The organism is Shewanella sp. CAL98-MNA-CIBAN-0140 (genome assembly GCF_040309905.1).
GTDB lineage: Bacteria > Pseudomonadota > Gammaproteobacteria > Enterobacterales > Shewanellaceae > Shewanella > Shewanella psychromarinicola.
The window spans coordinates 1-92,538 of record NZ_JBEOPI010000018.1; the positions used below are offsets into that span (position 1 = coordinate 1).

A 92,538-nucleotide genomic window follows, 5' to 3' on the forward strand; every position below is an offset into this window, starting at 1 on the left:
GGAGAAGGATTCGAACCTTCGAAGGCTGAGCCGTCAGATTTACAGTCTGATCCCTTTGGCCACTCGGGAACCCCTCCTCAATTGCGGCCGCCATAGTAGTCAGAAACCTTTTATATGTAAAGTGTAAAATTGAATATATTGCTAAAGTTTATGACTGTTTGGTCGATAAATTAGCATCGAGCAATAGTAGTGATGTTTTTATATGCAAATTGAATCAACATTAGTCAATGAATTACAAATAGGGAACCGATTAAACGTCGCGATTGAACATAATCGTCGCGGTGAATTTGGTTTGCTATTGGCTATGTTGTCGGTTGATGCCGTTGATATGGCTCAATTTCAATTGGATAATGATATAGAGAGCACGCAAAAGCTACGAAGACAGTTTGCGGTACCGCCAGCGCAATTACTGGTTGATGATATATCAGTCCACCCGGACACTATCGATAACGCTATTGTGTTTCAGCAGCAAGGGGCAAGGCAGTTTCAACTTCAACAAGCATTAACGCCAGAAGCGCTTGTGATTAGAGGCTCTCAACCAGATGCGATGGTTGAAGTCTTAAGTAACTGTGATTACCTGACTAAAAATAAAGCCATTAATGCTTACCAACAACATACTCCAATAGAAGAGATGCATTTTCTGGATCAGCTCAATACACAACGTAAGATTTCAAATACCTTATCATTACAGTTGGCTTAACTGCTTAGGGTTAATACGGTGCTGTTACTCTTAGATAGTATAGAGTGAATATTTTTGGTAATTGTGAGCATGGCAAATAAAATTCAGCCAAAATTGGGTTATATTTGTGGTTCGACGTTAAACAAACTGATGGGGTGAGTAATGATTGAGAAAATTAAACAGCAACAAGGTAATGTCAATGACACCTGTGCGGAATGTGGTAGTTATGTTGATATTGGTGCCGTCGTTGAAGCAGAAGATACTTTATTGATGCTTAGTTTTGTCGGTGACGATGCATTGTTGCAAGCACAAGCTATGCAGCAAATAGCACAACAACGTTTTACTGATACAAAAGCTGAGATTGTTGATGAGGATAACACTATTGCTTTGAAGCTTGATTTCGCTTATAGCGTGGAGAAGATGATTTTTCAACTTGAAAATCAACTTTAGATTTATGGCACTTTGTAATGAAAATAAAAACGTGTTACGTGTTTGTTGTTAAACACTTTTTATGGGAGTGAGCATCGTGTGTCAACAATCCTAATTAAGCGTAACAATATATTACCAAAGGATTGCTGTTTTAGAGTATCGGGTGTAATCTGCTTTACTTAACCAAAGGTATAGTAGCTTATGCTAATCTAATATTCTAAATGTTTTTAACGCGAGTTTCGCTCCCGGTGCATTGCTGTTATATGTTGACTCACGCTGTGAATATCAGAAAATAATAATAAGTGTACTGAGTTAATAATGTTAAAGATTTAGAGTGATGAAGCCATTTTTTCGGAATGTAAATGAATCGAAAAGAGCAACAGCATTTATTGGAATTAATTGTAAATTCCAGTGCTAAACAACAAGGTGATTTCAAAAAAACCGCAGAGTTGGTATGCCAACAGCTGCGAGAATATTTCGCTGCGTCATTTGTATCTGTTTGGTCATTGAGAAATAAAAACGATAGTAACGGCTTTGCTGACGATGACGATTTTATCTGTGAGCATACTTTAGTCGCAAGCAAGGTTAACGACAAACTGAGTCATTTATCTCATTTGAGACAAATGACCATTGACCCTCAATATTTTAATGAGTTACGTTCCCATCGATATATTTTATCCACCGACAGCACGCATATAAATTTAGTTCAAACATTTTCTGAGTACTACCAACACCACAACATTGCCACCAGTATCGATATTGCCATCCGAATAAATGGCCATATAGAGGGCATTTTGTCGGTGGAAAGCTGTGAAGAGGCCCGTTGGATAAAATCTGATATTCAGTTTGCTATTCAATGTGCTGATCAATTGGCGTTAACGTTATCTACGCGCTATACCTATGATCGCAATGAACAAGTTTATATGTTGCGAAATGCTACCGAGCAATCAGAACATGTTGTCATGCTGGTGAATACCGATAGTCGTATTATTGAGTATGTTAACAGTGCCCACGAAAAAATGACCGGGTTACCCCGTTCTTCGGTTGAACATCATAGTGCTTCAAACCTCGATGTGTTTAGGCATACGCCACAACTGCTTGACCAGGTTATCAATAAATTACGTAATAGCGAGATCGTTAAAGGCGACCTTAAATTGGCGCGAATTGACGGTAGTGAATATTGGATAAATTATCATGTTACGCCGTTTGTAACGGAACAAGGTAAGCATTATGCGCTTGTGTCTAGTTACGATAATTCCGCAGAATATTTACACAAAGCCGAATTAGAGCGTTTGGCATGGCATTGTTCATTAACAGGACTACACAATCGTAGCCATTTTACCCCCATTCTAGATAGCGCTACTGAAGGTACATTAATTCTTATTGATTTATTAGGCTTCAAGCGTTTTAACGATACTCATGGCCATGAACAAGGTGACGCCTTATTAATTGAGACGGCAAGACGTTTACAATATTTTGCAGAGACTTCCAACGCTATTGATGTCGCCAGAATAGGTAGCGATGAATTTGCTGTATTATTGCCGCCGATGTTACCGGATACAGATGTCGAACAAATGATCAGCCAGCTTTACATGAATCTGGCCGCTTCATCAGTCATCTATCGAGAAAAAGTAGAACCTAGACCCGCCATTGCCGTAGTCGATATCAAGTCAGTAGTCGGCTTGTTCAACCCGTTATCTTGTGCTGATATTACGTTACAAGTTGCTAAGAAAAACAATGATATTCATTATCAATTCTTTAATGAAGCGCTACTTGAAGCTTTTAACACTAAAGCAGAGATAGAGCATGATTTACACCACGCTATTCGCGGTCGAGAGTTTGAGTTGTATTATCAACCCTTAATGGATCTGCAAAATAATCAGTATATTGGTGCAGAAGCATTAATTCGCTGGCATCACCCTAAAAAAGGGGTGCTTTATCCAGGTGCGTTTATCGAAATAGCAGAACAAACCGGGATGATTAATCAAATTGGTGAATGGGTATTAGAAACGGCCTGTAAGCAATTGAATTTGTGGCAGCATAAAGATGTCAACATTGCGATGCATGTGAATGTTGCCGCGCGACAATTTTTTAGCGGTAACTTGTATGAACAAGTTTGGCGTTTCGTTACGCGCTATCGTATTAAGCCTAAGACTTTGATCCTTGAAATAACTGAAACTGAACTCATGGGAGATATTCGCTATGCAATTAAGTTATGTCATGAATTGGCCGAATTAGGTGTCGGTTTAGCGATTGATGATTTTGGTACAGGTTACAGTTCGATGAAATACCTTAAGCAATTCCCCATTTCGAAATTAAAAATAGATCGCTCATTTATTATGGATATCTGTTCTAGCCACGAAAGCCGTGAGATTGTCAGTGCGATTATCGCGATGGCTAAAGCACTGAATATTTCGTTAACCGCTGAAGGGGTTGAAACCAAAGAACAGGAAGCGTTTTTAACATTGAACGCTTGCGATCATGCTCAAGGGTTTTTATATAGCCCAGCTATACGTGTTAATGATTTTGCCTTGTTTATTAATGCCCATGAGATGAAACGACACCAACAGGCATTAAGTGAGCAACATGTTGGCTGAGTCGTCGTATTTCATCCTTGTGGAGCATAAGATTTTTACGGGTAATGATTGAAATTATCTTTAAGCAGTATTCTACAAAATGCTAAATAGCCTTTTCACAGCGTCTTTTACTCAATTTTTATTTATCAATAGCAGATTAATTCACTATTGCTCTGCAACGAGCTATTCGACGACATCAGCAACTAGGCTTATTTTTAAGCGGATGGGTAGCGTATTACTCACCGTTGCTAACCCGTGCGCTTAGCACAGCATTGTTTGAATTTTTTGCCGCTATGACAGATACAAGGGTCATTCCTGCCTGGTAACCGAGTTTGCATTTGGTGTCCGTGAGTATAAAACCAATGGCCATCTTGTTTGATAAATGACGAACACTCATAAATAGCATCAATGTGTTTGTTTTCAATAAACCAAGCTTTAAAGGTTACTTCGCCATATTCAGATTGTTGTGTCGATGACATTACCACTAAACCCAACCACTGGGTTTTACCTTGGGCAAGTTGTTGTTCAGTCAAACCGTGTAAATATTGTGGATGATGCGTCGCAATCAAATAGCGGAAATGACGCAACACAAAGGCACAATAACGAGACCGCATTAAACGCTCTGGTATCTCTGCCACAGCACGACCTAAATGATATGGCTCACAGCATTGCTCGTAGGGACGTGAACTGCCACAGGGGCAGTGTGTCGATTTAGCGTCTAATAAATCATTATTCTTCATCAAGTTTATTATTTTGCGGCTGCAGCAATAAATTGCCGACCATAATATAGATTCGGTACCGGTTTCGCATCATAGTAAAAATGGGGCGCGGCGTGAGTGTTAGAGTCGACGCTAATTTTCCATTGTTGCTTGCTGTCTTTGGTAAAAACAGTCACAAACTTACCGGCAAACTCACTGATCGGTTCACCAGACTCTTTTCCTGGGTGAAACCGCACTAAATAATAACCAATGTAGGTTGCGCTATTTGGTTCGCTATAACGTACAAGTACACGAAAGTCGACTTCAAGTTTAGCGTGTTTAGTTTTAATCTTATTAAAAAATCGGCTATACAGATCTAAAATGTTTTCTTTACCGCTAATGATGCCTCGGTCTTGTGTTTCAGAAATATACACAGCATCGTCAGTGTATATTTGCTCAATGGCGGTTAAATCTAATTGTTCAAAAGCTTGAGTCAATTTTGTAAAATTAGCATTCAACGTCTGATGAGGGATCGACTCTGCGGCATAAACGTTCAACGTGATTCCGCTCAAACCCACTGCTAGCAGAAGTAGAGACGACCATGGCGCATTCAATAAGGTCAATATTTTTTTCAAGGATTAGTTCTCTTTTTAGCTAACGGTGTTTTTCAAGGCAGTTGTCGCCTAAATCAATAATTGAAGCGATACCGTAACCGTAACTATAATTTATTCATCAACTTTGCTAAAGCGTAGAATCTTTACAAAGTATGTAGGAGGTCCATATGTTGTTAAGTGATGACCCATTATTCTTACAAGAAATGGCCGATGTGACTCCTATTAAACATCAACATCAAACACAGACTGCCCAAACATGGCCTAATCCATTAAGAGTAACAGATGCTCAACTGGCAAAGCGAGCGGCAGCAGAGCAACATGAGTTGTTAGCGTTATTGCCCACCGATCCTTATTTATTCAAACCGCTTAAGCCCGACGATGTGGTGAGCTATAAAATGGATGGCATTCAAGACGAAGTGTTTACACAACTTCGACTGGGTAAATATCGATTCAATACTGTGTTGGATTTACATCAATATCGGCTTTTACAGGCCCGTGAAAGTTTACTTAATTACGTATTAAGTGCTTATGAACACGGAGAACGTAACATACTGGTTATTCATGGTAAGGGTTATAAAAGCAAACCTTATGCAGCATTAATGAAATCTGCAGTATGTCATTGGTTACAATTTATCGAGCCGGTTACCGCGTATCATTCTGCCACAAAAGAATGTGGCGGGGTCGGCGCGCTATTTGTGATGCTAAAAAAATCACAGCAAAAAAGAATTGAAAATGGCGAGTTGAATAGAAAAGGTCGTGGTTTTAGATAGGTTTACATTAAATCGAGAGTATTTATATAAAATAATGGCGCTATTATTGACTAGCGCCATTATTTTAAGTGAAAAAATTAGATGTGAAGTAGCGGCCTCTTAATGATCGTTTATTTGCATCAGTCACTGCAACCAATCGCTACAATCGGTCGCTGAAACAATCGGTCATCACATCGAGGGTTACCAGCCACACTGGCGGTTTGCCTGTGTATTTTGTTCATCTAACCAGACTTGCAAAGGGGCAAAGTAATCTAACACTGCTTTGGCGTCCATTTTGTCTGAACCTGTCACAACGTTAAGCGCTTCAGGCCAAGGTTTGCTGGCACCCATTTCGAGCATTTGATTCAGTTTAGCTCCTGCTGCTTTGTTACCATAAATGCTACAACGGTGAACAGGACCTGTGTCACCTGCAATATCACACAGTGCTTTATGGAATTGGAACTGCAGTACATGGGCTAAGAAATAACGCGTATAGGGGACATTGCCTGGGACATGATATTTAGCACCAGGATCAAAATCCGCTTCAGTACGCTCAATGGGTGCTTTAACACCTTGATATTTTTCACGTAGCTCCCACCAAGCTTGGTTATATTGCTCCGGTTTGATGGTGCCGTTAAATACTTGCCAGCGCCATTGATCAATCATTAACCCAAAAGGCATAAAGGCAATTTTATCTAATGCTTGCTTTAACAATAATCCAATGTCTTTAGACGCATCGGGGACCGTTTCAAGTAAGCCAATTTTCTGCAAATACTTAGGCGTAATAGATAAGGCTATTGTGTCGCCAATCGCTTCATGGAAGCCATCATTTGCTGAGTTTTTAAAGATGAAAGGCTGGTTTTTATAGGCTCGTTGATAAAAATTATGGCCTAATTCATGATGAATAACACTAAAGTCTTCAGCATTTTTCTGAATACACATTTTAATGCGGATATCATCTAGGTTATCCAAGTCCCACGCCGATGCATGGCACACCACATCACGGCCTTGAGGTTGTACAAACATTGAACGGGTCCAAAATGTTTCTGGTAATGCGCCAAACCCAAGTGAAGTGAAGAAACCTTCAGCTTGTTTTACCATTTTAATTTCATCATAGCCGTTTTGGGCTAATAGTTCGGTCACGTTATAGCCAGGGTCTGCATCTTTAGGTGCAACACTATTATAGATAGTACCCCATTGTTGAGCCCACATATTCCCCAGTAAATGCGCTGGAATAGGGCCCGTCTTTGGCGCAACGTCATCACCATATTGTTGGTTTAATTCGCCGCGAACATAGCAATGTAATGAGTCATAAAGCGGCTTTATTTGTGCCCAGAGCCGATCAAGTTCTGCTGAAAATGCCTCAGGCTCCATGTCGTATTGGCTGCGCCACAGTTCAGACAAGTCGGTATAACCTAGATCGCTTGCGCCTTGATTGGCTAATTCAACTTCGCGTTCAAATAACGGACGCATGGGTTTGGCTATTTCACGCCAACCTTTCCATGCTTCTAAAAGCAAAGCAGGGTCTTTTGACTCTGCCATAATATTAGATAACTCAGGTTGAGTAAGGCAGCGACCGTCAGCAAAGCAATATTTACCTTTGCCGTAAAGTCCATTGAGCTGTGAGACGATACTAGCCAGCTCGGCATTTTTAGCTGCATCAAGTGGAGCGGGTAATACTATGCTACTGCGAAGGCTGTTAAGCTTGCGTGCATTGACAGGGTCTAAATCTACGTTAGCGTATTTGGCCGCTTCAGTTGCATAGCGCACTGATGTGGAGGTTACTTTTTCTCCCATTGCAGCAGATAAAGCCGCGGTGTCATCTGTAATGAAATTGGAATAGATCCATTCTGCACGGTTAGCTTCAATCGATAAACTGGCTAAATCAGCCTCTGCGCGGTTAACAAAATTTATTGCGGCTGCGATATCTGTTTTTTCATCAGCAGCCTCAGTGGTGACAGTCGTGTCGTTACACGCACACAATCCTAATGCGATTGAGACAATAAGTGCAATTTGGGACGGTCGTTTTAAAGGCAAATTCATTTGTTTGCATCCTTGTTTTTCTTGTCGTAATGAGTGTACCGAAAAATAGCAAACTTTGCATATAAGTTAACAATCTGATGCGGTTGTTACTGTTTTTGTTGTTTGCATAAACAAAGAAAGCTAACAATTTCGATTGACATCTGTGCGCTCAATGATTAATTTAAACAGGTGTTTAAATTAACTTGGGTCTTGGAATGGCAAGTCGTACTGATACAAAAACAAGAATACTCGATGCAGCTGAAAAGTTGTTTGCTGAAAGAGGTTTTTCTGAAACGTCGTTACGACTGATTACGAGTAAAGCTGAAGTCAATTTGGCGTCGGTCAATTACCATTTTGGTTCGAAAAAAGAATTAATTCGTGCTGTATTAGCAAGATACTTAGATGTGTTTATGCCAAGCGCTTCGATAGAGATTAATCGTTTACATAATGCGCCTGAAAATGCATCACTAAACGAGATTTTTTCTGCTTTAATTAACCCGTTACTTGAATTGAATAAGGTACGTAACGGCGGCACGATTATCTTCTTACAGTTGTTGGGCCGAGGTTACATAGAAAGCCAAGGGCATTTGCGCTGGTTTATCACCACACACTATGGCGAACATTTAGCCACATTTGTTCAAGCTGTATCAGCCAGCGTTCCGCATATTCCCGCGGCTGAAATGTTTTGGCGTTTGCATTTCACTTTAGGAACTATTGTGTTCACTATGGCTTCTGCAGATGCCTTAAATGAAATTGCCGCGGCAGATTATGGTGAACATAACAATATTGAAGCCATTATTCGTAAAGTTATCCCCTACATGGCAGCTGGTGTTGCTGTCCCTGTGTTAACAAACTAAGAAGGTATAAAATGACCATCGTCATATTGCTTATTATAGCGATCATCGTCCTCTTTGGCGTACGTAATATCAGGATGCAATTTATCACGCGTCCAGTATTCTCATTTTTCAAAAAAGTGTTGCCTCCATTGTCGAGTACCGAGAAAGAAGCAATGGAAGCCGGTGATGTTTGGTGGGAAGGTGAGTTATTCCGCGGAAAACCAAACTGGAACACCTTACACAGTTATGGTAAACCAACGTTAAGTGCAGAAGAAAAAGACTTTATTGATAATCAAGTACAAACCGCATTAACCATGATTGACGATTTCGATATTGTCCATAATCGTAAAGATTTACCGCCAGAGTTATGGCAATATTTTAAAGAACAAGGCTTTTTTGCGTTAATTATTCCTAAAAAGTACGGCGGGCGTGAATTTTCAGCTTATGCAAACTCAACGATTGTGGCTAAAATTGCCACCCGCAGTGTCAGTGCTGCCGTTACCGTTATGGTGCCTAACTCTTTAGGCCCAGGTGAGCTATTAACGCATTACGGCACTCAAGAGCAAAAAGAGCGTTGGTTGCCATCGTTAGCTGTGGGTAAAGATATTCCCTGTTTCGCGTTAACGGGTCCAGAAGCGGGCAGTGATGCTGGCGCAATCCCTGACTTGGGTATTGTGTGTCGCCGTGAGTTTGAAGGCGAAGAGACATTAGGCTTAAGTTTAACTTGGAACAAGCGTTACATTACCTTAGCACCTGTAGCGACAGTATTAGGGTTAGCATTCCAAATGCGCGATCCTGACGGTTTGTTAGGTGAGATTAAAAACCTAGGTATTACTTGTGCGTTGATCCCAACGGATCATCAAGGCGTTGAAATCGGTCGTCGTCATAATCCATTAATGATGGGGTTTATGAACGGTACTACCAGTGGTGAAGATGTATTCATTCCATTAGATTGGATTATTGGTGGACCACAGTTTGCGGGTAAAGGCTGGCGTATGCTGGTTGAATGTTTGTCTGCAGGACGTGGTATTTCATTACCTGCGCTTGCTACTGCATCTGGCCATGTGGCCACTAAAACGACCACAGCGTATAGTTATGTTCGTCAACAGTTCGGTATGCCAATCGGTCACTTTGAAGGCGTACAAGAGGCTATGGCGCGTATTATTGCCAATACTTACCAGCTTGAAGCCGCCCGTCGTTTAACCACTCAAGGTATCGACTTAAAAGTTAAACCTTCTGTGGTTACCGCAATTGCTAAATACCATATGACAGAGTTAGGTCGTGATGTATTAGAAGACGCAATGGACATTCAGTCGGGTAAAGGTATCCAATTAGGACCTAAAAACTATTTAGGTCATGCATACATGGCAACTCCTATTTCAATTACCGTAGAAGGTGCAAACATTTTGACTCGGTCATTGATGATTTTTGGCCAAGGTGCAACGCGCTGTCATCCCTACGTTTTGGCTGAAATGGAAGCCGCGGCGATGGAAGATGAGACATCGGCATTAGACCGTTTCGATTCTCTTTTACTGGGACACATAGGTTATGCGATCGGTAACGCATTACGATCATTGGGTAATGCGTTAACGGGCAGTCGTTTTGCCAGTGCGCCAGTGAGCGGTCCGACGCAGCAATATTACCGTGATATGACGCGTATCTCTTCATCACTTGCCATCATGACTGATGTTTCGATGTTGATCATGGGCGGCGACCTTAAACGTAAAGAAATGCTCTCTGCACGTATGGGGGATGTATTAAGTCAGCTATACCTAGCGTCTGCCACGTTGAAACTGTTTGAAGATAATGGTCGTCAACAAGATGATTTACCTGCAGTGCATTATGTGATGACGGAGCGTTTACATTTAGCGGCTAAAGCGTTGAATGATGCTATCCATAATTTCCCAAGCAAAATCGCGGCAGTATTACTGCGAGTATTGATTTTTCCATTAGGGAATCACTTTAGCGCACCAAGCGACAAGTTGGCGATTGATTTAGTGACCGGTATGCTAAAGCCTGGACCTGCACGAGACCGAATCACTTTCCTTTGTAGTGATGTTGAAGATGACCAAAGTGGTATTGCGGAAGTAGAGCAAGCTTTCTTAGCCAAATATGCTGCAAAAGAGCTGTATAAAAAGTTGAAGAAAGCTCAACGTAGCGGTCATATAAAATCCAAGCTTCCAATGCTTGAGTTATTTGACGTAGCGTTAGCAAAAGACATTATCACTGAAGCTGAACATAAACAGCTTGTCGAAGCAGATGAATTGCGCTTAGCCGCTATTAACGTCAATGACTTTGAGACGCTATAATGTAAGTTGATTACTTTTATGTCAGTCTTTGATGTAAATCATTGGCGCCAAATAAACCCTGACTCTGTCGGGGTTTTTTTTCATTACAACAAAGCGATAAACAGACATTGTTAGAAATACAACAAGGGAGGGATAGGCGAATTTAGGGGGGATAGGCGGTTCATTACTAGCGTTCTAAATTTAACCCATAAAAAAAGCCAATCCGAAGACTGGCTTTAGGGTTAACGAGATAATCACAATATAAAAACTATTGAGTGTTACTCGCTACGCGTAGTTGTTGATTATGCAACAATAAGTACTTTACAAGTGTTAGTGCCACCGATCGTTTCCATCGCGTCACCTTTAGTCATGAGTACCAGATCACCACTGACCAAATAACCGGCGTTAACCATGCAGTTTAATGCTTCTTTAGCTAATTCATCAGCAGGATAAGCTGTTGAATCAAACTCAATAGGCTGTACACCACGGAACATAGCCATGCTAGCTAATGTTTTTTGATGACGTGATAATGCAAAAATCGGCAAACCAGAGCTGATACGTGACATTAATTTAGCTGTCGCGCCAGATTCCGTTAACGAAATAATCGCTTTAACACCTGGCAAGTGGTTAGCAGCATACATGGTTGATAGTGCTATCGTTTCTTCAACTGAAGAGAAACGTTCATCCATACGGTGCTTAGACACATTTACACTTGGGTGTAACTCTGCGCCTAAACAAACGTTAGCCATTGCCATAACGGTTTCTTCAGGGAAATCGCCCGCAGCGGTTTCTGCTGAGAGCATCACTGCATCAGTACCGTCTAACACTGCGTTAGCCACGTCCATCACTTCAGCACGTGTTGGCATTGGGCTTGAAATCATTGATTCCATCATTTGTGTTGCAGTGATCACGGCTTTGTTGAGTTGACGCGAACGTTGAATTAACCGTTTTTGTACAGCAACAAGTGCCGCATCGCCGATTTCAACACCTAAGTCACCACGAGCAACCATGACGACGTCTGATGCTCGGATAACATCGTCCATAGCTTCGTCAGATTCAACCGCTTCTGCACGCTCAACTTTAGCGACAATTAATGCTTTACTGCCCGCTTCAAGTGCTAACGAACGTGCTAAATCAAGATCCGCACCCGTTCGAGGAAACGATACTGCTAAGTAATCAACATCAATCAACGCAGCTGTTTTGATATCCGCCATGTCTTTTTCAGTGAGGGCAGGAGCGGTTAAGCCGCCGCCTTTTTTGTTGATGCCTTTGTTATTTGATAACGGGCCTGCTATTGTAACGCTAGTGAAGACTTTATTACCCTCAACACGTTCAACTTTTAACTGCACTCGGCCATCATCAAGCATTAATATATCGCCAATAACGACATCATTAGGTAATTGCTTGTAATCGATACCTACTTGAGTTTCATCACCTTCGCCCTTTGCTAAATCAGCATCAAGGATAAAAGCATCACCTAAGTTAAGCTTGATCTTTTTGTTATCTTTAAAGGTAGAAATACGAATTTTAGGCCCTTGCAAGTCACCTAAAATAGCGACGTGTTTGCCCAATTCTTTAGCAATCCTACGTGTATCTGTAGCACGCTTTAAATGATCTTCTGGTGAACCGTGTGAGAAGTTAAGTCTAACAACGTTAGCACCTGCCACGATAATTTTACGTAAATTGTCATCGCGATCAGTTGCTGGCCCTAGTGTAGTAACGATTTTAGTTCTGCGGAACATAAGATACTCCGTTAATGATAAGAAAGATTTTGTGTTAAATAGAATTTGGTTATTTAAAGTGCTTAAGCAATCTCGGCACTTAAATGATGTAACTATATTAACAGACATTCTCAACAAATGTAGTAAAGTTACAAACAAAAAGATCGTTTTTAATGTGTAATTTATGTGACAGATCAGCGATTTTTGCAATAAAAAAAGCCAAACAGAATAAACCGTTTGGCTTTATGAACAATATTTGATTGCGATGCATGATAATTTACACGATTAAACATAACTAAATTGTGTAATTATTTACCAGTTATCTTGTAAGATTTGTGCAAAATTCACTGTATAAATGAGAATGAGTTCGGCGTTGTGTCGATTGACGATAGATGTTGAGTTAAACGATCCTCAAACGAACAATGTCTGATCATCCGTAATATCTTCGTTTAATCGGCCATCAATTTAAATAGTCAAATCCTTGTTCACTCGAGATTCTTTCAATACTTCTTTAACGCGTTTTAAATTATCACGAAAACGAGGGCCTCGGCGTAAGGTAAACCCTGTTGCCAATACGTCTATGGTAACCAGTTGCGCTAAGCGCGATGCCATTGGTAAATACATGTCAGTATCTTCGGGCACTTCCATTGTTACAGGTAATGTACATTCAAGAGAAAGTGGCGAATTACGGGCTGTGATACCAATGACTGCGGCGCCATTTTCACGAGCGATACGGGCTATTTCAATCAGTGATTTAGTCCGGCCAGTGTGCGAGATTAATACCACTACGTCGCCTTCATTACAGTTAATACAGCTCATGCGCTGCATTAACACATCATCGAAACATATCACTGGTACATTAAAGCGAAAGAACTTGTTTTGCGCATCATGGGCTACAGAGGCTGAGGCACCAAGGCCAAAAAATGAAATAGTCTTAGCTTGAGTTAGAATATCAACGGCTTTATTTATCGCCGCTGTGTCTAAACTTTGGCGTGCAGTATCAAGCGATGCCATTGATGATTCGAAGATTTTTGTGGTATATGAATCGGGTGAATCATCTTCTTCAACGTGACGGCTAACATAAGGTGTACCGTTAGCAAGACTTTGAGCCAAATGTAACTTAAAATCAGGGAACCCCTTAGTGTCGAGTCGACGACAAAAGCGATTGACGGTTGGCTCACTTACATCAGCCATCTTGGCTAAGGTGGCGATACTTGAATGTATAGCTGTTTGCGGTGAGGCTAATATGACTTCGGCAACTTTACGTTCCGATTTACTAAATTGGGTAAGGCTTTTTTGAACCTTTTCAAGGGTATTCATAAGCATGCATCCGCTAGAAAGTAGCTAAAAGTAGGTGATGTAATTTTATATCATAACTTACAGGAATTACGTAAATTAAGTTATTTATTTACTTATGGTAGTAATCCGTAATTATTTTTCAATACATAGATCATGGTTAAATGGTTCTCAATCTTTGTTATTGGTAGAAAATCATAGCAGATAATAGATACACATGACTAGATTAAAAACAATACAATAAATGCAAATTAAAGATGCAAAATTTAAATTCTGTTGTTATATTACAACAAAAGTGTGCTTTTATTCATTTATTCATTGACCAAATTGGAACATGACACACACATATAATCAGGAGAGCTTTAAGCAATGGGCAAATCAATTGGAGCCAAGGCTTGTGACTTCGTACTTTTCGGTACTAAAGGCGATTTAGCTAGGCGTAAACTATTACCTTCCCTATATCAGCTAGATAAAGCAGAATTGCTTGATAAAGAAACCAAGGTAATCGGTGTAGCAAAAGACGCATTTACTCAAGAAGAGTTTATCGCCCTCGTTACTAAAGCATTAAATACATTTGTAAAAGACGAACTTTGCCCAACCACGCTAGCGCGCTTCCTCAGTCGTTGTCATTATATTGGTACCAATTTTAAAGATCCTGAAGGTTATCGTGCCTTCCACGATTTACTTGAACCCAGTAAGCGCGTCATGGTGAATTACTTCGCAACGCCTCCTTCGATTTTTGGTGTCATCTGCCGCTGTTTACATGCACAAAACCTGATTCAATCTGATACCCGTGTTGTGCTTGAAAAGCCGATTGGTACCGACTTGGAATCATCACATGTAATTAATAACCAAGTGGCTGAATTTTTCAATGAGAATCAGGTATATCGTATCGATCATTATCTTGGTAAAGAAACGGTACAAAATCTAATTGCTCTGCGTTTTGCTAATTCTTTATTTGCCTCTAAATGGGATAACCGTACGATTGATCATGTCCAGATCACGGTTGCTGAAGAAGTGGGTATTGAAGGGCGTTGGGGCTACTTTGATGGCGCTGGACAAATGCGCGACATGATCCAAAACCATTTATTACAAGTGTTAACCTTGGTTGCGATGGATCCACCGGTCAATTTAGATGCTGACAGTATTCGTGACGAAAAAGTAAAAGTGCTTAAGTCACTGCGTCCCATTAACCAAGAGAATGTGTATGAAAATACTGTTCGGGGTCAATACAGTGCCGGCTTCTTAAAAGGCTCACCCGTTCCTGGTTATCTTGAAGAAGAAGATGCCAACACCCAATCGAATACCGAAACCTTTGTGGCGTTACGTGTAGATATCGATAACTGGCGTTGGGCTGGCGTACCATTCTACTTGCGCAGTGGTAAGCGTATGCCATTTAAGAGCAGTGAAATTGTGGTGTACTTTAAAAACCCACCGCATAACTTATACCGTGCAAGCTACCGTAATCTCCCACCGAATAAACTGACTATTCGTTTGCAACCTCACGAAGGGGTTGAAATTCAGATGATGAACAAGGTGCCAGGTCTTGAGCAAAAGCAACGTCTTCAAACCACTAAGCTTGATTTAAGTTTCAGTGACACCTTTAAAAATGAACGCATTGCAGATGCTTATGAGCGTTTGTTACTTGAAGCCATGCTTGGTAATCAAGCGCTGTTTGTTCGTCGTGATGAAGTTGAGCAAGCGTGGACATGGGTCGATGGTATTATTCAGTCATGGGAACAAAGTGGCGAAAAACCTAAACCATACCCTGCTGGTACGTGGGGACCTGTTGCATCCGTTGCATTGATAACCAAAGATGGTCGTTCTTGGGACGAGTAGGGAGTAGACATGATTAAAGAAGCCGTATTTAAATCGTTCAATACACCCGCTGATTTAGACGCTAAATTAGCCGATAAAATTGCTAGGCAATTACAAGATGCTGTTGATACCCGTGGTAAAGCCAGCTTAGTGGTTTCTGGCGGCTCAACACCCGTGAAATTATTTGAGCTATTGAGTCATAAGCTTGTTGATTGGAGTGATGTTTATATTACTTTAGCCGATGAGCGCTGGGTTGATACTGATGAAAATGATTCAAATGAAAGGTTAGTTCGTCAGCATTTTCTGCAAAATCGTGCCGCTAGCGCTAAGTTTCGCGGTTTGAAAAATATGTTTGCGACGCCTGAAGCGGGTTGCGATATGACCAGCGAATCGTTAGCTAATTTTCCTCGTCCTTTTGATGTGGTGATACTGGGAATGGGTACTGATGGCCATACATGCTCATGGTTTCCTTGCAGTGCAGAGCTTGATAATGCATTAAATACCAAAGCGGTATGTGTAGCTGTTAACCCAACGACCGCGCCGCATGCACGCATCACATTGTCTAAAGATGCCATTTTAAATAGTCGTCAGATTTATTTGCATCTTGTCGGAGAACCAAAATTAACTGTATATCATCAGGCTCTCGAGAATGATGATGTTACCCAAATGCCCATTAGAGCCGTATTAGCGCAGCATAAAACGCCCGTTGATGTGTTCTATAGCGCGTAAGGAGTTTTACCATGCATTCAGTAGTACAAGCCGTCACCGATAGAATTATTGCTCGTAGTCAACAATCTCGATCAACGTATTTAACCGCGTTAAACGATGCCAAAGCCCAAGGGGTTCATCGTAGTGCATTAAGTTGTGGCAATTTGGCCCATGGTTTTGCAGCCTGTCAGCCGGTAGCAAAAGATTCTTTACGCCAGCTAACGAAAGCCAATATTGGTATTGTGACTGCATTTAATGACATGTTGTCAGCACATCAACCCTATGAAACTTATCCAAATATGCTTAAGCAAGCGTGTATGGATGTGGGTAGTGTGGCACAAGTCGCGGCAGGTGTTCCTGCCATGTGTGACGGTGTGACCCAAGGTCAGCCAGGCATGGAACTTAGCTTACTGAGTCGTGAAGTCATTGCTATGTCTACCGCGGTAGGTTTGTCGCACAATATGTTTGATGGTGCGCTACTACTGGGTATTTGTGACAAAATCGTTCCAGGTTTATTAATCGGTGCATTAAGCTTTGGTCATTTGCCGATGTTATTTGTGCCTGCTGGTCCAATGAAGTCAGGTATTCCAAATAAAGAAAAAGCGCGTATTCGTCAACAATTTGCCCAAGGGCAGGTTGATCGTGCCGCATTGCTTGAAGCTGAAGCTAAGTCATATCATAGCGCCGGCACATGTACCTTTTATGGTACAGCTAACTCTAACCAGTTAATGCTTGAAATCATGGGGTTACAATTACCTGGTTCATCGTTTGTTAATCCTGATGATCCATTACGTGATGAATTAAGCAAAATGGCTGCCAAACAAGTGTGCCGTCTAACCGCAATGGGTACACAGTACACTCCGATTGGTGAACTGGTCTCTGAAAAGTCAGTAGTTAATGGCATTGTGGGTATTCTCGCGACCGGTGGTTCAACTAACTTAACCATGCACATTGTCGCTGCAGCTCGCGCCGCTGGCATTATCGTTAATTGGGATGATTTTTCTGATTTATCTGATGCAGTACCATTATTAGCCCGCGTATATCCAAATGGTCATGCCGATATTAATCACTTCCATGCAGCAGGTGGCATGGCGTTGTTGGTTAAAGAGTTACTTGATGGCGGCCTATTGCATGAAGATGTTAATACCGTTGCAGGTTATGGCTTACGTCGTTATACCCAAGAACCTCGTTTGCTTGATGGCGAGCTTAAGTGGGTTGATGGTGTCACTGAAAGCTTAGACAAAGAAGTGTTAACTCACCTTGATACACCATTTCAACATAACGGTGGTTTGAAGTTACTCAAAGGTAACTTAGGCCGCGCAGTGATTAAAGTATCTGCCGTGCCCGATAAAAATCGCGTAGTTGAAGGTCCTGCGATTGTGATTGATGATCAAAACAAACTTGATGCACTATTCCAAGCGGGTGAGCTTGACAGAGATTGTGTTGTGGTTGTTAGAGGTCAAGGCCCTAAAGCTAACGGGATGCCTGAGCTGCATAAACTCACACCCTACTTAGGTACCCTACAAGACAAAGGTTTTAAAGTTGCACTAGTGACTGACGGCCGTATGTCAGGTGCATCAGGTAAAGTACCTGCAGCCATTCATTTAACCCCAGAAGCGCTAGACGGTGGTTTGATTGCCAAAGTTGAGAACGGTGATTTAATTCGTGTTGATGCTACAACGGGTGAATTAACCCTGTTTGTTGACGAGAAGACACTTGCAAGCAGAACCGCAGGGATAGTGGATTTACATCACTCAAGTTATGGCATGGGCCGTGAGTTGTTTGGCGCGCTACGTAGCAGTTTGAGCAGCCCAGAAACAGGTGCTCGCAGTACTAATGCGATTGATGAATTATATTAACGACAAAGGAAGACTGTAATATGCTTGAGCCTAATAATTGGTTGCTCCAACCACAAGACGTGTTTAAACGCAGCCCGGTTGTTCCGGTCATGGTCATTAATAAACTTGAACACGCTGTCCCATTAGCAAAAGCGTTAGTGGCTGGCGGCATTAGTGTCTTAGAAGTCACTTTACGAACTCCATGTGCGTTAGAAGCGATAGCTAAAATTGCTAAAGAAGTGCCAGAAGCATTGGTTGGTGCAGGGACCATTTTAAATGAAGCCCAGTTACAACAAGCTATTGATGCGGGTTCGCAATTTATCATTACCCCGGGTGCAACGGTTGATCTATTAAAAGCGGCCAAGAAAGGCACTGTGCCGTTAATTCCAGGTGTCGCGAGTATTTCAGAGATTATGGTGGGTATGGAGTTGGGCTACACTCACTTCAAGTTTTTCCCTGCAGAAGCCTCGGGTGGCGTTAATGTATTAAAGTCTTTCTCTGGCCCACTTTCTGAGATCCGATTCTGTCCAACTGGTGGGATCAGCCCAGCGACTTATAAAGATTATTTAGCATTATCAAATGTTGATTGCATTGGCGGCAGCTGGATTGCACCGACTGATGCTGTAGATAACGAAGAGTGGGATCGCATTACACAATTATGTAAAGAAGCCCTGGCGGCTTTGTAATACATTGATTGTGTGACCTAAAAAACCAGCTTATGCTGGTTTTTTATTATCGATAGTTTACTGTGTATATCATTAAGTTAATTTAATTTAAGTAAAGTTCTTATTATTCAGTTTGATGTAATCTAAGGGTTGCTGATAATCTAAGCGTTATTGTTGATAAGTATACGATTATTGATGTTTTAGACCTAAAACAATGCAAGCTCATTCATTTTTAAGAGGTATTCTCTATGTTTTATGATTTAACGGTTGTGCAATTTAGTAAAATGCTCAATAACTTAAGTTCAATTCTTGCGAAAGGGGAAGACTTTGCCGGTGCTAAAAAGATTGAAATGTCGGTATTACTTAACTCACGTTTAGCAGCAGATCAATTTAACTTAATTCGCCAAGTACAAATCGCGTGTGATACCGCAAAATTATCGGTTGCGCGTTTAACGGGTCAACAAGACCGTGCACCAAAACATGAAGATAATGAAACGACTGTGGCAGAATTACAAACCCGCATAACCTCGGTTATTGGTTATTTAGCCACTTTTAAAGCAGAAGATTTTGTTGGTGCCCAAACCCGCAAGATCACTCATCATCGTTGGAACGATAAGTACCTTACCGGCCACGATTTCTTACTTGAACATGCAATCCCTAATGTTCATTTTCATATCACAACAGCCTATTCAATCTTGCGTCATAATGGGGTTGAAGTCGGTAAAAAAGATTACTTAGGTGCAATGTCATTTAAGTCGTAACTGAGCCACTAGTGACCAACAGTAAGCGCCAGTGTCAATGGCGCCACTAAAACCAGCCTGAGCTGGTTTTTTGTTATCTAGCCAAATAAAGTCTACTAAACAACAATAGGATAAGTTGTGGATAGCGGCACGAAAGGGGGCTTATTGCTAGATAGCTGCATTTGAGATAGTAAACGATTATTAAGCAACTCTTTTGTCCAGCTCATGCCGTTGTAGTAACTTGTCATAGGCAGATATTTCCGTATAAATGGGTCTTGTTAGCAAAACGCTAGGCAAGTTAGCAATGCAATACGTCAAAGATGCTGATTTTTATCCGTTTGGCTTATCTCTTATTTGTATTGAGGTTATATTATCCGAAGTCTGAATAACGATAATACGGCTTAGGATATAAGTGTGTTATTTCGAAGTAAGGTTCCATCTGGCCAATCATGTCTATAGGGACTTTTTGCTATTCAGTTGTAGGAGTGAATATGAAAACAATCGGTATGATAGGTGGCATGAGTTGGGAGTCAACGCTGAGTTACTACCAGGCCATTAATCAAGGGGTGAAGTCTACTTTAGGCGGACTTCATTCGGCTAAAATTTGTTTGTACAGTGTCGATTTTGCTGAAATTGAAATATTGCAACATCAAGGGTTGTGGGACGATACCGCCATTCATTTATCAAATGCGGCTAAGGCTGTTGAAGCGGGCGGGGCTGACTTTTTGTTGATTTGTACCAATACAATGCACAAAGTGGCCGATGACATTCAAGCACAAATCTCTATCCCTATTTTACATATCGCCGATGCCACCGCCGAGGCGTTGTTAGCCGACGGTATCGGTAAAGTGGGCTTATTGGGTACGCGCTTTACTATGGAGCAAGATTTTTATAAGCAGCGTATCACCGATAACTATCCTATCGAAGTTATTGTGCCTTCGCCAGACGATCAAATATTAATCCATAATGTGATATATCAAGAGTTGTGCCTAGGCAAGATTAATCTGCAATCTCGACAATGCTATCTTAGTATTATTGATAAATTATTCGCTCAAGGAGCCGAGGCAGTGATTTTAGGTTGTACTGAAATAGCCTTACTGGTGCAGCAACAACATACCAATGTGCCTTTGTATGATACCACTCAAATTCATGCTCACAGCGCTGTTATGCTGGCGCTAGCAAAGTAGTTTGGTAAGGTTTTCACACAGTCAAAGGTATAAAAAAAACGCCTTACGATAATTATCTCGTAAGGCGCAGTGTTATAAGCTTACTGCTTGTTATTGAGTTGACTAGTCGTTATAAGCTCTGCCATAGAAGCTGTCCAATAACACTTGTTTAAGCTCTTTAATCAACGGGTAACGTGGATTGGCACCCGTACATTGATCATCAAAAGCATCTTCAGCAAGCTCATCCAGTTTGGCGATAAAATCTGCTTCATTAACCCCGGCGTCCTGGATTGATGCAGGAATACCTATGGTTGTTTTCAGCGCTTCGATTTTTTCAATCAGCTTGTCAACTTTTTGAGCATCGGTTTTACCCCCAAGCTTTAAATAATCCGCAATGGCAGCATAACGACACAGTGCTTTAGGGCGGTCGTATTGACTAAAAGCGGCTTGCTTGGTTGGCATATCCGTCGCGTTAAAGCGGATCACGTTAGAGATTAACAGCGCGTTAGCTAAGCCGTGTGCTAGGTGGAACTCAGCACCCAGTTTGTGCGCCATTGAGTGACAAACACCTAAGAATGCGTTGGCAAAAGCAATGCCGGCAATCGTCGCACCATTGTGAACTTTTTCTCGGGCAACAGGCGCGTTTGCACCAAACTCATAGGATTCTGGTAGGTACTTAAACAATAGGTCTAATGCTTGTAGCGCTTGGCCATCACTGTATTCGTTTGCCATTACACTCACATAAGCTTCTAACGCATGTGTAACAGCATCAATGCCACCAAAAGCGGTGAGTGATTTGGGCATATCCATGACTAAGTTAGGATCAACAATCGCCATATTCGGGGTTAATTGATAGTCAGCGATAGGATACTTCATTCCGGTTACTTCATCAGTTACCACGGCAAAAGGGGTCACTTCTGAACCTGTACCTGAGGTTGTCGGAATGGCAACCATTTGAGCTTTAACGCCCATTTTAGGGAATTTGTATATACGTTTACGGATATCCATAAAGCGCAGTGCTAAATCGGCAAAATCAACATCAGGGTGCTCGTACATCACCCAAATAATTTTAGCGGCATCCATTGGCGAACCACCACCGAGTGCAATAATGACATCGGGTTGGAAGCTTTGGGCGACTTTTGCACCTTGGCGTACAATAGTTAAGGTTGGGTCAGCTTCTACTTCATAAAAAATTTCGGTTTCAAGACCCTGTGCCTTAAGAATTTTTAAGGTTTCGTTACAGTAACCATTATTAAATAAGAATTTGTCAGTAATGATCAGCGCACGTTTTTTATCACTTAACTCTTCTAGTGCTATTGGTAAACAGCCGCGGCGGAAGTATATAGATGATGGAAGTTTGTGCCACAACATATTTTCAGCCCTCTTAGCGACCATTTTAGTATTGATCAAGTGGCTTGGACCGACATTTTCCGAAATTGAATTACCGCCCCATGAACCACAACCTAGCGTTAACGACGGCGCTAATTTAAAATTGTACAAGTCACCTATGCCACCATGAGATGCCGGTGTATTAATTAGAATACGTGCAGTTTTCATTCTAAAGCCAAAGATTTTAACACGTTCATCTTGGGTGTCTTGATTGGTATATAAACCTGATGTGTGGCCAATCCCCCCTAACGTGACTAAGGCTTCGGCTTTATCCATTGCCTCGTTAAAGTCTTTTGCTTTATACATTCCCAATAACGGAGACAACTTCTCGTGAGCAAATGCTTCGGCATCATCTATATCAGTTACTTCACCAATGAGAACTTTAGTGGTGCTAGGAACGTCAAAACCCGCCATTGCAGCAATCGCTACCGCACTTTGGCCTACAATATCAGCATTGAGTCCGCCATTTTTAAGGATCACCGTTTGCATTGCTGCGGTCTCAGCTTTAGACAGGATATATCCGCCATGGCTGATAAAGCGCTCTTTTACTTGCTTGTAAATGCTGTCCACAATAATCACGGCTTGTTCAGAGGCACAAACTACGCCATTGTCGAAGGTTTTTGACATTAAAATTGAGCTCACCGCACGTTTAATGTCTGCGGTTTCGTCAATCACAATCGGTGTATTACCCGCGCCCACACCAATGGCAGGTTTACCAGACGAGTAGGCGGCTTTAACCATGCCAGGTCCACCCGTAGCTAAAATTAAGTTAATTTTTTCATGAGTCATTAATTGGTTAGACAGTGCAACACTCGGTTGGTCTATCCAGCCAATGATGTCTTTAGGCGCACCCGCGGCCACTGCCGCATCTAATACAATTCTAGCTGCTGTGGTGGTTGAGTTTTTCGCCCTTGGGTGGGGTGAGAAAATAATGCCATTACGGGTTTTTAAGCTGATAAGGGCTTTAAAAATAGCGGTTGAAGTGGGATTCGTGGTGGGAACAATACCGCAAATAATACCGACAGGCTCTGCAATGGTAATGGTACCAAAGGTTAAGTCCTCAGATAGAATGCCACAGGTTTTTTCATCTTTGTATTTGTTATAAATGTATTCAGAGGCAAAGTGGTTTTTAATCACCTTATCTTCTAATACACCCATCCCCGTTTCGGTTACGGCCATTTTAGCTAATGATATACGTGCATCTGCAGCGGCTAAAGCGGCCGCCCTAAAGATGATATCAACTTGTTCTTGGCTAAAATTGGCAAACTCGGCTTGGGCTTTGGCAACGCGTTCTACTAATAAATCTAGCTCTTGCGTATTGGTGACTGTCATAGTGGTTTCCTGTAAAAATATTCAACAAATTAGTTTTGCAAAATATTCTTTGTAAATAAAATTACAACTTTTAGGCTGTATTTGTTGTGATGATGACCACAAAAGCGTAACTTATGTAATTTTATTACAGCATTGAATGCTTTTTAGCACTTAATATTTAACTTCTGTTCATCCAGCACTTCGATATGACCTAACGCTTATACTCGCTCAACATGATGATCTGCTTATGGCACTAGTTAATAATGGCGATAAATCAGTCATCACTGGCTCTATTGTCATCAACAAGTGCAATGGTCAATAGGCTTAGGGGTATGTTTTTGGTTGTTTTACACTGAACTTTTTTTACTTTTAACCTTATACCTTGGCCTAATTAATTAACCATATCAAACAGTTTGAAAATAGTCTGTTGAATGTGTGAAATATCTTATTACTGATCAATGCATATAAGCAAATGCTAAAATTCGTTTTGCTTACTTAATCAGTGAACTGTGATTGATATCAATATTTATAAGGGCGGATTGACTCACTTTAAGGCCAATATTCAATGTGGGCCGAATGTATGCTTTGGTTAGAATAACGTGGTGACTCTCAAACCAAACTTATCTTCTGTTAACCCCTTAAGGGTAATTATACTGCGTGATTGTTGTGACTTAATGTTTTACTGACGCTCAGTAAAAGCGTGTTTTACGCGCTAATATTGTTACTGTCGCAAGTACCATCTTTGCCGTACGGTATCGATTTGCCACCCACCAAAGCGCTATCTAGTCTCAATGCTAGCGTTTATGCCCTTGGGTTTATGGCGATAGATCCATTAATGACGGACAAGTATATCAATAAGAATGACCAGCAATTGTGGTTGGAACAACCAAGTGCTTTTTTATGCTTATTGCTCGCGACTTAATTCCATGATGCCTGCGGTTTTTGAACCAAATAATTGCTGATGTAAGCGGCCTGCAAACTCATCAGTCATGCCGGAAATATAATCGGCAATCACCCGCATTGGATTATTGTTTTCATTACACTCGGCTAACCATCGTTCACGAGTGTTGAGCGGTAATAGACGCTCTGGATCAGAGGAAAACGCTTCAAACAATTCCATTACAATTTGTTGGCCTTTGTATTCCAACATTTGAATTTCGGGTTTACGAATAACGTACTTAAACACCAATTGTTTAAGTACATGTAAAGCTGAAGCAAAGTCTGGCTCTAATTCTGCATTATATTTTAATAAGTCTTGTTCAAATTGTGGATTGGCACTGATGCCAATCGCAGTCACGAAACCGTTGACTAAGGTACCGATGGCATCTTTGCGTAAATGATGCTCATGGGAAAATAGTTTGTCACCTATTTGAGCCATTTCCGATATGAGCCATTGATCCTTGATCTCCGTTAACTGCTCAACCACATCGCGTTGCCACTGATGTTGATTAACAATCCCCATGACAATGGCATCTTCTAGATCATGCACGGCATAGGCAATATCGTCAGCCAACTCCATAATAGAGCAGTCAAAGGACTTATAGCGGGTTTTAAGATGTGGGTAATTGGCGTGAGTATGATTTTGCTCACTAGTGATAAACAACTGTCTATCAGACTTGGATAATGAATCTAATACCCAATCAACAATAGGTTTATCATCATCAAACAAGCCTTTTACTGGTGGCCATTCTGATGGTTTTAATTGACGATGATTGGCAATGTCTGGACGGTGTTGGTCAACAAATAACTGCCCATGAGTTGCGGGGTATTTCATCACACCCAATAGCGTCCGCCGAGTCAGATTCATTCCCCATGACGGTGTATAGGGCTCTAAACGGGTTAAAATACGGAAGGTTTGGCCATTCCCTTCAAATCCACCATGATGGCGCATCATGTAATTTAATGCGACTTCACCCCCGTGGCCAAAGGGTGGATGGCCTATATCGTGAGCTAAACAAATCGATTCAATTAAGCTCATAGAGTTAAGCAAGTACTTAAGTTCTGGATACTTACGACGTAACTGTGCGGTGATGCCGGTACCAATTTGAGAGACTTCCAACGAATGGGTCAAACGAGTGCGATAAAAGTCATTCATGCCGATACCAAGCACTTGGGTTTTGGCTTGAAGTCGTCGAAATGCGGCAGAATGTAGAATTCGGCCACGATCGCGCTGATAAGGACTGCGGTGATCATTACGGCGTTGTTTATCTTCGCCAAGTAGACGTTGTTGCCAACAGTCCTCATGTTCTGTACTACTGGGCATGACGGTGTTATCAGGCATATATTTCCTTTACAGCATTTGATTAATTTCGTCTAAATTCAATGTAAAACTTGGAATAAAACAATCACGGAAGTAACCAACTGCGGGGTTAGGGTTGTCGTCTATCATTTGTTCTAAACGTTTACAGGCACTGTTGAATTCGCTGTTACCGGCTTTTTGTTCTTCTAAGCATTTAAGATACGCGCATAACGTATCGGCGGCTTTCACAATGGCTTTGTATTGTGGGTCAGCATCTTGACTAATGAATAAACTGCGGTAATCTTCTTTAAATTCATCAGGTACCATTTCAAGCATTCGTTGTTCGGCTATGGCTTCGATCTTTTTATATTCAGCTTCTATCTCTTTATTAAAATATTTAACCGGTGTGGGCAAGTCTCCGGTTAAAATTTCACTGGCATCATGATAAATCGCAATCGTTGCAGCTTTATTGGCGTCTAAGTCTGTGGCGAATTTCTTATTGCTGATGATCACTAAAGCGTGGGCAACCATAGCCACTTGCAGTGAATGTTCTTGGACGTTTTCGCGACGCACGTTATGCATTAACGGCCAACGTTGGATTAGCTTCATCCGCGATAAATGGGCAAATAAATGACTCATGAGACTCCTTACTGCGCTCAATAGATTCAGTCAGCTTACATGAGCTTATCGATAAAAAAAAGCGACTGTTCAGTCGCTTAGTATTTTGTGCTAGAGATGAAGTGTCAAGAGACTATTGACGATAATCCTCTAAGAATTCACCAAACTCGGTAAGGGCTTTAGCCAAATCTTCTTTATAGGGCAAAAAAACCACTCGAAGGTGATCGGGCTCTGGCCAATTAAAGGCTGTTCCTTGTACTAACAGAATCTTTTTAGTTTTTAATAAATCAAGTACCAAGCGTTCATCATCACGTAAATTAAACTTTTTCATATCTAACTTCGGAAACGCGTATAAGGCTCCTTTAGGCTTTTTACAGCTGACCCCAGGGATTTGATTAAGCAATTCATATACGGCGTCACGTTGTACGGTTAAGCGACCGTTTGGTAATATCAATTCATTAATTGACTGATAACCCCCTAACGCGGTTTGAATAGCATGTTGATTGGGTACATTGGCACACAAACGCATTGAGGCGAGCATTTCTAAGCCTTCAATGTAGCTTTTGGCGGCTTTTAAATTACCCGATAACATCATCCAACCGACACGAAACCCAGCTGCGCGATACGCTTTAGATAAGCCATTAAAGGTGATGGTTAAAATATCATCAGACAAGCCCGCCGCTGGAATATGCTTAGCTTCGTCATACAGAATTTTGTCGTAAATCTCATCCGCGAATAAAATCAAATCATGTTGACGACATAGCTCAATAACTTCTAACAACAATTCTCTACTGTAAACTGCGCCGGTTGGATTGTTGGGGTTGATCAACACTATTGCGCGGGTGCGACTGCTAATTTTGCGTTTAATATCGTCTAAGTCTGGAAACCAATCGGCTTCTTCATCGCAACGGTAATGTACCGCGTTACCACCGGCAAGGTTTGCTGCCGCAGTCCATAATGGATAATCAGGCGAGGGGATGAGTACTTCATCATCGGTGTTGAGTAGGCCTTGCATAGCCATCATAATCAATTCTGATACACCATTACCAATGTAGATATCTTCAATATCAACGCCAAATATGCCTTGTGCTTGATAGTGTTGCACTATGGCTTTACGCGCAGAGAATAAGCCTTTTGATTCGCAGTAACCTTGCGCACTCGGTAGGTTTAAAATGACATCTCGGACGATTTCTTCTGGTGCTTCAAATCCAAATGGGGCTGGGTTGCCGATATTAAGCTTTAAAATACGATGGCCCTCGTCTTCTAAACGACGGGCTTCTTTATGGACGGGTCCACGGATATCGTAACAAACTGAATCAAGCTTATTGGATTTGATAATGGGTCGCATACTACTCTCGATAACTAAATACGGCTTAAGTTAGCGAACCATAACGAATTTATTGTTCTTGTGGAAGGGGCATAAGAGTAAAATGAACAAATTAATCAGTCAGAAATGCTGTTATTGCCAGTTTGATGGCACATATAAAAGTGTTTTATACTGTTGTTAATGCCTAATGCAGTTGTCTTATTCCATTTTATAACAAAAAAGCCAGCACTAAGTGCTGGCTTTTAATGCATTAACTTGTGTTATTGATATTTTATCAATAACACACGTTAATGGGCAATTAAACGCGCTTTTTGAACTCGCCGGTACGAGAGTCAATTTCAATCTTGTCACCCACTTTTACAAAGTCAGCAACTGTGACCGTGCCACCACCAGTAATAGTAGCAGGCTTCATCACTTTACCTGAAGTATCACCACGAGCGGATGGCTCGGTGTAAATAACTTCACGTACGATGTGGATCGGCAATTCAACAGATATCGCTTTCTCTTCATAGAAGGTCACTTGACACATGTCTTCCATGCCATCGATGATATAGGCAGCTGCATCACCTAAGTTGTCAGCTTCTACATCATACTGGTTATATTCTTCATCCATGAACACATACATAGGATCAGCAAAGTATGAGTAAGTACAATCAAGACGTTCTAGAACGATATCGTCTAATTTGTCTTCACCTTTAAAGGTTTGTTCAGTACCAGAATCTAGCAATACGTTCTTTAATTTTAATTTAACGATTGCAGCGTTACGGCCAGAACGAGTTGTTTCAGTCTTCTGAACAACCCATGGGCTGCCATCTAACATGATCACGTTACCAGGACGGATTTCATGAGCAGTTTTCATTTCACTATTTCCTATATTTTTGGACTTTTTTTATTTATAGAGCAGTATCTTAGCTATTTTTAACGAATTGAACGAGTCGACTCGCAAGATCTGCATCTTTTAACGCGTTAATTGGCCATTTAATAGCATGTTGCATTAAAGACAAATTAACAGAATTTAACTGTTGCCAGTGCATAACTACCGCGTGTGTATTGCCCCGGTTGAAGGCCAAATTCACCTCAGACCAAGTAGTAGTAATTTCTGGAGCAAGATTATCGCAGTAAAGTTGCATAAAAGCTTGTAATTTTACCAAGTGATAATCATCTTCTTGAGGATAAATGTGCCATATGAAGGGTTTTGCAGCCCATTGAGCACGTAAAAATGAATCTTCACCCCGCACAATATTAAAATCACAGCTCCATAGCAAGCGATCAAAGTCATTTTGATCTGTCATGGGTAATATATGCAAGGTTAAGCTACCTATGACAAATTGCTGACCGGGCATCAAATCTTCAATCGCACAAGGCAATAGGCTTGTTAAGCTGTGCAAACTGCGCCCTTTAGGGATAAGCGCATGAATTGGGGTAGGCGACGCTTGCCATAAATGACATAAAGCGAGTAAGGCTTGGGTTTCATAACTAAAAACACTGATAACCGTATCCTGGGCATTAATGCCCTGTAACCCTAGCTGCTTGAATAATGCTAATTTATGTTTATGATCTGCTTGCCATTCATCTCGTTGGCTAAACAATTCACGTTCACAAATAAGTCCTCCGGTTTGAGCGCTAAAACCGGGAAAGTAAAACCACTTTTTGACCCCATTGGCTTGTGACGACGGCAGTCCATGACAACCAGCGACCCAATTTTCGGCACTAAGGTATTCAAGGTTTAACCAAGTAGGGGCGCAAGTATCTGGGTGTTGATGTAATTGTTCAATGGCTAGCTTTACCTGTGAAGGTAACTCACAGGCAAATGCTTCAATTACCACAACCCCAGCTTCAAACTTAATATCAAGTGGGTTATTCCATTGAAATATATTCACGCCATTGATATTCTGCTGTGCTTTATCGGGATCTAGCATTGGTAAAATATGCGAAAAACTCACTAAGTCATCAACCCATAGATTAATGGGTATGGCATATTCTGTCACCAACTGCTTAGCCAAACGCCACGTGACACCTATGTCTCCATAATTATCGACAACGGTACAAAATATATCCCAATGATTCAAACTATTATTTATGTCTAAATCAAAGATTTTGCTGCTAAATCCGGCCATATTCTTGTGTGCTTTTGATATATAGAAAATGTATTTAAGATATTATTTTTTTTATACTGCATAAAAGTCTGTCTAAAATTTTAGCGGGTTCAAACTTAAAATGAATCAGCCTCGGTTTGGTTTTTTCACCGACGACAGCCGATAGTTAAAAAGAAAAAAAGCGGCTAATTGCCGCTTTTTTTTACTGAGTAACTACAGAATTAGTCTTCTAACTCAGCTAAACACATTTCTTCATAAATCTGCTTGACCCAAGCATCAACACGCTCATCGGTGAGTTCTGGTTGACGGTCTTCGTCAATCCCTAAACCAACAAAGTGCTTATCGTCCGCCATGCCTTTAGAGGCTTCGAAGTTGTAGCTTTCAGATGGCCAATTACCAATAATGATCCCACCACGCGCTTCTACGATGTCACGTATCATGCCCATCGCATCGAGGAAGTATTCCGCATAATCTTCTTGGTCACCACAACCAAAAATAGCGACTAACTTATCGGTAAAGTCGATTTGCTCAAGATCTGGAAAAAAATCATCCCAATCACACTGTGCTTCGCCGTAATACCATGTTGGAATACCAAACATTAACAAATCATATTCAGCAATTTGCTCTTTAGTACTCTTTGCGATGTCTTTAACATCGAGCATGCTTTTACCCAGTTTTTTCTGGATCATTTTGGCTATAGCTTCGGTGTTGCCAGTATCGCTACCGAAAAAAAGACCTACAGTTGCCATTGTCTATCCTTTAAATATCAAGTTCGCGTTGTGCGATGTTCTAAAAACGTCTCAGTTGTCGAGTTGCTGTTGCAGAATAAATTCGATTAACTGGCTACGACTAATGTTACTGTTCAAAGCTTGTTGGTTCAAGGCATCATACAGATCTTGTGACACCTTTAACTCTATTCGCTTTAAACCGTTAGCGCGATCACGCTGAATTTGGTTACGCTTGTTGATCTTTAATTGCTGCTCCCTAGAAAGTGGGTTACTTCTCGGGCGCCCTCGGCGAGTTTCTGCAGCAAAAAGGTCAATAGTCGTTCTATCTGTTGTTTCTTTTGCCATTGTACTCTTTAACCGATCCCAGAGCCTTCCCAGGTCATCTGAATAATACCTTTTGCAATAAACCCGGCGCAGCCGAGGAATAAAACTAACCACACAATAAATCGACCAAATTTGGGGACTTGACCTTGTTTAAGCACATCATGGATAGCCATGCCGATAAAAAAGAATATCGATGCAAAAAACAAGTTTAAGCCTACCGCTTCAATTTGTTCAATGTATTGGTTTAACATACTTCTACCTTCGCGATTGAGTGTCTGGCGAAAAGAGGGCGCGAATATATCACATTAGGTGACAATCGGCTATATTCAAAAAGCTAAAATATTAAAAACTTACCCTTGGTTTTGTTCAATAAACTCAGACACGATGCGATTAAATATCTCTGGCTTTTGTGCATGTAACCAATGCCCTGTGCCATTTAATGTTTTGGCGCTAGCGCGAGGAAATTGACGCATGATTTCATCACGATATTCAGCCGTTACATAATTTGACTCACCACCACGGATAAATAGTGCTGGTTTATCAAAATGTTTGTCATTGGTTAATGGTAAATTCCATCCAATAATACGGTCGTAAGACTCGATTAGCCCAGTTAAATTCATTTTCCATTCAAAACCGCTATCAGTACGTTGTAGATTCTTAAGTAAAAACTGAGATGTCGGCTCATCAATACCTGCATCCATTAAGTGGGTTAAGGCTGATTTTCGAGTGGTTTTACTGTTTAATATTAAACTGGTTAATCCTGCAAACACCGTTTGATGTCTCGGACTATAAGCCACAGGAGCGATATCTGCGATCACTAGGCTTATTACTCGTTCTGGGTGTAAAAGTGCCATTGCCATTGCAATTTTGCCGCCCATTGAATGCCCAATAACATGGACTTGTTTGAGGTATAAATCATCGAGTACATCAACCATGGCATCAGCCAGTTGAGCGTAATCCATGTTATCCCAATGTTCACTCAAGCCATGATTGGGCAAATCAACCCGTATGACTTGATGCTGTTGTTCAAGCACGCTGCCTAGGTTTTTTAAATTATCAAGATTACCAAACAGTCCATGAATAAGCAGGACGGCTTCACCTTGACCAGAAGATACATAATGCATAACGCAATAAGCTCATTGGGACAATTTGTGCGGGGGATTTTGCTGCAATGAGCCTGTCAAATCAAGTTTTGATGATCGTTGTCACAATTGTTGATGATATTTTAATCGCCTTTTAATAAAATTTCAGCATTATAGGTCATTTAATGATTTTGCTACTTTATTAGTAGGTTAAGCTTGGCTTACACTGGAACAATATTTTTTTGATCGCATTAATAATAATTTGATCTGCGATCCCGAATTACTCGGCGCCAGCAAAATAATGGCTACAGTAGTGACAAAGACTGATAGAAAAAGGATGACTCTGATGAAATACATTGAAATTGACGAAGAACTTTATCGTTTTATTGCCAGTAAGACGGAACGCATCGGCGAAAGCGCTTCAGATATTTTGCGTCGTTTATTGAACTTGTCTGTCGAAGATGTCGATATAAGCTTACCCAAGGCCATTAGTCAGCCCAGTTTAGAATCTGAATCGCTGGAAGATCGTCATTCGGTTTTTAATCAAGCTAAGGCAGTCGTGGAAAAGGTCATTGCGGAACAGAATATTACCGGTCAGCACTATCCACTAGATGAAGACATTTCAACGTTAGTCACGATTGATTTTGATGCGATTGTTAACCAACATTTATTAAGCCAGCAAAAAGGTGCGGTAGGGCGTTTTATGCATTTATTAGCCAGTCTTGAAACCACTGCTCGCAGTGATTTTGATAAGGTGCTTAATGTGCAAGGCAAAGGACGTTTGTATTTTGCTCGTTCTAAACAGGCATTATTAAATTCAAGTCAATCTTCTAATCCAAAAGAAATTGCCTCAAGTGGTTTTTGGGTCACCACCAATAACAATACTGCGAAAAAACAAACTATATTAACAGAGGTATTGGAACATTTAGGCTGTGGTAGTGAAAGAGCAAAGAGCATCGCTGAACACATTTAACATTTGATTTTCCGAAGATTCAATTAATCATTTACTCATAGGAGACCACACGTGGCCATTCATCAACGCGCAGGACAGCACGCTTTACAAACGGATTTAGTGAATATTCCTAAATTGATGAGTCATTATTATCGCATTATTCCTAACGTGGAAGACGTGCAGCAGAAAGTGACGTTTGGCACTTCGGGTCATCGTGGTAGTGCGTTTACATCCAGTTTCAATCAAAACCATATTTGGGCCATCACCCAAGCTGTTGTCGATTATCGTCACTCAGCCAATATTACTGGGCCAATGATTGTCGGTTTTGACACTCATGCATTATCTTATGCCGCCTTTATGTCGGTGGTAGAAGTGTTGACTGCTAATCAAGTTAAGATGTTAATTCAAAAAGACGATGGGTTTACGCCTACCCCGGTAGTGTCGCAAGCCATAGTCACCGCTAATGCAGCTAATGCAGCTAATGCAGCTAATGCAGCTAATGCAGCTAACCCAGCGACATTAATCGATGGGTTAATTATAACGCCATCACATAATCCTCCTCAGGATGGTGGCATTAAGTACAATCCACCGCACGGCGGTCCCGCTGAAGGTGAAATTACCAAAATCATTGAATCTAAGGCCAACCAATACCTAGCGAATCAACTCTCTGGGGTTAAAAAGGTCAATTACGGTGTTGCGGTAAAATCTGGTTGGATAGATGAAGTTGATTTTATTGCGCCCTATGTTGAATCACTTGCACAAGTGATAGATATGGAAGCGATTAAAAAAGCCAACATTCGTATTGGTGTTGATCCACTGGGTGGCTCTGGTATTTATTATTGGCAGCAAATAGCCGCTCACTATGGCCTTGATATTACCTTAGTCAATGACAAAGTCGACCCCACATTTGGCTTTATGACATTAGATAAAGACGGCAAAATCCGCATGGATTGCTCGTCTCCTTATGCCATGGCAGGCTTGTTAGCGTACAGCGAAGATTATGACTTGTGCGTGGGTAATGATCCTGACTACGACCGTCACGGTATCGTGTGTCCTGGTTCTGGCTTAATGAACCCGAATCATTACTTAGCTGTTGCGATAGATTATTTAATGACCCATCGCCCGCAGTGGTCAGAGTCACTTGCAGTCGGAAAAACCTTAGTGTCTAGCGCGATGATTGACAGGGTTTGTAAGGCGTTAGGACGTCATTGTCTTGAAGTGCCAGTAGGCTTTAAATGGTTTGTTGATGGCTTAGCCAAAAGCACCATAGCATTTGGCGGTGAAGAAAGTGCAGGCGCAGCGTTTTTAAAACGTGATGGCAGCACTTGGTGTACCGACAAAGACGGCTTTATTTTAGCCTTGCTTGCGGCCGAAATATTAGCGGTAACCGGTAAAACACCTGCAGAGCGTTATCAAGAATTAACTGCGCAATTTGGTGAGAGTTTTTATACGCGTATCGATAGCCCCATTAGCCTTAAGAAAAAAGCCAAGTTTGAACAATTAAATAGTGATAGCTTTACTGATACTCAATTAGCGGGTGAGGCGATAACAGCAATTTTGAGTCACGCACCCGGCAACAATGCTGCCATTGGCGGTATTAAAGTCACTACCGAAAATGGCTGGTTTGCCGCACGGCCATCGGGCACTGAAGCCTTGTTTAAAATTTATGCCGAAAGCTTTATTAATCAGCAGCATTTGGATGACATTATTACTCAAGCACAACAAATGATTGATCAAGCCCTAAAAGGCTAGTTATACCCAAACGACCTCGAAATGCAGGATTGTGCATATCCAGAAGAGACAGAGGTCAAGGATCAAGGAATAGGGCGCCTACGGCTGCTAGAGCGACCTGCGGTCTTCGAGGTTCTAGTGCGGACTACGTCCTGCTAGGGACAGCTTCGCTGCTAAGATTTTATAGCATCTAGCCGCGTAGCGTCCTAGCAGCGAAGCGATCTAGGCTCTAGGAGTAGTGATATTAACAAGGGAGTCACCATTATCTTCAATCACAGCCTTGTTCAGTTATCCTGCGGGAGCGCTGAAACGAGCATGTTGAAGTGGCTTGGGTATCATCATTATGTTGATTGAATTGACTGTAATAAAAAAGCACTGTGACTAATATTCACAGTGCTTTTTTTATGACAAGCGGTTATCACGTACTGATGAACGTTATACTAGATCAAATCGATCCGCATTCATGACTTTAGTCCATGCTTTAATGAAGTCATGAACAAATTTTTCTTTAGCGTCATCTTGAGCATACACTTCGACATAAGATCTCAGTATAGAGTTAGAACCAAAGACTAAGTCAACGCGAGTGGCAGACCACTTCATCTTGCCTGTTTTACGGTCAATAATGTGATATAGGTTATTGCCAGTAGGTTTCCAGTTGTATGACATGTCGGTCAAGTTGACAAAAAAGTCATTCGATAACACGCCGACATTGTCAGTAAACACACCGTGTTTGCTGTTGTCGTAGTTGGTACCTAAGACTCGCATACCGCCAACCAAAACTGTCATTTCATGGGCGGTTAGTCCCATTAATTGACTACGGTCGAGCATCATTTCTTCAGGCTGAACGATATAGTCTTTCTTTTGCCAGTTACGATAAGCATCGTGCAACGGCTCTAATACCTCAAAAGACTCAATATCGGTTTGCTCTTGGGTGGAATCCCCACGACCAGGCGCAAACGGCACTGTAACCTTGACACCAGCAGCGTGAGCGGCTTTTTCTACTGCAGCAGTACCACCAAGTACGATTAAGTCAGCCATACTGATAGACTTCGCTAGACCGGCTTGAATAGTGGTTAATGCTGCTAATACTTTTTGCAATCTTGCCGGCTCATTTCCTTGCCAACCTTTTTGCGGCGCTAAACGAATACGCGCTCCATTGGCGCCACCACGGAAATCAGAACCACGGAAGGTACGGGCACTGTCCCAAGCGGTTGCCACAAGCTCTGCAACACTCAATCCACTGGATAATATTTTGGCTTTAAGATCGTTAATTTCTTGCTCTGATAAGCTGTAATCAACTTGTGGAACAGGGTCTTGCCAAATTAACTCTTCAGCAGGGACTTCGGTGCCAAGATAGCGGCTTTTAGGGCCTAAATCACGATGAGTTAATTTAAACCAAGCACGGGCAAACACGTCAGAGAAATAAGCAGGGTCTTGATAAAAACGTTGCGAGATTTTGCCATATTCTGGGTCCATTTTCATCGCCATATCGGCGTCTGTCATAATGGGGTTTAAACGAATTGATGGGTCTTCAACGTCAACAGGTTTATGCTCTTCTTTGATATTGATGGGTTCCCATTGCCACGCTCCAGCAGGGCTTTTTTTAAGCTCCCACTCGTAGTTAAGCAATAACTCAAAGTAACCATTGTCCCACTGTGTTGGGTTAGTGGTCCAAGCCCCTTCAATACCACTGGAAACCGTATCCCGGCCCACGCCACGACTTGTTTTATTTAACCAGCCCAGGCCTTGGTCTTCAAGTTCTGCGCCTTCAGGAACGGCTTGTAGATTTTCTGCTTGGCCATTACCATGACATTTACCCACAGTGTGACCACCCGCGGTAAGGGCGACAGTTTCTTCGTCATTCATTGCCATGCGTTCAAAGGTGACACGAATGTCTTGTGCGGTTCTCAGTGGGTCGGGCTTACCATCAACGCCTTCTGGGTTGACATAAATTAATCCCATCATTACAGCGGCTAATGGATTTTCGAGATCTCTTTCACCAGAATAGCGACTATCTGGTGAGTCACTAGTGGCAAGCCATTGTTTTTCTGAGCCCCAGTAGATGTCTTTTTCTGGGTGCCATATATCGGCGCGACCACCCGCAAAACCGAATGTTTTGAGTCCCATAGACTCATAGGCAACAGTACCGGCAAAAATAATTAAATCAGCCCAAGAGAGTTTGTTACCGTATTTCTTTTTGATTGGCCATAATAAGCGACGCGCTTTATCTAGATTGACGTTATCTGGCCAGCTGTTTATGGGCGCAAAACGTTGGTTACCTGTTCCTGCTCCACCGCGACCATCAGCAATACGGTATGTCCCTGCAGAATGCCAAGCCATGCGGATCATCAGTCCGCCATAATGGCCCCAATCAGCTGGCCACCAGTCTTGGCTGTCAGTCATTAATGCGATGAGATCTTTTTTTACGGCAGAAAGATCAAGGCTTTTAAAGGCCGCAGGATAATTGAAGTCAGCTTCCATCGGATCTGATTTTCTGTCGTGTTGATGAAGAATATCGAGATTAAGTGCCTTAGGCCACCATTCCATCACATCGTCTTCGACTGAGGTATTACCGCCATGATTAACAGGGCACTTGCCTTGAGATTGTTGTGCTTTGTCCATGATATTTTCCTTGATCACTTAATAACATAAATTTTATGTATTATTGGATTGCTTAACTAGGCTAACTGACTGTGGTAACTAAAGAAAGCGACTTTTTCCGGTTTGGTTAATCGGTTTTATTGATACATAATAAGGGGGCCTATAAATCGAATAATTAATTAATCATAGAACAATTAACCAATCATGAGGTTAAGTTAATACTTCAGTTGAATTTATGATCTAGGTCACTAAATTTACTTCTGTATTGGTAAAGGTTTGTCATGATGATTACGCCACAGAAGCTTGGATAAAATGGCGATTGTTTTGTCGGCATAGGTTGACCGTAATTTTAGTCTTGAGCTCAGTCGCAACCGAACGCTTGACGTTTGGCGCCAGTTTCAATTTGTTCATCCCCTTCAGCACTAACAGTACAATTAAGATGTTGCGATAACGACCGTACTGATTTTACGAGCGCGAGCTCAACATCTTTATGGTCAAGGTTACTGATATTTTGATGAGTCATTGCAATTAACAAGTGTCACGCATTTATTGATCAAATTAGGGGCTGGTACATTTTTAGCTGAAAAATTGAGGTGGGTAATTGAGGTGGATAATTTGGGTGGATAATTGAGGTCGATAATCCTAAGGAACCAAAATAATCAATACCCTTTGCAACTTGTTACTTTACCCATTCAGTGATCTCGATTATTTGGCAATATTTCTGTTAGTTACCTTTTTATAAGCTGATCTTAAGTTGAAGGCCCCATGCTGATCCCGAATAAAGGCACGGATAAAGCCGCTATCTGTAACAACCGCTATTTCCTGTTGTAAAGAGTACGGATGACTAAAAAACAGGTCAGCTGTTGTGAATGATTACCATTAATTGCCGATGTTAACGGGGGGGGGGCGTTTAATAAAGAGCCTGTTAAGTAAAATGGCTAACTTAAGATAAGTTAGCCATTTTAAGCAATAGTCTAGCAAAGCTACTTTTATGCATAATGACATAAAATATAATCAATTATTTAAGAGATTTAGCCGAAAATTGAGTCATCTTACATCGAGTAGAGCAATGACCGTTTAATCATAGCAAAAAGCTATTATGGGCTTATTATCCGCGGTAGCCGAATAATTTTTGTTCCATTATCGCTTTACTCACCGGCTCGGGAACGGCGTCAACCCATTCTCCTTGACCACGACAAATTTGCTGTAAAATTTCCCGAGAAAATATATTAAACAGATCAATATCGCTTGATTCAATACTGGTGATAAAACCATTATCAAGCACATGACGGAATAAATAGCGTAGGTTATTGGGTACGCTGACCGTGGTTAAATCGTTAAGAATGCCTTTTTCATCTCGTTCAGGGTAGACAAACAAGCGAGTGTTATCCGGGAACAATTTACCAAAACCTTCAAGAATACCGCCTTCTAAACCGCGGTAAAATTCTTCATCAAAAATTTGTTTGATGTTAATCATGCCCACCACAATGCCAATTTGTAATTGGGTGTATTGACGGAAATAGGCCCGTAATGAGAAGTAGCGCGTGTAATCGGAAATCATCACGTTGTAGCCTAATAAATTAAGCAATTTAACCCGCTCCATGATGTCCTTTTCGGTCATATTGGCATCTTTGCCGTGTAAGTCATTTAGCGATATTTCGGCGATTAACACCGTGTTCTTATCGGTTACTCCCTCTAATGTGGAAAAGGCTTTATAGCCTTGCTCAATCATATCCACATTGAGTTTGGTGATAGGTTTAAACGATCCGCGAATGGTTAATACATTCTTTTTGTAGAGCATATCGGCTGGGACCGCGACACTGCCATCGGCTTTAAACATTATCGCGCGGGTTTTCCAACTGCGAATGAGATGAATATTCTTGGTTTGATTGTCGACATCTTCAAAGTAGGGACCTTGGAAGTCAATACAGTCAATTTCAATCCGATTGGCTTTTAAGCTGTCGGTTAACGAATCGATAATTTGCTTTGGATCTTCAAAATAGTAATAGCTGGCGTAAATCAAATTTACCCCTAAAATACCCAATGCTTGCTGTTGTGCTTCGGCGCTGTCATCAAACATACGTACATGGACAATAATATTTGACGGTTCAGCACCTGGGTACATTTGAATACGCACCCCACACCATGCATGGCATTCGTTTTTACGATTAAAGCTTTTAGCCGAAACGGTTGTTGCGTAAGCAAAATAACGTGAAGACTTTGAACGAATTGCACCGACGCGATCAACCACTAAATCAAACTCTTGCTCCATCATCGCTAAGACGCGCGCTTTACTGACATAACGACCATCTTCTTGAACTCCATAGATGGCATCAGAGAATTTCATATCGTAGGCCGACATCGTTTTTGCTATCGTGCCCGCAGCTGCGCCAGCCACAAAAAAGTTACGCGCAACTTCTTGTCCGGCACCAATTTCGACTATGGTGCCGTACTTTTTCTCGTCTAAATTTAAACGAAGGGCTTTTTCTTTTGTGCCACGCGAACTGACTTGCTTATCCATAATATCTCCAGCCGATAAAACATTGATATCTTAAGGTTACGGTTAGCAATGTTATAGCAAGTGATAATATGCGCTAGTGCTGAAAGGCCATTTGTAACGATATAATGATGATTTAACGATAATTATTACTTTTGTTACTGACTGTTAGCGTCAGTTTGGTTGGAGTTGACCTTGCTGGTGGCGCTAAAATTACATTATCGCGATTGAGGATGACGCACCTTTCGTTAAGATACGTCCATAGGTAGCAATATTATCTAGGCACATCCATCATGGTTTGCAAGAATATCGCTGAAAACGGCGCTTTTTGCTGTTTTTTAATTTGTGGGCTTAGGCCATTTTCGAATAAAACAAATAAATAATCATGGCCATTACTGACGTTAACTTTGCCCGCTAAGTTAGCAATACCCAACATACTGCCGGTTTTAGCAAACACATGGTTTTTCAACGGTGACTTATTAAAATAGCGTTTGTAGCGTAAGGTGCCACTGACACCTGATTCTGGTAATAAGTTGAGTAAAAAGCGGTATTGTGGTTGTTGATATAGGGTGGTGAGTACACTTAATACATGCTCCGGGGTGAGTAAATTATAGCGTGACAAACCTGAGCCATCGGCGATGTTTGCGTTGGATAAATCGATGCCTATCGAGTAAAGAATGGTTTTCAATGCTTGGCTACTTTGGGCAAAGTCACTTGGCGCCTGATAATAATCCTCACCCAGTTTTTTGAGTAAACTGTCGGCAATTAAATTATCTGATTTGAGTAACATGGTTTCGAGCAATTGAGGCAAGGCTGCAGATTGGTGGCTGGCGATAATGTACCGTTGAGCAATAAATTGCGGATCCGTACTCATTTTTCTCGCCGTAATAGGTTGCTGATGCACAATGCCTAAAGAGGCAAGTTGTTTAGCCACAATCTGCTGAGCATAAAGTTGTGGTTCCGTAATGGCTATCGCTAACGGTAATGATTTAGCCCCAACATAACAGCCACTGAGATGATAACGATTATTATCGAAACGGCTTAACGATAAGTGACACTGTGGGGCAGATCCCGTTAATAGTGTGGGAATAACGCCAGTATCGGTTAATGACTTAACCGCAGGTTTAGCAATCGGCAACGTCGTGGACGGGTTGACAAAATAAGCATCGCTACTGATTTCAATAGGCCTGTTACCCATCATGGTGATGTTGGCTATTTTATTGTAACCCTCTGTGGCTAATCGACCATAGACGCAATTTTTATCAATGATGAAAGGCGATATTGGGGCCGCATAGCAGATCCCTAAATCGTCCCATACCCATCCAGGTGCTTGTAGTTGGCTGTCTTGTTCACTGGTTAATACGATGTTGCCTGTCAGTTCAGTGATGCCCAGCTGACTTAAGGAGGCGAGTAACAGGCGCAAATCTTGGTACTTAAAAGTCGGATCGCCACTGAACTCGACATAAATATCACCAGAATAAATGCCATGGTCAATCCGGCTTTTATCCAGAGGTTGCTCTGCTAGCGTAGTTAATCGTGTTTGGTAGGTAAATTCTTTACCGAGTTGTTTGGTCGCGGCCAATGCGGTTAACAGTTTTTGGACACTGGCAGGCTGCATCAACGATTGATTGTTGTACTCAAATACCGTTTGTTGACTAGTCATGTCCCACACGGTAATGCCTAACTGTGAATGCATTGGTTTTAATAGTTGCAGCATACTATCAAGATATAACGCTGCAGGCTGCTGGGCAACCTTGTCGATTTGGGGTGTCGATATGGGTTGCTGATTGATTGATTGTTGAATGGTTGATTGTTGGTTAGGCAGTTCTGTTGCTTTGACGACACAAGGCTGGCTTGTGACGAGAAATGCACATAATAGCCATAAGGCTTGAGTACCCCTCCCATATTGATGCTCATAAGATGAACGAGGCCGAGTGAGGTAGAAAAGCATTGAATTCATAAAAGCCTTCATCAAGAGTTCACTAACGATAGATGATGTTAGCTGATGAAATCCTTGGCTGATACGCATTTGATGATTTTTGCTTATAAATATGTGCTTTATGTGTTTATCATGGTCTCTTTAGCTGACTAGTTAGCAAGCAATCTTAGTTTAATGGTCTAATTATCGGCAAAAAAGCGTATTAAAACCGCTGTTAAGTGAGAAAAATCTTGCTCATCACCTTGTTAGTCGGTAATTTCTATCGTTTTAATAAACGCCAAACTCAACAATCTATCAAAAATCGATGTCTCAGAGTTGCAATTGCACCATTTTGCATAATATCGTGGCGTCGTTGATGTCGAGTTGATCTGATAGAATGACCTCGATTTATCACCAAACAGTGAGGTTTAATACTGTCAATGCTATCTCGTAGACACGATTGAAATGACGTTAAAAGAAATATCATGAGTTGAGGTTGAAGTTTGATAACTCCCTCTATGTGTCTGTCAAACATGTGCGTAATAAACATGGCGCGTAATGTTTGCTAAACATTCCAACAGCGTACTCACAATTACAATATATCGCTGTAATGTTTTTGAATTAGATCCCATTACTGATTATCGTAGTGGTCACCCATTTTAAGGAGGATGCCTTGCTGGATAAGCTAGGTGGTATTGCCCTAAATGCAGATGCCGTGTCTTGGTTGCTTAACCCAAAAGACTTTAAGCAAGCCATATTAACTAAAATCGCATCGGCAACATCTTCAATTTACATCGCGGCATTATATGTTGAAGATGATGAAGCCGGCCGTGAAGTATTGCATGCGCTATTAGCTGCAAAAGACCAAAACCCACAATTAGAGATTAAAGTGTTAGTGGATTACCATCGTGCACGCCGAGGCCTCATTGGTCAAAAAGGCGACAGTGGTAATAATGTTTTATATCGTCAATTAATGGCTGAAGCGACGCACCCGTTTGATATTGTGGGCGTGCCGGTTAAGTCTCGTGAATTTATGGGTGTGTTACACCTTAAAGGGTTTATTATCGATGACACTGTTATTTACAGTGGCGCGAGCATTAACAATATTTATTTTCAGCAGCAAGAGAAATACCGTTTCGATAGATACCATGTTATCGACAGCCCTGAGCTGGCCCGCAGCATGCGCGATATGATACAAAATGACATCGTCAGCGATCCTGCCGTAAGTATATTAAGTCAAGCTGGTGACAATGATGATAGCCCTGAAAAGAACGATATTAAAAGTTTTAAGTATCGATTATCTCAGGTGCGATATCAGTATACCTCAACCACAGTGGGCAACCGTGTAACGCCATTGGTCGGCTTAGGGCGAAGGAACAACGTATTAAATGACACAATCATTAAGTTGGTTGATTCCTCAACTCAAGAGTTGTTTATTTGTACGCCTTATTTTAATCCTCCGACTATTTTGACCCGTGCATTAGCAAGACATCTGCGTGAGGGTAAAAAAATTGATATTGTCGTGGGTGACAAAACTGCTAACGATTTCTATATTCCGCCGGATCAAGATTTTACTACCATTGGTGCATTGCCATATATGTACGAACAATCACTGCGTAAATTTGCCAAAAACCAGCAGTGGGCGATTGACAATGGACAGCTTAATATTCATTTATGGAAAGATGGGATTAACAGTTTTCATTTGAAAGGCATCAGTGCTGATAATCGTAAGCATCTCATCACAGGTTCAAATCTAAACCCACGAGCTTGGGCATTAGATTTAGAAAACGCTTTATTATTGCATGATGATTCAGGTTGCTGGAAAGAGTCGTTCAACAAAGAGCAGCAATATATCTTGCTCCACACTGAGCGGTTATATCATTATAGCCAAATTGATACCTTGCAGAAATACCCTAAACCAGTGAAAAAAATCATGAATCGAATTCGCCGTTTAAAAGCAGACTTTTTACTGCGCCGTATTCTATAATTACCTGAAAATGTTTATACTCGTTCATCACCATTATTGGTGATGAATTTTTTTCACCTCAGAGTTGTCAAATGTCAGAGCTATCAAGTAAAGCTATTAAAGCGCCTATTCATGCAGTACATCGGTTGCATGAATATCGAAAATCATTGTCGACTAAGCCCTTTGGTGCTCGAGGAAAGAAACTTGTTAGGTGTAATTTATGTCTTTTGGGTGAATTATTTTGCACGTGTAAACATCGACAATATTTGAGTACCAACGTCAGCTTTATGCTGATCATGTATAACGATGAAGTGTTGAAGCCAACCAACAGCGGTAGGTTAATTGCCGACTTAATTCCAGACACGCATGCGTTTTTATGGACTCGAACAGAGACGGATCGTGCGATGTTGGCATTATTAACCAATCCACAATACCAACCGTTTTTAGTCTTCCCACAACAATATGTTGAAAACGATCAAGCCATTGTTGAACACATAACTGCCGCCGAATTGTCAACCGCCCCTGGTCACGCTAAAACGCCTCTGTTGGTGATGCTCGATGGCAGTTGGCGTGAAGCGATAAAAATGTATCGTAAAAGCCCGTATTTACATCAAATGCCAGTATTATCATTTGCACCCGACACCTTAGCGACTTATGCACTCCGCAAAGGGAGTCATGATTTTCAACTCGGTACCGCTGAAGTGGCGGCGTTAGCATTAACCGCTGCTGAAGAACCACAAAATGGTTTAGCATTATCTACTTGGTTTGATTTATTCGTTGAATCTTCGTTGCTGGGGCGTAACCGCCGAGCAAAAGAAACATTAACCCCTATTGCTGTGTTTATTGATGCTTATAAGCAAGCATTAAACGTCAGTCATGAGTGCAGCAAACGGACCGTTTAAGCGGCTAACCACTGCTAAGCAGTTGCATATTGTGTCCAATTAGGAGATGCTAACCGAACGCCTATGGCTTGACCTGCAGGCGCAACGTTAGATCTTATGCGTCGGTGTGGATCTCATCTACCGGTTTTTTATTAAGGACAGTGTCGTACAATCTATGGAAGAGTCGATAAACAGTACTAGAGATATAAATACTAGCAAGTTAGTCATCTTGTGCCGTCTTGAACCAGGTTGTTTAGGACCTGATGGTGTCGATCATATCAACACTTTTTGCCGGGTTGCCGAACGTGCATTAGTGACCTTAAATGCTGATGTGTGTCATTGGCTTCTTGCGCCTCGTTTTGACAAAAGCTTAATTGAAATTCAATACAGTCTTGCAGGTAAGGTGTTGTCTCGCGATAAAGCCATTAAGTTCATTGGCTCTTTCGATCAAGACCTTAATGTAATAGAAGAACGCTTTGAAGATAAACTGACGCAATTGATTAATCAATATATTGCCCGTAAACGTTAGATTTAACCCATAGTACTTAAAATTTAACTCACAGTACTTTAGATTTAGCCCATAGTACTTAAAATTTAACCCATAGTACTTTAGATTTAACTAATGGTACTTTAGATTTAACTAATAGCACTTTAGATTTAGCGGATAGCACTAAAGCTTACGGCTTAATCGTTAATTGTATAATCCTATGTTGTTTGGGGTTAATAACAGGATTAATTATGACTCCCTTAGCGCACTCCGAAACCGCACTCACAGAAGCGACCCCTGCAATTTTCGATCATCAAACGCTACATCAATTGCTACAACAACAATTTGGTTTTACTGAGTTCAGAGAAGGCCAACAAGCGGTTATCGAAACCATTTTAGGCGGTCATTCGGCGTTAGCGATATTTCCTACCGGTTCTGGCAAGTCTTTGTGTTATCAGTTTTGCGCCCAACAGTTACCTCATCTCACCTTAGTGATTTCGCCATTATTGGCATTAATGAAAGATCAGTTAGCTTTTTTAACCAGCAAGGGGATCGCGGCCGCCAGTATTGATTCAAGTTTAACCTATGAGCAAACACAACAAGTCATGCGCGATGTTCGTGAACAGCGCACTCGGATTTTAATGGTATCGGTTGAGCGTTTTAAAAATGAGCGCTTTAGGCAATTCCTTAAGTCAGTACCCATTTCTTTGCTGGTGGTCGATGAAGCGCATTGTATTTCTGAATGGGGGCACAATTTCAGGCCCGACTATTTAAAAATACCGCAATATTGTCAAGAATTTGCTATCCCCCAAAGTTTATTGTTAACCGCAACGGCAACAGAACAAGTCAAATTGGATATGGCCAAGCGTTTTGGTTTATTACCGGAACAGGTGGTCCAAACTGGTTTTTATCGGGCGAACTTAGATTTATCAGTTATTGCGGTAAGTCAGCTGCAAAAACTCAATCAACTCACCCATAGCGTAAAAGAGTATACTGGTAGCGGTATTGTATACGTGACCTTACAGCAAACGGCTGAAGACGTTGCCGCACACTTGATCCGTCAAGGGATCAATGCCGCAGCTTATCATGCGGGGATGGATCAAACTGTCCGCCAGCATATTCAACAGCATTTTATGGATAATCAAATCCAAGTGATAGTGGCGACCATTGCATTTGGTATGGGCATTGATAAATCGGATATTCGATTTGTTATCCATTTTGATTTACCTAAGTCGATTGAAAATTACAGCCAGGAAATTGGCCGAGCAGGGCGCGACGGACAATTATCTCACTGTGTTACGCTAGCTAATTTAGATGGGTTGAATACGGTTGAAAATTTTGTTTATGGTGATACTCCTGAAGCACAGAATATTAGCCAGTTATTAGGTATAATTGCCAGTGAGACTGAAGATGGTCGCTGGGAAGTACAAGAAACGCCATTGTCCTCCGCGTGTAATATTCGCTCATTGCCGTTGAAGACGTTATTTGTACAGTTAGAGCTACTCGGCGTGATCCGTCCAAGCTATGCTTATTTTGCTGAATTTAAATATCGGTTTGTTGAAGACCCGCAAACCATTCTCAGTCGATTTAATGACCAACGCCAGCAGTTTCTTAGTCAGGTGTTTGCCCATACACAGTTTAAAAAGATTTGGGGACAACTGGATTTTGATAGTTTATATCAACAACATGGTTGTGAGCGTCAACGAGTCGTTGCGGCATTAAATTATTTAGCTGAGCAGGATTTGATTATTCTTGAGACAAAAAAAATTACTCAAGTGTATGATGTACAACAGCAGGCGTTATCGACACCGCAACAATTACAACAACTTACTCAGCAACTCAGTGAGTATTTTAGTGATAATGAACATAAAGAAATTGTTCGGATTAGTAAGCTAGTCAATTTTTTTGAACTTGATCGTTGTTTAAGTGCAAATTTAGCTCAGTATTTTGATGACCACTCAGTACCACAAATATGTGGTCATTGCAGCGTTTGTCGTGGGCAAATTGCTGTATTATCAAAACAAGCTTTGGCTCCGATACCAGACTCGGCCACAGTGACAACATTGCTTGAACCGTTAACCATACTGGCTCAGGCAAAATCGCTACCCACTCCAACCATTGCTACGCAGGCTAAATTTCTTGCTGGTATGATAATGCCAATGTTTAGTCGTTTGAAAGTAAAACAATTAGATGGCTTTGGACGTTTTAGTGCTTATCGATATCAAGATATTCTGGATACTGTTAAGAAGGTAAATCCATGAAACCGGTTCCTGAAATATTGTTAAAGCGACACGGTGAGTTAATACAAAGTGAAGGCGTGACGGTAGTATCCCATATTCAACGTCAAGTTGGAGAATGGGTGGTACAAACGTTAATGATTAAAGATTGCGATGTGCCATTTAAATACAAGCGACCTCAACGTTTCAAAAGTTTGTTAGACCATAAAGTGAATCTGATTTACTACCCTGCAAAAGAAGTCGTGGGTGGCTTTGAAATTGAAATAATGCAAGTGGTAAGGGTTCGCCGTTACTAAACCCAATATCGTAAACTCAGCTCACCACGTTTCGGTGTGCTGAGTGTTAATTGATGGATTATTTCAGTTTTTTTGCAATGTCATTCAATAATTGATGAGCCATTTTCATATCACGTTGTCCCAGCATGGCTATGCCGTCGCTGAGCCATTGGACAAGTTTAGTATCTTCCCCTGCATCAATCTGCTCGACTAAAGCCATCGCTTTCGCCTTTAAAGCCTGTAATTGGTCAGTTGCTATATCTGTGGCCGCTAACTGTTGTAGACCAATTTTTTTATCAACCTGGCTGAGTTGATAGGCAAACACCATCACTGCTTGGCCTAAATTTAGCGAGGGATAATCGGCAGCTAATGACACATAGCTGTAGAGATCACATAGGCTTAACTCTTCATTCTTCAGTCCGCTAGACTCTCTGCCAAATACAATAGCACATGGATGGGCGAGGTTTTGCAATGAGTGAGTATGTGGGGGTTCTCGCTGGATACTCCTTGGTCCGAATACATTCTTGCTTTGTAACGTACTGACTAACTCTGTCGGTGATAAATAACACCTTGGGCTTCCTCTTTCACGTGCTGTTGTGGCAATCAGCAGGTCGGTATGTTCACGTAATGTCGCTAGACTGTCTACGGTAATGGTATTGGCGAGAATATCTTGTGCACCATGTGCCACCCAAAGTGCTTCAGGCTGTAAATGTAATGCAGAATTAACTAAAATAAGCTGTTCAAAACCCATGGTCTTGATAGCTCTAGCCGCAGCACCCACATTGGCCGCTCGGGTGGGTTCAACTAACACAAATGAAATAGACATAAATCGACAACTGATGAAAAGTGACCCAAGTATAAACTTAAGCCCTTTGTGCCTCAACGCTTACTGCTCACTAAACACAAACTCGCTGGCAGTTTTCCACACTCTATAACGTAAATCAGTACCTTCAGGTAAATAAAAGACTTTAGGTTGACGGCTGTCATAGCGCAGCGTCAGGGCTTCATTGAGGACAATAAATTCAGCGGTTCTCTCTGCAGTACACATCATTCTGGTAGTCGGGCCTTGCATCACTTTATCGACTTGGTAATAAACATATCCCCAGCCGGCTAATGACAATGTGCTAATCTTACCTATGAGATTGATTTTATTGCAATCGACAAGTTTATTTTGGCCTATTTGCACTTCAAGCATGTAATTTTGTTCATCGGCTAGGGTTGGCAAAGTAAGCACATGTTGTACCATTCCAGCGGAAGGTGAGGGATACATTTTACTGGCAACTTGCGGTTGATAATGACGGGTATCCATAACTGTGCTGTTAATTTTTATGTTGTTAAGATAATTATTGTCAACAGGACTTGTAGCATTCGATCCAAACGACAACACGCTAGTCATGATAGTTACAGTAATGATGAGCTTTTTGGCATAAGCGAGAGCTGGCAGGTTCATATTCTGTCCTCGTAAAGTGTATGTAAGATGTTTCGCATTAAAAGGCATGGTATTTCCGGTGTTCACACTAAAAATAACAAATAATAAAAGTATGTTTACCTTGGTTATTTATAGTAAACGCTGTGTGGGACTAAAAGGGTTAAATGAATACGTTTTATTTACCCATGTCTAATGGTTAACAAAACGATCAATAATTGAGTTTAGTTCATAAGTATGACATAACATACTGATAACCTTTGACACATTGTATTTATTACTAAGGTATCGTTTTCGATGCATAATACCCAAAATCTTGAACAAACTTCGCATATACTGCATTTGGCATTACCTAAAATGGCATCATTAGCTATTCCTGTAACGCCAGAAAATTATGCTATTTGGTTTGATTATTTTGCCGAGACGAACATTAATCTTAAACGTGCAATTGATGGTTTAATTGCTAATAAGGTCCAATTTACTCCCGAAGTTAACTTAGGCTTATACAATCGGTTTATTGAAGAACGTTCACCAGAAATTATTGAAAATGTGCACATTGAAACTCAAATTCTGATAAACAGCTTATTGAATAAGGTTGAACTGCTAAATCTTGGTACTGAGTCTTTTTCAGCTAATCTTAATGAATTTGGTGAAAAGCTGCAAACAACCCCCAATGCTGATGAACTCCATCTTATCGTGGAATGTATTGCTGATGAAGTGGAACAAGTGATTGCCAATAATCGTCACATGGCGGTGAGTCTTGCGTCGTTATCTGAAGAGATTACCAGCCTCAAAGATGAAATGGACAACTTAAGTAAGGTGGCCATGACGGATGAACTGACATCGTTAAAAAATCGCCGTTCTTATGAACTGTTTGCCGCAGAGCAGGTGACTAAGTTTAATGATACCCAAACCATATGCAGTCTGTTGATGATAGATATCGATGATTTTAAGGTATTCAATGATACTTTTGGCCATTTAATTGGCGATAAGGTTTTGGCTTATGTTGCCTTAGCCATGAAAAATACCGTTAAAGGCGACGATTTGGTTGCCCGCTATGGCGGTGAAGAGTTTGTCGTCATGTTACCCAATGCCAAGCTTAACGACGCCGTGAATGTGGCCGAAAAGATCCGCGAGAGAATTTCATTGAAACAGCTTTCTATCGGTAAAGAAAAGAAACAAAATCTAGGCCATATTACCGTCTCTATTGGGGTGGCAACAATTCAAACGGGTGATGACATTGATACGTTATTTTCTCGCGCTGATGAGCAACTTTATATTGCAAAATCAGCCGGTAAAAATTGCGTTAAGTTTGCTTGATGTTAATCTATATCGTTTTTATGGCTATAATTACAGTCCTCTATTTAGCTTTTGATTTAACACATTATTTAGTTATTGATTTAGCGACATGCCCGTCAATAATCAGACGTTATCAGGTCGGTTCTAGCTGGCATAATGGCTATTTCGATAGTGTTTTTTAGCTTGTTTAATCGCACGGGTATTTGGCTATAAAACGTTTAAGCCCACCAATGAATGTAATCGCTATGATCCATTGGTGGGCGTTTGTTTATCTATTGCTGATTAATACCGTGTGTTAATCAGAATGTTATTGGGCGGTAGACTCAGGTTGCAAATCCATGTGCATTTTTATCAGATGTTCTTCCATATCAAATGACACTGTAAACCCGAGTGACTTGGCAAGGTTGGCCATACTGCGGTTTTCAAACATGGTAAACCCCATTAAATAAAGGGTGTTATTGGTCTTGTAATAAGCAATCAGTTTTTCGAGCAATAACTTACCTAAGCCGATCCCTTGATAGTTACTGCGTACCGCCATAGCAAACTCGGCTTCAGTATTATCTGGGTCGATAGATGCTCTCACGGCGCCTAAGGTCAGCTCTTCGCCATCTTCTGTCATTGTGGTTGCGATAAACGCCATTTCACGGGAATAATCAATTTGAGTTAATACTGCCATTTCTTCATGGGTCATCCGTGAACGCACCCCAAAATAACGTTTGTATCTGTCTTCATCACTTAATGAATTATCAAACTCTAAATGCTTAGGTTCATCTTCGGGCAAAATGGGTCTTAACATCACCTGAAGACCGTTTTTTAAGGTGGTGGTTTGTTCTAATTCTTTCGGGTAAGGCAAAATGGCTAAGCGGTTGATGTTGTCTTGTGGCGTATCATGCAACCGCATATTGACGTCTAATAATGTAATTTTCTCACCCGCCGCTAACACCGGATTAATGTCTAATTCAGCGATTTCAGGGCAATCAATAATCAAATGAGAGATTTGGGTTAACATGACGCACAAGGCATTCATGTCTAAACCCAGTGGTAAGTGACGGTCACGTAACTTGTGGGTTTTCAGTGCTTGGATGACCATATATCGCGCCAACGCCATATTTAACGGAGGCAAGGCAACGGCAGCATCACGAGTCGGGTCCCAATCCGAGCCACCTTCACCTAAACAGATAGCGGGGCCAAATACCGGATCATTAATCACGGATACCCGAATTTCTTGTGCCCCCGCGGTTAAGGCCATTTTTTGAATAATCAAACCGTCAATTTTGGCGCTAGGAGTAATTTGATGAACCCGATTAATAATAGAGTGGGCGGCATAGCTCACATCTTCATCCGAGGCTAAATTTAATACCACACCGTGGACATCCGACTTGTAGAGTAGGTCGGGTGATTGCACTTTTAACGCCACCGGATAACCTATTTTCTTGGCGACATTGACGGCTTCATCCACGTCTTTTACAAACAATGTTTCAATGGTATTGAGGCCGTAAGCTCGTAAAATATCACCAGCTTGATGGGTTTCCAGTACGGTTTGACCATTATCTAAGGCCTGTTGTAATAATGCTCGCGCCGCGTGGCTATCAGTCGGAATATTATCGGGTATCGATTGTGGCACTTCTTGGAGTAATTTTTGGTTACGACGGTATTCGACCATATGCATAAATGCTTTTACAGCCCCTTCAGGGGTGCGATAGGTCGAAATGCCAGCTTTAGTAAACCGTTTGCGGGCGAGATAAGCTGAGTCCTCACCGCCCCAGTTGGTGAGTATATTTAATCGGTTTCGATTGGGGTGTTTATTAATGATGTCGATAATACTGTTGGCTATTTCGACGCTTTCGCCTAATATCGATGGCGAATGCAGCACTAAAATGGTGTCAGTCTCATTACTACTCATCAGCACATTTAAGGTATCAGCGTAACGTTGATGGTCTGCATCACCAATCATGTCGATAGGATTTTGCTGTGACCAGGTGCTAGGCAAAATAGTGTTGAGCTCGGCAACTGTTTTTTCTGACAAGGGGGCTAATTTGCCACCTTTTATGATCAGCTCATCAGCAGCAAGCACCGCAGGGCCGCCGCCATTGCTCATAATAACCAATCGTTCGCCTTTTAGGGGTGCAGAATGAGCGAGACTTTCAACCGCGGCAAATAATTCGATTAAATCATTAACCCTTAGCATACCGGCACGCCTAAAGGCGGCTTCGTAAACGGCATCGTTGCCACCAATCCCCCCAGTATGGAGCATGGCGGCTTTTACACCTTCACGGCTGCGTCCTGATTTAATCACAAATATGGGTTTATTGCGCGAGGCGGCACGGGCAGCAGATAAAAAGTGACGTTTTTCGTTTATTGAATCAATATATAACATGATGGCGCTGGTTTTACTGTCACGGCCTAGATAGTCTAGCAATTCACCAAAGTCGATATCGGTGGCATCACCCAATGAAATAAAGGAAGAAAAGCCAATGCCTTTGTTGTTTGCCCAATCGAGTACCGTGGTACAAATGGCGGCAGATTGTGACACAAAGGCGATTTTCCCGGTGTTGGCACCTGCGTGGGCTAAACTGGCATTGAGACCTATAGGCGGTAAAATCATTCCTAAGCTATTGGGGCCTAACAAACGCATCCCGTAACGTTTAGCATATTGCTTGGTGACTTCAAGTAAATTATTGCCTTGCTCGTCGGTTTGCGAGGCCATGCCTGAGGCCATAATAATGGCCACTTTGCAGCCAAATTGCGCTAAACGTTCAACGATACTGGGGACTTTTAGCGCATTAGTACAAATAATGGCGAGATCTGGTTTGATGGGTAGCGCTTCAATATTGGGATAAGCCAATACCCCCATCACAGCAGTGTACTTGGGGGTGACCGGCATAATGGGTCCAGAAAAACCACCCGAAAGCAGGTTTTTCATAATGGCTTTACCCGCACGTTTATTGCCGTTAGACGCGCCAATGACTGCCACAGACGTGGGTTTAAATAGAGCATTAATGCTACGTTGACTCATAGAAAGTGACCTTAGCTGGCTGGCAATAAGCACGGTGATTAAGGTTAGATTAGCATAATATTTTGTGGAATAACGTTAAAGACACTATTTTTACGCGGTCGTTATTTTGTGAATAAAACCAATTACTCAGTCTGTCTCTAGTAATCGATTAAAGCATCATGAAATAGTGTGCAGGGCTTAGCTTCAAGCTAAAAATTCGTCTTAGATAGAATAATAGACAACGGCCATAGAAAGCGGTAATAAAAAAGGGCCAGTTAAGGCCCTTTTTCATGGTTTTTGCTACAAGTAACTAATACTGCTAGGTTGCTGTTGTTGCTGATGAAGGGACCGGGACGTAAATATTGATGATCTTGCGGATCATTGTTTTACCGTCTTCAATAGCAATGTACAGACAAGGGATGAGGCACAAGGTTACGACTGTTGCAAACAGTACCCCAAAGGCTAATGATACCGCCATTGGGATCACCATTTGAGCTTGCATACTGGTCTCAGCCATAATCGGCACTAAACCAATAAATGTCGTCAATGAAGTTAACATTATTGCCCTAAAGCGTCGGCAACCCGCATTGAGCACAGCTTCTTTCATGGCGACGCCTGCTTTTCGGGAATTATTAACATAATCTACCATCACTAACGAATCATTCACCACCACACCTGCCGCCGCAATAATACCAAAAATGGATAAGACGCTTAAATCAATGCCTAAAATGATGTGTCCCATGACGGAGCCTATGATCCCAAAAGGGATAACTGACATGATCATAATTGGTTGTATATATGAGCGCAGTGGGATAGCCAACAAGCTATAAATCAGTAATAGCGATAAAATAAAGTCACGCATTTGGGTGTCAGCACTGTCTAATTGCTCTTGAATACTGCCCGAAACCTCACTGTGTACTCGTGGATACTTGGTCAGTAATTCTGGCATAAAGTTATCACGGATATCTTTAGCCAATTTAAACGGTTCAGTTTGCTCTGCATCAACATTGCCCCATACGTTAATCGTACGGTTACTGTTTTCGCGGCGAATACTATTAACCCCTTGAACTACCTTAATTTCCGCCACTTCAGATAAGGGTAACTCTGCACCTTGTGGGGTGTTAATCATCACGTCTTGTACCAGTGCGATTGAATTGCGTTGTTCTTCTGGATAGCGAAGCATCACTTTGATCTCTTCACCATTTCGAATAATACGCTGTGCTTCTAAGCCATAAAAACTGTTACCCACTTGCGAGGCAATATTGGCTAAGGTTAAGCCTAATGCGTTGGCTAACGGTTTTAATTGGAACTGCACTTCCTTTGCACTTGACTGACGGCTGTCATTGACATCGCTGACGCCTTTAAGAGATTTAAGCTTCTCTTTAAGGGCGAGTGAAGCGGCAACTAATTGGGCTTCATCTTTACTTTCAAGCCTGAAGCTAATATCGCCGTCTTCACGACCACCACCCATTAGGCTGTCGCGGATGTTAAAGGATTTTACACCTGGAATTAATGGCATGGCTTGTCGCCATAATTCAGCTAATGCGAAAGTGTCCATCGGTCTCACCGAAGGGTCGACTAATTTTGTCATCACTTCAGCGGTTGTTTGCCCTTTAAGATCGACCTGCATGTCAGAAATCATTTTCTGACCGTACTGTTGCTCTATCTTTTTATCGACATCATATAAGGTTTTCTCAATCGCCAGAGCGGCCGCAAGCGTCGACTGTTCTGATGCATCGACGTTCATTTCAACCGTAACCCTTGGGAAATCGTGGGGGATTTTTGGCTGACCAATAAAACGCACCACACCACCCATATAGAGTCCAACACCGATCAGGATCAAGCTAATGAACAACATAATGACCGCATAACGATATTCAACGGCTAATTCAAGGGAAGGGCGATAAATAGAACTAATAAATCGGCTCAAACCGCGGTCAACTTTTCCTTGAACAAAATTGACGCCGTTACGCAGCCAATCTACTGGATTTTTTGAACCGGGTTTAACCACGGTAGGTTTTTTCATGTGGGCTAAATGCGCGGGTAAAATTAATTTTGATTCTATTAGCGAAAATAACAAACATAAAATAACAATAAAACCAATGGCTTGCCCAAATGCTGATGACGGACCATCATCAAGGGTTATGGGTAAAAAGGCCGCTATTGTTGTTAGCACCCCAAAGGTCGCTGGCATGGCAACTTTTTTAACCCCACGAATAACACTTTCAATACTTTGGCCGTGTTCTTCTGATTCGCTGTGGGCACTTTCTCCCATAACAATGGCATCGTCGACCACGATCCCCAGTACTAAGATAAAGGCAAACAAGCTGATAACGTTAATGGTGACATCAATAAATGCCATTGGCATAAACAATAAGGTGCCTAAGAAACATACTGGTAGCCCCATCATCACCCAAAACGCTAATCGAACTCGTAAGAATAGTGCCAACATAATAAACACTAATATAGAACCCGTTTTCATGCTGTCGAGCATTAATTGCAAACGACCGTCTAAGTAGTAAGTCATGTCGACCCAAGGTTCAAGTTTTACGCCTTGTGGCAATATATTTTGCTGTTTATCGACAAAAATATTAATGGTTTTGGCAACATCTGTAATACTCTGGTTTTTAGCGGCGCCAATGAAAAAGCTAACTGAATTTTTACCATTAAATTTTGAGTATTGGATGCCTTCTTCAAAGCCATCATTTACGGTGGCGATATCGCCCAATAAAATCTTAGTACCATCATCTAAGGTCAGTAAAGGCAGTTGTTCAAACTCGTAACCCACATAGGCTTGATTCTGAACGCGTAAATTAATGTAACCATTTTCAGCTTTAATTTGCCCCGCAGACATATTGCGTGAATAGCCGCGAACCGCATCGGCAACATCGTTAAAGGTTATGCCAAACTCCCGCAAACGGTCTTTACTAACTTCAATACCAATTTCATAACTTAAGCCGCTATAGTATTCGCTAATGTTAACCCCAGGCAGCTGCATGATTTCATCATTAATCCGCTCGCCCAAGTCTTTCAGCTGCTTTTGATTTAAATCACCATATAGGCTTAAGTACATTACCTCTTGCCTGAATTTAATTCGCTCAACTTTTGGGGGCTCCATGCCGCCAGGGAAAGTAGATATAGAGTCAATTTGAGACTTGACTTCATCAAGTACCACTAATGGGTCATATGAGTCTTCAACCTGAAAGTAACCCTGAGCCATATTACGGTTTGAATAGGTAATAACTCGTTTTAAACCTTGAACACTTTCTAATGCTTGTTCAATTTTAATGGTAATGCCTTCTTCCACTTCTTGCGGCGCAGTACCGGGGTAAACAGCGCTAAATTGAATCCAGTTAATTTCAACGGCAGGGAAGAACTGCTTTCGAATAGTATTGGCGGTCAACAGACCACCGAGTATGATAATGATCATCAGTAAGTTTGCGGCCACACTATTGCGAGCAAACCAGGCGATGATTCCTTTATGAGTATCTGCCATGATGATTATTTACCTTCCATCGCAAGTTCTGTTTGCTCTTTTTCTACAGACTCTTTTTGCAGAATCTTATCTTCTGGCAGTGCCAGTTTCATGCCTTCTAATGGGTAATCAAGCGCTGATGTTATCACTTGCATTCCTGATTCAAGCCCTTCAGAAATAACCACATTAGCACCTTCTTGGCGGATAATTGTGACGGGTTTATAACGCAGTTTTTTGTCTGCATCCATGACGGCAACTAAGCCATTTACTATCAAATGACGGGGGATAATGGTCACATTACCGGCATTACTGCCTTCGATATGAGCGGTGACATAGGTGCCAAAACGTAATTCATTCTTATTGGTGTTAAGCCCGTAGGGATCGTCAATTTCTGCAACCAAATAGGTCATACGACTTTTACTGTCTACCACGCCTTCACTGCGGACAATTTTTCCTGTCCACTCTTGTTTACTTCCGGCAAAATTGCCCACTAATTGCACTTCAGCATGGGTGCCTTTGCTGTCTAAATATTGCATATCTTTATCGGCTAGTGGTAAGCGGATCTCAGCTGTATCTGTATTGTAAACATGGCCAATTTTACTGCCCGTAGTCATGTATGCACCTAAACCGATTTCTCGACTGGAAATGAGTGCATCATACGGTGCGCGGATCACGGTACGTTCTAAATCACGTTGTGCGCGTAATAAGCCTGCTTCAGCACTTTTTAGCTTTGCTAACTCTTGGGCTAATTGCGGTTTCCGCAAACTGAGAGCCGTTGGCTTGCTGCTGGTAATTTCCGCCCACTCTCGCAAAGCAACTTCGCCATTGGCTCGCTCTTGAACCATATTAGCTTTGGATGCGGCAACATTGGCCTGAGCATCTAATAAGCCTGCTTCATAATCGCTAGGGTCTATTTTGGCGAGAATATCGCCTTTTTTAACAAATCCGCCTTTGACGAATCCATCGGCTAAATAAATAATCTCACCACTTACTTGCGACACGAGTTCGGTATCGTATTTGGCGGCCACAACACCATATGAACTGACCGAAAAGGTCATCGTGTTATACTCTATTGCTTCAACCGACACTAAAGGAGTGTTATCAACAGCGGGCTTTTCTTCTGGGGGCTTTTTTAACGCAGAGAAGCCAACTAAACCGGCTATTCCAATTCCTAATACTATGATTGGTAATATGATTTGTTTTTTAGTCGCCACAATCCTTCCTCTTAATATCCGATTTTTTTGCAGCAAATTGCTGTGCATACTGCTAATAGTTTTTTCAATGGTATATGTTAATCGATATGTTTATTGTTTGTTGTTTCATTGTGTAAACTTGTGTGTCAATTTGTGCGTCAACCCAAGGATAAAAAACATGTTGGTCGCTAATACCTCTAGATTACAATTATCATTAATAACCCTTGATGACAGCGCATTATTATTTGAACTAGACCAAGACGAACGGGTGATGCATTTTTTAAATGGAGGACACAAAACCACTCAACATCAGATTGATACGGTGATGATCCCCAGATTGGCTCAATATTTAAATCCAGCCAAAGGTTGGGGATTATGGAAGGTACAGGCATTAACGTGTGCTGACAACGACAATCATGGCTTAAGCGGTGCCTATTTGGGCTGGGTGTTAGTCAGACCAATGCATTTTTTTACCCAAGCACAGCCGCATAACCTTGAATTAGGGTGGCGATTTAAGCACATAAGTTGGGGTAAAGGTTACGCAACAGAAGCGGCCCAAGCTGTCATGGACGTGGTGAGTGCAGTAGATGAGGTCACTCATGTCAGTGCCGTGGCGATAGAAGAAAACTTAGCGTCTATCGCGATCATGAAAAAACTCGGGATGACCTTCCAACACAAAAGTATTCATCGAGATCCATTAGGTGATACCGAAGCAGTGTTTTATCAAAAAGAAGTTTAAAAAGGCATTTAATTTATTATAATTTATCTAGATTAATGGCATAAACCTAACAGAGTAACGCCAACGGCGTTGCAACAAGTGACAAGGGAATGGCCATTAACAAATGTGGCATCTTTATTTGGCATCCGAGCGGGTACCGGATAAAGCATCTTGAGGCCTGATGGGTATAAAGCGATGTAAACCATTTATCAGACAATAAAAAAGAGCAGACGAAGCTGCTCTTTTTTTGTAGCGTTAGCGAGGTAGATTACTTTTGCGCGTCTAAGAAACGCTCTGCATCTAATGCAGCCATACAACCGGTACCGGCTGATGTGATAGCTTGACGATAATGTTGATCCATTACGTCGCCACAAGCATACACGCCTTCAATGCTAGTTTGAGTCGCATTACCTTGTAAGCCACTGTTTACTTGTAAGTAACCATGACTCATTTCTAATTGGTCAGCAAAAATACCCGTATTTGGGCTGTGACCGATGGCGATGAATACACCCGCAACGTCTAAATCAGTTACTGAACCGTCTTTAGTACTTTTCTTTTTAAGACCCGTTACACCCATTTCGTTACCAGTGACTTCTTCAAGTGTTTGGTCGAGATGTAAAATGATATTACCGTTAGCCACTTTGTCCATTAAACGGTTGATCAGAATTTTTTCTGAACGGAAACTGTCACGGCGGTGAACCAAGTGAACTTCAGAAGCAATATTGCTTAGATAAAGTGCTTCTTCAACCGCGGTGTTACCACCACCGATCACTGCAACTTTTTGGTTACGGTAAAAGAAGCCATCACAAGTCGCACACGCTGACACACCGCGACCCATAAAGGTTTCTTCAGAAGGAAGCCCTAAATATTTAGCTGAAGCACCAGTAGCAATAATTAATGCATCACAAGTAAATTCGCCATTATCGCCTTTTAAACGAAAAGGGCGCTCGGTTAAGGTTACTTCGTTGATGTGGTCAAAAATAATTTCAGTATCAAACTTTTCTGCATGTTTTTGCATGCGTTCCATTAATGCTGGGCCGGTTAAGTCTTCTGCATCGCCTGGCCAGTTTTCAACTTCAGTAGTCGTGGTTAATTGCCCACCTTGCTGCATGCCTGTGATCATCACAGGTTTTAAATTAGCACGTGCAGCATAAACTGCAGCAGTATAGCCGGCAGGGCCAGAACCTAAAATTAGTAGGTTAACGTGACGAGCTTCACTCATGATTTTGTTCTCCGATAACATGCCCTAAGCAATTGCCATGGATTGTATGGAATTTACTGCGGCGGGTAAAGTGAAGTTGAGTGTAAGAAATCGATTGGGGTTATCTATTATGTCAATAACTCGCTTTAGGCAAGCGAACTAGCCTGAAATAAATCAAACGAGCTAGTGCCTGTTGACTTTTTTCAATAGAATAGTTAATCGTTATAACTTGCTTAGGTAGAGGTAACCACAACGGTAAAATATACCAAATGAGTAGTAACGAACGATAGTAAGTGATATCTAAAGACTTTTTTTGTGAGCAAATCAGAACTGGTGTGCAAAAAACAATCGTTTTTAAAATGGCGATTAAACAATTGCTGATCTGAAAGCATACCTTGGATCAGAGAAATAACATTTATTCCAATGAAACGTCATCGCTCATCGCTAAAGCCAAATATTTGTTTAACAATTATACATCATTTTTTTTAAATGATAATATATTCATTGCTCATTGATTGAAGCTCAAATGATTCATAGCAGCTTCAATAGGATTGATTTTTTTAAAGGACTAAACGATGCCAAATAATATAGAGCTATGCTATAGCAAAAGTAATACCTTCCCAATTAACCCAAATAACGAACAAGTCTTTGCCACGTTTCAACAAGACAACCCACATATTAATGGTGCTTTTGTCTCTGCTGGCACCCCTTTTATTATGCGTAGTGGCAACACTAATGGCACTAATTGGCGCCAAGAAAGGCCTGAATTAGTTTGCACGCTTAATCAAATACAATCTTTACCACAACAAGCAAAACGAAATATCGCTGTGATGGATTATATGTTTGGAGGCGAAAACCTGCAAGCACTCGCTGATTTTTATCAAGCTGAGTTAGCACCCATGGTGCGCAATGAAAGCATAGGAGCCATAGGCGCAGCATCAACTGCCTTAGATACAAGATTAAGTAGCTTTGCTAAAGCCGCTCATAAACTTCAAGATGCATTAGAGAAAGTAAGAATTGGCGCACAAGCAAAATATCCTAAAGCCCAAATGATGATATTAGAACAAAATGCAAGGGAACTCGGGAAAGACTTTAATCAAAAATTCCAAACAGAAATCAATAAATACATTGGTCGGGTCAAAAGCAAAAGAGGTACTGTTTACCGTAATGCTGATCGTGGTATCAATAAAGCAAAAAGCGGTAGGTCCATAAAACCAATTCAATTTACCTCTACAGTCGATTTTCAAAATTTACGTGCTTTTGAAATGGGAGCTAATGTTCTCGGTAAAGGATTAATTGTGCTTGATGCTGGGATTCGTGCGGGCAATGTGCATGTTGATTATTTAGCTGGAGCTAATTGGCAAAAACGTGCAGCAGTTGAAACTGCCGGTTTTGGTATGGGTACAGCTGCTGGTTTATGGGGGGGAGGTCAAGTCGTAGCAGCTGGCCTAGGTGTTGCTATGCTAGCTACGCCTGTTGGATGGGTCATTATTATCGGTACTGCCATAACGGTTGGAGTTGTAGCGGCTAAAGGTGGAGATATTGCTGGGAAATGGGCTGCCAATAAAGCCTATAATATCGGAGATTGGCTTAATAGCCTGTAAAGGAGGTATTCATGTCAGAACTATCAACTGAAGACTGGATGGGTATATTTTTTTTTATTACCTTCTGTATGTGGAGTATTGCTGTACTTTTGTTTGGCCGAATTACCGTTAAGCATATTGAGCGCGAAATGGCAAAAGAAGACATATTGCCGGCAGAATGGGATAAAGGCATAGGTATGAGATACCCAGCTTATGCGAGTATTATCATGCGCCCTAACGCTAAAAGGCATGCTTCTATTGTTGACATAGAAGCTACCAAGCGCTTTAGTCGAAAAGTCGACTGGTATTTGGCTGTATTTGTACAGATCTCTAGTGTTGTGTTTTTTACTCTTATGTTCACTGTTGCTTATCTATACGGCCCTGATAGCTAGCAAAATTGGTTGCGTTAATATTTAGATACGACGATAACAATTGGTTTTGTGGTTACTAAGGCCGGTGATGGGATTGTGATATTCGGAGATAATAAAGCCTTTAATTTAGGTGACTGGTTAAATAGCCTATAGCGAGGGATTTATGTTAGAACTATCAACTGAAAGTTGGATGGAAATATTATTTTTTATTGCTCTTTGTATATGGTGTATTACAACTTTTTTATTTGGCCGCATTACTATTAAACATCTTGAGCAAGAAATGTTGAAAGAAGGGATAGAGCCCCCTGCTTGGGATAAAGGTATTTGTACACGAATGGTTGCTTACGCTGGGGTTATCGCTTGGCCCAACCTCAAACGTCATGCTTCTCTTGTTAATATTGAAGCGACAAAGCGCTTTAGTCGAAGCAAAGACAAAAAACTTGCGTGGTTCTACATTATTTCATCGGTCAGTATTTTTACTCTTGGAATATTTATTTACTATTTATATATCCATAAAAGTTAATAGTGTTACTGGGTGATTGATTGAACATCGATGAGTAATATTAAGTAAAAGCTAACAAAAAAATCTATCCTCTGCCGTTGCTCAAATAGGGTGTTTATTTTTCATTGTTGAAATAAGGACATCTCCCTTATTTCAACAATGTGTCGTAAACTCAAAAATCTCAGTGATTTTGATTGATCACGCAATAAGAAAAGTACTATTTATCTAAATCCAATTAATAAACCAAGTGACATGTTGGTAAATTATTTTTTTCTAAATAATTCTGATGGTATTCCTCGGCTATGTGGAATGTTTGTATCGGTACAATTTCGGTCACAATATGACGCTGTCCCCATTTACCACTGCGCGCTAACGCCAGCTTAGAGGTTTCAGCTTCGGCCTTTTGCTGTTTATCGTGGAAAAATATAGTACTTCGATATTGGGTACCAATGTCGCCGCCCTGCATATTTAACATGGTTGGATTATGGTTCTGCCAAAACACGTCCAATAAATCGTCAAAACTGACTACTTGCGGGTCAAATTCAACTTGTACCACTTCAGCATGACCGGTTGAACCGGTTTTGACTTCTTTATATGTTGTCGCACTGTCTTGGCCACCCATGTAGCCACAAGTTGCGTTACTGACGCCGTTAATGTCACGGAAAAAATATTCAACACCCCAAAAACAACCTGCACCAAATGTTGCTAACGCCATGACATACCCTTAAAATAATTTACAGAAGTCTAGATGGCTATAATTGTGTTGAATATTGAGATGTTTTGCAAGCAAACTTTTATTAATAAATAAATCTAACATATGCCACCAATAAAATAATGTTTGCCTATGTTAGAATCCGCCGATAAAAACAGGCAATTAATGTTAAGTGGTGCACAATGGCTAACTTAATCATGCCGCATAATAAAGCATACAAGGAGTTGTTTGTGTTATCTAATCTACTGAAAGACCAAGATTTTTTAGCTTACACTTTAGCCAATCCCGACAAAATAGATGGCTGTTTTGATTTTATGTTAGGTACACATACTCATGTTGATGTACTCGACACGGGTGTCATTGTGTTTACCCCGAGCCAAAATTCGACCAAAGACATTGTACTATCCAGTGCTATCCACGGTAATGAAACCGCGCCAATTGAAATGTGTAATCAACTTATTCATGATTTGTTGAGTGAGAAAATCATCGCTAAACAGCGGTGTTTATTCTTAATAGGTAATCCTGCGGCCATCATTAATCAAACCCGTTTTATTGACGAAAACATGAACCGTCTGTTCAGTGGTGCGCACTCAAAAGGTGAGGGTTTAACTCATCCAGAACGTCACCGCGCCAAAGCATTAGAGCAACATGTCGCCGACTTTTTTAACGCCAATAGCGACCATCAACGCATACATTACGATTTACATACCGCCATCCGTGCGTCAAAGCATGAAAAATTTGCTATTTATCCATACCGCCCAGGGCGAGCCTTTAGCGCGGAGCAAATCATGTTTTTAGCGGCATGTGGTGTCGATACCATGTTGTTTCATCATGAACCCACAACGACGTTTAGTTATTATTCGTCACAGCAATTTCAAGCAGATGCCTTCACGGTTGAATTAGGTAAGGTGATGCCATTTGGGCAAAATGACATGAGTCGTTTTACTCAAACTCATACTATGCTTGAAAAGCTGATCACCGAAACTGCGTTAGCGCCTGTTGAGTTCGACTCTTCCAAGGTCAACTTATATAAGGTGTCTCGCTCGATCAATAAGCATGTTGAAGACTTTGCCTTTAGCTTTGCCGGTGATGCCGAAAACTTCAGTGCCTTTAGTCAGGGCGAAGTGCTAGCAACCGAAGGTGGTGTAGAGATTAAAGTAGAACACCCTCAAGAAGCGATTGTGTTTCCTAATGCGAATGTGCCGATAGGGCAGCGTACAGTGTTATGTTTAGTGCCTGCACCGAATGAGTCAATCGTATAGCCGTAAAGCAATATATACATGTTAATCGTGAGTAAAATGCATTTACCGTTAAAGTAAGTATTGATAGGTAGTTTACGTTAACGTAATGTCTACTTGCATAGTATAAATAGAGCCGTGTTTATATTGAACATGGTTCAACAATAACAAGAGCATAATATGAGCAACGCACCACTGACCAATGAAACAGTGCACCGTGTCAGCTTCTTAGACAAAGCGTCATTGCACATCCCCATTTTGCGTATTTTGCAAGCCGATGGCACCACGTATGAAAACGCGGTTTTACCGGTAATCGACAAGGCTCTGGCTGATAAAATCTTTGATACGTGTATTTTTACACGCGTATTAGACGAGCGTATGTTGGGTGCACAGCGTCAAGGGCGTATTAGTTTTTACATGACCTGTACCGGTGAAGAAGCCTCAATTATAGGCAGTACCGCCGCGTTAGATAAAGATGACGTCATTTTGGCTCAATATCGTGAACACGCATCATTGCGGTATCGCGGTTTTACGACTGAACAATTTATGAACCAAATGTTCAGTAACGAAAAAGATTTAGGTAAAGGTCGTCAAATGCCGATTCATTACGGCAGCCGTGAACTGAATTACCAAACGATTTCGTCACCATTGGCAACCCAAATCCCACAAGCCACAGGTGTGGCTTACGGTATGAAGTTACAAGGTAAACGTAACGTGGCCATTTGTTATTTTGGTGAAGGCGCCGCGTCAGAAGGTGACTTCCATGCTGGTTTAAACATGGCTGCAGTGCTGAAATCGCCGACGATTTTCTTCTGCCGCAATAATGGTTATGCCATTTCAACACCAACGGAAGAACAATACTCCGGCAATGGTATTGCCAGTCGTGGAGTCGGTTACGGTATGCACACCATTCGTGTTGACGGTAATGACATGCTTGCGGTGTTAGCGGCAACTCAACAAGCTCGTGCCTATGCACTTGAGCACAATGCACCAGTATTAATTGAAGCGATGACGTATCGCTTGGGTGCGCATTCTTCATCTGACGATCCATCGGGTTATCGTTCAAAAGATGAAGAGGCCAAATGGCAACAACACGATCCAGTTAAACGCTTTAAATTATGGATGATCAATAAAGATTGGCTCACCGAAGCCGATGAAGCCAAATTGTTCGAACGTTATCGCGAAGAAGTCCTCGCAGCGGTTAAAGTGGCTGAAAAGTTACCTGTTCCGAAATTAGACGAGATCATCGAAGACGTGCTTGATAAACCCACTCCAGCATTGAGAAAGCAGCTGAAAGAGTTGAAAGAGCATATCAATAAGTATCCAAAAGCCTATCCAAAAAGTGCAGGGAGACTCTAAACCGTGGCTCAAATGAATATGTTACACGCCATTAATGAGGCGCTATCAATAGCCATGACTGCCGACGAGCGCATGGTAATTTTTGGTGAAGACGTTGGTCACTTCGGTGGGGTATTTCGTGCCACTTCGGGCCTGCAAGAACTATTTGGGCGCGACCGTTGTTTTAACACGCCGTTGACTGAACAAGGTATTGCGGGTTTTGCTAATGGCTTAGCCTCTTATGGTATGACCGCGGTTGCTGAAATTCAGTTTGCTGATTATATCTTTCCTGCATTCGATCAAATCGTTAATGAATCAGCAAAATTCAGATACCGCAGCGGCAATCAATTCGATGTAGGTGGGTTAACTTTCCGCACACCTTATGGTGGTGGTATCGCAGGTGGTCATTACCACTCCCAATCACCTGAAGCGTATTTTACGCAAACGCCAGGTTTAAAGGTGGTCATTCCGCGTAATCCTGAACAAGCTAAAGGTTTGTTATTGGCCTCTATTCGCGATCCAAACCCAGTGATTTTTTTTGAACCTAAACGTTTGTATCGAGCCTCTGTTGGCGAAGTGCCAGCTGGCGACTACGTCATTGAGTTAGGTAAAGCACAAGTGGTTAAACAGGGCAGTGATATTACTGTTTTGGCTTGGGGGGCACAGATGGACATCGTTGAAAAGGCCTGCGAACGTGCCGAGAAAGAAGGTATTTCATGTGAAATTATCGACTTACGCACCATAGCGCCATGGGACGTTGAAACTATTGTAAAATCAGTGACCAAAACGGGTCGTTTGCTGATTAACCATGAAGCGCCATTAACCGGAGGTTTTGCCGGTGAAATTGCCGCAACTATTCAGCAAGAATGCTTCTTATCACTTGAATCACCCATCAGCCGTGTGTGCGGATTAGATACGCCTTATCCATTAGTGCATGAAAAAGAATACATGCCAGATGAGTTAAAGACATTCGAAGCCATCAAAGCCACAGTGGCCTATTAGGAGTAAGATATGATTAAAGATTTTATTTTACCCGACATCGGCGAAGGTGTGGTGGAATGCGAATTAGTTGATTGGTTAGTCAGTGAAGGTGATATGGTCACTGAAGATCAGCCGATTGCAGATGTAATGACTGATAAAGCGTTAGTGCAAATTCCAGCGCCCCATGGCGGAAAAATTACTAAGCTGTACTACGCTAAAGGTGAAATAGCCATTGTGCATCAACCATTGTACGCAGTAGAAATGGAAGGTGAAGAGAGCGATAGTGTCACTGACGCGCCGGTTGCTGAAGTCACAGCGGTTAGCGACACGGCCATTAATGACACAAGCGTTAACGACAGTAATGCTGTTGTTACCACCTCAAGCAGCCAATCAAACATTGAAGAATTCTTATTGCCAGACATTGGCGAAGGTATTGTTGAATGTGAATTGGTTGATTGGTTAGTAAAAGAAGGCGATATGGTGGTTGAAGATCAGCCTATTGCTGATGTGATGACCGATAAAGCCTTAGTGCAAATACCTGCAATGAAAGCCGGTAAAATTGTCAAACTGCATTATCGCAAAGGACAGCTCGCTAAAGTTCACTCGCCTTTATTTGCCATTGAAGTGGCAGCGGATAGTCATACTCAGTCCGCGACGGTAGAGGTTGCTGAACAAGCTCAAGTTGCTGCGCCACAAGGTAATCTTGAACCTGTTGCACAAGGTAAAGCGTTAGCCAGTCCGGCGGTACGCCGCATGGCCCGCTCGCGAGACATTAATATTGCTATGGTTGTGGGTACTGGCAAAAATGGCCGTGTTTATAAAGAAGACATTGAACGTCATCAGCAGGGAGCAAGTTCCACCCAAGCTGCTGTAAGCACAACGCCGGTGTCATCTTCTGCTAATCAAGTAAGTGGTCAAGTCGGTGGTCAATTAGAAAATCAAGCTGGTCAAATAAATAATAGCCCTACTGTTAGCTATGCTGGAGCAAGCGATAGAGTCGAGCCCATCAAAGGCGTGAAGGCTATCATGGCGAAGATGATGGTAGAGTCGGTATCGACTATCCCGCATTTTACTTACTGTGAAGAGTTTGATTTAACCGAACTGGTTGCCTTGCGTGAAAGCATGAAGCAACGTTATTCAACCGATGAAGTGAAGCTCACCATGATGCCCTTCTTTATGAAGGCCATGTCGTTAGCGATTACCCAATTTCCGATATTAAATAGCCAAGTGAATGCCGATTGCACTGAACTCACCTACAAGTCACGTCATAACATTGGTATGGCCGTTGACTCCAAAGTCGGTTTGTTGGTGCCCAATATTAAAGATGTGCAAAGTAAATCGATTTTAGAAATTGCCGCTGATATTACTCGCTTAACCACAGCCGCGCGCAGCGGACGAGTATCACCAGCAGATCTAAAAGACGGCACTATCTCGATTTCTAACATTGGTGTATTAGGTGGCACGGTGGCAACACCCATTATCAACAAACCTGAAGTCGCGATTGTGGCATTGGGTAAATTGCAACTATTACCGCGCTTTAACGCCAAAGGCGAAGTTGAAGCCCGTAAGATCATGCAAGTGAGTTGGTCAGGCGATCACCGCGTCATTGATGGCGGCACCATTGCCCGTTTCTGTAATCTATGGAAACACTACCTAGAACAACCGCAAGAAATGCTTTTAGCCATGCACTAATACTGTTAAGTGTTTAATACACTACCTTATCTAAAAGGACGCTAACGCGTCCTTTTGTTTTTAACCACGATTTCGTATAATATCCGGACAATGTCAATCGTTTGGAACCTGTATGAGTTTGTCGGCACCTAAAATTGAAACTATTGAGTATCCGTTTCCACCTAAACCTGCCGTGTTGTCTGACGCTGAAAAAGCACAATATAAAGCACACATTAAGCAGTTACTGATTGAAAAAGATGCGGTGTTAGTGGCCCATTACTATACCGACCCTGAAATTCAAGCCTTAGCAGAAGAAACCGGCGGCTGCGTATCTGATTCTCTAGAAATGGCACGCTTTGGTCGTGATCACCCAGCAAAGACATTAATTGTCGCAGGGGTGAAGTTTATGGGCGAAACCGCAAAAATTTTAAGCCCAGAAAAAACCATTTTAATGCCAACGTTAGAAGCAACCTGTTCATTAGATTTAGGTTGTCCGATAGAACTCTTTAGTGAGTTTTGCGATGCGCACCCTGATCATACCGTGGTGGTATACGCCAACACCTCTGCCGCAGTAAAAGCCCGTGCAGATTGGGTGGTAACCTCAAGTATTGCACTTGAAATTGTTGAGCACTTAGACAGCCAAGATAAAAAAATCATCTGGGCACCAGACCGTCACTTAGGCGCTTACATCAATAAGCAAACTGGCGCTGATATGCTGTTATGGCAGGGCGATTGTATTGTGCATGATGAGTTTCAAGCCAAAGCGTTACGCCAGCTTAAAAAGCTGTATCCTACTGCGGCAATTTTAGTCCACCCAGAATCACCCGCCAGTGTGGTTGAACTTGCTGATGTGGTTGGCTCTACCAGTCAGCTCATTAAAGCCGCGCAAACCATGGGAAACGACACCTTTATTGTCGCCACCGATCGCGGTATTTTTTATAAAATGCAGCAAGCGGCTCCAGGTAAAACCTTACTCGAAGCCCCAACCGGCGGCAACGGGGCAACTTGCAATAGCTGCGCCCATTGCCCGTGGATGGCCATGAACGGTCTACCCGCTATAGAAGCATCATTGGTTGATACCGACAAAACCGATCATGAAATCTTTGTTAACGATGAACTGCGCATCAAAGCACTCATCCCACTCACTCGCATGCTCGATTTTGCCACAGAATTGAACATGACAGTGAAGGGCAACGCATAAGCCAAAGGCTTTGTGTGATGATCAAAAACGAAAGCCGACATCAAGTCGGCTTTTTATTTAGCAGAATCGAGTTATCTAAAATAATACCAATGCTTAGTAACAACAAATATCTGATATTAAAATATTGTTCAGCTGAGGTTATAGTCAGAGGTATTGTTTTTTAAATTAATAATAATTACCAAGAGCTAACAAATTTTTGACTCGATTTTGTGCTTCGAATAACCATGATTCAATTATGTGGCAATTTGTTGTAACGATTATAATTTCATCACCACATAATCGCGATGGCATTTTAGACATTAATGGATACATTCATTTTTGTTACCTACTTCAGTAACGTTGAAGCTAAAATCCTGCCAGCACCAGCACCAGCACCAGCACACACACAAAGGGTACACGGTTTACCCAACAGCCAACAAAAAGCCCCGCAATAAATGCGAGGCTCTTAAGCTAAACCAAATCCAACAAGCGACTCTACAAGGTAGATTACTTAGCGTTCATTAGTGCAACAGCGTTGTCTAACATGCGGTTACTGAAACCCCACTCGTTGTCGTACCATGACATCACTTTCACTAAACGACCGTTAACACGTGTTTGTGTTGCGTCGAAATTAGAAGAGAAAGGATTATGGTTAAAGTCGATAGACACTAATGGTTCTTCATTAATCGCTAACACTTCAGACATAGGAGACTGCAGTGAAGCACGAGTGATGATGGCGTTAACTTCTTCAATAGTGGTGTCGCGAGACGCTAAGAAGGTTAAGTCAACTAAAGACACATTAATCGTTGGTACACGTACCGCTAATCCGTCAAATTTGCCTTGAAGCTCAGGAACCACTAAACCTACTGCAGCAGCTGCACCGGTTTTAGTTGGGATCATCGACATTGCCGCAGCGCGAGCACGGCGTAAATCTGTGTGGTACACGTCAGATAAACGTTGATCGTTAGTGTATGAATGGATTGTGGTCATTAGACCTGACTCAATACCAATTTCATCATTTAACGGCTTAGCCATAGGCGCTAAACAGTTAGTAGTACATGATGCACCTGAAATCACTGTCATGTCTGAGGTTAATATGTCGTTATTCACACCATAAACGATGGTTGCATCTACATTCTTACCTGGAGCAGAAATAATAACTTTCTTTGCGCCTGCAGTAAGGTGTGGTTGCACAGATTCTTTAGAAGTAAAGATACCAGTACATTCAAAAACAACATCAATTTTTAACTCAGCCCAAGGTAACTTTGATGGGTCACGTTCTTGGAAAGTTAAGATTTTGTCACCATTGACGTAGATAGCTTCATCGTCATGATCAACTTTAGCGTTGAAACGACCATGAACAGTATCATACTTAGTTAAGTGGGCATTAATTGACGCATCACCTAAATCATTCAATGCTACGATTTCGATTGGGTAATCTTTGTCGCTTTCGTACAGTGCACGTAAAACATTTCTACCGATACGGCCATAGCCGTTAATTGCTACACGGATAGTCATCTCATATCCCTCAAGTTAAAATAATTTGGTGGCATGTGGATCGCCTAGTTGTAAAATTACCAAACTGGCTATAATAATCAAGTTAAATCACCCAAATATGCCGAATAAAGGGCATAATTGTCGTATTATTTTTACATTTAGCCCGTATCGAAGATAAATTAACCACATTTTTGTAAGTTTACATAAATAATTATTGCTGCAAAAGCTGACATAAACAGTAAAATCGTCGTTTATTTCAATAATGTTTCACTGTGACTATTGGCAAATTTATTGCTCATTACCGTTGATACTAATTCAACTGCTTGGCGGTCTAAAACTAATGCGCGCTTATGATCACTATTAATGATGGCTAATACTTGTTCCTCATCGGCAAGGTTTTCGCTCATTAACAAATTGGCTCTGGTTAGCATATACTCTTTTTCACTATCCTGTTGTTGGCGGTAAATTGAGGCTAATGCTAAAAACCAATCAGGATCGACATTGGCTGGCTCTGATGTGGATAACAAATGCAAATAAAGTGATTTAGCGTCGTGAGGGGAGACCCGCACATAATAGGCGGCTAGTTGAGTAATAATTTCATTGTCGACGAGGTTACCTTGCTTATAGGTGTCTTCTACAATGGTGAATCCGGCTTGGTCGTTGAAACGCATCCAACGATAAAAAGCTAAATGCACATCATTATTAGTGCGGGTAAATTCTTGCAGTTCAGCGAGTGTTTGGGTGCTTACCGCAAATGCTTGCTCGCGATCACGAGTACGGTAGGTATTAAGTTTATGTTGCACTCCAGCGGCCAATTCGATGCATTTACTATAATCTTCTAGATGGACAAGCTGTTGATAGAGTTGCTTACCAGTGGGCGATGAAGTTTGTTTTAACGCGTATCGATGACGGATCAAGTCGGCTTTTTCAAAGCGACACCAACTATCTTTGTGTAAATCGCTACAAAGTTCAGGATTATTTTTACAAATTAGTTCGCTATTACGGCCATTATCACAGCCAAAAAGACCAAAAAACGCCCCAATAACTGTAAATGATGTAATTAATACAAAATTATGGTTCAAAAGCGTCTCCAAGAGCTGAATTGTCTAATAAAATTACACGTTTACCGAAAATTTGTTACTAGCGAAATAGCGTGTATTTTATTACAATGTCGCCGACCAACAGGGGCAGTCCCCATACAATATACTAAATTATTGGTCTTTTCTTATTGTTACTCAAACCTTTCTGAAAATAATAGAAAAGTGAGATAAAGGATCCCTACATGAGTGCAGATAAACATTTACAAAGCTGGCAAGAACGTTTCGAAATGGCAGAAGCAATGCAACCGTTGCTTGGCAAATTGTATCGTAATCAAGGCATTGAAGTAATGGTATATGGTAAACCATTACTAAACGCATCAACCATCGAAATCATTAAGTCACACCGTTTAGTGCGTCGTCATGTCGGTGAAAAGTTACGTCTTCGTGAAAGTTTCCCATTTGTTGTAGCACTAAGCAAATTAGCCATTAAGCATTGCAGAGTGGATATCGGTAAATTAGCCATTAATTACTGGCGTGATAACAAGGATGCGAGCGGTATTGAAGCTTATATGGCTCACGAATTGTCAGAAGCGGTTAATCATGGTGATGATACCCCTCCTCGTGATGTTGTTCTTTACGGTTTTGGTCGTATCGGCCGTTTATTAGCTCGGTTGTTAATTGAACGTACAGGTAAGAGCAATAAATTGCGTCTGCGTGCCATTGTTTTACGGGGTGGGAAAAAGAGCGATTTAGAAAAACGTGCCAGTCTATTACGTCGTGATTCAGTACATGGACCGTTTAATGGGTCTGTTGAAGTGGATGAAGAAAACAACGCGCTCATTGCCAACGGTACTTACATTCAGATCATTTACGCTAATTCTCCAGACCAAGTTGATTACACTCAGTATGGCATTAACGATGCTTTAGTCGTGGATAACACCGGTATTTGGAAAGATGAAGCTGGTTTAGGTTTACACCTTAAAAGCCCTGGTGCGACCAAAGTATTGTTAACGGCACCCGCTAAAGGTGCGATTAAAAATATCGTATTCGGTGTTAATGAAAATGATATTCTCGATGAAGACACCATTGTATCGGCGGCAAGCTGTACCACTAACGCCATTACTCCAGTGTTAAAAGCGGTCAATGATAAATACGGTATTGAGAATGGCCACGTAGAAACCATTCATTCTTATACTAACGATCAAAACCTGATCGATAACTACCACAGTGCTGACCGTCGTGGTCGCAGCGCACCATTGAATATGGTTATTACTGAAACGGGTGCAGCTAAAGCCGTTGCCAAAGCATTGCCTGTATTAGCAGGTAAGTTAACCGGTAACGCGATCCGTGTACCAACACCTAACGTATCTATGGCTATCATCAGTGTTAATCTACAATCTGAAACTAATCGTGATGAGCTGAATGAATACTTAAAAGATGTGGCATTACAGTCTGGACTTCAGAATCAAATTGATTTTACTGAGTCAACTGAAATTGTATCTAGCGATTTAGTTGGTTCACGTTATGCGGGTGTGGTTGACTCTCAAGCGACGATTGCTGAAGGTAAGCGCGCTATTTTATACGTTTGGTATGACAACGAGTTTGGCTATAGCTGCCAAGTTGTTGGTGTTATGCAAAAAATGCTTGGTTTAACCACATTGTCGTTACCAAAAAATTAATACGTTATAAATATCAACCTTAGGTGATGGGGACGATCAGTAAAGTCTTTATACTGAATATGTCTGTTTATTGAGTACTTACCCGTAAGGTTAATGATAAAGCATCTCTTTGGAGATGCTTTTTTATGCGCCTTGTAATATATTTAATCATACTGCTGTTTTATGCACCAAACAGTCATTTTGTGGCAATAAATCTGTTTTTATTGATTGACTATCAGGGCTAAAACGGTAGAATGCCATTCCGCAGTCAGGGGAAACGTTCTCTAGCTGTTAAGCGTTAAAGAGTTACAAATGCGACATTAATTCAGTTGATACAGGTTTTTCTGCAGTATTAATGAAGCGTTAAAGCGTTAGATATGCGACATTAGCTCAGTTGGTAGAGCGATACCTTGCCAAGGTATAGGTCATCGGTTCGAACCCGATATGTCGCTCCAATTTCTTTCTCATCCGATAGAGATGAAATTGGTTAAAGCATGGCGCGATGGCAGAATGGCTATGCTGCGGATTGCAAATCCGCCTATCTCGGTTCGACTCCGGGTTGCGCCTCCACAATATTGCATTTAATGGTTACTTTTAGTAACGGTTAAAACAACACTTTGCCCGAGTGGTGGAATCGGTAGACACAAGGGATTTAAAATCCCTCGCTGAATAAGCGTGCCGGTTCAAGTCCGGCCTCGGGTACCATTATAATCTCTAGCAATAGAGAGTGGTGTAAAAAAGCCTCAACATTAGTTGGGGCTTTTTTACGTCTGAAATTTAGTTGTAAAGAATATAGATGATAATCCATCTGCACTCTTGTTAAACATCAGGCGTGCCACTCTTTGTTATCAAGAATAGTCCGGCCTCGGGTACCATTATCATCTCGAGTAATAGAGAGTGGTGTTAGGCTGATATTTACTATGATTTGCACTGCAGACGTTGAAACAGTATGGCTTTTAAAAAGATGACAACACATGACAACCGAAGGGGTAAATATTAAGATTAAACGCTAGCCAGCTGCAATACCTATAACGCAAGATGGTTCTCGCGCTATAGATAAGAAAGGGGGAACTTATTGAGGTTGATCTTCTACTTGAATTTGGCCGACGTACAATACAGGCGCCGCATCAATATCATTGGCATCCATCATTGTCGCAATACGTTCGACTGCAGACAATAATTGGCTTTGTTCCCATTCTTCAAGATTCTGATAGCGCATAATAAAATGTTCTTGCAATGGTTTAGGTGCACTGTTTAACAGTGTTTTACCTGCTTCACTTAATGATAAGTGAACTTTACGCTTGTCAGTTTCACTGCGCGTTCTAATTACAAATCCACGCTTTTCGAGTCGGTCAATAATGGTCGTCACTGTGGCTGCACTTAAATTAATCTCTTGGGCAATTTTTTTAGCCAGTGGTGCCTCAAGCTGATCAACTTTTTGTATTACCATTAATTGCGGTCCAGTTAGACCGGATAGTTTATTTAATTGGCGCGAGTGTATGTCAATGGCTCTGATCACCCGGCGTAATGAAATTAACAGCTGCTCGTATTTTTCCATAATCCCCTTATTCTCCTCTTCATAATTGACCCCGCACGAGAGAAGAATTTTGCTTATTACTCATGCTCAATATTAAAAAACAGAATAATGTCAAAGACATTATTCTGTTTTGCTATTATTGATTATAACAGTTTATAGCGTGAAAGTTCGTGATACAGATAATACTACACGAGAATCGCTTACATCATTGTTCATGCTGGTATCTTCAGCAGCAACATTGAAGTCAAAACCTTCCCAGCTAGTCATGTATTCTGCACGGTAATGGTTGTAAGACTTGTCACCATCCCATGCCCACTTGTCTTCGTCTTGCGACGTAGAGCGGTCAACGCTTACACGAATGTCATGACCTTCTGCAATGGTAAAGGTATGTGCGACCATCATGATGTAATGGTCAGCATCAACACCAAAGTAATCCCATGAATACCAAAAGTTCAATTCAGTATGACCAAGCGATGAGCCGTAACCAAATTTGGTGTATATCTCAGGGTAGTAATACTCATCAGAGGCATTATCACCATGGTAAGTGTAATATGCGATACCTGCATCAACAGAGACTCGGTCAGTTAACTCAACATACTTACCTGCATAAAAATCAAGTTCTAACCAAGTGTCATCAGCACTGCCAAAGTCGACGTTTGATGCCCATGCACCAACGTACCAACCGTCATTGGCAGCATAATCTAAGCTAGCTTGTAATGCAGGGTCATTATCCGTTTGGCTAACACCATTAAAGGTATAGTCAGACGTTGCATTAACCGTGGTACTTAACTCACCAGCCATAACAGTAGTTGGTATAGCAAATAAGCTTAATAGAGCTAACTTTTTTATTGTCGTATTCATCATTATTCCTTGGATTATTATTATTTGTTTAGTCTGCTAATTCGATTTTAGTGAAATCGATTTTATTTTCTTTTGGAGAGCGTTCAATATCTCCCACATTACGGTAGTGTGATTTTAATATGTATACGAAACAACTTAATATCAAGCCAATAGCCAGTGCGCCGACCAACTGAATTTGTAGGAAATCCAATTTAAATAGCAAGGTTAAACCACTCAGTACGACAACATTACCGACGATATAAGGTATTTTACCAAAACGTTCAACCGTTAGGTTTAAGTTGTCAGTGTATAAACGTACCAGTGAATCGAGTGAGTTAATCACAAACGTTACGCCAACAATCACCATCGCAAGATTATAGAAACCTGACGTGTCAATGCCGTTTGCGCTGTAGTAGTAAAGTACCGTGAACCAAATGGCAATTGGAATTGAAGGGAACACCATCATAGCGATTAACACTTGATAAGTTTTCATTCCACCAACAAAACGTGCGGTAAATTGACCAATCATAATGCTCCACGCAAACCACCAGAACAGGTAAAATTCATGGTAATCGTTTATCGGTAGCACAAAGTTATGGATATTACCGAAGTAGTCACCGAGTAATGCAAATGTGGTAAAGAACTCACCCACACTTGAGTCGTCTGATAAAAATGCACCACACCACATAATGGCAATCAAACCTAGGAACAACCATGTACTGCCTAAACTGAGATAACGAACATAGCGAATACTGGTGCTTGAATACACTGCGGCGGCAATGACCATCAATACTATTAAGTAGAAGCTGCCAACAATCGTTTCACCATCCCCTAATTGCGGCAAATACCAGGGTAAGTTGGTTAATAATAAGTAAGCGGTAAAGGCACAAGTGCCAATAATGACAATGTTATTAATAAATTTAATTAATGGAATTTCAAAATACTTTACTCTTGGTTCAATAACACAGAAGTAGAAGCACGTTAGAAAATAAAATGCCCAAATTAAGCAGGCCCAAAAACCAAACTCAATCGCTAACGGATTACTAAATCCATATTCAGGACTGGCGGCTAAATCTGCATATCCGGCAAATTCAGTTAACGGAAACATGATTAAACCCACATCAAGTCCAGATGTGAACAAAATGGCAATAAAAGTAAACTTACGCACTGGTGTGACGCCAACGCACTGCATGTTACCCCAACGATAAATCACAAATGCGATAGCGATAAACGTAAATAAAATACCTATTGATAACCAGGTAGTCATTATTTGACTCCTGAATAAAGGGTGTGTGCGAACATAATGTTGGCTCCTTGTTGTATGTTTTCTTATGCCATAGAACAATTTTTAAAGGCAAAAACCCTCAAGCCTTAAGTATCGTGTTGACGATAGTTAAACCCTGATAGATTGAACTCAGCTAAATAGGCCATTTACAAAAATGTAGGTTGGCCATCAACCCGCTGTCGATGTGTATTAATGAATACACATCGACTAATTGGTGTTAATCAACTTGACGTTTGGGGGCTTGTAATCGTTGTGATGTTTGCCACTGTTTGGCAATGGTCACGTTTGACAAACTTGGCGCGAGCGGCTCGTTACCTAAAATAATATCGGCAGCGCGCTCGGCGACCATGATGGTCGGCGAGTTCAAATTACCATTAGGAATGGTCGGAAAAATTGACGAGTCAACCACTCGTAAACCATTAATACCGTGAACTTTAGTTTCTGAATCGACAACAGCCATATCATCTTCGCCCATTTTGCATGTGCAAGAAGGGTGATATGCGCTTTCTACTGAGCTTCTAACAAAACGATCAATTTCTTCATCGGTTTGCACCGCTAAGCTTGGTTGGATTTCTTCACCACGATACTCATCTAAACCTGGTTGATTGATGATTTCACGGGTTAAGCGAACACAAGCTCTAAAAGCTTCAATATCATCTTGGTGTGATAAATAATTGAACTGAATTTGTGGAGCAACCTTGGGATCATTTGATGCCACAGTGACAGTCCCACGGCTTTTGGGTTTATTGTGACCAATGTGAACTTGGAAACCATGGCCCGCAAAAGCTTCTTTACCGTCATAGCGCATTGCAGCAGGTAAGAAGTGATACTGTAAATCTGGCCACTCTAAGCCAGCTTTTGAACGGATAAAGCCACAAGATTCAAAATGGTTAGTTGCGCCTAAACCTGACTTATCTAAAATCCAACGAGCACCAATAAACAGTTTGTTTAATGGATCAATTTTGCCATTAAGCGAAATGGGTTTTAAGCACTTAAATTGAAAGTAAAACTCTAAGTGATCCTGCAGATTCTGGCCAACACCGGGTAATTGATGTACTTGCTCAATGCCTGCGCTAGCTAATGTGCTGGCGTCGCCAATACCCGATAACTGCAAAATATGTGGCGACCCAATTGAACCGGCCGATAACACCACTTCTTTATTGCAGTTAATATCAATCAACTGACCTTTACACTCGTAACGAACGCCGATAGCTGTTTTACCTTGCATGATAACCTTGTGCACTAAAGCATGAGTTACCACGGTTAAATTAGGGCGTTTCATTGCAGGGCGAAGGTAGGCATTTGCCGTAGACCAACGCACGCCGTTTTTAACCGTCATGTGCATTGGACCAAAACCTTCTTGCTGACTGGCATTGTAATCATCGGTTGCTAAATAGCCGGCATCGACACCTGCATCAACAAAAGCTTGATATAAAGGGTTTTTCATTTCATTGCCGTTATTAACCGCTAATGGGCCTTTATCACCACGATATTCATTACCACCAAAAGACCATGTTTCGGCTTTTTTAAAGTAAGGTAGGCAATGAGCATAATCCCAGTCTTTTGCACCTTTTTGTTGCCACTCGTCAAAATCGCGAGCATGACCACGCACGTAAACCATGCCATTAATCGATGATGAACCGCCTAATACTTTGCCGCGAGGGCAATGCATGCGACGATTATCTAAATACGGTTCGGCTTCGGTTTCAAACTGCCAGGCATACTTTTTAGTATTCATTGGGATAGATAGCGCCGTTGGCATTTGAATAAAAATGCTCTTGTCACTACCACCGGTTTCAAGAATTAATACTTTATTGTCTGGGTTCTCAGTTAAGCGGTTAGCCAATACACAACCTGCGCTACCGGCGCCGACAATAATATAATCATATTGATGAGTCATTAGTTTAGTCACTCCTTAAAATGGGCTTTCAAGTGACTGCATACCCACGTAAACAGCTTTGATTTGCGTGTATGCCTTTAATGTTTCAGCGCCATTTTCACGGCCAACCCCCGACATTTTATAACCACCAACAGGCATTTCTGCAGGGGAGGCGCCATAGGCATTAATCCAACAAATGCCTGCTTGGATTTGGTGGATCACTCTGTGAGCACGGGTTATGTCTTGAGTAAACACGCCAGCCGCTAAACCTAAATGAGTGCTATTAGCTCGACGGATCACTTCGTCTTCATCAGTAAAGGTTAATACCGACATTACCGGCCCAAACACTTCTTCTTTAGACAAGGTCATGTTATCGGTACAATCAGTAAAGATAGTCGGGGCAACAAAGAAACCATTAGGGGCATTGTCAGGCTGTAATGCTGTTCCACCGGTTAATAAGGTAGCACCTTCTTTTTTACCGATATCAATGTAGTCAAGTACTTTTTGTTGATGGTCGCGTGAGATCAATGCCCCGAAATTAGTGTTAGGGTCCATTGGATCGCCGCAAATAATGTTCTGCTCAGTACGTTCTTTTAAGCGTTGAATAAATTGCGGATAAATATCTTGCTGCACAAAGACTCGAGTACCATTAGTACAGACTTCGCCTTGAGTATAAAAATTAGCTAACATCGCAGCTGATACTGCATTTTCAACGTCGGCATCGTTAAAGATAATCAATGGCGACTTACCGCCCAGCTCCATGGTCACGTATTTTAGTGAGCCAGCGGCGGCTGCCATGACCTTTTTACCGGTTCCCACTTCGCCAGTAAAAGATACTTTAGCGATATCTTTACTCGTGGTTAGCCATTCACCGACGCTACCGTCACCTTGAACAACGTTAAATACGCCATCCGGCACGCCAGCTTGAGTGAAGATTTCAGCTAAACGCATTGCGCCGCGAGGGGTTTCTTCTGAAGGCTTAAAAATCATCACATTACCGCAAGCAAGTGCAGGGGCGGCTTTCCAACAAGCTATCTGTAGTGGGTAGTTCCATGCGCCAATACCGGCACAAATGCCTAATGGCTCACGGCGAGTGTAATAAAAATCTGCGCCGACAGGTTGCTGATTACCTTCAATACTGGGGGCGAGACCTGCAAAGAACTCGATAGAGTCGGCACCAGTAACGACATCGACTACTGAGGCTTCTTGCCATGGTTTACCAGTATCGAGTACTTCACCTGCGGCAAGTTCATCATTTTGTTCACGAAGTAGGGCAACGGCTTTTAGTAAAATGCGGCTACGTTCAATTGGGGCCATTGCCGACCAAATCGCAAAACCGACTTTAGCGCTGTCTATGGCGGCTTGTTGCACAGACTCAGTTGCCACCTCAACTAAATAGCTGACTTCCCCTGTAGCAGGATTTGTTACTTCAAATGTTTCACCAGTGCCATTTGACTGGTATTTTCCATGAATATAATTTTGATAAATAACTCTAGATGACATCAATTTACTCCGTTGTGCACGATCAGAGCCTTTATAAAGGCTTTAGATAAAATTTGGGCTTGTTTAAAATCTTCAATTGGGGTGGCACTCAGCGCACTGCGTAACCAAAAACCATCAATCACTGCCGCAGTTTGCTTAGCGGCATTGACCGCTTCAATGTTAGGTAACAGTTGTTTATACGAAAAAAGCAGATTGCTGTATAACCGCTGACTATTAATGTTTTGTAACCTTGCGAGTCCAGGATCGTGCATCGCTTGGGACCAGAAGCTTAACCATGTTTTTGTCGCGCCGCCTGAACGTTGTAATTCAGTAAAGTTAGCTTCCACAATCATTGAAAGCCGATCTATCGGGGTTAACGTTTTGCCTGATGTTCTGGCCAGTAATGCTTGCTTCAATTCATCTAACAGAAATTTTAGCGTGGCTTCTATTAACCCTTGTTTTCCACCAAAATAGTGGCTGATGATCCCAGATGACATTCCGGCTAATCCACTAATAGTATTAATCGTCGTGTTCTGTAACCCATGTTGTTCGACAGACATTAACGTGGCATCTATCAGCTGTTGTTGTCTGACGTTTTTCATTATAGGTCTTGACATAAAATGGGTCCGTTATCCGTATTAACAATTGTTAATTGAACGCTCAATTAATAAGTATACTAATGATTAGAGCTCTAAGTATCAAGCGTTTATTTGATCTAGATCATAAAACAGATGTTGCTAAACAAGATTTAAATCAGCATTTAAAGTTTAAGTCTACGTTTTTAATGGTTAATAGTTGATAATATGAAGTTGATATTTTGTTGTTAAAAATAAAAAGGTTTTACATGTAATCATTACAGTTGCAGCTATTTTTGAGATGATTAGCGATAAAATGTCATCTTGAAACTGTTTTATCTGTCATGTAAAACTGATGATTAAGCTTCTGGCGATTGATCTGTACATGTCTGTTAGTCTCGTTACTGTCATCGTTAATAGGCGACAATTAACCCAAAGCGGTTACGCTGAGGTGTGCTTTTTTGTACTGTTGGCTGGCATTATTGGCAATCAGTGCTTGATGTTGATTTGAATCGCGGTCAGTTTACCAAGCTTGTTTGTGATGACATTAGGGTTCTTAGACGCTGGAGTCTTATAGTAAAAGGCGGATGGGCCTTAGTGCATTAATTGCATTAATTGCATTAATTGCATTAATTGCATTATTTGCATTAGTTGGAAGCCTATTAACATTAAGATCTGACTAGCTGATTGACTGGATCAAATCCAAAGCTCAAAATAATCCAACAAATTAGCCAATCTATTCATTATAGGTAGGCAATAGCTAGGCAATAGATAAGAGGCAAACAGATGGGCAGTGCAGCAATGATCATGTGGAGTGTGCTATTTGGCGCCATTGGCATGGGGTATTTTGTCTATGGAAAACGTCAAAGAGCGATTGTTCCCTTATGTATTGGAATGGCGTTATGTGTGTTTCCGTATTTTGTTGCCAGTGTCACCAGCTTACTGATAATGGGGGTTATCTTGGTGGCGATACCGTACTTTATCCGGCTTTAGTCGCCGGCAGATATTATCCGTTTTATCACTCTGATTCATCCAGGTTAACATTGTTACTTTTATCTGTACCAAGCCGAACAAGTGGCGTTACTCATTTCATCGTTAAATCTGACCTTTCTCAGCTAGGCAGGTAACTGATTAATGCGCCAAAGTTTACGGGTCGTTGGACTTTCGTCCGAGTAATGCAGACCCTATTTCATGTTTGGTAGTTTGCTTTAGAGCGTTAATTCAATGTTATCAATTGCCTGCCGCAGGAATGTTCAGGATGAACGGAATGTCGCAATCACATGGATGTGAAAGAGTGACCTTAAGTACACATACACCTAAGATCCGCCGTAAACCCATCCATGGGGGATCTGCGAAAACGTCCCTGTTTTCGACGGTCTCAGGTGCATGTGTACCGAGTATTATGTTTCTTCGATTTGGCTTCATTTGGCCAAAATATCAATTAATACAAATCAATATTTTGCGCCTCCTTAGGTAATCGTAAATTGGTGTATATCTCTGGGTAGTCATACTCATCAGAGGCATTATCACCAGGGTAAGTGTAATATGCGATACCCGCATCGACAGAGAGTTTATCAGTTAACTCAGCATACTTACCTGCATAAAAATCAAGTTCTAACTAAGTGTTATCAGCACTACCAAAGTCAACATTAGATGCCCAAGCACCCAAGTACCAAGCGTCATTTGCTGCATGGTCTAGGCTGGCTTGTAATGCCGGGTCATTATCCGTTTAGCTAACACCATTAAAGGTATAGTCAGACGTTGCATTAATCGTGGCGCTTAACTCTCCTGCAGTGACTGAAGTTGGTAGAGCAAATAAGATCAATAGGGCAAACTTTTTTATTGTCCTGTTCATTACTATTCCTTAGAACATAAATATTGGTTTAGTTTGCTAATGCAAATTTAGTGAAATCAATTTTATTTTCTTTTGGAGAGTGTTCAATTTTACCCACGTTGTGGTAATGCGATATTAAGATAAAACCAAAGCAACCTAAGATCAGGCCAATAGATAACGCGCCAACCCATTGTATTTGAAGAAATTCAAGTTTAAACAACAAGGTTAAACCACTCAGCAATACCACATTCCCGATCATATAAGGGACTTTACCAAAACGTTCAACCGTTATATTTAAGTTGTCTGTGTATAAACGCACTAGCGAATCGAGTGAATTAATCACAAACGTGATGCCAACGATCACCATGGCCAGATTATAGAAACCTGATGTATCAATGCCGTTTGCGCTGTAGTAGTACAGTACGGTGAACCAAATTGCGATTGGAATAGAAGGGAACACCATCATGGCGAACAAAACTTGATAGGTTTTCATGCCGCCGACAAAACGGGCGGTAAATTGACCAATCATAATGCTCCACGCAAACCACCATAATAGGTAAAACTCATGGTAATCATTGATGGGTAAAACAAAACGATTGATATTGCTAAAGTAATTACCGATTAATGCAAAGGTAGTAAAGAATTCACCCACACTTGAGTCGTCTGCTAAAAATGCACCAGACCACATCAGGGCGATTAAACCAAAGAATAACCAAGTACTGGCTAAACTGAGATAACGTACATAGCGAATACTGGTGCTTGAATACACTGCGGCGGCAATCACCATAAACACGATAAGGTAAAAGCTACTGACAATGCTTTCACCATCACCTAATTGCGGTAAATACCAGGGTAAATTGGTCAATAATAAATAAGCGGTAAAGGCACACGTACCAATAATTACTAGGTTATTAATAAATTTAATCAGCGGAATTTTAAAAAACTGTACTCTAGGTTCAATAACACAGAAGTAGAAACTGGTTAAAAAGTAAAAAGCCCAAATTAAATAGGACCAAAAACCAAACTCAATTGCCAACGGATTGCTAAATCCATATTCAGGACTGGCGGCTAAATCAGCATAACCGGCAAATTCGGTTAATGGAAACATGATTAAGCCAACATCAAGTCCCGAGGTGAACAAAATGGCAATAAAGGTAAATTTATGCACGGGTGTGACACCAATGCACCGCATGTTACCCCAACGATAAATCACAAATGCTATAGCGGAAAAAGTAAATAAAATGCCTATTGATAACCAGGTAGTCATTACTTAACTCCTGGGTAAATAGTATTTATAAACAAAATGTGGGCTCCTTGTTGTCTTTTTCTCATACCATAGAACAATTTTTAAAGGCGAATATGCCCTCAAGCCTTAAGTATCGTGAAGACGATAGTTAAACCCTGATAGATTGAACTTGGCTACATTGGCCATTTATAAAAACATCGGTTGGCCATCGACCCATTGTCGATGTGTATTATTGATACCCATAGACTAATTTGTGGTTAGTTAAGCGATCATTTAAGCGCTTGTAATCGTTGTGATGGGTTGGCAACGGTAACGTTGGCCAAACTGTGGCGGGGGCTGTGGTTGTGCACCTAAAACAAATTCGGCGCCTTGCTCGGCGACCATGATGGTCGGTGAGCTCAAATGGCCATTAGGGATTGTCGGGGAAATAGACAGATCAACGACATGTAAGCGATTAATGCCATGAACTTTGGTTTCTGAATGGACAATCATCATGTTATCTTCGCTCATTTTGCACGAGCAAGTCGGCTGGTCAGCTCGTTCAACCGCGCTTGTGACAAAACGTTCAATCTCTTCATTCGTTTGAGCTGATAAGTTAGCTTGAATGGGTTCACAACGGTATTGATCTACACTCATTTGATTGACAAATTCACGGATTAAGTGCACCTGCGCGCTAAAGCCTTCAATGTGATTTTGGTGTGATAAATAATTGAACTGGATTTGAGGCGCAGCCTGAGTATCATTTGATACTACTGTCGCAGTCGGACAGTTTTTGGGCTTATTGTGGCCAATATGTGCTTGGAAACCATGCCTGAGAAAAGCATTTTTACCATCATAGTGCATTACCGCAAGTAGGTGGTGATACTGCCAATCTGGCCTCGCTATAGCCGCTTTAGAATCGATAACACCAGATGATGTAAAAGGCTTGATGTTGAGCGAACGGGACAACCAAAAACCAGCAATGACGGCGATTTGCTTAGTCGCATTGACGGCAGCTAATGTTGGCCATGATGGGTTAACTGAAAAAAACCGATGGGCGTATAACTGCTGACTATTAATATTGTGCAAGCTTGCTAGCCTAGAGGCGTTTATCGCCTGAGACCAGAAGTTTACGTAATTTTTAGTCGTGGTATTTGAACCTTGTATCTCGGTAAGGTTAGCTGCCACACTCTTTGAAAGCCTTGTTACAAGGGGGACGTTTTTGCATGACGTTGTTGTCAGTAATGCTTGCATCAATTTATCTGAAACAAATTTTTGGCTGGCTTGGATTATCCCTTGTTTGCTACCGAAATAGTGGTTGACTATCCCTGATAACATTGCCGTCAATCCGCTAATGCGATTACGTGTGGTGTTTGGTAATCTATGGTGTTCGACAGATACTAACGTGGCATTAATCAGCTGTTGTTGTCTGTCGTTTTTCAATACAGGTCTTGCTATATAGGGGATCATTGGTCTTAAGGTTTGTTAATTGTACGCTTAATTGATAACGATACTAATGATTAGAGCTCTAACTATCAAGCATTGATTTGACCAGCATCACATAAAGCTGATGTTGCTAAACAAGATCTAAATCAGCACTTAAAGTATAACTCTATGTTTTTAATGGTTAATAATTGATGGTATGAAGTTTATTTTTTTGTTTTTAAAAATAAAAGGTTTTACATGTAATCATTACAGTTGCAGCTATTTTTGAGATGATTAGCGATAAAATGTCATCTTGAGACTGTTTTATCTGTCATGTGAAACTGATGCTTAAGCTTCTGGCAACTGATATGTACGTGTCTGTTAGTCTCGTTACTGTCATCGTTAATAGGCGACAATTAACTCAAAGCGGTTACGCTGAGATGTGCTTTTTTGTACTGTTGGCTGACATTATTGGCAATCGGTGCTTGATGTTGATTTTGGTGAACTTCTTAGGATATTTATCGGGAACCCAGCTAATATGCTGTTGAACTAAGCCGATGCGCGGAGCCAAATGCTGGCTCAATCGAGTATATTATCCTCATTGAATCAGCTAAACTTAAAAAAGATGTGATGGAACACCACAATGACAAGGGAATTTCAATGAAACATGTACAATTCAAGCCAAATAATCAGTTCAAAACGGCTCTGCAGCCCAGAGCCAGCATCAAAAAAGCAAATTCCTACAGCATAAAGCGTACCAATTAATCTGGACTCGGCATCGGCCAAGTCCAACAAGTGGTTTATGCCATGCAAACAGCACAACGCATAAATACTAAAACGTTAGGTTTAAAGAGAATTAATCGTCATGTTCTGGCAAATATCATTTTGGTTACTTGTTGTTATTTTAGTTTTACCATTTCCATTTAAGGTTCTTGGCTATATTAAAGGCTCAGACGATAGTAAGTTAAGTGTCAAAATAGAAGAGTCTGCGAATGCAATTTTCATGTCGATTGGATTATTTGCTTTTTATGGTTATATAAACGATCAGATTTATTTAAATCCAATGTTTTGGCAAGTGTGGTTAATAATTGGTGTCTTGTGGTCTATTTTTGCAATTTTTTGGTCACCTAAATTAGCTTATGCAACAGAGCTCATGGGTAAAAACAAAATGCGCATTGCTGCTGGTGTTGGGTGTGTTTTATATATTCCGTTATTTTTAGCTGTATATTTTTACGCATTTTAAACCTAAAACATAAGAGATTTTTGCCAGTCAATAGGCGACCCATTTTACGGGTAGAAAGTATTTTTCTGCTTTTGCAGTCAAATTAAAATCAATCAACAAATTCATCTACTAATACTTATAATTTTTATTGAGTTTGTTTTGGCACCTAAAAGAAAACCCTGAATAGGGCTGACTTTAATTTTTCTTGTATGACCAGACTTAATCCCTTAAATGACAATGTTGTCATATAGGTTGCGGGTGCGATGCGTCAGGTGAGATACTTTTAAGTGTTTCCCAAGGATAGAACTCAATGAAAGTATTGCTTGTCGAAGATGAACAAAAAATTGCAGATTTTATCTGTGAAGGTTTGCGCGCCAAAAATCTCAAGGTCACTCATTGTGCCGATGGCAATCAAGGTTATCAGGCGGCAAGCAATAATACCTATGATGTTATTATTCTCGACATTATGCTTCCGGGCCGCGATGGGCTGGATATTCTTCGTTCGCTGCGTCAACAAGGTGTCGATACGCCTATTATTCTGCTTACTGCACGTAATGAATTGGGTGACCGCGTTCAAGGGTTAGACATGGGCGCTGATGATTACTTAGCAAAACCGTTTTATGTTGAAGAGTTGCATGCTCGCATTCAAGCCTTGCTTCGACGACATGGCGGCACACAACAGCATGTCGTTGAGGTAGGCGCATTACAACTTGATTGCATTAATCGAAGCATTAATTGTCAGGGGCAATCAGTCGAACTCACTAGTCGCGAATTTAGCTTGCTTGAACACTTAATGCGTTCGCCTAACCAAGTATTAACCCGAGGACAGCTGTTGGAGCATGTTTGGGGATACGATTTTGATCCGTGTACCAATGTTGTTGATGTGTGTATTAAACGCATCCGCAATAAAATGGCTTCATTAGAGAAGGCGGGTAAAATGGTCGGTGCCATTGAGTCGGTCCGCGGCACAGGCTATCGCCTGAGCATTCGATAAGGTTTTAATATGTATTTTCGTACTCGTATTTTTGCCATATCAATTTTAACCGTGACAGCTGTGCTTGCGCTGGTTATCAGCTTAAGTTGGTCGCGTATTATGACTGTAGAATTGACTAACCTTGATTCTCGCCTTTGTATGGAAGCAAAACGCTTAATACCCAAACGTACACTGCCTGATACAAATAACCCCGCTGCCAATATAAATAATTTACGCGACACTTCGCTTTCTGGTAGTCGGTTAATGACTGATTTAACAGACAAGTTGCGAGTTAGTTCACCGAACCAATTAATGCTCTCGGTAGGTTCTGCGGAGCAAGGGTTTTTAACTGCGCCAACGGGTGTTGACGTACAAGATGTTATAAGTCGCTTACATTGGCTGAGCGCTGAGCCACTAGCGTTAACCGATAACTATAAAGCCAACGCTGTTTGTCAATTTGCCTTTTTTGAACATCAGCAAAACCAATGGCGAGCCAGTTTACTCCAAGCCTCAAACCAACAAAGTTTTATCGCTGTGGATGTTGCCGCTACCACTAGCCAGTTAACGAGCACCTTGCAGGCGGCGCTGATTGTGGTTATTCCTTTTTCTCTATTACTCAGTATTCTAGGGGCATGGTTTATCGCAACCAATACGATTAGACCAATAAATAGATTACACAAAGCAATGGATAAGGTGACCCAAAAAGATCTTAGTCATCGCTTACCTGAGCATAAAGAAGACAAAGAGTTCAAAATGTTGATTGATGCATACAATACGATGCTCGATCGCCTAGAAGACAGCTTTCGACAAGTTTCTCGTTTTACTGCTGATGCCGCCCATGAGCTAAAAACGCCACTCACAGTGCTAAGAGGCAAGCTTGAACAAGCTGTGTTGTCTGAAAATTCATCGCAATTAGATCTCAATGCCATTCTTGATGAAGTGGGGCATTTGTCAGCTATTACCCGTAAATTGTTGCTGCTATCACAGGCTGATTCTGGCTCTATGGCGTTGCATTTTGAGCCGATAAACATCACTGAATTAGTCGATGAGTTGATCGCCGATATGACCTTGTTGTCGGATGAACTGGAGCTTGATTGTGTTATTGAGAAAGGTTTAATCATCCAAGGCGATATTGTCTTGCTGAAGCAGCTGTTAAATAACCTGCTCGTAAACGTAATGCGTTATAGCCTTCATCACAAAGGTGTGACTATTCACGCTCGCCAAAACGAGTCTGCTATAGAAGTCGTGATTAGCAATTTTTGCCTTCCGATACCTCACGACGTCAGGGTAAAACTTTTTGATCGTTTTTACCGCGGAGAACCTGCACATACTCAAGGGATATCTGGCAGTGGTTTGGGGTTAAGTTTAGCCAGAGAAATCGCTCGCGCACACGGGGGCGATCTTACGCTTGAACCCAGTGATAGTGAGGTTGTGACTATGCGGCTGTTGTTACCCATCGTTAAATGACAACATTGTCATCCATCAGCGAAGCCTAATCGATACACTTAAGTTAACTCATTAATCGTTAACTTAATCGCTACGGATATTAGGCCATGAAAACCTACATTATTGTCTCCATTTTATCTTTGACGCTGCTAGCCGCAACGGCCGCTAATGCCAAGGCGTCACTTGAACTTACCAGCCCTGCATTTACCGATAATGGTACATTACCAACTGAATTCACTTGTGAAGGAGAGGGGGTTTCACCGCCATTAGGCTGGCAAGGAGTACCCAACGGAACCCAATCATTGGTGGTGATAATGGACCACATGCCTAATCAACACCCGACCAACAATGAACAAAATACATCAAAGCCTGACTCGGCTGACAATAAAAAAGGCACTCCACCTCAAGGTGACACTCAGGCACCTAAACCAAACCAGCCTGAGGAACTCAAGTGGTATTGGATTGTTTACAATATTCCGGCGCAAGCTTCTGGTATTGGTTCTGGCAGTAAAGAAAATCAATCTGTTGGTTCATTTGGCAGTAATACTGTGAATGATCGTAACGAGTATGCACCGCCATGTTCTAAAGGACCTGGCCAAAAAGTGTATACTTTTCATCTGTATGCGCTATCCAAATTTTTAGATATCGATTCGTCTGCCCCAGTGTCAGCCCCAGTATCAGCCCCAGTATCAGCCTCTGTGTCAGCAGTATCGCTTCGACAAAGCATGCAAGGCTTCATACTGGACTCAGACTCTTTGACTGTGAGCTTTGAGCGACACTGTCAAACGCCGCAACGGGCTCATTCACCACAAGCTCATCCGCAAGAATCTCATCCGGAACAAGCACAGCCACATAATGACAGCATGGATCCGCTGTCAACATTGCCATTGTGTAAACCCACTTTGAATACGACTTCTGCTGTTATTGATAGTAAGTAAACGCAAAGCCGTTATTACAAGATTGTTAGCGCAGATTCAGTCACTAAAAAGACATTAAGAGATCCACATGAAAAAGAACATTAAAAACACCTTGCTGCTTCTTACTCTTGGCGCAATCGTTGCCGTTGTAGGATACAAGTACACTCAAGCACAACAAGACCAACCTATCTTTACCTCCGATGTGGTTAAACGCGGCAACATCGAAAAAGTAGTACTTACCAATGGCGTGCTTTATCCGTCTAAATTAGTCAGTGTCGGTGCTCAAGTATCGGGGTTAATCGAAACAATGGACGTGAACGTTGGCCAAAATATAAAACAGGGCGACTTGATTGCTCAAATCGATAATTTAACTCAACAAAATGCCCTTAAAGAAGCCCAAGCATCACTGCAAAGTATTGATGCGCAATATCGGGCAAAGCAGGCTCAAATAAAAGTCGCACAGTCTGAATATGCTCGTAATAAGAAGATGCTGGTTAATGGCGCTGCGTCGGTATCAGATTTTGATTCGGCAGAATCGATATTGGCGGTTTATCTGGCTGAGCTTGATGAACTCAGTGCTGAAAAAGACAAAGCAATCATCAGTGTCGATAACGCCAAGCTCAATTTAGGTTACACAACTATTCGTTCACCTATTGATGGCACCGTGATTTACGTGTCGGTCGAAGAGGGGCAAACCGTTAATAACAATCAAGGCACCCCCAGTATTATTGAGCTTGCGCAATTAGACGTAATGACGATTAAAGCGCAAGTATCTGAAGCTGACATTATCAATGTGAGTGCTGGGCAAGACGTGTATTTCAGTATTTTGGGCGCGACAGCGAAAAAGTACCGTGGTGTATTACGCACCATTGAACCAGGGCCAACTTTGCTTAGCGGCGCCGACAGCTCATTGATGATTGGCGATGATGAAGCGATTTACTACAACGCTCTGTTTGATGTTGAAAACCCAGACAACCTGTTGCGCTTTGGCATGACAGCGCAGGTATCGATTATTTTAGCCAATGCGCAAGATACGTTGCTTGTCCCATCACAGATATTGATAACAAAAACGGGGCCAAGCGCTTCGTATCAAGTGCCAGTGATAGTAGACAACCACATTGAATATCGCAATGTTGAAGTGGGCATTAACAATAAAGTCTACGCTCAAATCCTCTCAGGGCTTAACGAAGGTGATCAAATCATGCTTGGTCAAACTTCAGCTAATGACGACGCGATTTCGATGACCGGCCTATCTAAGGGCAATATGCTCGGACAAAGTGTACCAGGTCTTGGTAAAGGAAAGAGGTTATAACCCATGGCTGACGTTCTATTAAATATTAAAGGTGTTAGTCGTTCTTTTACCGCCGGAGAGCAGGAGCTGACGGTACTTAACAACATTAGCCTGCAAATCTGTCGTGGTGAATTGATTGCCATTATCGGCGCGTCTGGTTCCGGTAAATCAACATTAATGAACATCCTTGGCTGTCTGGATAAACCCAGTGCAGGCAGTTATTTCATTAATGGTCAGGACACATCCAGTATGGATGACAATGAACTAGCCGCACTGCGACGTGAATATTTTGGGTTTATCTTTCAGCGCTATCATCTTTTGGGAGATTTAACTGCGCAGGGCAATGTAGAAGTACCGGCATTGTATGCCAATGAGGGGCCGCAAACTCGACACGAAAAAGCTAAAAAACTACTGACTCGTCTAGGGTTAAGCGATCGTTTAGATCATAAACCAAGTCAGCTAAGTGGCGGCCAACAACAACGTGTCAGTGTGGCCAGAGCTTTAATCAATGGTGGCGATATTATTCTGGCCGATGAACCCACCGGCGCGCTTGATAGCAATAGCGGCGAAGAAATGATGAAGCTCATTCAAGAACTGCATCGCGACGGTCACACCATTATTTTGGTGACACACGATCCGCATATTGCTGAGTTTGCAGATCGCGTCATCGAGCTAAAAGACGGCGAAATCATTGCCGATAACCAAAAACGTATCCCAGCAGAAACGAGCTCGTTAATCGCAGACAGACAATCTTCTCGAACAGATAAGAAGATAAACTGGTCGCGATACCTTGAAGCGTTAAAAATGGCGTTAATTGCAATGTCCAATCATCGTTTGCGTACGTTTCTTACGATGCTCGGCATTATTATTGGCATTGCTTCAGTGGTGTCTGTCGTTGCGTTAGGTGCTGGTTCGCAGCAATCTATTTTGGATAATATTGCCTCAATGGGCCCCCTGTGTCAGGATCTGTCTCTTGATCACATCTCCTGTTGTTGCGCTTGCATAAATCGAGCACCTTCTAGCAGTT

The 92,538-nt window shown here is 41.5% G+C and carries 73 protein-coding genes, 3 tRNA genes and 1 pseudogene; 41 read left to right on the plus strand and 36 right to left on the minus strand.

Features of this window, described 5'->3' with window-relative positions; genetic code table 11:
* Positions 1 to 202 precede the first annotated feature (202 nt).
* The 3 genes from AAEY93_RS10875 to AAEY93_RS10885 all read left to right on the plus strand — a co-directional run bounded on the left by AAEY93_RS10875 (position 203) and on the right by AAEY93_RS10885 (position 3,705).
* Entirely contained in the window at positions 203 to 700 is a 498-nt protein-coding gene (locus tag AAEY93_RS10875) for a VC2046/SO_2500 family protein (protein ID WP_101031751.1), read from the plus strand.
* A gap of 141 nt (positions 701 to 841) precedes the next feature.
* Positions 842 to 1,129: a DUF406 family protein gene (locus AAEY93_RS10880; RefSeq protein ID WP_101031749.1), complete on the plus strand. Its 288-nt coding sequence runs from the start codon at positions 842 to 844 to the stop codon at positions 1,127 to 1,129.
* Between the two features lie 341 nt (positions 1,130 to 1,470).
* Positions 1,471 to 3,705 (plus strand): bifunctional diguanylate cyclase/phosphodiesterase, encoded by a 2,235-nt coding sequence (locus tag AAEY93_RS10885; RefSeq protein WP_124011512.1) that lies wholly within the window; start codon positions 1,471 to 1,473, stop codon positions 3,703 to 3,705.
* A gap of 227 nt (positions 3,706 to 3,932) precedes the next feature.
* Here the strand turns inward: AAEY93_RS10885 and AAEY93_RS10890 are convergent, their stop codons facing one another.
* Positions 3,933 to 4,424 (minus strand): YchJ family protein, encoded by a 492-nt coding sequence (locus AAEY93_RS10890; protein WP_124011511.1) that lies wholly within the window; start codon positions 4,422 to 4,424, stop codon positions 3,933 to 3,935.
* Positions 4,425 to 4,432: 8 nt separating this feature from the next.
* Positions 4,433 to 5,017, minus strand: a complete 585-nt coding sequence (locus tag AAEY93_RS10895; protein ID WP_233768532.1) for a YybH family protein — start codon at positions 5,015 to 5,017, stop codon at positions 4,433 to 4,435.
* 146 nt (positions 5,018 to 5,163) lie between these two features.
* Here AAEY93_RS10895 and smrA point away from each other — a divergent pair, with 146 nt between their 5' ends.
* A complete protein-coding gene (gene smrA, locus AAEY93_RS10900; RefSeq protein ID WP_124011510.1) occupies positions 5,164 to 5,766 on the plus strand; it encodes a DNA endonuclease SmrA in 603 nt (200 codons plus the stop codon).
* A 180-nt stretch (positions 5,767 to 5,946) separates the two neighbouring features.
* On the opposite strand, the gene AAEY93_RS10905 is transcribed toward smrA, so the two are convergent.
* The gene (locus AAEY93_RS10905) at positions 5,947 to 7,788 is read right to left on the minus strand and encodes a M2 family metallopeptidase (protein WP_124011509.1); all 1,842 of its coding nucleotides are present in this window, start codon (positions 7,786 to 7,788) and stop codon (positions 5,947 to 5,949) included.
* 194 nt (positions 7,789 to 7,982) lie between these two features.
* Between AAEY93_RS10905 and psrA the strand changes: the two genes are divergently transcribed.
* Entirely contained in the window at positions 7,983 to 8,624 is a 642-nt protein-coding gene (gene psrA / locus AAEY93_RS10910; RefSeq protein ID WP_124011508.1) for a TetR family transcriptional repressor PsrA, read from the plus strand.
* Positions 8,625 to 8,635: 11 nt separating this feature from the next.
* A complete protein-coding gene (locus AAEY93_RS10915; RefSeq protein WP_124011507.1) occupies positions 8,636 to 10,912 on the plus strand; it encodes an acyl-CoA dehydrogenase in 2,277 nt (758 codons plus the stop codon).
* A 281-nt stretch (positions 10,913 to 11,193) separates the two neighbouring features.
* Here AAEY93_RS10915 and pyk read toward each other — a convergent pair whose 3' ends face one another.
* Both pyk and AAEY93_RS10925 read right to left on the minus strand, forming a co-directional pair.
* Entirely contained in the window at positions 11,194 to 12,633 is a 1,440-nt protein-coding gene (gene pyk, locus AAEY93_RS10920; protein WP_124011506.1) for a pyruvate kinase, read from the minus strand.
* A 444-nt stretch (positions 12,634 to 13,077) separates the two neighbouring features.
* On the minus strand, positions 13,078 to 13,932 hold the full coding sequence (locus AAEY93_RS10925) for a MurR/RpiR family transcriptional regulator (protein ID WP_101031733.1): 855 nt from the start codon (positions 13,930 to 13,932) through the stop codon (positions 13,078 to 13,080).
* Positions 13,933 to 14,277: 345 nt separating this feature from the next.
* On the opposite strand from AAEY93_RS10925, the gene zwf reads away from it, so the two are divergent.
* The 6 genes from zwf to AAEY93_RS10955 all read left to right on the plus strand — a co-directional run bounded on the left by zwf (position 14,278) and on the right by AAEY93_RS10955 (position 20,864).
* Positions 14,278 to 15,747 carry a glucose-6-phosphate dehydrogenase gene (gene zwf, locus AAEY93_RS10930; protein ID WP_101031731.1) on the plus strand — a complete coding sequence of 490 codons (1,470 nt, stop codon included), beginning with the start codon at positions 14,278 to 14,280 and terminating at the stop codon, positions 15,745 to 15,747.
* 9 nt (positions 15,748 to 15,756) lie between these two features.
* Positions 15,757 to 16,455, plus strand: a complete 699-nt coding sequence (gene pgl / locus AAEY93_RS10935) for a 6-phosphogluconolactonase (protein WP_351076846.1) — start codon at positions 15,757 to 15,759, stop codon at positions 16,453 to 16,455.
* Between the two features lie 11 nt (positions 16,456 to 16,466).
* On the plus strand, positions 16,467 to 18,293 hold the full coding sequence (gene edd, locus AAEY93_RS10940) for a phosphogluconate dehydratase (RefSeq protein ID WP_124011502.1): 1,827 nt from the start codon (positions 16,467 to 16,469) through the stop codon (positions 18,291 to 18,293).
* 20 nt (positions 18,294 to 18,313) lie between these two features.
* Entirely contained in the window at positions 18,314 to 18,958 is a 645-nt protein-coding gene (locus tag AAEY93_RS10945; protein ID WP_101031725.1) for a bifunctional 4-hydroxy-2-oxoglutarate aldolase/2-dehydro-3-deoxy-phosphogluconate aldolase, read from the plus strand.
* A 227-nt stretch (positions 18,959 to 19,185) separates the two neighbouring features.
* Entirely contained in the window at positions 19,186 to 19,698 is a 513-nt protein-coding gene (locus AAEY93_RS10950; protein WP_124011501.1) for a DUF1993 domain-containing protein, read from the plus strand.
* 470 nt (positions 19,699 to 20,168) lie between these two features.
* Entirely contained in the window at positions 20,169 to 20,864 is a 696-nt protein-coding gene (locus AAEY93_RS10955) for an aspartate/glutamate racemase family protein (protein ID WP_124011500.1), read from the plus strand.
* 102 nt (positions 20,865 to 20,966) lie between these two features.
* Here AAEY93_RS10955 and adhE read toward each other — a convergent pair whose 3' ends face one another.
* The 10 genes from adhE to AAEY93_RS11005 all read right to left on the minus strand — a co-directional run bounded on the left by adhE (position 20,967) and on the right by AAEY93_RS11005 (position 31,999).
* On the minus strand, positions 20,967 to 23,564 hold the full coding sequence (gene adhE, locus AAEY93_RS10960; RefSeq protein ID WP_124011499.1) for a bifunctional acetaldehyde-CoA/alcohol dehydrogenase: 2,598 nt from the start codon (positions 23,562 to 23,564) through the stop codon (positions 20,967 to 20,969).
* Positions 23,565 to 24,447: 883 nt separating this feature from the next.
* Positions 24,448 to 25,824: an anti-phage deoxyguanosine triphosphatase gene (locus AAEY93_RS10965; protein WP_502959554.1), complete on the minus strand. Its 1,377-nt coding sequence runs from the start codon at positions 25,822 to 25,824 to the stop codon at positions 24,448 to 24,450.
* A 9-nt stretch (positions 25,825 to 25,833) separates the two neighbouring features.
* Positions 25,834 to 26,421, minus strand: coding sequence for a 5'-deoxynucleotidase (gene yfbR / locus AAEY93_RS10970; RefSeq protein ID WP_101031713.1), 588 nt, complete (start codon positions 26,419 to 26,421; stop codon positions 25,834 to 25,836).
* A gap of 112 nt (positions 26,422 to 26,533) precedes the next feature.
* Positions 26,534 to 27,748: a pyridoxal phosphate-dependent aminotransferase gene (locus AAEY93_RS10975; RefSeq protein ID WP_124011498.1), complete on the minus strand. Its 1,215-nt coding sequence runs from the start codon at positions 27,746 to 27,748 to the stop codon at positions 26,534 to 26,536.
* 277 nt (positions 27,749 to 28,025) lie between these two features.
* Entirely contained in the window at positions 28,026 to 28,586 is a 561-nt protein-coding gene (efp, locus tag AAEY93_RS10980; RefSeq protein WP_101031709.1) for an elongation factor P, read from the minus strand.
* A 49-nt stretch (positions 28,587 to 28,635) separates the two neighbouring features.
* Positions 28,636 to 29,844 carry an elongation factor P maturation arginine rhamnosyltransferase EarP gene (gene earP / locus AAEY93_RS10985; protein WP_124011497.1) on the minus strand — a complete coding sequence of 403 codons (1,209 nt, stop codon included), beginning with the start codon at positions 29,842 to 29,844 and terminating at the stop codon, positions 28,636 to 28,638.
* 200 nt (positions 29,845 to 30,044) lie between these two features.
* The gene (gene fldA / locus AAEY93_RS10990; RefSeq protein ID WP_101031703.1) at positions 30,045 to 30,572 is read right to left on the minus strand and encodes a flavodoxin FldA; all 528 of its coding nucleotides are present in this window, start codon (positions 30,570 to 30,572) and stop codon (positions 30,045 to 30,047) included.
* Between the two features lie 51 nt (positions 30,573 to 30,623).
* Positions 30,624 to 30,896: a LexA regulated protein gene (gene ybfE / locus AAEY93_RS10995; protein WP_011637372.1), complete on the minus strand. Its 273-nt coding sequence runs from the start codon at positions 30,894 to 30,896 to the stop codon at positions 30,624 to 30,626.
* A gap of 8 nt (positions 30,897 to 30,904) precedes the next feature.
* Positions 30,905 to 31,126, minus strand: coding sequence for a DUF2788 domain-containing protein (locus AAEY93_RS11000; protein ID WP_101031701.1), 222 nt, complete (start codon positions 31,124 to 31,126; stop codon positions 30,905 to 30,907).
* A gap of 99 nt (positions 31,127 to 31,225) precedes the next feature.
* On the minus strand, positions 31,226 to 31,999 hold the full coding sequence (locus tag AAEY93_RS11005) for an alpha/beta fold hydrolase (protein ID WP_101031699.1): 774 nt from the start codon (positions 31,997 to 31,999) through the stop codon (positions 31,226 to 31,228).
* A 304-nt stretch (positions 32,000 to 32,303) separates the two neighbouring features.
* Here AAEY93_RS11005 and seqA point away from each other — a divergent pair, with 304 nt between their 5' ends.
* Together seqA and pgm are read left to right on the plus strand one after the other, a co-directional pair.
* Positions 32,304 to 32,930, plus strand: coding sequence for a replication initiation negative regulator SeqA (seqA, locus tag AAEY93_RS11010; RefSeq protein WP_124011495.1), 627 nt, complete (start codon positions 32,304 to 32,306; stop codon positions 32,928 to 32,930).
* Positions 32,931 to 32,981: 51 nt separating this feature from the next.
* Positions 32,982 to 34,661 (plus strand): phosphoglucomutase (alpha-D-glucose-1,6-bisphosphate-dependent), encoded by a 1,680-nt coding sequence (gene pgm / locus AAEY93_RS11015; protein WP_351076857.1) that lies wholly within the window; start codon positions 32,982 to 32,984, stop codon positions 34,659 to 34,661.
* 414 nt (positions 34,662 to 35,075) lie between these two features.
* Here pgm and katG read toward each other — a convergent pair whose 3' ends face one another.
* The 3 genes from katG to dacB form a co-directional block, all read right to left on the minus strand.
* Entirely contained in the window at positions 35,076 to 37,262 is a 2,187-nt protein-coding gene (katG, locus tag AAEY93_RS11020; RefSeq protein WP_124011492.1) for a catalase/peroxidase HPI, read from the minus strand.
* Between the two features lie 1,087 nt (positions 37,263 to 38,349).
* Complete coding sequence (locus tag AAEY93_RS11025; protein ID WP_124011491.1) at positions 38,350 to 39,762, minus strand: TonB-dependent receptor; 1,413 nt, start codon at positions 39,760 to 39,762, stop codon at positions 38,350 to 38,352.
* Positions 39,763 to 40,012: 250 nt separating this feature from the next.
* Entirely contained in the window at positions 40,013 to 41,698 is a 1,686-nt protein-coding gene (gene dacB / locus AAEY93_RS11030; protein ID WP_164839484.1) for a D-alanyl-D-alanine carboxypeptidase/D-alanyl-D-alanine endopeptidase, read from the minus strand.
* A gap of 604 nt (positions 41,699 to 42,302) precedes the next feature.
* On the opposite strand from dacB, the gene pssA reads away from it, so the two are divergent.
* From pssA to AAEY93_RS11055, 5 genes are all read left to right on the plus strand, one after another.
* A complete protein-coding gene (gene pssA / locus AAEY93_RS11035) occupies positions 42,303 to 43,643 on the plus strand; it encodes a CDP-diacylglycerol--serine O-phosphatidyltransferase (RefSeq protein WP_351076862.1) in 1,341 nt (446 codons plus the stop codon).
* A 71-nt stretch (positions 43,644 to 43,714) separates the two neighbouring features.
* Positions 43,715 to 44,524, plus strand: a complete 810-nt coding sequence (locus AAEY93_RS11040) for a tRNA-uridine aminocarboxypropyltransferase (protein WP_351076865.1) — start codon at positions 43,715 to 43,717, stop codon at positions 44,522 to 44,524.
* Between the two features lie 154 nt (positions 44,525 to 44,678).
* On the plus strand, positions 44,679 to 45,032 hold the full coding sequence (locus tag AAEY93_RS11045; RefSeq protein WP_124011487.1) for a hypothetical protein: 354 nt from the start codon (positions 44,679 to 44,681) through the stop codon (positions 45,030 to 45,032).
* 209 nt (positions 45,033 to 45,241) lie between these two features.
* Entirely contained in the window at positions 45,242 to 47,251 is a 2,010-nt protein-coding gene (locus AAEY93_RS11050; RefSeq protein ID WP_124011486.1) for a RecQ family ATP-dependent DNA helicase, read from the plus strand.
* Positions 47,248 to 47,523: a hypothetical protein gene (locus tag AAEY93_RS11055; protein WP_101031676.1), complete on the plus strand. Its 276-nt coding sequence runs from the start codon at positions 47,248 to 47,250 to the stop codon at positions 47,521 to 47,523. The genes AAEY93_RS11050 and AAEY93_RS11055 overlap by 4 nt, the downstream gene beginning before the upstream one ends.
* 58 nt (positions 47,524 to 47,581) lie before the next feature.
* On the opposite strand, the gene AAEY93_RS11060 is transcribed toward AAEY93_RS11055, so the two are convergent.
* Together AAEY93_RS11060 and eco are read right to left on the minus strand one after the other, a co-directional pair.
* Positions 47,582 to 48,328, minus strand: a complete 747-nt coding sequence (locus tag AAEY93_RS11060) for a TrmJ/YjtD family RNA methyltransferase (protein WP_124011485.1) — start codon at positions 48,326 to 48,328, stop codon at positions 47,582 to 47,584.
* Positions 48,329 to 48,388: 60 nt separating this feature from the next.
* Complete coding sequence (gene eco, locus AAEY93_RS11065) at positions 48,389 to 48,952, minus strand: serine protease inhibitor ecotin (RefSeq protein WP_124011484.1); 564 nt, start codon at positions 48,950 to 48,952, stop codon at positions 48,389 to 48,391.
* 273 nt (positions 48,953 to 49,225) lie between these two features.
* Here eco and AAEY93_RS11070 point away from each other — a divergent pair, with 273 nt between their 5' ends.
* A complete protein-coding gene (locus AAEY93_RS11070; protein WP_124011483.1) occupies positions 49,226 to 50,248 on the plus strand; it encodes a GGDEF domain-containing protein in 1,023 nt (340 codons plus the stop codon).
* 286 nt (positions 50,249 to 50,534) lie between these two features.
* Here AAEY93_RS11070 and AAEY93_RS11075 read toward each other — a convergent pair whose 3' ends face one another.
* From AAEY93_RS11075 to AAEY93_RS11085, 3 genes are all read right to left on the minus strand, one after another.
* Positions 50,535 to 53,243: a bifunctional acetate--CoA ligase family protein/GNAT family N-acetyltransferase gene (locus tag AAEY93_RS11075; protein ID WP_124011482.1), complete on the minus strand. Its 2,709-nt coding sequence runs from the start codon at positions 53,241 to 53,243 to the stop codon at positions 50,535 to 50,537.
* A gap of 298 nt (positions 53,244 to 53,541) precedes the next feature.
* Positions 53,542 to 56,718: an efflux RND transporter permease subunit gene (locus AAEY93_RS11080; RefSeq protein ID WP_124011481.1), complete on the minus strand. Its 3,177-nt coding sequence runs from the start codon at positions 56,716 to 56,718 to the stop codon at positions 53,542 to 53,544.
* 5 nt (positions 56,719 to 56,723) lie between these two features.
* Positions 56,724 to 57,911: an efflux RND transporter periplasmic adaptor subunit gene (locus AAEY93_RS11085; RefSeq protein WP_351076873.1), complete on the minus strand. Its 1,188-nt coding sequence runs from the start codon at positions 57,909 to 57,911 to the stop codon at positions 56,724 to 56,726.
* Positions 57,912 to 58,068: 157 nt separating this feature from the next.
* Here AAEY93_RS11085 and AAEY93_RS11090 point away from each other — a divergent pair, with 157 nt between their 5' ends.
* Entirely contained in the window at positions 58,069 to 58,629 is a 561-nt protein-coding gene (locus tag AAEY93_RS11090) for a GNAT family N-acetyltransferase (protein WP_101031662.1), read from the plus strand.
* Between the two features lie 247 nt (positions 58,630 to 58,876).
* Here AAEY93_RS11090 and trxB read toward each other — a convergent pair whose 3' ends face one another.
* Positions 58,877 to 59,830: a thioredoxin-disulfide reductase gene (gene trxB, locus AAEY93_RS11095; RefSeq protein ID WP_101031659.1), complete on the minus strand. Its 954-nt coding sequence runs from the start codon at positions 59,828 to 59,830 to the stop codon at positions 58,877 to 58,879.
* 554 nt (positions 59,831 to 60,384) lie between these two features.
* Between trxB and AAEY93_RS11100 the strand changes: the two genes are divergently transcribed.
* The 3 genes from AAEY93_RS11100 (at position 60,385) to AAEY93_RS11110 (ending at position 62,286) form a co-directional block, all read left to right on the plus strand.
* Positions 60,385 to 61,413: a hypothetical protein gene (locus AAEY93_RS11100; RefSeq protein ID WP_351076877.1), complete on the plus strand. Its 1,029-nt coding sequence runs from the start codon at positions 60,385 to 60,387 to the stop codon at positions 61,411 to 61,413.
* 11 nt (positions 61,414 to 61,424) lie between these two features.
* Positions 61,425 to 61,784 carry a hypothetical protein gene (locus AAEY93_RS11105; RefSeq protein ID WP_351076880.1) on the plus strand — a complete coding sequence of 120 codons (360 nt, stop codon included), beginning with the start codon at positions 61,425 to 61,427 and terminating at the stop codon, positions 61,782 to 61,784.
* 142 nt (positions 61,785 to 61,926) lie between these two features.
* Positions 61,927 to 62,286 carry a hypothetical protein gene (locus AAEY93_RS11110; protein WP_351076883.1) on the plus strand — a complete coding sequence of 120 codons (360 nt, stop codon included), beginning with the start codon at positions 61,927 to 61,929 and terminating at the stop codon, positions 62,284 to 62,286.
* A gap of 214 nt (positions 62,287 to 62,500) precedes the next feature.
* Here AAEY93_RS11110 and msrA read toward each other — a convergent pair whose 3' ends face one another.
* The gene (gene msrA, locus AAEY93_RS11115; RefSeq protein WP_351076886.1) at positions 62,501 to 62,980 is read right to left on the minus strand and encodes a peptide-methionine (S)-S-oxide reductase MsrA; all 480 of its coding nucleotides are present in this window, start codon (positions 62,978 to 62,980) and stop codon (positions 62,501 to 62,503) included.
* Positions 62,981 to 63,207: 227 nt separating this feature from the next.
* Here msrA and astE point away from each other — a divergent pair, with 227 nt between their 5' ends.
* The 6 genes from astE (at position 63,208) to AAEY93_RS11145 (ending at position 69,840) form a co-directional block, all read left to right on the plus strand.
* Positions 63,208 to 64,239: a succinylglutamate desuccinylase gene (gene astE, locus AAEY93_RS11120; protein ID WP_351076925.1), complete on the plus strand. Its 1,032-nt coding sequence runs from the start codon at positions 63,208 to 63,210 to the stop codon at positions 64,237 to 64,239.
* 156 nt (positions 64,240 to 64,395) lie between these two features.
* On the plus strand, positions 64,396 to 65,574 hold the full coding sequence (locus tag AAEY93_RS11125; protein WP_101031655.1) for a thiamine pyrophosphate-dependent dehydrogenase E1 component subunit alpha: 1,179 nt from the start codon (positions 64,396 to 64,398) through the stop codon (positions 65,572 to 65,574).
* A 3-nt stretch (positions 65,575 to 65,577) separates the two neighbouring features.
* Entirely contained in the window at positions 65,578 to 66,555 is a 978-nt protein-coding gene (locus tag AAEY93_RS11130) for an alpha-ketoacid dehydrogenase subunit beta (protein ID WP_124011478.1), read from the plus strand.
* 9 nt (positions 66,556 to 66,564) lie between these two features.
* Positions 66,565 to 68,226, plus strand: a complete 1,662-nt coding sequence (locus AAEY93_RS11135; protein WP_351076891.1) for a dihydrolipoyllysine-residue acetyltransferase — start codon at positions 66,565 to 66,567, stop codon at positions 68,224 to 68,226.
* Positions 68,227 to 68,338: 112 nt separating this feature from the next.
* The gene (gene nadA, locus AAEY93_RS11140; protein WP_351076894.1) at positions 68,339 to 69,406 is read left to right on the plus strand and encodes a quinolinate synthase NadA; all 1,068 of its coding nucleotides are present in this window, start codon (positions 68,339 to 68,341) and stop codon (positions 69,404 to 69,406) included.
* Positions 69,407 to 69,708: 302 nt separating this feature from the next.
* Positions 69,709 to 69,840, plus strand: a complete 132-nt coding sequence (locus AAEY93_RS11145) for a hypothetical protein (protein ID WP_351076897.1) — start codon at positions 69,709 to 69,711, stop codon at positions 69,838 to 69,840.
* A gap of 52 nt (positions 69,841 to 69,892) precedes the next feature.
* Here the strand turns inward: AAEY93_RS11145 and gap are convergent, their stop codons facing one another.
* The gene (gene gap / locus AAEY93_RS11150) at positions 69,893 to 70,903 is read right to left on the minus strand and encodes a type I glyceraldehyde-3-phosphate dehydrogenase (protein ID WP_101031647.1); all 1,011 of its coding nucleotides are present in this window, start codon (positions 70,901 to 70,903) and stop codon (positions 69,893 to 69,895) included.
* A 230-nt stretch (positions 70,904 to 71,133) separates the two neighbouring features.
* Positions 71,134 to 71,964: a DUF2989 domain-containing protein gene (locus tag AAEY93_RS11155; RefSeq protein ID WP_351076901.1), complete on the minus strand. Its 831-nt coding sequence runs from the start codon at positions 71,962 to 71,964 to the stop codon at positions 71,134 to 71,136.
* A gap of 200 nt (positions 71,965 to 72,164) precedes the next feature.
* Between AAEY93_RS11155 and AAEY93_RS11160 the strand changes: the two genes are divergently transcribed.
* From AAEY93_RS11160 to AAEY93_RS11175, 4 genes are all read left to right on the plus strand, one after another.
* A complete protein-coding gene (locus AAEY93_RS11160; RefSeq protein ID WP_101031643.1) occupies positions 72,165 to 73,601 on the plus strand; it encodes a glyceraldehyde-3-phosphate dehydrogenase in 1,437 nt (478 codons plus the stop codon).
* A 358-nt stretch (positions 73,602 to 73,959) separates the two neighbouring features.
* Positions 73,960 to 74,035, plus strand: a tRNA-Gly gene (locus AAEY93_RS11165).
* A 41-nt stretch (positions 74,036 to 74,076) separates the two neighbouring features.
* Positions 74,077 to 74,150 (plus strand) — tRNA-Cys (locus AAEY93_RS11170).
* A 49-nt stretch (positions 74,151 to 74,199) separates the two neighbouring features.
* Positions 74,200 to 74,285: transfer RNA gene (locus tag AAEY93_RS11175), tRNA-Leu, on the plus strand.
* A gap of 367 nt (positions 74,286 to 74,652) precedes the next feature.
* On the opposite strand, the gene AAEY93_RS11180 is transcribed toward AAEY93_RS11175, so the two are convergent.
* The 6 genes from AAEY93_RS11180 to betI form a co-directional block, all read right to left on the minus strand.
* Positions 74,653 to 75,138, minus strand: a complete 486-nt coding sequence (locus AAEY93_RS11180; protein WP_101031639.1) for a MarR family winged helix-turn-helix transcriptional regulator — start codon at positions 75,136 to 75,138, stop codon at positions 74,653 to 74,655.
* A gap of 132 nt (positions 75,139 to 75,270) precedes the next feature.
* Positions 75,271 to 75,978, minus strand: a complete 708-nt coding sequence (locus AAEY93_RS11185; RefSeq protein WP_351076905.1) for a TorF family putative porin — start codon at positions 75,976 to 75,978, stop codon at positions 75,271 to 75,273.
* A gap of 28 nt (positions 75,979 to 76,006) precedes the next feature.
* Positions 76,007 to 77,224 carry a BCCT family transporter gene (locus tag AAEY93_RS11190; RefSeq protein WP_101031636.1) on the minus strand — a complete coding sequence of 406 codons (1,218 nt, stop codon included), beginning with the start codon at positions 77,222 to 77,224 and terminating at the stop codon, positions 76,007 to 76,009.
* Between the two features lie 235 nt (positions 77,225 to 77,459).
* The gene (gene betA / locus AAEY93_RS11195; RefSeq protein WP_124011475.1) at positions 77,460 to 79,142 is read right to left on the minus strand and encodes a choline dehydrogenase; all 1,683 of its coding nucleotides are present in this window, start codon (positions 79,140 to 79,142) and stop codon (positions 77,460 to 77,462) included.
* A 15-nt stretch (positions 79,143 to 79,157) separates the two neighbouring features.
* Complete coding sequence (gene betB / locus AAEY93_RS11200; protein ID WP_124011474.1) at positions 79,158 to 80,624, minus strand: betaine-aldehyde dehydrogenase; 1,467 nt, start codon at positions 80,622 to 80,624, stop codon at positions 79,158 to 79,160.
* Positions 80,624 to 81,220: a transcriptional regulator BetI gene (gene betI / locus AAEY93_RS11205; protein WP_101031630.1), complete on the minus strand. Its 597-nt coding sequence runs from the start codon at positions 81,218 to 81,220 to the stop codon at positions 80,624 to 80,626. Before betI ends, betB begins: the two co-directional genes overlap by 1 nt.
* Before the next feature lie 744 nt (positions 81,221 to 81,964).
* On the opposite strand from betI, the gene AAEY93_RS11210 reads away from it, so the two are divergent.
* The gene (locus tag AAEY93_RS11210; RefSeq protein WP_124011473.1) at positions 81,965 to 82,171 is read left to right on the plus strand and encodes a hypothetical protein; all 207 of its coding nucleotides are present in this window, start codon (positions 81,965 to 81,967) and stop codon (positions 82,169 to 82,171) included.
* A 487-nt stretch (positions 82,172 to 82,658) separates the two neighbouring features.
* On the opposite strand, the pseudogene AAEY93_RS11215 reads toward AAEY93_RS11210, so the two are convergent.
* The 3 genes and pseudogenes from AAEY93_RS11215 to AAEY93_RS11225 form a co-directional block, all read right to left on the minus strand.
* Positions 82,659 to 83,033: pseudogene (locus tag AAEY93_RS11215) on the minus strand (TorF family putative porin); the annotation flags it as partial.
* A gap of 28 nt (positions 83,034 to 83,061) precedes the next feature.
* Positions 83,062 to 84,279 (minus strand): BCCT family transporter, encoded by a 1,218-nt coding sequence (locus AAEY93_RS11220; RefSeq protein WP_124011472.1) that lies wholly within the window; start codon positions 84,277 to 84,279, stop codon positions 83,062 to 83,064.
* A 252-nt stretch (positions 84,280 to 84,531) separates the two neighbouring features.
* The gene (locus tag AAEY93_RS11225) at positions 84,532 to 85,680 is read right to left on the minus strand and encodes a GMC oxidoreductase (RefSeq protein ID WP_233768530.1); all 1,149 of its coding nucleotides are present in this window, start codon (positions 85,678 to 85,680) and stop codon (positions 84,532 to 84,534) included.
* Positions 85,681 to 86,527: 847 nt separating this feature from the next.
* Here AAEY93_RS11225 and AAEY93_RS11230 point away from each other — a divergent pair.
* The 6 genes from AAEY93_RS11230 to AAEY93_RS11255 all read left to right on the plus strand — a co-directional run.
* On the plus strand, positions 86,528 to 86,905 hold the full coding sequence (locus tag AAEY93_RS11230) for a hypothetical protein (protein ID WP_164839483.1): 378 nt from the start codon (positions 86,528 to 86,530) through the stop codon (positions 86,903 to 86,905).
* Positions 86,906 to 87,194: 289 nt separating this feature from the next.
* The gene (locus tag AAEY93_RS11235) at positions 87,195 to 87,878 is read left to right on the plus strand and encodes a response regulator transcription factor (protein ID WP_351076914.1); all 684 of its coding nucleotides are present in this window, start codon (positions 87,195 to 87,197) and stop codon (positions 87,876 to 87,878) included.
* A 9-nt stretch (positions 87,879 to 87,887) separates the two neighbouring features.
* On the plus strand, positions 87,888 to 89,324 hold the full coding sequence (locus tag AAEY93_RS11240) for an ATP-binding protein (protein ID WP_124011468.1): 1,437 nt from the start codon (positions 87,888 to 87,890) through the stop codon (positions 89,322 to 89,324).
* Between the two features lie 86 nt (positions 89,325 to 89,410).
* A complete protein-coding gene (locus AAEY93_RS11245; protein WP_124011467.1) occupies positions 89,411 to 90,241 on the plus strand; it encodes a YbhB/YbcL family Raf kinase inhibitor-like protein in 831 nt (276 codons plus the stop codon).
* Positions 90,242 to 90,308: 67 nt separating this feature from the next.
* Complete coding sequence (locus AAEY93_RS11250; protein ID WP_124011466.1) at positions 90,309 to 91,532, plus strand: efflux RND transporter periplasmic adaptor subunit; 1,224 nt, start codon at positions 90,309 to 90,311, stop codon at positions 91,530 to 91,532.
* Positions 91,533 to 91,535: 3 nt separating this feature from the next.
* Positions 91,536 to 92,538 (plus strand): ATP-binding cassette domain-containing protein (locus AAEY93_RS11255; protein ID WP_351076919.1); only part of this gene is annotated, 1,003 nt, incomplete at its 3' end.

Bases quoted from the DNA above. Each gene is read 5' to 3' on its own strand.
- AAEY93_RS10875 (WP_101031751.1), top strand. From the start codon at position 203: ATGCAAATTGAATCAACATTAGTCAATGAATTACAAATAGGGAACCGA.
- AAEY93_RS10880 (WP_101031749.1), top strand. From the start codon at position 842: ATGATTGAGAAAATTAAACAGCAACAAGGTAATGTCAATGACACCTGT.
- AAEY93_RS10885 (WP_124011512.1), top strand. From the start codon at position 1,471: ATGAATCGAAAAGAGCAACAGCATTTATTGGAATTAATTGTAAATTCC.
- AAEY93_RS10890 (WP_124011511.1), bottom strand. From the start codon at position 4,424: ATGAAGAATAATGATTTATTAGACGCTAAATCGACACACTGCCCCTGT.
- smrA (WP_124011510.1), top strand. From the start codon at position 5,164: ATGTTGTTAAGTGATGACCCATTATTCTTACAAGAAATGGCCGATGTG.
- AAEY93_RS10905 (WP_124011509.1), bottom strand. From the start codon at position 7,788: ATGAATTTGCCTTTAAAACGACCGTCCCAAATTGCACTTATTGTCTCA.
- psrA (WP_124011508.1), top strand. From the start codon at position 7,983: ATGGCAAGTCGTACTGATACAAAAACAAGAATACTCGATGCAGCTGAA.
- AAEY93_RS10915 (WP_124011507.1), top strand. From the start codon at position 8,636: ATGACCATCGTCATATTGCTTATTATAGCGATCATCGTCCTCTTTGGC.
- pyk (WP_124011506.1), bottom strand. From the start codon at position 12,633: ATGTTCCGCAGAACTAAAATCGTTACTACACTAGGGCCAGCAACTGAT.
- AAEY93_RS10925 (WP_101031733.1), bottom strand. From the start codon at position 13,932: ATGAATACCCTTGAAAAGGTTCAAAAAAGCCTTACCCAATTTAGTAAA.
- zwf (WP_101031731.1), top strand. From the start codon at position 14,278: ATGGGCAAATCAATTGGAGCCAAGGCTTGTGACTTCGTACTTTTCGGT.
- pgl (WP_351076846.1), top strand. From the start codon at position 15,757: ATGATTAAAGAAGCCGTATTTAAATCGTTCAATACACCCGCTGATTTA.
- edd (WP_124011502.1), top strand. From the start codon at position 16,467: ATGCATTCAGTAGTACAAGCCGTCACCGATAGAATTATTGCTCGTAGT.
- AAEY93_RS10945 (WP_101031725.1), top strand. From the start codon at position 18,314: ATGCTTGAGCCTAATAATTGGTTGCTCCAACCACAAGACGTGTTTAAA.
- AAEY93_RS10950 (WP_124011501.1), top strand. From the start codon at position 19,186: ATGTTTTATGATTTAACGGTTGTGCAATTTAGTAAAATGCTCAATAAC.
- AAEY93_RS10955 (WP_124011500.1), top strand. From the start codon at position 20,169: ATGAAAACAATCGGTATGATAGGTGGCATGAGTTGGGAGTCAACGCTG.
- adhE (WP_124011499.1), bottom strand. From the start codon at position 23,564: ATGACAGTCACCAATACGCAAGAGCTAGATTTATTAGTAGAACGCGTT.
- AAEY93_RS10965 (WP_502959554.1), bottom strand. From the start codon at position 25,824: ATGCCTGATAACACCGTCATGCCCAGTAGTACAGAACATGAGGACTGT.
- yfbR (WP_101031713.1), bottom strand. From the start codon at position 26,421: ATGAGTCATTTATTTGCCCATTTATCGCGGATGAAGCTAATCCAACGT.
- AAEY93_RS10975 (WP_124011498.1), bottom strand. From the start codon at position 27,748: ATGCGACCCATTATCAAATCCAATAAGCTTGATTCAGTTTGTTACGAT.
- efp (WP_101031709.1), bottom strand. From the start codon at position 28,586: ATGAAAACTGCTCATGAAATCCGTCCTGGTAACGTGATCATGTTAGAT.
- earP (WP_124011497.1), bottom strand. From the start codon at position 29,844: ATGGCCGGATTTAGCAGCAAAATCTTTGATTTAGACATAAATAATAGT.
- fldA (WP_101031703.1), bottom strand. From the start codon at position 30,572: ATGGCAACTGTAGGTCTTTTTTTCGGTAGCGATACTGGCAACACCGAA.
- ybfE (WP_011637372.1), bottom strand. From the start codon at position 30,896: ATGGCAAAAGAAACAACAGATAGAACGACTATTGACCTTTTTGCTGCA.
- AAEY93_RS11000 (WP_101031701.1), bottom strand. From the start codon at position 31,126: ATGTTAAACCAATACATTGAACAAATTGAAGCGGTAGGCTTAAACTTG.
- AAEY93_RS11005 (WP_101031699.1), bottom strand. From the start codon at position 31,999: ATGCATTATGTATCTTCTGGTCAAGGTGAAGCCGTCCTGCTTATTCAT.
- seqA (WP_124011495.1), top strand. From the start codon at position 32,304: ATGAAATACATTGAAATTGACGAAGAACTTTATCGTTTTATTGCCAGT.
- katG (WP_124011492.1), bottom strand. From the start codon at position 37,262: ATGGACAAAGCACAACAATCTCAAGGCAAGTGCCCTGTTAATCATGGC.
- AAEY93_RS11025 (WP_124011491.1), bottom strand. From the start codon at position 39,762: ATGGATAAGCAAGTCAGTTCGCGTGGCACAAAAGAAAAAGCCCTTCGT.
- dacB (WP_164839484.1), bottom strand. From the start codon at position 41,698: ATGAATTCAATGCTTTTCTACCTCACTCGGCCTCGTTCATCTTATGAG.
- AAEY93_RS11040 (WP_351076865.1), top strand. From the start codon at position 43,715: ATGTCAGAGCTATCAAGTAAAGCTATTAAAGCGCCTATTCATGCAGTA.
- AAEY93_RS11045 (WP_124011487.1), top strand. From the start codon at position 44,679: ATGGAAGAGTCGATAAACAGTACTAGAGATATAAATACTAGCAAGTTA.
- AAEY93_RS11050 (WP_124011486.1), top strand. From the start codon at position 45,242: ATGACTCCCTTAGCGCACTCCGAAACCGCACTCACAGAAGCGACCCCT.
- AAEY93_RS11055 (WP_101031676.1), top strand. From the start codon at position 47,248: ATGAAACCGGTTCCTGAAATATTGTTAAAGCGACACGGTGAGTTAATA.
- AAEY93_RS11060 (WP_124011485.1), bottom strand. From the start codon at position 48,328: ATGTCTATTTCATTTGTGTTAGTTGAACCCACCCGAGCGGCCAATGTG.
- eco (WP_124011484.1), bottom strand. From the start codon at position 48,952: ATGAACCTGCCAGCTCTCGCTTATGCCAAAAAGCTCATCATTACTGTA.
- AAEY93_RS11070 (WP_124011483.1), top strand. From the start codon at position 49,226: ATGCATAATACCCAAAATCTTGAACAAACTTCGCATATACTGCATTTG.
- AAEY93_RS11075 (WP_124011482.1), bottom strand. From the start codon at position 53,243: ATGAGTCAACGTAGCATTAATGCTCTATTTAAACCCACGTCTGTGGCA.
- AAEY93_RS11080 (WP_124011481.1), bottom strand. From the start codon at position 56,718: ATGGCAGATACTCATAAAGGAATCATCGCCTGGTTTGCTCGCAATAGT.
- AAEY93_RS11090 (WP_101031662.1), top strand. From the start codon at position 58,069: ATGTTGGTCGCTAATACCTCTAGATTACAATTATCATTAATAACCCTT.
- trxB (WP_101031659.1), bottom strand. From the start codon at position 59,830: ATGAGTGAAGCTCGTCACGTTAACCTACTAATTTTAGGTTCTGGCCCT.
- AAEY93_RS11100 (WP_351076877.1), top strand. From the start codon at position 60,385: ATGCCAAATAATATAGAGCTATGCTATAGCAAAAGTAATACCTTCCCA.
- AAEY93_RS11105 (WP_351076880.1), top strand. From the start codon at position 61,425: ATGTCAGAACTATCAACTGAAGACTGGATGGGTATATTTTTTTTTATT.
- AAEY93_RS11110 (WP_351076883.1), top strand. From the start codon at position 61,927: ATGTTAGAACTATCAACTGAAAGTTGGATGGAAATATTATTTTTTATT.
- msrA (WP_351076886.1), bottom strand. From the start codon at position 62,980: ATGGCGTTAGCAACATTTGGTGCAGGTTGTTTTTGGGGTGTTGAATAT.
- AAEY93_RS11125 (WP_101031655.1), top strand. From the start codon at position 64,396: ATGAGCAACGCACCACTGACCAATGAAACAGTGCACCGTGTCAGCTTC.
- AAEY93_RS11135 (WP_351076891.1), top strand. From the start codon at position 66,565: ATGATTAAAGATTTTATTTTACCCGACATCGGCGAAGGTGTGGTGGAA.
- nadA (WP_351076894.1), top strand. From the start codon at position 68,339: ATGAGTTTGTCGGCACCTAAAATTGAAACTATTGAGTATCCGTTTCCA.
- AAEY93_RS11145 (WP_351076897.1), top strand. From the start codon at position 69,709: ATGGATACATTCATTTTTGTTACCTACTTCAGTAACGTTGAAGCTAAA.
- gap (WP_101031647.1), bottom strand. From the start codon at position 70,903: ATGACTATCCGTGTAGCAATTAACGGCTATGGCCGTATCGGTAGAAAT.
- AAEY93_RS11160 (WP_101031643.1), top strand. From the start codon at position 72,165: ATGAGTGCAGATAAACATTTACAAAGCTGGCAAGAACGTTTCGAAATG.
- AAEY93_RS11180 (WP_101031639.1), bottom strand. From the start codon at position 75,138: ATGGAAAAATACGAGCAGCTGTTAATTTCATTACGCCGGGTGATCAGA.
- AAEY93_RS11185 (WP_351076905.1), bottom strand. From the start codon at position 75,978: ATGAATACGACAATAAAAAAGTTAGCTCTATTAAGCTTATTTGCTATA.
- AAEY93_RS11190 (WP_101031636.1), bottom strand. From the start codon at position 77,224: ATGACTACCTGGTTATCAATAGGTATTTTATTTACGTTTATCGCTATC.
- betA (WP_124011475.1), bottom strand. From the start codon at position 79,142: ATGACTCATCAATATGATTATATTATTGTCGGCGCCGGTAGCGCAGGT.
- betB (WP_124011474.1), bottom strand. From the start codon at position 80,624: ATGTCATCTAGAGTTATTTATCAAAATTATATTCATGGAAAATACCAG.
- betI (WP_101031630.1), bottom strand. From the start codon at position 81,220: ATGTCAAGACCTATAATGAAAAACGTCAGACAACAACAGCTGATAGAT.
- AAEY93_RS11210 (WP_124011473.1), top strand. From the start codon at position 81,965: ATGGGCAGTGCAGCAATGATCATGTGGAGTGTGCTATTTGGCGCCATT.
- AAEY93_RS11220 (WP_124011472.1), bottom strand. From the start codon at position 84,279: ATGACTACCTGGTTATCAATAGGCATTTTATTTACTTTTTCCGCTATA.
- AAEY93_RS11230 (WP_164839483.1), top strand. From the start codon at position 86,528: ATGTTCTGGCAAATATCATTTTGGTTACTTGTTGTTATTTTAGTTTTA.
- AAEY93_RS11235 (WP_351076914.1), top strand. From the start codon at position 87,195: ATGAAAGTATTGCTTGTCGAAGATGAACAAAAAATTGCAGATTTTATC.
- AAEY93_RS11240 (WP_124011468.1), top strand. From the start codon at position 87,888: ATGTATTTTCGTACTCGTATTTTTGCCATATCAATTTTAACCGTGACA.
- AAEY93_RS11245 (WP_124011467.1), top strand. From the start codon at position 89,411: ATGAAAACCTACATTATTGTCTCCATTTTATCTTTGACGCTGCTAGCC.
- AAEY93_RS11250 (WP_124011466.1), top strand. From the start codon at position 90,309: ATGAAAAAGAACATTAAAAACACCTTGCTGCTTCTTACTCTTGGCGCA.